This is a genomic window from Aeromonas sp. CU5 (genome assembly GCF_002586745.1).
GTDB lineage: Bacteria > Pseudomonadota > Gammaproteobacteria > Enterobacterales > Aeromonadaceae > Aeromonas > Aeromonas sobria.
This window is the reverse complement of sequence record NZ_CP023817.1, coordinates 4145172-4252500: the sequence shown is the minus strand read 5'-3', so window position 1 is coordinate 4252500 and position 107329 is coordinate 4145172. Positions and strand designations below refer to the sequence as shown.

Annotated in this window: 107 protein-coding genes, 1 pseudogene and 2 riboswitches (2 of these 110 only partly in view); of the genes and pseudogenes, 60 read left to right on the top strand and 48 right to left on the bottom strand. The window is 59.5% G+C overall.

The genetic code is table 11. The features are described 5' to 3' along the window. Both rapA and rluA read left to right on the top strand, forming a co-directional pair. Positions 1 to 1669 carry the 3' portion of an RNA polymerase-associated protein RapA gene (gene rapA / locus CK911_RS19250; protein ID WP_098971984.1) on the top strand. The gene continues 1199 nt to the left of window position 1, outside the view, so the window shows 1669 of its 2868 coding nt (coding positions 1200-2868); the start codon falls outside the window, past its left edge; its stop codon occupies positions 1667 to 1669. 115 nt (positions 1670 to 1784) lie between these two features. Beyond that, positions 1785 to 2441: a bifunctional tRNA pseudouridine(32) synthase/23S rRNA pseudouridine(746) synthase RluA gene (rluA, locus tag CK911_RS19245; protein ID WP_098971982.1), complete on the top strand. Its 657-nt coding sequence runs from the start codon at positions 1785 to 1787 to the stop codon at positions 2439 to 2441. Between the two features lie 72 nt (positions 2442 to 2513). Here rluA and CK911_RS21670 read toward each other — a convergent pair whose 3' ends face one another. After that, positions 2514 to 2702: a hypothetical protein gene (locus CK911_RS21670; protein WP_005336040.1), complete on the bottom strand. Its 189-nt coding sequence runs from the start codon at positions 2700 to 2702 to the stop codon at positions 2514 to 2516. A gap of 335 nt (positions 2703 to 3037) precedes the next feature. On the opposite strand from CK911_RS21670, the gene dhaK reads away from it, so the two are divergent. From dhaK to CK911_RS19220, 4 genes are all read left to right on the top strand, one after another. Further along, on the top strand, positions 3038 to 4108 hold the full coding sequence (gene dhaK / locus CK911_RS19235; protein WP_098971979.1) for a dihydroxyacetone kinase subunit DhaK: 1071 nt from the start codon (positions 3038 to 3040) through the stop codon (positions 4106 to 4108). A 15-nt stretch (positions 4109 to 4123) separates the two neighbouring features. Beyond that, positions 4124 to 4753 (top strand): dihydroxyacetone kinase subunit DhaL, encoded by a 630-nt coding sequence (gene dhaL / locus CK911_RS19230; RefSeq protein ID WP_098971977.1) that lies wholly within the window; start codon positions 4124 to 4126, stop codon positions 4751 to 4753. A 1-nt stretch (position 4754) separates the two neighbouring features. Next, on the top strand, positions 4755 to 5471 hold the full coding sequence (dhaM, locus tag CK911_RS19225) for a dihydroxyacetone kinase phosphoryl donor subunit DhaM (RefSeq protein ID WP_098971975.1): 717 nt from the start codon (positions 4755 to 4757) through the stop codon (positions 5469 to 5471). Between the two features lie 145 nt (positions 5472 to 5616). Next, on the top strand, positions 5617 to 6699 hold the full coding sequence (locus tag CK911_RS19220; RefSeq protein WP_098971973.1) for a glycerol dehydrogenase: 1083 nt from the start codon (positions 5617 to 5619) through the stop codon (positions 6697 to 6699). Positions 6700 to 6792: 93 nt separating this feature from the next. Here CK911_RS19220 and dhaR read toward each other — a convergent pair whose 3' ends face one another. Both dhaR and CK911_RS19210 read right to left on the bottom strand, forming a co-directional pair. Further along, a complete protein-coding gene (gene dhaR / locus CK911_RS19215; RefSeq protein ID WP_098972811.1) occupies positions 6793 to 8703 on the bottom strand; it encodes a dihydroxyacetone kinase operon transcriptional regulator DhaR in 1911 nt (636 codons plus the stop codon). A 149-nt stretch (positions 8704 to 8852) separates the two neighbouring features. Further along, positions 8853 to 9752 carry a LysR family transcriptional regulator gene (locus tag CK911_RS19210; RefSeq protein WP_098971971.1) on the bottom strand — a complete coding sequence of 300 codons (900 nt, stop codon included), beginning with the start codon at positions 9750 to 9752 and terminating at the stop codon, positions 8853 to 8855. Positions 9753 to 9867: 115 nt separating this feature from the next. Between CK911_RS19210 and CK911_RS19205 the strand changes: the two genes are divergently transcribed. The 6 genes from CK911_RS19205 to CK911_RS19180 all read left to right on the top strand — a co-directional run bounded on the left by CK911_RS19205 (position 9868) and on the right by CK911_RS19180 (position 16574). Continuing rightward, a complete protein-coding gene (locus CK911_RS19205) occupies positions 9868 to 10920 on the top strand; it encodes an agmatine/peptidylarginine deiminase (protein ID WP_098971968.1) in 1053 nt (350 codons plus the stop codon). Between the two features lie 77 nt (positions 10921 to 10997). Continuing rightward, positions 10998 to 11915 (top strand): N-carbamoylputrescine amidase, encoded by a 918-nt coding sequence (gene aguB / locus CK911_RS19200; protein WP_301337406.1) that lies wholly within the window; start codon positions 10998 to 11000, stop codon positions 11913 to 11915. Next, positions 11912 to 13030 carry an extracellular solute-binding protein gene (locus CK911_RS19195; RefSeq protein ID WP_098971964.1) on the top strand — a complete coding sequence of 373 codons (1119 nt, stop codon included), beginning with the start codon at positions 11912 to 11914 and terminating at the stop codon, positions 13028 to 13030. Before aguB ends, CK911_RS19195 begins: the two co-directional genes overlap by 4 nt. A 17-nt stretch (positions 13031 to 13047) precedes the next feature. Next, positions 13048 to 14184, top strand: a complete 1137-nt coding sequence (locus CK911_RS19190) for an agmatine/peptidylarginine deiminase (RefSeq protein WP_098972809.1) — start codon at positions 13048 to 13050, stop codon at positions 14182 to 14184. Positions 14185 to 14516: 332 nt separating this feature from the next. Then, a complete protein-coding gene (locus CK911_RS19185; RefSeq protein ID WP_253860423.1) occupies positions 14517 to 15605 on the top strand; it encodes an SEFIR domain-containing protein in 1089 nt (362 codons plus the stop codon). A 501-nt stretch (positions 15606 to 16106) separates the two neighbouring features. Next, entirely contained in the window at positions 16107 to 16574 is a 468-nt protein-coding gene (locus CK911_RS19180) for a GNAT family N-acetyltransferase (protein ID WP_098971960.1), read from the top strand. A 324-nt stretch (positions 16575 to 16898) separates the two neighbouring features. Here the strand turns inward: CK911_RS19180 and ydiK are convergent, their stop codons facing one another. Both ydiK and CK911_RS19170 read right to left on the bottom strand, forming a co-directional pair. Further along, the gene (gene ydiK, locus CK911_RS19175; protein WP_172954063.1) at positions 16899 to 17984 is read right to left on the bottom strand and encodes an AI-2E family transporter YdiK; all 1086 of its coding nucleotides are present in this window, start codon (positions 17982 to 17984) and stop codon (positions 16899 to 16901) included. Further along, entirely contained in the window at positions 17981 to 19423 is a 1443-nt protein-coding gene (locus CK911_RS19170; protein ID WP_098971957.1) for a bifunctional NUDIX hydrolase/phosphatase PAP2 family protein, read from the bottom strand. The genes ydiK and CK911_RS19170 overlap by 4 nt, the downstream gene beginning before the upstream one ends. A 185-nt stretch (positions 19424 to 19608) precedes the next feature. Between CK911_RS19170 and CK911_RS19165 the strand changes: the two genes are divergently transcribed. The 9 genes from CK911_RS19165 to CK911_RS19125 all read left to right on the top strand — a co-directional run bounded on the left by CK911_RS19165 (position 19609) and on the right by CK911_RS19125 (position 27774). Beyond that, on the top strand, positions 19609 to 19989 hold the full coding sequence (locus CK911_RS19165; protein ID WP_098971955.1) for a hypothetical protein: 381 nt from the start codon (positions 19609 to 19611) through the stop codon (positions 19987 to 19989). A 260-nt stretch (positions 19990 to 20249) separates the two neighbouring features. Further along, entirely contained in the window at positions 20250 to 20648 is a 399-nt protein-coding gene (hslR, locus tag CK911_RS19160) for a ribosome-associated heat shock protein Hsp15 (protein ID WP_042024636.1), read from the top strand. A gap of 91 nt (positions 20649 to 20739) precedes the next feature. After that, entirely contained in the window at positions 20740 to 21624 is an 885-nt protein-coding gene (gene hslO / locus CK911_RS19155; protein ID WP_042024634.1) for an Hsp33 family molecular chaperone HslO, read from the top strand. A 149-nt stretch (positions 21625 to 21773) separates the two neighbouring features. Then, positions 21774 to 23399, top strand: a complete 1626-nt coding sequence (gene pckA, locus CK911_RS19150; protein WP_098971948.1) for a phosphoenolpyruvate carboxykinase (ATP) — start codon at positions 21774 to 21776, stop codon at positions 23397 to 23399. A 204-nt stretch (positions 23400 to 23603) separates the two neighbouring features. Then, positions 23604 to 24269 carry a GntR family transcriptional regulator gene (locus CK911_RS19145; RefSeq protein WP_098971945.1) on the top strand — a complete coding sequence of 222 codons (666 nt, stop codon included), beginning with the start codon at positions 23604 to 23606 and terminating at the stop codon, positions 24267 to 24269. A gap of 33 nt (positions 24270 to 24302) precedes the next feature. Then, complete coding sequence (locus CK911_RS19140; RefSeq protein ID WP_098971943.1) at positions 24303 to 26105, top strand: aminopeptidase P family protein; 1803 nt, start codon at positions 24303 to 24305, stop codon at positions 26103 to 26105. 87 nt (positions 26106 to 26192) lie between these two features. Further along, entirely contained in the window at positions 26193 to 26597 is a 405-nt protein-coding gene (locus CK911_RS19135; RefSeq protein WP_172954062.1) for a nitrous oxide-stimulated promoter family protein, read from the top strand. A 113-nt stretch (positions 26598 to 26710) separates the two neighbouring features. Continuing rightward, positions 26711 to 27196 carry a GNAT family N-acetyltransferase gene (locus CK911_RS19130; RefSeq protein WP_098971939.1) on the top strand — a complete coding sequence of 162 codons (486 nt, stop codon included), beginning with the start codon at positions 26711 to 26713 and terminating at the stop codon, positions 27194 to 27196. Positions 27197 to 27306: 110 nt separating this feature from the next. Beyond that, on the top strand, positions 27307 to 27774 hold the full coding sequence (locus tag CK911_RS19125) for a glycine zipper 2TM domain-containing protein (RefSeq protein ID WP_042024629.1): 468 nt from the start codon (positions 27307 to 27309) through the stop codon (positions 27772 to 27774). 83 nt (positions 27775 to 27857) lie between these two features. Here the strand turns inward: CK911_RS19125 and amt are convergent, their stop codons facing one another. Then, on the bottom strand, positions 27858 to 29285 hold the full coding sequence (gene amt / locus CK911_RS19120) for an ammonium transporter (protein WP_098971937.1): 1428 nt from the start codon (positions 29283 to 29285) through the stop codon (positions 27858 to 27860). Positions 29286 to 29790: 505 nt separating this feature from the next. Between amt and CK911_RS19115 the strand changes: the two genes are divergently transcribed. Next, the gene (locus CK911_RS19115) at positions 29791 to 30717 is read left to right on the top strand and encodes a GGDEF domain-containing protein (RefSeq protein ID WP_098971935.1); all 927 of its coding nucleotides are present in this window, start codon (positions 29791 to 29793) and stop codon (positions 30715 to 30717) included. A gap of 91 nt (positions 30718 to 30808) precedes the next feature. Here CK911_RS19115 and CK911_RS19110 read toward each other — a convergent pair whose 3' ends face one another. Continuing rightward, on the bottom strand, positions 30809 to 31432 hold the full coding sequence (locus tag CK911_RS19110) for an outer membrane beta-barrel protein (protein ID WP_098972805.1): 624 nt from the start codon (positions 31430 to 31432) through the stop codon (positions 30809 to 30811). 252 nt (positions 31433 to 31684) lie between these two features. Here CK911_RS19110 and CK911_RS19105 point away from each other — a divergent pair, with 252 nt between their 5' ends. Further along, a complete protein-coding gene (locus tag CK911_RS19105; RefSeq protein WP_172954061.1) occupies positions 31685 to 32323 on the top strand; it encodes an exopolysaccharide biosynthesis protein in 639 nt (212 codons plus the stop codon). 66 nt (positions 32324 to 32389) lie between these two features. Here CK911_RS19105 and CK911_RS19100 read toward each other — a convergent pair whose 3' ends face one another. The 3 genes from CK911_RS19100 to CK911_RS19095 form a co-directional block, all read right to left on the bottom strand. Then, complete coding sequence (locus tag CK911_RS19100; protein ID WP_098971930.1) at positions 32390 to 33664, bottom strand: amino acid permease; 1275 nt, start codon at positions 33662 to 33664, stop codon at positions 32390 to 32392. Further along, a complete protein-coding gene (locus CK911_RS21265; protein ID WP_157774571.1) occupies positions 33661 to 34050 on the bottom strand; it encodes a hypothetical protein in 390 nt (129 codons plus the stop codon). Before CK911_RS21265 ends, CK911_RS19100 begins: the two co-directional genes overlap by 4 nt. A gap of 85 nt (positions 34051 to 34135) precedes the next feature. After that, entirely contained in the window at positions 34136 to 35026 is an 891-nt protein-coding gene (locus tag CK911_RS19095) for a sensor domain-containing diguanylate cyclase (protein WP_098971928.1), read from the bottom strand. Positions 35027 to 35376: 350 nt separating this feature from the next. Here CK911_RS19095 and CK911_RS19090 point away from each other — a divergent pair, with 350 nt between their 5' ends. The 5 genes from CK911_RS19090 (at position 35377) to CK911_RS19070 (ending at position 38938) form a co-directional block, all read left to right on the top strand. Next, positions 35377 to 35694, top strand: coding sequence for a hypothetical protein (locus tag CK911_RS19090; protein WP_098971925.1), 318 nt, complete (start codon positions 35377 to 35379; stop codon positions 35692 to 35694). A gap of 23 nt (positions 35695 to 35717) precedes the next feature. Beyond that, positions 35718 to 36353 carry a Vat family streptogramin A O-acetyltransferase gene (locus tag CK911_RS19085; RefSeq protein WP_098971923.1) on the top strand — a complete coding sequence of 212 codons (636 nt, stop codon included), beginning with the start codon at positions 35718 to 35720 and terminating at the stop codon, positions 36351 to 36353. A gap of 28 nt (positions 36354 to 36381) precedes the next feature. After that, complete coding sequence (locus CK911_RS19080) at positions 36382 to 36798, top strand: GNAT family N-acetyltransferase (protein WP_098971921.1); 417 nt, start codon at positions 36382 to 36384, stop codon at positions 36796 to 36798. Next, positions 36798 to 37340, top strand: coding sequence for a GNAT family N-acetyltransferase (locus tag CK911_RS19075; protein ID WP_098971919.1), 543 nt, complete (start codon positions 36798 to 36800; stop codon positions 37338 to 37340). The genes CK911_RS19080 and CK911_RS19075 overlap by 1 nt, the downstream gene beginning before the upstream one ends. Before the next feature lie 194 nt (positions 37341 to 37534). Further along, the gene (locus CK911_RS19070) at positions 37535 to 38938 is read left to right on the top strand and encodes an SEC-C domain-containing protein (RefSeq protein ID WP_098971917.1); all 1404 of its coding nucleotides are present in this window, start codon (positions 37535 to 37537) and stop codon (positions 38936 to 38938) included. A gap of 221 nt (positions 38939 to 39159) precedes the next feature. On the opposite strand, the gene thiH is transcribed toward CK911_RS19070, so the two are convergent. From thiH to CK911_RS19025, 9 genes are all read right to left on the bottom strand, one after another. After that, positions 39160 to 40299 (bottom strand): 2-iminoacetate synthase ThiH, encoded by a 1140-nt coding sequence (gene thiH, locus CK911_RS19065; protein WP_098972803.1) that lies wholly within the window; start codon positions 40297 to 40299, stop codon positions 39160 to 39162. 122 nt (positions 40300 to 40421) lie between these two features. Then, complete coding sequence (locus tag CK911_RS19060) at positions 40422 to 41189, bottom strand: thiazole synthase (RefSeq protein ID WP_098971915.1); 768 nt, start codon at positions 41187 to 41189, stop codon at positions 40422 to 40424. Positions 41190 to 41274: 85 nt separating this feature from the next. After that, the gene (gene thiS, locus CK911_RS19055) at positions 41275 to 41481 is read right to left on the bottom strand and encodes a sulfur carrier protein ThiS (protein ID WP_042024608.1); all 207 of its coding nucleotides are present in this window, start codon (positions 41479 to 41481) and stop codon (positions 41275 to 41277) included. Beyond that, positions 41478 to 42266 (bottom strand): HesA/MoeB/ThiF family protein, encoded by a 789-nt coding sequence (locus tag CK911_RS19050; RefSeq protein ID WP_098971913.1) that lies wholly within the window; start codon positions 42264 to 42266, stop codon positions 41478 to 41480. The genes thiS and CK911_RS19050 overlap by 4 nt, the downstream gene beginning before the upstream one ends. Further along, complete coding sequence (gene thiE, locus CK911_RS19045) at positions 42256 to 43899, bottom strand: thiamine phosphate synthase (protein ID WP_098971910.1); 1644 nt, start codon at positions 43897 to 43899, stop codon at positions 42256 to 42258. Before thiE ends, CK911_RS19050 begins: the two co-directional genes overlap by 11 nt. Continuing rightward, positions 43896 to 45902, bottom strand: coding sequence for a phosphomethylpyrimidine synthase ThiC (thiC, locus tag CK911_RS19040; RefSeq protein WP_098971908.1), 2007 nt, complete (start codon positions 45900 to 45902; stop codon positions 43896 to 43898). The genes thiE and thiC overlap by 4 nt, the downstream gene beginning before the upstream one ends. A 280-nt stretch (positions 45903 to 46182) precedes the next feature. Then, a riboswitch (TPP riboswitch) is annotated at positions 46183 to 46295 on the bottom strand. Positions 46296 to 46372: 77 nt separating this feature from the next. Then, positions 46373 to 46888 (bottom strand): MerR family transcriptional regulator, encoded by a 516-nt coding sequence (locus CK911_RS19035; protein ID WP_098971906.1) that lies wholly within the window; start codon positions 46886 to 46888, stop codon positions 46373 to 46375. A gap of 56 nt (positions 46889 to 46944) precedes the next feature. Next, positions 46945 to 47430: a hypothetical protein gene (locus CK911_RS19030; protein ID WP_098971903.1), complete on the bottom strand. Its 486-nt coding sequence runs from the start codon at positions 47428 to 47430 to the stop codon at positions 46945 to 46947. A gap of 86 nt (positions 47431 to 47516) precedes the next feature. Further along, positions 47517 to 47939, bottom strand: coding sequence for a hypothetical protein (locus CK911_RS19025; RefSeq protein ID WP_005340092.1), 423 nt, complete (start codon positions 47937 to 47939; stop codon positions 47517 to 47519). A gap of 88 nt (positions 47940 to 48027) precedes the next feature. Here CK911_RS19025 and CK911_RS19020 point away from each other — a divergent pair, with 88 nt between their 5' ends. Beyond that, positions 48028 to 48696, top strand: coding sequence for a response regulator transcription factor (locus tag CK911_RS19020; RefSeq protein ID WP_019446511.1), 669 nt, complete (start codon positions 48028 to 48030; stop codon positions 48694 to 48696). Continuing rightward, a complete protein-coding gene (locus CK911_RS19015) occupies positions 48693 to 49937 on the top strand; it encodes a HAMP domain-containing sensor histidine kinase (RefSeq protein ID WP_098971900.1) in 1245 nt (414 codons plus the stop codon). The genes CK911_RS19020 and CK911_RS19015 overlap by 4 nt, the downstream gene beginning before the upstream one ends. A gap of 95 nt (positions 49938 to 50032) precedes the next feature. Here the strand turns inward: CK911_RS19015 and rimK are convergent, their stop codons facing one another. Together rimK and metH are read right to left on the bottom strand one after the other, a co-directional pair. Next, on the bottom strand, positions 50033 to 50929 hold the full coding sequence (rimK, locus tag CK911_RS19010; RefSeq protein WP_042024591.1) for a 30S ribosomal protein S6--L-glutamate ligase: 897 nt from the start codon (positions 50927 to 50929) through the stop codon (positions 50033 to 50035). Between the two features lie 239 nt (positions 50930 to 51168). Then, on the bottom strand, positions 51169 to 54885 hold the full coding sequence (gene metH / locus CK911_RS19005) for a methionine synthase (RefSeq protein WP_098971898.1): 3717 nt from the start codon (positions 54883 to 54885) through the stop codon (positions 51169 to 51171). Positions 54886 to 55067: 182 nt separating this feature from the next. On the opposite strand from metH, the gene CK911_RS19000 reads away from it, so the two are divergent. Further along, the gene (locus CK911_RS19000) at positions 55068 to 56345 is read left to right on the top strand and encodes a sodium:proton antiporter (protein ID WP_098971896.1); all 1278 of its coding nucleotides are present in this window, start codon (positions 55068 to 55070) and stop codon (positions 56343 to 56345) included. A 479-nt stretch (positions 56346 to 56824) separates the two neighbouring features. Next, on the top strand, positions 56825 to 57001 hold the full coding sequence (locus CK911_RS18995) for a hypothetical protein (RefSeq protein WP_005342935.1): 177 nt from the start codon (positions 56825 to 56827) through the stop codon (positions 56999 to 57001). A gap of 160 nt (positions 57002 to 57161) precedes the next feature. Here the strand turns inward: CK911_RS18995 and CK911_RS18990 are convergent, their stop codons facing one another. From CK911_RS18990 to CK911_RS21260, 8 genes are all read right to left on the bottom strand, one after another. Beyond that, on the bottom strand, positions 57162 to 57659 hold the full coding sequence (locus CK911_RS18990; protein WP_098971894.1) for a GNAT family N-acetyltransferase: 498 nt from the start codon (positions 57657 to 57659) through the stop codon (positions 57162 to 57164). 128 nt (positions 57660 to 57787) lie between these two features. Then, on the bottom strand, positions 57788 to 58609 hold the full coding sequence (locus CK911_RS18985) for an HDOD domain-containing protein (RefSeq protein ID WP_068978683.1): 822 nt from the start codon (positions 58607 to 58609) through the stop codon (positions 57788 to 57790). A gap of 109 nt (positions 58610 to 58718) precedes the next feature. Beyond that, a complete protein-coding gene (locus CK911_RS18980; RefSeq protein WP_098971892.1) occupies positions 58719 to 59429 on the bottom strand; it encodes an HAD-IA family hydrolase in 711 nt (236 codons plus the stop codon). Positions 59430 to 59462: 33 nt separating this feature from the next. Further along, on the bottom strand, positions 59463 to 60428 hold the full coding sequence (xerC, locus tag CK911_RS18975; protein WP_098971890.1) for a tyrosine recombinase XerC: 966 nt from the start codon (positions 60426 to 60428) through the stop codon (positions 59463 to 59465). Then, positions 60421 to 61101, bottom strand: coding sequence for a DUF484 family protein (locus tag CK911_RS18970; RefSeq protein WP_068978680.1), 681 nt, complete (start codon positions 61099 to 61101; stop codon positions 60421 to 60423). Before CK911_RS18970 ends, xerC begins: the two co-directional genes overlap by 8 nt. Before the next feature lie 76 nt (positions 61102 to 61177). Next, entirely contained in the window at positions 61178 to 62008 is an 831-nt protein-coding gene (gene dapF / locus CK911_RS18965; protein WP_042024577.1) for a diaminopimelate epimerase, read from the bottom strand. A 173-nt stretch (positions 62009 to 62181) separates the two neighbouring features. Next, the gene (lysA, locus tag CK911_RS18960) at positions 62182 to 63432 is read right to left on the bottom strand and encodes a diaminopimelate decarboxylase (protein ID WP_098971888.1); all 1251 of its coding nucleotides are present in this window, start codon (positions 63430 to 63432) and stop codon (positions 62182 to 62184) included. A 32-nt stretch (positions 63433 to 63464) separates the two neighbouring features. Then, positions 63465 to 63641 (bottom strand): lipoprotein, encoded by a 177-nt coding sequence (locus tag CK911_RS21260; protein ID WP_139245159.1) that lies wholly within the window; start codon positions 63639 to 63641, stop codon positions 63465 to 63467. Positions 63642 to 63714: 73 nt separating this feature from the next. On the opposite strand from CK911_RS21260, the gene cyaY reads away from it, so the two are divergent. Both cyaY and CK911_RS18950 read left to right on the top strand, forming a co-directional pair. Further along, positions 63715 to 64029, top strand: a complete 315-nt coding sequence (gene cyaY / locus CK911_RS18955; protein ID WP_042024573.1) for an iron donor protein CyaY — start codon at positions 63715 to 63717, stop codon at positions 64027 to 64029. Further along, a complete protein-coding gene (locus CK911_RS18950) occupies positions 64026 to 64679 on the top strand; it encodes an alpha/beta hydrolase (protein ID WP_098971886.1) in 654 nt (217 codons plus the stop codon). Before cyaY ends, CK911_RS18950 begins: the two co-directional genes overlap by 4 nt. 64 nt (positions 64680 to 64743) lie before the next feature. Here CK911_RS18950 and CK911_RS18945 read toward each other — a convergent pair whose 3' ends face one another. Then, the gene (locus CK911_RS18945) at positions 64744 to 67263 is read right to left on the bottom strand and encodes a class I adenylate cyclase (protein WP_098971883.1); all 2520 of its coding nucleotides are present in this window, start codon (positions 67261 to 67263) and stop codon (positions 64744 to 64746) included. Between the two features lie 323 nt (positions 67264 to 67586). Between CK911_RS18945 and hemC the strand changes: the two genes are divergently transcribed. From hemC to CK911_RS18925, 4 genes are read left to right on the top strand one after another with little or no spacing between them, the layout of a single operon-like run. Then, positions 67587 to 68516 carry a hydroxymethylbilane synthase gene (gene hemC / locus CK911_RS18940; protein ID WP_139426007.1) on the top strand — a complete coding sequence of 310 codons (930 nt, stop codon included), beginning with the start codon at positions 67587 to 67589 and terminating at the stop codon, positions 68514 to 68516. After that, positions 68513 to 69247, top strand: coding sequence for a uroporphyrinogen-III synthase (locus CK911_RS18935; protein WP_098971881.1), 735 nt, complete (start codon positions 68513 to 68515; stop codon positions 69245 to 69247). The genes hemC and CK911_RS18935 overlap by 4 nt, the downstream gene beginning before the upstream one ends. Continuing rightward, a complete protein-coding gene (locus CK911_RS18930; protein WP_098971879.1) occupies positions 69244 to 70293 on the top strand; it encodes a uroporphyrinogen-III C-methyltransferase in 1050 nt (349 codons plus the stop codon). The genes CK911_RS18935 and CK911_RS18930 overlap by 4 nt, the downstream gene beginning before the upstream one ends. A gap of 10 nt (positions 70294 to 70303) precedes the next feature. Continuing rightward, a complete protein-coding gene (locus tag CK911_RS18925; protein ID WP_098971877.1) occupies positions 70304 to 71467 on the top strand; it encodes a heme biosynthesis HemY N-terminal domain-containing protein in 1164 nt (387 codons plus the stop codon). A gap of 79 nt (positions 71468 to 71546) precedes the next feature. Here CK911_RS18925 and CK911_RS18920 read toward each other — a convergent pair whose 3' ends face one another. Next, the gene (locus CK911_RS18920; protein WP_042024562.1) at positions 71547 to 71798 is read right to left on the bottom strand and encodes a YkgJ family cysteine cluster protein; all 252 of its coding nucleotides are present in this window, start codon (positions 71796 to 71798) and stop codon (positions 71547 to 71549) included. A gap of 141 nt (positions 71799 to 71939) precedes the next feature. Beyond that, positions 71940 to 72950 carry a class II fructose-bisphosphatase gene (gene glpX, locus CK911_RS18915; RefSeq protein ID WP_042024560.1) on the bottom strand — a complete coding sequence of 337 codons (1011 nt, stop codon included), beginning with the start codon at positions 72948 to 72950 and terminating at the stop codon, positions 71940 to 71942. Between the two features lie 218 nt (positions 72951 to 73168). Between glpX and CK911_RS18910 the strand changes: the two genes are divergently transcribed. The 8 genes and pseudogenes from CK911_RS18910 to CK911_RS18875 all read left to right on the top strand — a co-directional run. Continuing rightward, positions 73169 to 74230 (top strand): porin, encoded by a 1062-nt coding sequence (locus CK911_RS18910; RefSeq protein ID WP_042024558.1) that lies wholly within the window; start codon positions 73169 to 73171, stop codon positions 74228 to 74230. Positions 74231 to 74350: 120 nt separating this feature from the next. Continuing rightward, positions 74351 to 75235, top strand: a complete 885-nt coding sequence (locus CK911_RS18905) for an ABC transporter substrate-binding protein (protein WP_098971875.1) — start codon at positions 74351 to 74353, stop codon at positions 75233 to 75235. Between the two features lie 33 nt (positions 75236 to 75268). Beyond that, entirely contained in the window at positions 75269 to 76144 is an 876-nt protein-coding gene (locus CK911_RS18900; RefSeq protein WP_098971873.1) for a DMT family transporter, read from the top strand. Between the two features lie 421 nt (positions 76145 to 76565). After that, a complete protein-coding gene (gene yjeM / locus CK911_RS18895; RefSeq protein ID WP_042024552.1) occupies positions 76566 to 78032 on the top strand; it encodes a glutamate/gamma-aminobutyrate family transporter YjeM in 1467 nt (488 codons plus the stop codon). A 259-nt stretch (positions 78033 to 78291) separates the two neighbouring features. Beyond that, positions 78292 to 79179, top strand: coding sequence for a D-alanyl-D-alanine endopeptidase (gene pbpG, locus CK911_RS18890; RefSeq protein ID WP_098971871.1), 888 nt, complete (start codon positions 78292 to 78294; stop codon positions 79177 to 79179). Between the two features lie 243 nt (positions 79180 to 79422). After that, a complete protein-coding gene (locus tag CK911_RS18885; RefSeq protein WP_098971869.1) occupies positions 79423 to 80460 on the top strand; it encodes an acyltransferase family protein in 1038 nt (345 codons plus the stop codon). 295 nt (positions 80461 to 80755) lie between these two features. Next, positions 80756 to 82798 carry a TonB-dependent siderophore receptor gene (locus CK911_RS18880; RefSeq protein ID WP_098971867.1) on the top strand — a complete coding sequence of 681 codons (2043 nt, stop codon included), beginning with the start codon at positions 80756 to 80758 and terminating at the stop codon, positions 82796 to 82798. 197 nt (positions 82799 to 82995) lie between these two features. Then, positions 82996 to 83427 (top strand): annotated as a pseudogene (locus CK911_RS18875) (KDGP aldolase); the annotation flags it as partial. A gap of 307 nt (positions 83428 to 83734) precedes the next feature. On the opposite strand, the gene npr reads toward CK911_RS18875, so the two are convergent. The 10 genes from npr to CK911_RS18825 form a co-directional block, all read right to left on the bottom strand. Continuing rightward, the gene (gene npr, locus CK911_RS18870; RefSeq protein WP_042024530.1) at positions 83735 to 84007 is read right to left on the bottom strand and encodes a PTS phosphocarrier protein NPr; all 273 of its coding nucleotides are present in this window, start codon (positions 84005 to 84007) and stop codon (positions 83735 to 83737) included. Positions 84008 to 84027: 20 nt separating this feature from the next. Further along, on the bottom strand, positions 84028 to 84894 hold the full coding sequence (gene rapZ / locus CK911_RS18865; RefSeq protein ID WP_042024529.1) for an RNase adapter RapZ: 867 nt from the start codon (positions 84892 to 84894) through the stop codon (positions 84028 to 84030). A gap of 46 nt (positions 84895 to 84940) precedes the next feature. Beyond that, on the bottom strand, positions 84941 to 85387 hold the full coding sequence (gene ptsN / locus CK911_RS18860; RefSeq protein WP_042024527.1) for a PTS IIA-like nitrogen regulatory protein PtsN: 447 nt from the start codon (positions 85385 to 85387) through the stop codon (positions 84941 to 84943). Between the two features lie 2 nt (positions 85388 to 85389). Then, positions 85390 to 85677: a ribosome hibernation promoting factor gene (hpf, locus tag CK911_RS18855; RefSeq protein WP_042024526.1), complete on the bottom strand. Its 288-nt coding sequence runs from the start codon at positions 85675 to 85677 to the stop codon at positions 85390 to 85392. Between the two features lie 21 nt (positions 85678 to 85698). Next, the gene (locus CK911_RS18850; protein ID WP_098971865.1) at positions 85699 to 87138 is read right to left on the bottom strand and encodes an RNA polymerase factor sigma-54; all 1440 of its coding nucleotides are present in this window, start codon (positions 87136 to 87138) and stop codon (positions 85699 to 85701) included. A gap of 65 nt (positions 87139 to 87203) precedes the next feature. Continuing rightward, on the bottom strand, positions 87204 to 87929 hold the full coding sequence (lptB, locus tag CK911_RS18845) for an LPS export ABC transporter ATP-binding protein (protein WP_098971863.1): 726 nt from the start codon (positions 87927 to 87929) through the stop codon (positions 87204 to 87206). A gap of 3 nt (positions 87930 to 87932) precedes the next feature. Then, a complete protein-coding gene (lptA, locus tag CK911_RS18840; protein ID WP_042024523.1) occupies positions 87933 to 88460 on the bottom strand; it encodes a lipopolysaccharide transport periplasmic protein LptA in 528 nt (175 codons plus the stop codon). Then, on the bottom strand, positions 88447 to 89007 hold the full coding sequence (gene lptC / locus CK911_RS18835; RefSeq protein WP_098971859.1) for an LPS export ABC transporter periplasmic protein LptC: 561 nt from the start codon (positions 89005 to 89007) through the stop codon (positions 88447 to 88449). The genes lptA and lptC overlap by 14 nt, the downstream gene beginning before the upstream one ends. After that, the gene (gene kdsC, locus CK911_RS18830; protein WP_042024521.1) at positions 89004 to 89558 is read right to left on the bottom strand and encodes a 3-deoxy-manno-octulosonate-8-phosphatase KdsC; all 555 of its coding nucleotides are present in this window, start codon (positions 89556 to 89558) and stop codon (positions 89004 to 89006) included. The genes lptC and kdsC overlap by 4 nt, the downstream gene beginning before the upstream one ends. Next, positions 89558 to 90553, bottom strand: a complete 996-nt coding sequence (locus CK911_RS18825; RefSeq protein WP_042024520.1) for a KpsF/GutQ family sugar-phosphate isomerase — start codon at positions 90551 to 90553, stop codon at positions 89558 to 89560. Before CK911_RS18825 ends, kdsC begins: the two co-directional genes overlap by 1 nt. 207 nt (positions 90554 to 90760) lie before the next feature. Here CK911_RS18825 and mlaF point away from each other — a divergent pair, with 207 nt between their 5' ends. Genes mlaF through murA form a run of 7 tightly spaced genes read left to right on the top strand, consistent with a single transcriptional unit; the run spans position 90761 to position 95284 of the window. Beyond that, entirely contained in the window at positions 90761 to 91561 is an 801-nt protein-coding gene (gene mlaF / locus CK911_RS18820; protein WP_042024519.1) for a phospholipid ABC transporter ATP-binding protein MlaF, read from the top strand. Continuing rightward, on the top strand, positions 91561 to 92340 hold the full coding sequence (gene mlaE / locus CK911_RS18815; RefSeq protein ID WP_068978662.1) for a lipid asymmetry maintenance ABC transporter permease subunit MlaE: 780 nt from the start codon (positions 91561 to 91563) through the stop codon (positions 92338 to 92340). Before mlaF ends, mlaE begins: the two co-directional genes overlap by 1 nt. Before the next feature lie 7 nt (positions 92341 to 92347). Further along, positions 92348 to 92845, top strand: coding sequence for an outer membrane lipid asymmetry maintenance protein MlaD (gene mlaD / locus CK911_RS18810; protein ID WP_068978661.1), 498 nt, complete (start codon positions 92348 to 92350; stop codon positions 92843 to 92845). 2 nt (positions 92846 to 92847) lie between these two features. After that, the gene (gene mlaC, locus CK911_RS18805) at positions 92848 to 93483 is read left to right on the top strand and encodes a phospholipid-binding protein MlaC (RefSeq protein WP_098971857.1); all 636 of its coding nucleotides are present in this window, start codon (positions 92848 to 92850) and stop codon (positions 93481 to 93483) included. Next, positions 93480 to 93752: a lipid asymmetry maintenance protein MlaB gene (locus CK911_RS18800; protein WP_098971855.1), complete on the top strand. Its 273-nt coding sequence runs from the start codon at positions 93480 to 93482 to the stop codon at positions 93750 to 93752. Before mlaC ends, CK911_RS18800 begins: the two co-directional genes overlap by 4 nt. Next, complete coding sequence (ibaG, locus tag CK911_RS18795) at positions 93752 to 94009, top strand: BolA family iron metabolism protein IbaG (RefSeq protein ID WP_005306001.1); 258 nt, start codon at positions 93752 to 93754, stop codon at positions 94007 to 94009. Before CK911_RS18800 ends, ibaG begins: the two co-directional genes overlap by 1 nt. A gap of 18 nt (positions 94010 to 94027) precedes the next feature. Beyond that, complete coding sequence (gene murA / locus CK911_RS18790; RefSeq protein WP_042024513.1) at positions 94028 to 95284, top strand: UDP-N-acetylglucosamine 1-carboxyvinyltransferase; 1257 nt, start codon at positions 94028 to 94030, stop codon at positions 95282 to 95284. A gap of 110 nt (positions 95285 to 95394) precedes the next feature. On the opposite strand, the gene pmbA is transcribed toward murA, so the two are convergent. Further along, positions 95395 to 96738, bottom strand: coding sequence for a metalloprotease PmbA (gene pmbA / locus CK911_RS18785; protein WP_098971853.1), 1344 nt, complete (start codon positions 96736 to 96738; stop codon positions 95395 to 95397). Between the two features lie 114 nt (positions 96739 to 96852). On the opposite strand from pmbA, the gene yjgA reads away from it, so the two are divergent. Then, complete coding sequence (yjgA, locus tag CK911_RS18780; protein WP_042024509.1) at positions 96853 to 97377, top strand: ribosome biogenesis factor YjgA; 525 nt, start codon at positions 96853 to 96855, stop codon at positions 97375 to 97377. Between the two features lie 390 nt (positions 97378 to 97767). Further along, positions 97768 to 98550, top strand: coding sequence for a gamma-glutamyl-gamma-aminobutyrate hydrolase family protein (locus CK911_RS18775; RefSeq protein WP_098971851.1), 783 nt, complete (start codon positions 97768 to 97770; stop codon positions 98548 to 98550). 11 nt (positions 98551 to 98561) lie between these two features. Here CK911_RS18775 and CK911_RS18770 read toward each other — a convergent pair whose 3' ends face one another. Continuing rightward, on the bottom strand, positions 98562 to 98945 hold the full coding sequence (locus CK911_RS18770) for a hypothetical protein (protein ID WP_042024506.1): 384 nt from the start codon (positions 98943 to 98945) through the stop codon (positions 98562 to 98564). Positions 98946 to 99089: 144 nt separating this feature from the next. On the opposite strand from CK911_RS18770, the gene CK911_RS18765 reads away from it, so the two are divergent. The 3 genes from CK911_RS18765 to CK911_RS18755 all read left to right on the top strand — a co-directional run bounded on the left by CK911_RS18765 (position 99090) and on the right by CK911_RS18755 (position 101421). Beyond that, positions 99090 to 100616 (top strand): mechanosensitive ion channel family protein, encoded by a 1527-nt coding sequence (locus CK911_RS18765; protein WP_098971848.1) that lies wholly within the window; start codon positions 99090 to 99092, stop codon positions 100614 to 100616. 46 nt (positions 100617 to 100662) lie between these two features. Then, positions 100663 to 101061: an STY0301 family protein gene (locus tag CK911_RS18760; protein WP_098971846.1), complete on the top strand. Its 399-nt coding sequence runs from the start codon at positions 100663 to 100665 to the stop codon at positions 101059 to 101061. 96 nt (positions 101062 to 101157) lie between these two features. Next, entirely contained in the window at positions 101158 to 101421 is a 264-nt protein-coding gene (locus tag CK911_RS18755) for a hypothetical protein (RefSeq protein WP_042024501.1), read from the top strand. Between the two features lie 100 nt (positions 101422 to 101521). On the opposite strand, the gene aphA is transcribed toward CK911_RS18755, so the two are convergent. Next, positions 101522 to 102241, bottom strand: coding sequence for an acid phosphatase AphA (gene aphA, locus CK911_RS18750; protein ID WP_172954059.1), 720 nt, complete (start codon positions 102239 to 102241; stop codon positions 101522 to 101524). 106 nt (positions 102242 to 102347) lie between these two features. Continuing rightward, positions 102348 to 103022: an ATP-binding protein gene (locus CK911_RS18745; RefSeq protein ID WP_098971844.1), complete on the bottom strand. Its 675-nt coding sequence runs from the start codon at positions 103020 to 103022 to the stop codon at positions 102348 to 102350. A gap of 180 nt (positions 103023 to 103202) precedes the next feature. On the opposite strand from CK911_RS18745, the gene CK911_RS18740 reads away from it, so the two are divergent. Beyond that, positions 103203 to 104519, top strand: coding sequence for an MFS transporter (locus CK911_RS18740; RefSeq protein WP_042024487.1), 1317 nt, complete (start codon positions 103203 to 103205; stop codon positions 104517 to 104519). A gap of 150 nt (positions 104520 to 104669) precedes the next feature. On the opposite strand, the gene CK911_RS18735 is transcribed toward CK911_RS18740, so the two are convergent. Next, positions 104670 to 105656 carry a sodium:calcium antiporter gene (locus CK911_RS18735; RefSeq protein ID WP_098972797.1) on the bottom strand — a complete coding sequence of 329 codons (987 nt, stop codon included), beginning with the start codon at positions 105654 to 105656 and terminating at the stop codon, positions 104670 to 104672. Between the two features lie 88 nt (positions 105657 to 105744). After that, positions 105745 to 105851: riboswitch (yybP-ykoY riboswitch) on the bottom strand. A 170-nt stretch (positions 105852 to 106021) separates the two neighbouring features. On the opposite strand from CK911_RS18735, the gene CK911_RS18730 reads away from it, so the two are divergent. Next, a complete protein-coding gene (locus tag CK911_RS18730; RefSeq protein ID WP_098971842.1) occupies positions 106022 to 106609 on the top strand; it encodes a superinfection exclusion B family protein in 588 nt (195 codons plus the stop codon). Positions 106610 to 106706: 97 nt separating this feature from the next. Here CK911_RS18730 and CK911_RS18725 read toward each other — a convergent pair whose 3' ends face one another. After that, positions 106707 to 107329, bottom strand: the 3' portion of a protein-coding gene (locus CK911_RS18725; protein ID WP_098971840.1) for a GyrI-like domain-containing protein. 232 nt of this gene lie beyond the right edge of the window; 623 of the gene's 855 nt are visible here — the last part of the coding sequence; its start codon lies off the right edge, out of view; the stop codon is at positions 106707 to 106709.

Genomic DNA, 107329 nt, shown 5'->3' with positions numbered 1-107329 from the left:
CGGCCGGGTGCTGTTCCGTAACAGCCGCGCCAACATTCAGGGCTTCCCCGAGCGTCACCTCAACGTCTACCCCATGCCGCTACCGGAGCAGTACAAGACTGCCATCAAGGTGATGGGCATGATGGGTGGCAACGGTGGCGATCTGCAGACCCGCGCCTTGCGCTACCTCTATCCCGAGAAGATCTTCCAGCAGTTCGAAGGTGACAACGCCACCTGGACCCAGTTCGACCCCCGCGTCGAGTGGTTGCTGGAGCTGCTGCTCTCTGCCCGCCAGCAGAAAGTGCTGGTGATCTGCTCCGAAGCGGCCACCGCCATTGCGCTGGAAGAGGCGTTGCGTACCCGTGAAGGGATCCGTGGTGCCGTGTTCCACGAAGGGATGACCATTCTGGAGCGGGATAAAGCCTCCGCCTATTTCGCCCAGCAAGAGAGTGGTGCTCAGGTGCTGCTCTGCTCCGAGATCGGTTCAGAAGGTCGTAACTTCCAGTTTGCCAGCCATCTGGTGCTGTTCGATCTGCCCCTCAATCCAGATCTGCTGGAGCAGCGTATCGGCCGTCTGGATCGTATTGGCCAACAGAACATCGTCGAGATCCACGTCCCTTATCTGGAAGGAACCGCCCAGCGCGCCCTGCAGCTCTGGTATCACGATGGTCTGGATGCGTTCGAGCAGACCTGCCCGACTGCCCGCCCGGTATTCGAGGCGGTGCGTGACGAGCTGTTCGAGCTGCTGGCCGCCAACACTGGCGATCAGGCAACTCTCGATGCCCTGCTGATCAAAACCCGTGAACTGCATGAGCCGCTCAAGGCCCGGCTGGAACAGGGTCGCGATCGCCTGCTGGAGATCCACTCCAGCGGTGGCGCCGCCGCCCAGCAGCTGGTCGACAAGCTGGCTGCCGAAGATGGCGACACCGGCATGATCTCCTTCGCCCTCAAGATGTTCGACGAGATCGGCGTCAATCAGGATGACCGTGGCGAGAACGCGCTGGTGCTGACCCCGGGGGATCACATGCTGGTCTCCAGCTTCCCGGGCCTGCCGCAGGATGGTATGACCATCACCTTCGATCGCCCGACCGCATTGTCGCGGGATGACATGGCGCTGCTCTGCTGGGATCACCCCATGATGCGCGGCGGTATCGACCTGATCCTGGGCTCCGAGATCGGTGCGACCTCGGTTGCCCTGCTCAAGAACAAGGCGCTGCCCATCGGTTCGATCCTGCTTGAGCTGATCTTCGTCGCCGAGTCTGCGGCTCACCCCCAGCTCTACCGCTTCATGCCGCCAACGCCGATCCGTCTGCTGATGGACAAGAATGGCCAGAATCTGGGCGAGAAGGTGGCGTTCGATGCCTTCAACCGCCAGCTGACCCCGGTCAACCGCCATCTTGGCAGCAAGCTCGTGACTGCATCCCAGCCGGTTATTCACGGTCTGATAGGCAAGGGCCAGCCGATTGCCGAAGAGTTGAAAGCAGTGATTGTCGACAAAGCCCGTGCCCAGATGGCGCAGACCCTGCAGCAGGATCTCGATCGTCTGGAAGCGCTCAAGGCGGTCAATCCAAGCGTGCGCGACAGCGAACTGGATTACCTTCGTGATCTGCAGGCAGAATTGCACCACCTGATCGACCAGACCCAACTCAAGCTGGACGCAATCCGCTTTATCGTGGTCACCCATAACTGACGCGATACTGAAAAGGCATGCGCTGATCCGGCTCACGCAGGATGCCATGCCCTTTATGATTGTGGTTACCCATAACTGATGGGGGCTTGCCCCCACCTTCTGATGCGAGACATTTATGTTTGAATACTCACCGCCGCTGGAACCCTGGCTCGAGATCCTGTTCAAGGACAAGGACATCATGGTGGTCAACAAGCCTACTGGCCTGCTGAGCGTCCCCGGGCGCGGCCCCGAGAATGAAGACAGCGTCCTGCATCGGGTGAAACAGCAACACCCCAAGGCGGCGGCAGCCCATCGTCTCGACATGTCCACCACTGGCGTCATTGTCATTCCCCTCAACCCCAATTCTCATCGGGAGCTGAGCCGACAATTTCGCGAGCGGGAGACCGAGAAGCACTACCTCGCCTGGGTGTGGGGTGAGCCAGAGGCAGAGTCGGGTCAGGTTGACCTGCCGCTCTGCGTCGACTGGCCCAACCGCCCGAAACAGAAGGTGGACCACGAGGAGGGGCGCCATGCCCTGACTCTGTGGGAAAAACTGAAGGTGGAGAACGGCAACAGCCTGATCAAGCTGACCCCCATCACGGGTCGCTCTCACCAACTGCGCGTCCATATGCTGGAGCTGGGGCACCCGATTCTGGGTGACAACCTCTATGCCCATCCGGATGCGCTGGCGGCGGCACCCCATCTCTACCTGCATGCGGCCATGCTGACCATCAGCCATCCCCGCAGTGGCGAACCGATGACTTTCGAGGCGCCAGCCCCCTTCCCGCTCTGATCCGAAGGGATGCGAAGCAAATCGCAGATATAAAAAAGCCCCCATCGCGAGATGGGGGCTTTTTCATTAGGGTCAGACACGAATATCGATCTTGCTTCCCAATGAAGCGCTGGCCGATGTCGGTGCAACCGGCGCTGATTGCGCTGCGTTTTGCAGCAGCTTCAACGCAGCTTCGCCCTCTTGAGTCTGCTGTTTTTTAGCCAGACTGGCCGTCATCAACGCAGAACCAAACGACGCATTCGCAGAACTTGATATATCCATAGGGTTCCTCCTGCACTCAACAGTATCGGCCAACCAGCGCAGAACATAAGTACTGAATGCAAAACAATCTGAAAATGGCTTTTCTATCAACCAGATTGATTTAGCACACTGTGGATAGTCCATGGCTCTCACCCTGCCAGCCCTTTCATGGCTGTGAGGCCGCTAACAGTTTCCCGCCCGTTTGCCTCGCGCCGTTTCATATTGAAACGCCGATCCCCTCTCTGCTGTTTCAAATCCGAACCGAATAGGCCGTCATTTTTCTCCCGATTTATCCCGTTAGACTGGCTCCATCAACCATTTGCCCACCCGTGCGGTGGCAAGCCAAGGAGTGAGCCATGAAGAAACTGATCAATGCCGTCGATGCCGTGGTCCGTGAACAACTGATGGGGATGGCAGCCGCCCACCCCGAGCTCAAGGTACGTATCGAACCCCACTACATCACCCGCGCCGACTCCCCCGTGATGGGCAAGGTGGCGCTGGTCTCCGGCGGTGGCAGCGGCCACGAGCCGATGCACGGCGGTCTGGTGGGCAAAGGGATGCTGGATGGCGCCTGCCCCGGCGAGATTTTTACCTCCCCGACCCCGGATCAGATGTACGAGTGTGGTCAGGCGGTCGATGGCGGCGCGGGCGTGCTGTTTCTGGTGAAGAACTACACCGGCGACGTGCTCAACTTCGAGACCGCGGTCGAGCTGCTGCACGGTGACGGGGTCAAGGTCGGCTTCTCGCTGATCGATGACGACGTGGCGGTCAAAGACAGCCTCTATACCGCCGGTCGCCGTGGCGTTGCCACGACCGTGCTGTGCGAGAAGCTGGTCGGTGCCGCTGCCGAAGCGGGCTATGACCTGACCCGCTGCGAAGCGCTGGCCCGTCGCATCAACAACCAGAGCCGCACCATCGGCGTCGCCATGCACGCCTGCACCGTGCCTGCCGCTGGCAAGCCCTCCTTCACCCTGGCGGACAACGAGATGGAGTTCGGCGTGGGCATCCACGGCGAGCCGGGCATAGCGCGCCGCCCCTTCACCGACCTCAATACCCTGGTGGATGACATGTTCAGCGAGCTGGCTGACAACACCCCTTATGGCCGCACCCTGCGCCACTGGGACAGAGCCTCCGGCAGCTGGCAGGAAGAGCACACCTTTATCGAAACGCTGAATGCGGGCGATCGTGTCATCGCGCTGGTCAACAGTCTGGGTGGCACGCCCATCTCCGAGCTGTATGGCGTCTATGGTCGCCTCGCTACCCTGTGCGAAGCGGCAGGCATCCATCTGGTACGCAACCTGATCGGCCCCTACTGCACCGCCCTCGACATGACCGGCATCTCCATCACCTTGCTCAAGGTGGATGACGAGCTGATGACCCTGTGGGATGCCCCCGTTCACACCCCCGCCCTGCGTCGCGGTTGCTAAGGAGCCTTTACTCTCATGCTAAGCAAACATCACATCGTCAACTGGCTGCTCGACTGCGAACACATCTTTACCGAGCAGCGTGACTACCTCACCGCGCTGGATACCGATATCGGCGATGGCGACCACGGCCTCAACATGCAGCGCGGCTTTACCAAAGTGGCCGAGAAGCTGCCTGCAGTGGCAGACAAAGACATCGGCCAGGTGCTGAAAACCACCGGCATGACGTTGCTCTCCTCGGTCGGTGGCGCCAGCGGCCCGCTCTACGGCACCTTCTTTATCCGGGCGGCGGCCAGTACCGACGCCTGCCAGAGCCTGAGCCTCAGCCAGCTATGCAAAATGCTGAGCGATGGGGTCGAGGGGATCGTCTCCCGCGGCCGTGCCGAGCCGGGTGACAAGACCATGTGCGACGCCTGGTGGCCAGCACTGGCCGCCCTGCAACAGGCCCAGCAGCAAGATCTGCCGCTCAACGATGCGCTGGACAAGGCGGTAGCGGCTGCCGCTGCCGGTACCGAGGCCACCATCCAGATGCAGGCCCGCAAGGGGCGCGCCAGCTATCTTGGCGAGCGCAGCATAGGCCATCAGGATGCCGGGGCCACCTCGACCCTGCTGCTGCTGACCGCCCTGCGTGACAGAGCGAGGTTGTGACATGATCGGAATCGTAGTTGTCTCTCACAGCGCCATGCTGGCGGCCGGCTTGAAAGCGCTGGCCGACCAGCTCGGCAGCCCGGCCAGATTGCTGCTGGCGGCCGGGGTCGATGACCCCGACCACCCCATCGGCACCGATGCCATCGCGGTGATGAGTGCGATTGAAGAAGCGGACGACGGCAGCGGTGTGCTGGTGCTGATGGACTTGGGCAGCGCTCTGCTCAGCGCCGAAACCGCCCTCGAACTGCTGCCCCCTGAATTAAGCGCCCGGGTGCGGCTCTGCCCCGCCCCGCTGGTCGAGGGCTCCCTGGCCGCCGTGGTGGCGGCCGGTTCCGGCATGACGCTGGATGAGGTAGCCGCCGAGGCACTCGGCGCGCTGGGCCCGAAACAGGCGATGCTGCCTGCCAGTGCGGTGCAAGCCGCCACTGAGACTGCCCCCGTTACCGACGACGGCTGGCTGCGCTGCGAGGTGCTGGTGGATAACCCCCACGGCCTGCATGTGCGCCCCGCCGCCCGACTGGTGGCCGCCCTCAAGCCCTTTGCCGCTGAACTCAAGCTGCAGAAGGGGGATAAAGAGGCCAATCCCCGCAGCCTGACCCGGCTCACCATGCTTAACGTGCGTCAGGGCGACATGCTCACCCTGTTGGCGCGCGGGGAGGATGCTACCGCCGCATTGGCCTGCTTCCAGCAGCTGGCAGCCGAGCGCTTCGGCGACTGACGCCGCACCCCACTGTTTCAAGGCGCTGCACTCGCTCGCTGAGCCTGTGCAGCGCAATTCAAGACGAAGGACTCCCCGGCACAGCCGCCCCTTCGCCCCTGTTAGTTTCAAAAGACGTCTTATGAACTAGAGAGAGGGATAGAATATGGACCGCATCATCATCAGCCCCAGCAAATACGTGCAAGGTAACGGGGCCCTCGCCAATATCGGCAACTACGTCAAAGCGCTCGGCGCCAAGCCACTTATTCTGGCCGACGCCTTCGTCACCAAACTGGTAGGCGATACCGTGGCCACCAGCTTCCACGGTGTGGGCATCAAGCCCGAGTTCGACTGTTTCAACGGCGAATGTTCTCGCCCCGAGATCGACCGCCTGCTGGCTCGCTGCAACCAGACGCCGTTTGACGTTATCATCGGCATCGGCGGCGGCAAGACGCTGGATACCGCCAAGTCGGTCGCCTTCTACCAGAAGGTGCCGGTGGTCATAGTGCCGACCATCGCCTCCACCGATGCGCCCACCAGCGCGCTGGCGGTCATCTACACCCCAGAAGGGCAGTTCAGCGAATACCTGATGATTCCGACCAACCCCAACATGGTCATCATGGATACCGGCGTGGTCTCCCGCGCCCCGGTGCGGCTGTTGGTCTCCGGCATGGGGGATGCGCTCTCCACCTACTTCGAGGCGCGCGCCAACAAGGTCTCCGGTTGCCAGACCATGGCCGGTGGTGCCTCTACGCTGGCGGCGCAGGCCATCGCCGAGCTCTGCTACAAGACCCTGCTGGCCGATGGCTACAAGGCCAAGCTGGCGGTGGAGCAGGGGCTCTGCACCAAGGCGGTGGAGAACATCATCGAGGCCAACACCTACCTGAGCGGTATCGGCTTCGAGAGCAGCGGGCTGGCCGCCGCCCACGCCATCCACAATGGCCTGACCCAGCTCGCCGAGTGTCACCACCTCTATCACGGTGAGAAAGTTGCATTCGGTACCCTGGTGCAGCTGGTGCTGGAGAACGCGCCGATGGCGGAGATCGAGACAGTGCTGGGTTTCTGCCGCTCAATCGGCCTGCCGACCAACCTGCATATGATGGGGGTCAAGGAGCTGGACATGGCGCGCCTGATGGCGGTGGCCAAAGCCTCTACCGCCGAAGGGGAGACCATCCACAACATGCCGTTCAAGGTTACCGCCGAGGATGTGCTGGCGGCCATCGTCACCGCCCACCAGCTGGGGCTGTAACCGCACCACGGCTAACCTTGCCATATAACATGGCCCCGCATCTGCGGGGCCGTTTCATTTTCTGCAGGCCGGTTGGCGACGCGCAGGGTGGCGTCAGCCGTGATAGTCGGCGGGATCGATCTCGAGCAGCTTGAGTCGCCGCCAGAGGGTGGTGCGGCTGATGCCAAGATGCTGGGCCATCTGGCTCACCTGCCCCTTGCAGGCGTGGGCGCAGCGCAAAATGGCTTGCCGCTCCAGCTCAGCCAGCGTGAGCAGCGGTTGCCCCACCACCTCGTCCGCCACCAGCTGATAGCCGTGGCGAATGGCGGCGGGCAGCGCCTCGGGCGGGATCGGCCCCTGACCGGCATGAAGCAGCGCATGCTCGACCGCGCTGCGCAGCTCCCCCAGATTGCCGGGCCAGGGATAGGCGAGCAGACAATCTAGGGCCGCCGGGCTGAACTGGCGCACCGGCTCGCGCCCCTGCGCCGCCAACTGCTGGCTGATAAGGCCCGGCAGATCGGCCGCGCGCTCCCGCAATCCCGGCAGCCACAGCTCGCACGCCTGCAAGGCATAGAGCAGCTGGCGGCCAAACAGCCCCTCCTGCACCAGTTGTTCCAGCGGGGCGCTGCTGGTGGCGATGATCCGCACCTTGAGCGGCAGGATACGGGCCGAATCGAAGCGCTGGATGCGGCCGGTCTTGAGCAGTTGCAGCAGCGCTGCCTGCATGGGGGCAGAGAGACACTCCACCTGCTCCAGCACCAACGTACCGCCGTGGGCCAGTTCGAACTTGCCCGCCCGCTCCTGCCCCGCCTCATCGGAGCCCATCAGCTCCAGCGCCATTCGCTCGCTCGGCAGCGCCTGACAGTTGAGGGTGATGAGCGGCCCGGCGGCCCGTTCGCTGCCAAAATGGATCGCTTCCGCCAGCTGGGCCTTGCCCACCTCCTCTTCGCCGCGCAGCAGGATCGGCCCCTGACTCTGGGCCGCCTGCCGGGCGTAGCGCAGCAGCTTGCGCATGGCGCTCGATTCGCCCACCAGTGCCGACAGCTCGGGCACCGTCTGGCGCAGCTGGTGGATGGCCCGCAGCCGGTCAACCGGGTGCAGCAGGGCAATAAAGCTGACCCCCTCCGGCCCCGGCAGCGGCTTGAGGCTCACCAGCGCGTTGATAAACTCCCCCTCCTGCGCGCCGAGCCGCTCCAGCGTCACCTCCACATGGCTGAGCGGCGTCTGCCCCCTGATGGCCAACTGCAACCGCTGGGGCAGCAGCAGATGCTGCTCCAGCGGCTGGCCGAGACAGAGCGCGGGATCGAGCCGCAGCCGATTGGCCGCCAGCGCGTTGAGGTAGCGCAGCCGCCCCTGCGGGTCCCAGGCCAGCACGCCGTCATCCATGCCATCGAGCAGGGCGTAAAGCTCGCTCAGGTGGTGCTGGGACTCCTGCATCAGGGTCTCCATCTGCAGCAGATGGGCCAGCTCGCGCCCGGCACTGACGGCGAGCGCCAGATCGCCCGCGCTCGCCTCTTCTACCTTGCAGATCAACGCGATGATGGCGACCTGACGGCCATTGCTGTTGTAAACCGGGCTGGCGCAGCTGTGCCACGGGTGGAGGGTCTGGTTGAAGTGCTGGGGGCCGCTGACGCAGAGCGGCACTCCCTCCAGCGCCGCCAGATTGATGGCATTGGTGCCGATGCGCCCCTCGCTGAAAAAGGCACCGGGGCCAAACCCCAGCGCCGCCAGCTCCGCCAGCGTGTCGGGGTGGCCGGTGCGGGCCAGCAGACAGCCACTCTCGTCGGTGAGCAGCAGGACGCAGGGGCGCCCCTCCATAAATTCGTAGAGATCCTCGAGGGCCATCTCGCCGGTGGTGAGCAGGTCGCGCTTGCGCTGACGCAGGCTCTGCAAGGTCTGACCCTTGGCGCTGTGGGGCGGATGCCAGAGGGTGGCGCTGGTCTGGTGGGCGCAGCGCAGCCAGGAGGCCTGCAGATAGTCAGGCCAGGGCTGAAGGTGCTGATGATGCTGAAGGTCAGATGGCATGGTCACGGCAGTATCCAGTAAGCACGCAGCCAGAAGGCATCCCCATAGTCAGGAGCGGCTGAAGGTCAGATGGCATGGTCACAGCAATATCCGGCAAGATGTGAGCCGACCATTTAACCACGCCAGCGCGCCCGATTCAGTGACCTGCCTCAGAGGGTGGCAAGCCCGTCATCCTCCCGGTCGGGTTCACCGTCGGCAAATTGCTGGCCGAGCCAGTGACAGAAGGCGCGGCACTCCGGCATTCCTTCGCTCTCCTGATGTACCAGCAGATCCCACTGCGGCCCCTTGACCCGATGGGCAGAGAGCGGCAACAGCTGCCCCTGCTGACGGACGGGACGGGAGAGCAGCTCGCTCACCAGCGCCACGCCGAGTCCGGCGCTGGCCGCCTCCAGCAGCAGGCCGGGATCGGAGAAGTTGAGCCCCCGGGTTTGCAGTTGCAGATCCTCTCCCCCCTTGAGCGTCCAGTGATGCCAATCCAGCGCCCGCTCACCGTGCAGGGTGGTGCGCTCTGCCGCAGGCTGTGCCAGTACCGCAGGCGTGGCCACCGGCAGCAAGCGATCTGCCACCATGTGCTGATGGCGACACTCGGCCTGCGGCGCGAGATCCCAGCGCAGGGCGAGATCGATGGTCTGCTCCGCCATGTCGGGCTCTTCGTCGCTGGTAAACAGCCAAAGATCGATATCGGGATGCAGCCGATGAAACTCCCCCAATCGCGGCAGCAGCCAGTGGCGGGCGATGGCGGTGCTGGTGTTGAGCACCAGCTGATTCGGTTTGCGGTACTGCTCCAGCCGCTGGATCCCCATCGCCAGCTGCAACAGCACGCTCTGGGTGGTCTCCAGCAGATCCTGCCCCGCATCGGTCAGCGCGACCGAGCGCCCCTGCCGGTGAAACAACGGCTGGCCAAGCAGCTCCTCCAGCGAGCGGATCTGCTGGCTGATGGCGGATTGGGTCAGGTGTAGCTCCTGCGCCGCCTGATGAAAACTGCCGAGTCTGGCCGCCGCCTCAAAGCCCCGCAACACGTTGAGCGGGGGCCACTGCTTGAACACCATTGATTAGCTCCACTTATCACTTTTACGGAAAATTGATCGTTTGTTCGCCATAGCTTGCGGGAATAGTCTATTCCCATCATCAGCAATCTTAATAGTACCTAATCAGGGTGGTGATATGCGGGAACAGGGAATCGTGGCAAAGGGCTGGTTTATGCCCGCCGAATGGTGTCAGCACGCAGCGACCTGGATGGTCTGGCCCCACAACAAGGCGCTGTGGGAGTCAGGCTGGGGCGTCACCTTGGCCGGGGTGCAACAGGACTTCGCCCGGGTGGTCAATGCCATCGTCCGGTTCGAGCCGGTCAAGCTGGTGGTCGACCCTTCCGCGCTGGCCGAGGCGCGCGCGCTCTGTGACCAGCGGGTGACCCTTGTCCCCATTGCGGTGGATGACAGCTGGTGCCGCGACTCCGGCCCCACCTTTATCTGCCACCCTGAACTCGGCAGCGCCGGGGTGAGCTGGCGCTTCAACGCCTGGGGCGGAAAATCGGCCCACCCGCTCGATGAAGGGCTGGCCCGCCGTATCCTCAACAGCCTGGAGCTCGATACCATCGGCAGCTTTCTGGCCAACGAGGGGGGCGCCATCCATGTGGATGGTGAAGGCACCCTGATCACCACCGAATCTGTGCTGCTCAACAGCAATCGCAACCCGGGGATCAGCAAGGGCGAGATCGAGCAGATCTTCAGTCGCATGCTCGGCATAGAGAAGACCATCTGGCTGCCGGGGGATCCCGACCATGTCACCGGCGACATGACCGATGGCCATGTGGATGGAATCTGTGCCTTCAGTCGCCCCGGCCAGCTGCTGGTGGATGCCACTCGCGATACCAGCTCGACCTATGCCCGCATCGTCAGGGAGAACCGCCGCGCCCTGATGCTGACCACCGATGCCAGAGGGCGCACGTTCGAGCTGCAGGATCTCTACGAAGCCAGCGAGGCCATCGATGCAGAGGCCGAGGTCTTTTGTGCCTCCTACACCAACTTCTACATCGCCAACGGCGCCATCATCATGCCCGCCTATGGCGTGGCCAGCGACCGGGAAGCAGCAGCAGTGCTGCAGCGCGCCTTCCCGCAGCGGGAGGTGGTACCGGTGCAGATCAACCAGCTGGCACACGGCGGCGGCGGTATCCACTGCATCACCCAGCAACAACCGGCATGGCCGGTAAAAGGATAAGACGATGAGCAGAATCACCGTCGCGACCACCCAGTTTGCCCGTTGCAGGGTGCTGGCTGGCATTCAGGGAGGAAGAGCTGATGAGTAACATCGTTGTGGCAACGACCCAGTTTGCCTGCAGCTGGGATCTGCCACGCAATCTCGACATGGCGGAGAGTCTGGTGCGGGAAGCCGCCGCCAAGGGGGCGGGTCTTATCCTGCTGCAAGAGCTGTTTGCCACCCCCTACTTCTGCATCGAGCAGCACCACGGCCATCTGGCACTGGCTGAGTCGTTCGAACAGAGCTGGGTACTGCGCCGCTTCTCGGCACTGGCTCGCGAGCTGGGCGTCGTGCTGCCCATCAGCTGGTTCGAGCGGGCCGGTAACGCCTTCTTCAACTCGCTGGCACTGGCGGATGCCGACGGCAAGCTGCTGGGGGTCTATCGCAAGACCCATATTCCCAATGCCATCGGCTATCAGGAGAAGGAGTACTTCAGCCCCGGCGATACCGGCTTTCGGGTCTGGGAGTGTGCTGCCGGGCGCATCGGCGTCGGCATCTGCTGGGATCAGTGGTTCCCGGAGGCGGCACGCAGCATGGCCTTGCAGGGCGCAGAGCTGCTGCTCTATCCCACCGCCATCGGCTCGGAGCCTGGGGCTGCCTATCTCGACTCCCGCGATCACTGGCAGCTGACCCAGCGCGGCCATGCCGCCGCCAACATCATGCCGGTGATAGCCGCCAACCGGATTGGCAACGAAGTGGCAACCACAGATCCCACCCTACAGATGGCGTTCTACGGCTCCTCTTTTATCACCGACCACAAGGGGGCGCTGCTCGCCGAGGCGGACAGGACCACCCCCGGCGTGCTGGTGCAGGAGCTGGATCTCGCCGCCATGGCAGAAGAGCGCATGAGCTGGGGCATCTATCGGGATCGCCGCCCCGAGATGTATGGCGCCTTGCTGAGTTTGGATGGCCATCACAGCCAAATGGCGGGCAACCACAGAGGAGTCCGGACATGACACGCAAATTATCCCCCACGCTGGCCCTGCTCACGGCCATCTTGTGTAACGGCACCGCCATCGCGGCAGAAGAGCTCGATCAAGAGCAATCGGCCGAGAAAGTGCTGCGCCTCTACAACTGGGCCGACTATTTCGCCCCCGATACCCTCAGCGCCTTTACCAAAGAGACCGGGATCCGGGTCATCTATGACGTCATGGACAGCAGCGAAACCCTGGAAGCCAAGCTGATGGCCGGTCGCAGCGGTTATGACCTGATCTTCCCCGGCGATACAGTGGCGGAGCGGTTGATGCGCGCTGGCAGCCTGCAACCCCTCGACAAGAGCAAGTTGCAGCATCTGGCCGACATCGAGCCGGGCTTGCTGCGGATCCAGCAAGCCTATCCCCGTTCACGGGATGCGGTGGTGCCCTACACCTGGGGCACCATAGGGCTCACCTACAACGCCGGAATGATCAAGCAGAGGATGGCGGATGCCCCGGTCAACAGTCTCGACATGCTGTTCAAGCCCGAACTGGCGGCAAAATTTGCCGACTGCGGCATCTCCATCATCGACTCCCCCGACGAGGTACTGGCGGTGGTGCTGAACTATCTGGGGCGTGAACCCCGCAGTGGCAAAGCCGAGGATCTGGATGCCGCACTGGCGCTGCTCAAGGGGCTCAAGCCCCATATCCGCAAATTCCAGTCCCAGCCGGTGACCCAGCTGGTCAACGGCGATCTCTGCCTCTCACTCGGTTATAGCGGTGACATGACGCAAGCCAGCCGCAGCGCCGCCGAGGCAGGAAAAACAGCGCAGTTCGAGTACCGTTTACCCAAAGAAGGGAGCACTATCTGGATGGATACCATGGCGATCCCGACCGATGCCGCCCATCCTGAATACGCCTATGCCTTTATCAATTTCGTGATGCGCCCGGCCAACATGGCAGCCATCACCAACAGCACCGGCTATCCCACCGCCAGTGCCAAAGCAAGGTCGCTGGTCGATGCCACCATGACCGGCAACCCGGATATCTATCTGGATGACGCCACCTATCAGCGGCTCATCCCGGGCCAGGATATATCGCAACCAGAGATGCGTGCCCGCATGCGAGCCTGGACTCGCTTCAAGAGCAGCCTATGAATCATAAGGAGTTTTTCATGCCATCCCGACGCAACGTATTGAAACAGCTGGCGGCCATCGGCGTACTGGCCGGGCTCGGCAATCTGCCGGGCAAGGCCCACGCGGCCAGCGACAATGCAGATGAGAGCGCAGTCACCGCCAGCGGCGAGCCGTTCCATATGCCCGATGAAGCCGCCCCTCAGGCGCAGGTCTGGGTCGCCTTTGCTGCCAGCGCCGACATCTGGGGCCGCGACTACAAAGAGGTGCAGGCCACCATAGGGCGGCTGGTTAAAGCCATGACCCCTTACACCAAGGTGAGCGTGCTCTGCCGCGAAGAGGAAGAGGCGCTGGCCCGCAAGCTTTGTGGCGAGCAGAACACCCGCTTTATCGTTGCCGAGCTGGACGATATCTGGCTGCGGGATACCGGCGGGGTCTTCGTCCAGAACGGCGAAGGGGAGCTGGGGCTGGTGGATTTCAACTTCAACGGCTGGGGCGACAAGCAGGAGCACGAACAGGATGCGGGGGTAGCCGAGCTGGTCAGCCAGCAGGCGGATGCCCACTATCTCCAGAGCAAGCTGACTGGCGAGGGGGGCGGCATCGAGGTGGATGGCAACGGCACCGGCATCATGACCGAGAGCTGCTGGCTCAACAGCAACCGCAACCCGGGAGTGAGCAAGGCGCAACTGGAGGCGGAGCTGAAAGCCAATCTGGGGCTGCGCAAAATCATCTGGCTACCGGGCATCAAGGGCAAGGACATCACCGATGCCCACGTCGACTTCTATGCCCGCTTTGTCCGTCCCGGGGTGGTGGTGGTCAATATGGACAACGACCCGGCATCCCACGACTACCAGGTGACCCGCCAGCATCTGGCCATCCTCAAGCAGGCCACCGATGCAGACGGCAACAAGCTGGAGCTGCATGTGCTGCCGCCACCACTCGATGTGCGGGACAACCGCTTTAGCCGCAGCCGCGACTTTGCCGCCGGTTATATCAACTATCTGCCGATCAATGGCGCGGTGATCGCCCCCGAGTTTGGCGACAAGGCCGCCGACCGCTACTGCCACGATCTGCTGGCCAAGCTCTACCCCGGCCGTAAGGTGGTGCAGATCAATATTGACCCGGTAGCCGCCGGTGGTGGCGGCATTCATTGCATCACCCTCCACCAACCCGCCTGACCCTCCCCTACCGATAACCCGGGGCGTTGCAACGCCCCGGGTTATTTCTTCCAGCTCCCCTATTCCATTCCCCAGACTCACCGCCAGACACTTGGCCAGCTACGCCAGATAAGACGTTGCCCCGCTCACACTCCTGACCTGTTCACAACGTCGAGGCCATGTGGCACTTTTCATTGCCGCCCCAGAAGTGTATTTTTGCTTAGCAGCGAAAAGCAGGGCTAACCGGAGTTATATGGAAGGCTCTATTAATGGATTAGTAGCGCCTTCCATCTAATCACTGTTAGATTTACAAGGCAGTATCGTATTATTAATTTGGAGAGTGCAAATTGGCAGTGAAAGTTTTCATTAGTTATGCTCACGAATCTATAGAGCTAGCAAACAACGTTCTTGAATTCTCCAACTTACTCAGAAGTAAAGGTGTAGACTCAGAAATAGATCAGTATGAAGAGGCACCTGCTGAAGGATGGCCTAAATGGATGATGAGGCAAGTTCAGCAAGCTGACTTTGTTCTAATTTGTTGTTCGAAGCTTTTTTATGAAAGAGCAAACGACTTTGCAGGAAATGATGATGGTCTGGGTGTTAAGTGGGAAAGCTCTCTTATACTGCAACAATTGTATGGAATGAGCACCAACAACACAAAATTCATCCCCATTATATTTGATGGTAAGGATAAGAAATATATACCACTTCCATTGCAGCCGTATACATATTATCAACTTGATGGTGATTCTAATAAGCAACGCTTAATTGATAGATTGCGTGGCGCTAGTAAATCTAAACGTCCGCCATTGGGTGAAGCAGCACCGATTGAAGAGAAAGTTGAAGAGTTAGATCCGAAAGAACGAAAATCAATGTTTATTAGTTCAATCATTGATGTCGAACTTTGGAATGAGGCTAAATGGTCAGGAATGGCTTTTGTTTCAGATCCTAGCCTAAGAGAACCTCCAATTGCATGCTTTATGTTTGCTAATGAAGAAGCTGGTGAAAAAATCTTCAGCAACTTGAAGAAGGATTTTGGCGATACTGACTCAAAAGAAGAGATTCGACTGAGTTTTATTGAGGGGATTTCCAAAAAAGCACCTAGAGATTATAAGGTGCATTTTGGCTCATCTAGAGATGTCCTGGTAGATAAGCTTGATAACTATGGAATGGAAAAAAAATCTTCATTGTTAGTTACTATCTCCAGAATTCAAGAAATGAACCCACCAAGTGACCCTAGCAGCCTTACAGTATTTAAACATTCATACGGTCACTTTAAAACCTTCTTCATTACCAATGTAGTTACTAAAAATGGTCAGCTTCAACCGTCACTCTCAAACTTAATACAAAAAAATAAGGTTTTCTTCCGAACAAAAAATGAAGTAATCAAAGATAAAAATGATGAAGATTATATCGTTTTTGGTAAGATTGGGAAAAAATAACAAGCCACTTCACTCGGAAATTTTACTCGCTCCGCTCATAAAATTCCGGTTAGTGGAGTGTTATATCTTTCTCCCATAGGAGCCATCGGTGGCCAACGAAGCCATAGTTAGCCCGTAGTTAGCCCGTAGTTAGCCCGTAGTTTCGATTAGCCGTCAGGCGTAATCGGACGTTCGCGTGAATTGATTCTCCCGCGATAACGGCCACCCACATTGTCCCTCTGGCAGGCCACCGCTGACTCACGGAGACAACCGTAAAATTAGGACACCCACTTTCCTGAGAAAGCCACTGTATCGCCAGCACGGCCAAGGTGGATGTCCTTTTTTATCGATATTATGTTTCGCAAAACTCACGCCAACATAGCAAAGCATTTCAGAATGATTCGCAACGCTTGGCATTTTCGGTGTAAGGTTGGTTTTTTTGTTTACGGTGCAATGGTTTAGGTTAGGTGGCAGCGCAGCTCACCCATTAATATAGCATTATCTCGCTTTAAAGGATTAGACATGATTAAGCTCAGACCCATGACCGCAAGTGAATATCCAGCGTATTGCGATTATTTTATTGATGATTACAGCCGTGAAATAGCTCAAAATTATGGCCACTCAATAGATAGAGCGATCGAATTAGCTAATCAGGAACTTCTTCGTAGCTTTCCTAATGGCTTGAAAACTGATAAGCATGAATTATTGTGCATCGAATCAGATTCAGAATTAGTTGGTTATTTGTGGCATTCGATTAACGCCGATGATAAATCCACGTTTATTTATGACTTCTTCATTTTCTCAAATCGTCGCAATAATGGTTATGGGAAATTGGCAATTTCTGCGTTTGAATCAAAATTAACATCGATTGGGATTGAACAAATTAAATTACGAGTAGCGTACCAAAATCAAAGAGCGTTAAAACTGTATCAAGATGTTGGCTTTGCCATTTCTGGCTACAATATGTCAAAAAAGATAGGCTTAAATTAGAAAATCCGCCTTCCTGAGCAAACCGCCGTATAGCCACCCTGTAGGTTCGATTAGCCGCAAGGCGTAATCGGACGTTTGCGTAAATGGGTTCTCCCGCGATAACGGTCACCCGCATTGCCCCTCTGACAGATGCCGCTGACTCACGGAAACACCGGGACGGCGGCCTCTCGATCGTCCGATTACGCTTCGCTAATCGAACCTACATGGGACGGTACTATGTGGTGAATGCCGGTTTGCGCAGATCAGCCAGCCTGACACGATCGCCAAAAACAGAAGAGCCGCCCGATGGGCGGCTCTTTGCATCAACGATTGATGGCTGAATCGTCACTCGGCCTTGGGCGGCGCAGCAACGGCGGCCGCCGGTTGGTCATCTTCCTTGATCCAGGCATCCAGCAGGGTGTACCCCACCGCCAGCACCACGGGGCCGATAAAGAGGCCGATGATCCCCATGGTCAGCAAGCCGCCGATCACACCCACCAGGATCAGGATGAGCGGCAGGTCGGCGCCACGCTTGATCAGGAAGGGGCGCAGGAAGTTGTCCATGGTGCCGGCAATCAGTGACCACACCAGCAGGAAGGTGCCCCAGGTGGTGTCGCCGCTCCAGTAGAGATAGCCAACGCTGGCCATCAGCACCGGGAAGGGGCCGATCTGGGCGACGATCAGCAGGAACATCACCACCACCAGCACCATGGCGTAAGGAATGCCTGCAATCAGCAGACCGACACCGGCTACCGAGGATTGCACCAGCGCAGTTACCACCACCCCCATCGCCACGGCACGGATCGCCTGTGAAGCGAGCACGGTAGCATTGTCACCACGCTCGCCCGCCAGTCGGTGGGCAAAGCGGCGAATACCGGTCGCCACCACTTCACCGGAGTGATAGAGCACGCCGCAGATACCCACCGTCAGCAGGAAGTGGACGAACAGCAGCCCCAGATTGCCAGCCTGAGAGGCCAACCAACGGGCGGTCTGACCAAAGTAAGGAGTCAGCTTGGCAAACAGCACCTGACCACCGCTCGCCAGGATCTGCTGCCAGAACTCATACAACTTGGTACCTACCAGCGGGATCTGCTGCAACCAGAGCAACTCGGGGGGCGGTGACTGGCTGATATGGGTGCCCAGCTCGATCAGCATGGGCGCCTTCTCCGCCACATTGGCCAGAGTCATAAAGAGCGGGATAACAAATATCAGCAGCAGCACCAGCGTCATAAACAGCGCGGCCAGCGAACGCTTGCCCCACAGCAGCCGCTGCATCATCAACATCAATGGCCAGGTGGCGATGGTGATCATGGTGGCCCACACCAGCGCAGGCAGGAAAGGTTGCAACACCATGAAGCAAGAGATAATGAGGATGCTGATAAATAGCACCCCCAGGGTTATCTTGGCCAAATCCACTTTTTTCACATTCATAAAATTCCCTTGTTCGGGCATTTGCCCTTGGGTCGTGAGTCGTTTTTCAAGAAAGAGAGTATCCACCAGAGGCCAGCGCTCAACCAGAGCCCCAGCCCGAAAAAGAGCGATAACTGGCCGATCAGGATAGTGAGCGAACTGCTGGTCAGCAGCGGCAACCCCCACAGCATGGCACCGATCACGGCGCCCCCCGCCAACGTCACACCACCGGTCAACAGCGGCGAATGACCATCACGGGGCAAGGGCGCCAGACCACCAAGCCAGAGGCCAAATGCGGCCAGCCCAATTCCGGCCAGATGAGCCGACTGTACCCAGCCCGCGATCAGCAGGCTGGTTGCAATCAGTAGCAGCCAGCCTGCCACTCGCCCATCCAGTCGCCAGCAGGGGCGAGCGGCCAGTAACAAGCCGCCAATCAGCAGCCCCGCCGCCACATCAGAGATAAAGTGCACCCCGAGCCAGACCCGCGCCAGACCGGTGACCAGCGCCAACAGCAGAGCCAGCGAGATCGCCCGCCAGCGGTGGGTCGGCCACAGCCAGCAAAGCAGCGCGCCCCAAAACAGCAGCGCCGAGGCGGTATGGCCGCTCGGCATGCCAAAACCTTGGGCACTCTGGGTTGCCAGCAGTGGTTGCAGATGGAAGGGGCGCGGCCAGCCGATCCCCTCCTTGCCCGCTTGCACCAGCAGCCCAAGCCACAGCATGGCAAACAGCAGCTGGCGCAACCGCGGCCACCCCAGCAGCGGGAGCAGCAAAGGTATCAGGGCAAGCTGAAAGCCGCCTGAACCAAACAGATTGCTGACCGACAGCCACCAGACATCGGGCCCCAGCCACTGCTGCACGCGCATTATCAGCGGGATCTCGGTTTGATGCAGCACGCTGCCCTGCGCCACAAAATCGGCCTGCCAGCGCACCTCGCTCTCGGGCACCTTATCCAGCCGGGATTGCAGCCAGTCGAGCTGATCCGGGAAGCGGCGCTGCTCGCGGGGGAGCTGGTCGATGGCGATCAGCCGGGCGTTGAGGATCTCCCCACCCAGATTGGGAGCCTTCAGGATGGAGACAAAACCGGAACCCTGCTGGGCGGCTGAATTGCGCTGCGCGGCTGTATTTCGCTGCGCGGCTGTATTTCGCTGCGCGATGATGGGCTCAAGGGTGCGGCAGGCGAAGATAACCGCTCGCTGCCAGCGGCCCAGCTCCTGCACCACCTCCCCCTGCAAGCCGGTCTCTTCGTGGAGTTCGCGCAGCGCCGCCTGTTGCGGGCTCTCGCCACCATCGATATAGCCACCGCTCAGGCTGTAGCGGGAGGAGATGCGATCCTGCACCAGCAACAACTGATCCTGATGACGGATGGCACAGGCCGCCGCCGTGGGTGCAGCAGGCTCGGCACTCAAGGCTGGCGCAGCGGCAATCAGCGTCAGCAACAGTAAAAAGAGGGTTCTCGACATCAATTTGCTTTCCCTATGCGTAATGGCGACAAGCCTCCCAGAAATCAGATAGTTGGGCAATGGTAGCGGCCGGATCGCCGCCGTTCCCACCGCGATGGCGGTGCACGGAAGATTGCGATGAAGCAGAGCACTCCCTACTATTGGCGCCTATCTTCAATTTCATGCAGCAAACGCTGGAGCCCTCCATGAGACAGTTCGGCTTTTTCCTCGGCATCGCCATCGGTGTCATTTTGATACTGTTCGGCAGCATCGTCATCTTCCAGGCGCTCCCTGCCGCACTGGATGTACTGGAGATGCCAAGCCGCATCCCGTTTGTGCGCGAGGTTTACACCTGGCTGATGACCAGCGCCAACGGCCTCACCGCCCAGCTGGAGCAGAACTTCCTGGAAGCCTTCCAGACCGTGCTCAAGCTGATCCTGCTCATTACCTTCATGTGGGTCTGCGTCAAGCTGGTCAACATGGGGGTGCTGATTATCCGCGCCGGGGTTGACCTGATCCGCACCGCCATCGCTCACAGCGAAGGCCCGCACGACCAGAAGAAGCCAGATCAGCAGGATCACTTCTAATCCCATCCGTGGTCGATTGATGTGAGAGATGCCGCGCCAAACAGGGGCGGCATCTTTTATACACTATATAAGCAACCCCCACCGGCAACCCGGTGCAGACGCCCCCAGTCACCTACTTTCCCTTGTGAATCAATATACTGCCCATATGTTGCAGCACATGGGCATAGTTTGCCCACCCGCGCGGCTGCCACCCGGTTGCTATCCCGGCCCCGGCCTCTGATATAATCGATACCCACTTTTCCCCGTTATGGAGCCTGTTCATGCCCAATCATGCAGAAAGTACCCTTGAGGTTCGTCTCGACAAGTGGCTGTGGGCAGCCCGTTTCTACAAGACCCGCTCCGTGGCGCGGGATCAGATCGACGGGGGCAAGGTGCACTACAATGGTCAGCGCAGCAAACCGGGCAAACAGGTGGAAGTGGGGGCACTGATCCGCCTCTGGCAGGGTCAGGATGAACGGACAGTGCGGGTGCTGGCCATTAGCGAGCAACGCAAATCGGCCCCGCTTGCCCAGTTACTCTATGAAGAAACCGCCGAGAGCCTGAAAAAGCGGGCAGAGAACAGTGAAGCCCGCCGTTTCAACAGCCAGTTTGCCCCCAGCCCCGAGCGTCGCCCCGACAAGCAGGAGCGACGCCAGCTGATCAAGGTCAAGCAGTACTGACCTGACCCCGTTAACACAAGGCTGATGAGGCACCCTGCGGTCACTCGCCAGCCGAACCGATTTACCTCACCGAACAATCCAGGAATCAATGATGAGTAACCAAGATCTGCTGTATCGCTATCTGTTTGAAGAGTACGAAGTGCGTGGCGAGCTGGTCCAGCTGGATCACACCTACCGCCATGTGGTGGAAGCCCAGAGCTACCCGGTACAGGTACAAAAACTGCTGGGCGAGCTGCTGGTGGCGACCAGCCTGCTGACCGCCACCCTCAAGTTTGAAGGCTCCATCACGGTGCAACTGCAGGGCGATGGCCCGGTGCGTCTGGCCGTAATCAACGGTGATAACAACCTGCAATTGCGTGGCGTGGCCCGTTTTGAGGGCGAGTTGCCGAGCGATGGCAAGCTGCAGAGCCTGATCGGCAACGGCCAACTGGTCATCACCATCACCCCGGAGCAGGGCGAACGCTATCAGGGCATCATAGCGCTGGACGCCGACACCCTGGCAGGCTGCCTGGAGCGCTACTTCGAGCAATCCGAACAGCTGGCCACCAAGTTGTGGATCCGCACTGGCTACCATGAGGGTGAACCCCGCGCAGCCGGTATCCTGCTGCAAGCCTTGCCTGCCCAGAACGAAGACCACAGCCATGATTTCGAGCACCTGACCCAGCTCACCAGCACCATCAAGGATGAAGAGCTGTTCGGCCTGCAGGCAGAAGAGATCCTCTACCGTCTCTACCACCAGGACAAGGTGCGGGTATTTGACCCGCAGGCAGTCGAGTTCCGTTGCACTTGCTCCCGCGAGCGCTGTGAAGGGGCTCTGCTGCAGATCGAAAAGGAAGAGGCGATGGCGATGGTGCAGGAGCTCGGCAAAATCGATATGCACTGTGACTACTGCGGTGCCCAGTACCAATTTAATGGGATCGATGTCGAAACCCTGTTCAGTAGCACTCCTGGCAATGATGCAAACAAGTTACACTAATTAAAGGCGGGCAAAACCCGCCTTTAACTTTAATAACAAAAAAACACCCTATTTTATAAAGTTTGATGGCGATCGCTAAACTCTACCACCTAAGTGATAGGATGACCGTCAGATAGAACCCTACCAACCTCTGAACCCAGGAGAATACAATGACAATCGTGGCAGAACCCACCCTGGCCCAACAATTAGGACTGGACCAGTACGGCATCAAAAACAGCCAAGAAATCGTTCGCAACCCCTCTTACGACCAGCTTTTCGCCGAAGAGACACGTTCTGACCTGGAAGGGTTCGAGCGCGGTGTGGTCACCGAGCTGGGTGCCGTCAACGTAAACACCGGTATCTTCACCGGTCGCTCCCCGAAAGATAAATATATCGTCAAAGATGCCACCACCCAGAATACTGTATGGTGGTCTGACCAGGGTAAGAATGATAACAAAGCCATTACCCCGGAAGTGTGGTCAGATCTGAAAGGTCTGGTAACCCAACAGCTATCCGGCAAGCGCCTGTTTGTGGTCGACGGTTTCTGCGGTGCCAACCCGGATACCCGCCTCTCTGTGCGCATCATCACCGAGGTAGCCTGGCAGGCACACTTCGTGAAAAACATGTTCATCCGCCCGAGCGATGAAGAGCTGAAAACCTTCAAGCCCGACTTCGTGGTGATGAACGGAGCCAAGTGCACCAACCCGAACTGGAAGGAGCAGGGTCTCAACTCCGAGAACTTTGTTGCCTTCAACATGACCGAGAAAATGCAGCTCATCGGTGGCACCTGGTACGGTGGCGAGATGAAGAAGGGCATGTTCTCGATGATGAACTACTTCCTGCCCCTGCGCGGCATTGCCTCCATGCACTGCTCTGCCAACGTGGGTCAGGACGGCGACGTTGCCATCTTCTTCGGCCTCTCCGGCACCGGCAAAACCACCCTGTCTACCGATCCCAAGCGTCAGCTGATCGGTGATGACGAGCACGGCTGGGATGACCACGGCGTGTTCAACTTCGAGGGTGGCTGCTATGCCAAGACCATCAAACTGTCTGAAGAGGCAGAGCCGGACATCTACCACGCCATCCGCCGCGATGCGCTGCTGGAGAACGTGACCGTTGCCGCCGATGGCACCATCGACTTCGATGATGGCTCCAAGACCGAGAACACTCGCGTCTCCTACCCCATCTATCACATCGAAAACATCGTCAAGCCGGTCTCCAAGGCAGGTCACGCCACCAAGGTGATCTTCCTGACTGCCGACGCCTTCGGCGTGCTGCCCCCGGTCTCCAAACTGACCAAGGAGCAGACCAAGTACCACTTCCTCTCTGGCTTCACCGCCAAACTGGCCGGTACCGAGCGCGGCATCACAGAACCGACTCCGACCTTCTCCTCCTGCTTCGGCGCAGCCTTCCTCTCCCTGCACCCGACCAAGTACGGTCAGGAGCTGGTGAAACGGATGGAAGCGGCAGGTGCAGAGGCCTATCTGGTCAACACAGGCTGGAACGGCACTGGCAAGCGCATCTCCATCAAGGATACCCGCGCCATCATCGACGCCATCCTGGATGGCTCCATCGAGAAGGCCGAGACCAAGGTGCTGCCGATCTTCAATCTGGAAGTGCCGACTGCACTGCACGATGTGAACCCGGCGATCCTCGACCCGCGCGACACTTACGCCAACAAGGCCGAGTGGGATGCCAAGGCTCAGGATCTGGCCCAGCGCTTCATCAAAAACTTCGAGCGTTTCACCGATAACGACGAAGGCAAGCGTCTGATCGCCGCCGGTCCGCAGTTGTAACGGACTCGCTTCGCGCAAGTTCGCGTAAGAGAGATGATGCCGGTCAGCCTTGCTGACCGGCATTTTTGTTATGGTGCCCCGCTATTTTCGTGACCAAGCCCCGACCGGGCGCGCCACCAACCTTGCCTTGCCACACCGGGCGGGGTAGATTCAGCCAAACTCGCTCCTATCTACCATGTTGCAACGCCCAATCGTGACCCAACCATGACCCCCCCGTACCAGACTCGCACCCAGATGGTGATGGAAAACCTCCGCGGCCGGATCCTCCGTGGGGAGTTCCCCGCCGGCGCCCCGCTGCGACAAGATGCCATTGCCAAAGAGCTGGCGGTGAGCCGCATTCCGGTGCGGGAAGCCCTGATGCAGCTGGAGGCGCAGGGGCTGGTAAAATTCGAGGCACACCGCGGTGCCGTGGTCACCATGCTGGACGCCTCGGCCATCGACGAGCTCTTTTATTTGCGAGCACTGCTGGAAGCCGATACCCTGTTTCACGCCGTCGACAAGATGACAGAAGCCACCTTCGCCCAAGCGGAGATGATCCTCACCCAGTTTGATCACGCCCTGGAGTCAGGCACCCAGATCGAACATTGGGCCGAGTTGAACCACAGCTTTCACGCCACCCTCTATCAGGCAGCCGGTCGCCCCCAGGCACTTGAACTGATCGCCCAGATCAATCTGAGCTGTGACCGCTATGTCCGCTTCGAGCTACTGTTTGCCCAGGGCGGAGTGGACAAGGCGGAGCGTGAACACGCCCAATTGCTGGAGTTGTGCCGCGCCCGGCGCAAGCATGAGGCGGTGGTACTGCTCAAACAACATATCGAAGCCGCAGGCCAGTCGATCAAACGGATCCTGGATAGCGGCCATCAAAACTGAACACTCATATAGCAACCATCTGGCACTAACGACATGATTAATTTCGAGATAATTGAAACCCGCGTCGCCCAAGTCAGGGCCGAGCTGGCCATGCAGGAGTTGGACGCATTTATTGTCCCCCACGATGATGAACACCTCGGCGAGTACATCCCCGCCTATGCCGAGCGACTTGACTGGATCACCGGTTTCAACGGCTCTGCCGGGGTGGCCATCATCATGGCGCAGCGGGCAGCCCTCTTTGTCGATGGTCGCTATACGGTACAGGCGCGGATGCAGACTCCCGCCGAGTTGTTCGAATTTCTCCACCTGAACAACGATCCTCATGTGCAGTGGCTGGCCGAACAGCTGCCATCAGGCTCCCGGGTTGGCTTCGATGCCCGCCTGCACAGCCTGACCTGGTACAACAACGCCAAAGCCGTGCTGGCCGATCGCGGTATCGAGCTGATCCGTATTGAGCAGAACCCCATCGATCAGCACTGGTGCGATCGCCCCGAGCCGACCAAAACTCCGGTCATCCTCTACAGCGAAGAGCTGGCAGGGCAATCGAGCCAGGCCAAACGGGAATTGCTGGCAGCCGATCTGCGCAAACGCGGGCTGGATGCGGTGCTATTGACCCAGGCCGAGCCCATCAACTGGCTGCTCAACCTGCGTGGCCGTGACATCGAACGGCTGCCGGTGGTGCTGGGCTTTGCGGTGCTCTACGCCAACACCACCATGGATTTTTTCGTCGATGCCGACAAGATCGACTGCTTCGCCTTCAGCCAGCACGTGGGGCAGGATGTCTCTGTTTACCCCATCGACAAGCTGGGCGACGTGCTGCAGCGTATCGGTGAAGATCAGCAGAAGGTGCTGGCCGATCCCGACAGCGCCAACGCCTGGACCCAGCTCATCATGGAAGAGGCGGGCGCCATTCTGGTGGCAGGCCAAGACCCCACCATGCTGCCGAAAGCGTGCAAGAACGACGTAGAGCTGACCGGCATGCGCGCCGCTCACCTGCGCGATGGCGTGGCCATGACCCGCTTCCTCGCCTGGCTGGATCGACTGATCGCCTCCGGCGAGTTCGAGGGGGTGGATGAAGGCACCCTGGCCGATCAGGTGGAAGCGTTCCGCCGCGAGCAGGAGCACTACGTCGAGCCGAGCTTCGATACCATCTCCGCGCTCGGCCCCAACGCCGCCATGTGCCACTACCACCATACCAACGGCACCCCCCGTGCGTTTGGTCAGGACAGCCTCTACCTGCTGGACTCCGGTGCGCAATACATGGATGGCACCACCGACATCACCCGCACCATCAAGGTGGGTGAGGTGAGCGACGAGCAGAAAGCGATGTTTACCCGGGTACTGCAGGGTCATATCGCACTGGATCAGGCCCGCTTCCCCCGCGGCACCGCCGGTATCCAGCTCGACGTGCTGGCCCGCATGCCGCTGTGGCAGGCCGGTTACAACTACGACCACGGCACAGGTCATGGCGTCGGCCACTTCCTGAGCGTCCACGAAGGGCCGCAACGCATTGCACCGAAAGGGAGCATGGTCGCCCTGCAACCGGGCATGGTGCTCTCCAACGAACCGGGCTACTACCGGGAAGATGGTTTTGGCATCCGCTGCGAAAATCTGGTGATAGTGACCGAGCTGGAACAGGTTGGCGAGCTGCCAATGCTGGGCTTCGAGCGCCTGACCTACGTGCCGTTCGATACTCGCCTGATCGACCGCAGCTTGCTGAGTCAGGCAGAGTTTCGCTGGATCAACGATTACCATATCGAGGTGTTCCGCCGCCTGAGCCCGCTGCTCGAGGGCGAGGATCTCGCTTGGCTGGAACAAGCGACCAGACTCATCTGATGACACAGGGCCTGCGGGCCCTGTTTTTTGTCCCCCCTTTTGACCTGTATCAACACCCTCACGAAACAGGTCAGGACAATGGCTGCCATGAAAAGTCATCATGTCAGCCCAGCAAGGGGCCCACACGCTGCAATCAGCAAAAAGGCGAGTGACCACCCCAGACTCATGCGCGAGAAAAAGACGGTCAGCGCGATGATCCGCCTTTACTGCCAGCACCATCATCAGGATCCCCACTGCCGCCACTGTGATCAGTTACGGGATTTCGCCCATCAGCGGCTCAATCGTTGTCGTTACGGCCACGGCCATAAACCCACCTGCGCCAACTGCAACATCCACTGCTACGCCCCGGCGATGCGCAAACAGATCCAGCAGGTAATGAAGTGGAGCGGCCCGCGCATGTTGCTGCGCCACCCCTTGCTCGCCCTCCGCCACCTGCTCGATGGCTGGCGCAAGGCCCCAAAACTGCCCCATAGCCGACCCCTTCCCCCCTGAGCGCCAGCCCCTTGCATCAGGCAGGGGATGACCACTACCCTGTGACTTCTTTTGCGCCGTTGACCTTGGGGTCAGCGGCCCTAACCGCCCCTATTGCTGCCGATGGAGTCCTGATGCACCACAACCCGCCCCTGCTACGTACCGCTACCCATGCCGATATGCACGCCATCTGGCAGATCGATGCCAACGTCTTTGGCGACGATGTCTATCCGGCATTCTTCTTTCGTCAGGCGATGGATTTGTGGCCAGAGTTGTTGCTGGTGGCCGAATACGAGGGGCATCTGGTGGGTTATGTGCTGGGTGGCTTTGGTCAGGAGCGGTCGCAAGGCTGGGTGCTGTCGCTGGCGGTGCTGCCAGAAGCGCGCGGTTTTGGCCTCGCAGAGCGGATGATGCGCCAGATGGAGGTAAACCAGCAGGCGTTACAGATCAGCACGTTGCGACTCACCGTTGATCCCGCCAATCCGGCCCAGCGCCTCTACTACCGGCTCGGTTACACATTGCAGGAGGAGGTAGCCGACTATTTTGGCCCCGGAGAAGACCGCCTGCTGCTGGTCAAAACCCTCTCCGGTACAGCTGCGATTCAAGGACAAAACCGGTAACAGAACGCATAATTGGTTACATTTTGCCGATTTCATGTGTGACAAGGTTGGAGTAGAGTTCAGCTCATCAACCGGATTGTTCAAATTCCATGCAGCCCAGGAGGCTCACCATGTTGAAGCGTATGACCCTTATTGCCCTGCTGGCCGCAACCACCATCACGGGTTGTGCCAATAGCGACGTTTACTCTGGCGATGTCTATACCAAAGACCGCGCCAAACAGGTGCAGACCGTCAGTTACGGCACCATCATCTCTACCCGCCCGGTGAAGATCCAGGCCGATGAGAACTCCCTGATGGGCACCATCGGCGGCGCCGTAGTCGGCGGCCTGCTGGGCAGCACCATAGGTGGCGGTACCGGCCGTGATATCGCAGCCGCAGGCGGCGCCATCGCCGGTGCGGCGGCAGGCAACGCCGTCGGCAACAAGATGAATCAGGTCGACGGCGTCGAGCTGGAGATCAAGAAAGAGAATGGCGAAGCCATCGTGGTAGTGCAGAAAGCCAGCCCCACCTTCACCCCGGGCGCGCGCGTTCGCATGACCCAGGGCAATGGCAGCATCAACGTGGCCGTCGTCAATTAAGAGTGTGAACCAAGCGGTCCACTGCTCTCGAACCATAAAAAAACCGCCGGAACCGGCGGTTTTTTGTTATCTGACGTTCGGGATTACATGCTGTAAGCCTTCTCGCCGTGGGAGGTCACATCCAGCCCTTCCCGCTCGGCATCGCCGTTCACCCGCAACCCGACCAGCATGTCGACCGCCTTGAAGGCAATCGCCGCCACGGCACCGGACCAGAGGATGGTGACACCCACCCCGATGGCCTGGATCTTCACCTGAGTCAGGATGGAGTACCCCTCGGCAACCTGATTGGTGACATAGTCCCACACCCCGGTGCCGCCCAGATCCGGGCTGGCAAAAACGCCGGTCAGCAGGGCACCGAGAATGCCGCACACCCCGTGCAAACCAAACACATCGAGACTGTCATCGGCACCCAGCAAACGCTTGAGACCGTGCACGCCCCACAGACCCGCCACGCCACTGATAAGACCCATCACTAAAGCACCGCCGACCCCGACGAAACCGGCAGCCGGGGTAATCATCACCAGACCGGACACCGCGCCAGAGGCCGCACCCAGCAGAGAGGGACGCCCTTTCATCACCCACTCGGCCAAGGTCCAGGAGAGTGCCGCCGCAGCAGGAGCCACCCAGGTGTTGATAAAGGCGAGTGCGGCGATACCGTTGGCTTCCAGCGCGGAGCCAGCGTTAAAGCCGAACCAGCCAAACCAGAGCAGGGAGGCGCCGATCATGGTCATGGTCAGGCTGTGGGGGGTCATGGGATCACGACCGTAGCCCAGACGCTTGCCCACCAGATAGGCCCCTACCAGACCCGCCACGGCGGCGTTGATGTGTACCACTGTGCCGCCGGCGAAGTCGAGCGCACCATGCTGGAACAGATAACCGGCAGTGGCGGTCGCCGTCGCGGCAGCTTCGGCGCTGGTATAGGCATCCGGGCCCGCCCAGTACCACACCATGTGGGCCAGCGGGATGTAGGCGAAGGTGAACCAGATCACCGAAAAGAGCAACACGGCAGCGAACTTGATGCGCTCGGCAAAGGCCCCCACGATAAGGCCGCAGGTGATGGCGGCAAAAGCCCCCTGAAACACCACATAGATCAGCTCACTGATACCGACACCCTTGCTGAAGGTGGCGGCAATGGAGTCAGGCGTCACCCCCTTGAGCAACACCTTGCTGAAGGATCCGTAGATGCTGTTGCCCTCGGTAAAGGCCAGCGAGTAGCCGTAGATCACCCACAGCACGCAGATGAGGCAGAACAGGGTAAACACCTGCATCAGCACGCTCAGCATGTTCTTGGCCCGCACCAGACCACCGTAGAAGAGCGCCAGACCGGGGATCGACATCAGGATCACCAGCGCCGCCGACAGCAGCATCCAGGTGTTGTCACCCTTGTTGATTGTCATGGCGGCAACCGGTGCCACCGCAGCCTGTACCTGAGCGACCTCTTCGGCCCAACTTGGGGTAACCAGCAAGGCAGGCAACATCGTCAGACCCGCCATCATCCATTTTTTGACCATAGAGCACTCTCCTTCCCTGTCGTACCGGTACAAGACCGGCTCCGTTTCCCTGATTGAATCTGTGGCAAGCCGCAAGGTGTTGCTGCGACCCGCCAGAATCACACCCGTGCCCGGCACGGGGATGTCTCTTGCCACTTCACATCACTGCGTCTGCCGCCGATGACCGCAAGAGACCGTCTGATATGTAAAAAGCATAAAGCGGGCCATAAATTTAAATCCTTTAAAATCATAAAATTAACTATCGACGAAACCCCGATTGCACCAACATGGCGCGCTGACTGCGCCAACCTGCCCAGGGCCGCCCTGTCACAGGGCAGGCAATAACGTGCGCACCAGAAGTGCGCAAACCCGGAGCCAGCCCACAAGCTGATGCCATTACCATCGCACTGCCCGGGTCAGCTCGTTTACACTGTCAGGCCCGTCACTTGCTGTTATCTGCCCAAGGCACACCATTACGCGAGCCCTTGGTTGCAAGATGATGGCAAGCCCACATCCGAGGAACCTCATGCAGTTCGATCGTCTCGACATCAGCCCCTCCCACTACCGCATTCTCGATGGGGAGCACCGCGCTCACATCGCCTTGCTGGGAGTGTTGATGCTGGCCATCATGCTCCTGCATCTCTGGTTGCTACCCCACTTTCCCTACGAGCGCTTTTACGCCGTCAGCTTTGGCTTCGAGGTGATCAACTGGTTCACCATGCTGTTCCTGTTCTGGGTGGTACAGTGCGCCCATCTGCCCGCCAAGACCTACCGCCTGCTCTCCTGCGGCCTGATGTTGTGGATCATGGGGGCCACCGCCGACATCATGGATGAAATCGTGCAGCAACCGCTCTGGCTCGCCATCTACGCCGAGGATCTGCTGCGATCCAGCGGCATTCTGCTCAGCAGCATCGGCATCCTGAGCACCATGCACCACCTCTTTCATATCAATGCCCAGCTCAGACAACAGGCGCTGTTTGACGATCTGACCCGGCTGCCAAACCGGCGCTACTTTCATCAGCAGTTGTTTCTGGAGCGGGGGGTTTACCATGCCCTCATCCTGCTGGATCTGGATCACTTCAAGGGGATCAATGACAACTACGGCCACGATATCGGGGATTGGGTGCTGCAGCAGTTTGGCGAGCTGTTGCAGCAACACTGCCCGCCCGGGGCGCTGGCGGCCCGCATTGGTGGTGAGGAGTTCGTCCTGCTGCTGCCCGTCGCCAACGAAGCACAATTGCAGCAACTGGCCAGCACCCTGCTGGCGGCGACCCGCACCATAGCCCCCGATCCGGCCAGGCCCCTGACGGTCAGTCTGGGGGTGGGGATCCGTGAGCCCAAGGAGCCGGCAGTCTCGCTGTTCAAGCGGGTGGATCAGGCGCTCTATCGCGCCAAAGAGGCTGGTAGAAACTGCGCGGTGTGGGCTACTACTCCGACTACGCATGGAGAGTGAAGAGCTGGCGGTTGAGTGCCGGTCACGGCGTAACATAGCTGATGAAAAAGGGGCCTAACGGCCCCTTACTCATGGGTGTAATAGGACCCGCTTAAAAGCGGAAGGTAAGCCCGATATTGGCCTGCCACTGGGTCACCAGCTCCCCGCGCACCTTGAACACGCACTGCTCCGGGTTGCAGAGAAACTGGTTGCTGTCGTTGACCAGCGAGCCATAACCGCGCACCTCGGCTCGCAGCGCCAGATGTTCACTCAGCCGGGGTTGTACCCCGAGCGCCAGTGACATGGAGGGCATCACCTCGCTGTCGTAGGCGGCGAAACGAGTCACCCCGATCCCGGCACCGATATAGGGCGCCATCAGGTTGTCAGAGAGGGTCAGCGCACCGGCAAAGTGCAGGGTATCCACCGTCAGGCGATCCGGCTGATCGGGAGAGAGGGTGGTGGACTGGTGGCTGTAGAGCAGCTCAATCATGCCGGGATCATCCACCTCCTTGCTGATAAAGAGGCCCCAGCTGCCGGAGCGCTGCCCTTGCAGTGAATCGAGCGAGGTCGAGCGCGATACCGGCTCCACCACATCGTCGCTCTTCTCGAAATCGATGGCTGAGCTGTAGCCGAAAAACGGCGTCAACTGCCAACCGGATGTGGTCGCGGCCTCGCTACTCCAGGCCTGCCCCAGTGGCAGCAACAGCCCCACTATCGCTATCCCGGCTCTCTTCATCATCATCCCCTGCTCCCTGTGTGATTGTTCAGAAAGCATACCAGCTTCATTCTGCGCCACTCCTAAACGGCGGCTGTACCGGATCACATTCATGACACGGCTGACCCTCGGCTGTTTCGGCACCAGACCCGTGCCACAACCGCCGCGATGCGCCAGCCGCCACCATTCATCGGCGGTTAACCTCTGCCACGTATGCTGGCGAAAAATCGGGTCATCGGGGCCCGCCATCACCACTCAGAAGGACATCAGGGAATGGTTGCCGCGCAACTTCACGACCCCCAAACCACCCTCGCGGATACTCTGCGGGCCACCGCCCACGCCATCGACGAGAGCCACGTCAGCCTGCGCCAGATGCTGGAGCTGGTGGGCGAGCAGGGAATGCTGCTGTTCTGCGTACTGCTCACCGTCCCCTTCCTGCTGCCGGTCTCCATTCCCGGCGTCAGCACCCCGTTCGGCCTGCTGATCCTCTTTATCGGCATCGGCATCACCCTCAACCGGGTGCCCTGGCTGCCCGCCATGCTGATGGAGCGCCGCTTCGCCGCCGACCAGCTCAAACCGACCCTGCACAAGGGGGCGGATCTGCTGGCCCGGGTCGATCGCTTTATCCGCCCACGCCTGCTGTTGCTGACCGGCAGCAGCGCGGTTAACCGCTGCAACGGCCTGCTGATCATGCTGGCCGCCCTGTTGCTGATGCTGCCCCTTGGCGCCATCCCCTTCACCAATGCCATGCCCGCCTGGGCCATCCTGCTACTTGCCACCGGCATGTTGCAGCGAGATGGCCTGTTCGTCGCCAGCGGCTACCTGCTGGTGGGGGCCACGCTGGTCTGGTTCAGCGTGCTGGCCATCGGCTTGCTGATGGCGGGCCAGAGCGCCACCGGCCTGCTCGGCTAACCCCGATGCATAGAAAAAGGGCGACCAGATGGTCGCCCTTTTTGATTTGTGCGGGATACCGCCCGGTCAAAGCAGATCGTAGATAAGGGCCGAGATGGCAAGCAGCCCCATCACCAACACAAAAAGGGTACTCGGCCCGCGATAACGCTTGAGTGCGGGCAAGCGATAGATGGAGCAGGCCGGCAGCAGAAACAGGATCACCGCGATCAGCGGGCCACTGACGCGCTCGATGATGTCGAGCACATTGGGGTTCAGATAGGTGATGACGGCAGTCACCATAAACAGGATCACCGACGACACCCGGGCGATGGTCGACTCCTTGAGGGAGAGCCCCAGCCCCTGACAGGCACCACTCACCATGCTCACCGTCCCCTCGCTCACCCCCATGGAGGTGCCGAGGAAGGATTTGGACATAGCCAGAATGGCGATGAGCGGCCCCACATAGGCGATCAGCGGATTGGAGAACTTGTTCGCCAGCGCCGATAGCACAGAGATATTGTCGGTGCGGGCCAGCGCCATCTCGGCCTGGCTCAGGCTCATCACGCAGCTCACCACGAAAAAGAGCACGCTACCGCAAATCAGCAGGCTGCTGTACTTGATGATCCGCTTGGCACGCAGGTCGGCACTCTCCTGACAGCGCTTCTTCTGCGCCGCGCTGAAGGAGGAAATAATGGGCGCATGGCTGAACGAGAAAACCATCACCGGCACGATCAGCCAGAGGGATTTCCAGAACGCCGGATCACGCCACTCCACCGCCTGACTCTCGCTGAAATAGGAGAGGCTCCACTGGGGCAGCAGATAGACGGATAGACCGATCAGGAAGGCGATCATCGGCAACGCCAGCACGCTGATGGCCGACACCACGATCTGCTTGCCGGCCAACAGGATCAGATGCAGGCCCAGCATCACCCCCACAACCAGCAAGCCGCGCGGGAGCTCGGCGTTGCCCAGCTGGTGGACCACGAAGCTCTGGATCGCATTGGTGATGGAGATGCTGTAGACCAGAATGATGGGGTAGAAGGCCATCAGATAGACCAGCATCAGCAGCTTGCCCGCCTTGGCACCGAAGTGCTCCTCCACCACATGGGTGATGTCCCCTTCCCGATGGGAGCTGGAGAGCACAAAGCGACTCAATGCCCGATGGGAATAATAAGAGAGCGGAAAAGCCAACAATAAAATAAACAGCAAAATAACCGGGGAATTACTGCCAACAGTAATTGGGAGAAATAAAGTACCGGCACCGACAGCAGTGGCATATAAGCCCATGGTCCATACCGAATCGCTTTTCTCCCATTTCAATTTTGAAACAGGGTTACTCTTTTCAGCAATAGAAACACTCATTGCAATATATACCTTATTAGTCTGTCATCATTATTTTTATAGGCCCGAATAACAGGCTGGAGATATGTCGTTGCATATCGCCCTGCACATGGAAAAACAACGCCGCCAGCGGCCAACAGGGCCACCGGAGGGAAACGGAGCTGCCACGCTACCATCGTTGAAATCGCTATCCGGGTCAAGGTTAATAATTCATGACTGTTTGAATCGGATTGTTTCAAAAGACAACGAGATGTATCACATTCGTCATCCAAAACCCGATTCAAGCCTGTTTGATAACATACCGATAAAACCTCATCCTGTTGCCCAACAACACAAATAAGACCAGCGATCAGGCCAATAATATTAACACCATAGCCAGTGGAATATGAGTGAAATAATGCGGCCAACTTTTCCACTCATTGACAGTGATGTCAGCCAAATTATTTATGGCAAAAAGACAGGTCATTTTTGCCAATAACAGGGCCGAGAGGCTCAGCGTGCCGGGCCGTGTGCCACCCGGTTGCGCCCTGCCCGCTTGGCCCGATAGAGCCACTCGTCGGCCCGAGCCAGCGCCAGATTGATCTCCTCCTCCGGCGGCACCAGGGTAGTGCCCAGACTGACCGTCATGGCGACCGGATCGGCAGGCAGCGCCTCGACGGCGGCGCGGATCTTCTCCGCCATCTGCAGCAAACCGGCTTCATCAGTCCGTGGCAGCAGGATCAGAAACTCCTCGCCGCCGCTGCGCACAAAGAGGTCGTCTGCCCGCAATAGGGTATCGATACAGCCACTGAAGCGCTGCAAGGCCAGATCTCCCTGCTGATGACCGTAACGATCGTTGATCTGCTTGAAGTGATCGATGTCGAGCATGATAAGGCCGCAGGGCGCATCCCCTGCCCGCAACTGCTGACAGTGCTCGAAGAAGTAGCGGCGGTTATGGAGGCCGGTCAGCTGGTCGGTTTCACTCTGGCGCTGCAACCGCTGCTGCAACTCGAACTGGCGGGTGATATTGCGGGTCACCCAGGCTACCACCCGCTTGCCGTCGTAGAGGGAGGGCAGCGGCGCAATCTTGCCCTCGAAACGCTGCACCCCTTGCGGCCCGACGGCGGCATTGATCCCCCCTACCTCGGTGGCGGCCAGCTCATACTCCACCACCTGCACCTGACCGCTGGCCAGCGACTCGGCCACCTGCGCCTTGACCCACCCGGCCATCTCCGGCGGCAGCACATCGGCCAGCTGCTTGCCCGCCAGCGGATTGCCGTCGTGGTAGGATTGCTGCTCCATACCGCCGATATATTCCATGTAATAGCCATCTTCACTGAGGATAAAGATGGGATCTGGCAGCTGGGCCATCACTTCATAAAGCTGGGTTATCGAAAGCGCCACGGAGACTCCTGTACTTCAGCGTCAAACAGGGGGGAGACATTCTGCCTCAAGAGGACTCAACTGCCCTCATCGACACAGATGGTTAATTTACCGCCACAGCCAACAATCCTTTACATCTAGCAGCCTGCGAGCGTCTCGGCCAACAAGGTTCGCCAGCCCGCCCCGCCTCCCGACCCCGCGCTCGCTCTCTGCTGCGCAAGCGCCCTCACCCGGTCGCGGATATCTCATTGTTTCAACTCACAAGTTCATTTACGCTGGCCCTCCTGAGCCTACATTTTCGCCTCATCGGCCATCAGGGATGCCAGCCCCCCGCAACCGCAGGGGCTGTACCACGGAAAAGGAATCGCCAGATGAAAAACGCCATCGTCACCGCCCGTTTCGACGCCATCAGCACCGAAGGGGAGCAGCTCATCCTCAAGATCGCCATCAAGGCCCCCGAGCCGGATCCCAAGTCCGCCAGCGGTGACTGGCGCTGCAAGGTGAAGCTGGCGGGGCTCAGCGACAAAACCTTCATCTACGGCGTCGACAGCCTGCAGGCCCTGAGCCTCGCCATCAAGCTTGTCGAAACCGAGCTGCGCGCCTTCTCCGATGCGGGCTGGCAGTTCTATCTGCCCGACTGCCCCGATCACCCCATCGACATGAGCGCCTGCTACTTCCCGGCGCTCTAGCCCGGCCCATCCAAGGAGACCAGATGCACGGACCCGACCCCGCCAATCCCCACCCCATGAACGGCTTCCCCCAGGTGTGCTTTATCAAGAACACCATCAAGGGGCCCAATATCGAGGTGGGTGACTACACCTATTACGACGACCCGGAGGATTCGGCGGGCTTCGAGCGCAACGTTCTCTACCACTTCCCCTTCATCGGCGACAAGCTGCTCATCGGCAAGTTCTGCGCCATCGCCCGCGGGGTGAAGTTCATCATGAACGGCGCCAACCACCAGACCTCCGGCTTCTCCACCTACCCCTTCTTTATCTTCGGCAACGGCTGGGAAAGCGCCGCACCCGCTCCGGGCAGCCTCCCCTACAAGGGCGATACCGTGATCGGCAACGATGTCTGGATTGGCTATGAGGCGTTGATCATGCCGGGGGTAAAAGTCGGCAACGGCGCCATTATCGCCGCCCGCGCCGTGGTCACCGGCGACGTGCCCGCCTACGCCGTGGTCGGCGGCAACCCCGCCAAAGTGATCCGCTACCGCTTCGACGACGACACCATCGCCCGTCTCAACGCCATCGCCTGGTGGGACTGGCCGGTGGAGCAGATCAGCCAGAACTTGAAGCTGATTGGCGGCGGCGAGATAGCCGCGCTGGAAGCGGCAACCCGATAGAGACAACCACCATCAAGCAGGAAGCACTATGCAACTAACCCCACCCCGAGCGCCTCACGATGATGAGATCGAAGCGCTGCGCATTGGTCTCTCTGGCTACAACAAGGATCACGCCGGCACCCATCTGCGCGAGCGGATCGCCAGCTTTATCAAGGATAAAGAGGGCAAGGTACACGGCGGCATCATCGCCGACATCAAGTGGGGCTGGCTGCATGTCGACTGGCTCTGGATCGACGAAAGCATCCGCCGCGATGGCTGGGGCGGCCGCCTGCTCGGCGCCATGGAGCAGTACGCCCAAAGTAAAGGCATCACCAACTACCACTTGGAAACCACCAGTTTTCAGGCCCTCCCCTTCTACCAGAAGCAGGGTTACGAGGTCTTTGGCCAGCTGCCCGATATGCCGCCGGGGCATGTCAGTTACTTCCTGAAAAAGCAGGATAAGTGATGACACTCCCGCGCCTTGCCAACGCTCAACTCGTGATCCGCCCGTTCGAAGCGGGCGATGCCAACGAGTTTGTCCGCGCGGCCCACGAATCCATCGAGACGGTCGGCAAATGGATGAGCTGGTGCTCCCGTTCATTTACTCGGGACAGCGCACTGGAGTGGTTTGCCAGCTGCGAGCAGGATTGTGCGGCGGGACGCGCCTTTGACATGGGCATTTTCTGCGCCACCACCGGCCAGCTGTTGGGTGGCGCAGGAATCAACCAGCTGGCGCCCCATCATTGCTATGGCAATATCGGCTATTGGGTACGGCAATCCCGCCAAGGCTGCGGCATCGCCCGACAGGCGGTCGCCCTGCTCCGTGACTTTGGTTTTCAGCAGTTGGGACTATTTCGGCTGGAGATCGTGATGGGAGTCGGCAACACAGCCAGCGAAGCTGTTGCCATCGCCGCCGGAGCAACCTTTGAGTGCCGAGCAAGAAATCGCATCTTCCTCCATGGACAACCCCTTGATGCTCTTATTTACTCTCTTACTCCCATAGACTAACCCCCTTTCTATTACATCCCCTGTTAGTCCCCTTTCAGATAAACAGGCGACAATATACCCCTGAAACAAGCAGTACGTTTGTCTCCTATCAAAGGGCCGAGTATTCTACAGTTAGTTTTATTTGATTATTTATCACAAAAATCATAACGTTACTTTAAAGATCAATTTCATTTTTTAATTTTATAAGGATCTCTATGTCCGTCAGACGTGCCAGATACCAACCACCATTGAACTCTCAATGTCTTTGTGGTTCTGGGTTGAAATTTAAGCGCTGTTGCTTAGGGGATAATGATATCGCATGCTCGCTATATATTGATAAAGCAAAAAAGATAATGAAAGAGAAGGATTATAAAAATGCTCTTAAATACGTAAGGCATGGTATAACCAATTACACTATCTTACATAAAACCAATACCGAGCCATATATCAGATCTCAAAATGAAGGTGTTTTTAAACTTTTAGAACTTGATATTAAAGCACTATCTGAATTGACTGAGAATTTACTCTTTTGCTATAGAGGTTTAAGTGACTACAGTTCACTCGGGTGCGATTTAGAAAGACTAAGAAACAATATATTTGACACTCGCTGGCAAAGGAGAATAACATATTATCAAGTTCTCGCTTTACTAGGTGACAATTGGAGTAACGAAGTAGGAAAAAGAGAATTAAAAAAACTAATGCCTTTGCATGAAGAAGATGACATTGAAATAACTCAACTATATCTTCATTTTTACTCAGAAGACCTCCCTTTCAAAAGAAAGATTGATACGCTAGATAAGCTCATTAATTCAATCAAAAAGCCCTCACAAAAACTCCAGTATCAAGTGGCAAAAGCAGTGCAATATCTTTGTATAGGAGATGATTCGGAGGCTGAATCATTAATTGAAAAAGCAATAGAAATTTATGAGCTATCTGAACAAAACAATAATCTATATGGATGTATGCAACATGCACGCGCATTAAGCCTACTGGGTGATATAAAGCACTCAGCAGAATTAAAGGCTCAAGCCATTAAAGCTTTTGAATCACTCCTCAATGATGACTCATGGACAGATTTTGGAATTTCCAATATTTATTTTGAATTAGGGAAATGTTTATATCACATTAAAGAATTCAAAAAATCCATTGATATATATCAGAAATCAATTGATATCGACGACTCAATAATAGTGAAGGTTTTTATATCTCAGTCAGAGCTTGAGCTTAATGACAAAAATGCTATCAATACAATAAAGGATGTTGAACAGTCACTTCTCATGTTATCAAATTCTGAAAGACTAGACTTTATATTTACCTATGCAGCTATAAGTATCGCATTTAAACAAAGTGAAATGATTGACAGATCATTTCACTACCTAGCAGACCTTTCATCATTGGAACCTATTTTCGAGAAACAGAAATCTACATTGCTTACTGAAATATCATCCATTTATAGCTCAGGTAAATTAGAGCAACAAAGTGGCATTTTGAAAAAATTAAAATCATTATTCCACTTAGCCAATAGATATATAATATTACAACCAAATATCGCTGGAGTTGGAATAAACATAAACCAAATTCTCAGCGATCTGGAAATGAAGTCTGAAAAGAAAGAATGAGTACCGTAGCACCTCTCGTCACAATAGCGGTGCAATGCGCTCCGCTTATTGCACCCTACGCAGGCTACATATCTCGTATGTTGGGCTTCGCTACGCTCAGCGCCAACCTACCACAGATGTAGGTTGCGGCTGAGCTTGCGAAGCCCAACGTTTACCGCGAATAGCTATTGTGTTCCGGCATCACTCTCTCCGATCTGCGTATGGCAAAGGGAAATCACCCTCTATCTCCCCAAAAACGGTTCCCAATCTTTAAACACCGGCTGCAACCCTGCTTGCCGCACGGCGGCGGCCACTTCCCCCACCGGGCGGTCGTCGTGGATGGCGAATTGCTCCAGCTCCTCTTTATCCCCCTCGGCATAGCCGCCCGGCTGGGTGCGCGACTCGGCCGACATCTGGGTGATGCCAAGGCGCACCGCGCCGTTGCGGAAGGTGGCGGACTCGCGGGTGGATAGGGACAAGTCCAGGGTGGGCGAGAAGAGGCGCCAGGCACAGATAAGCTGGGCCAACTGGCGATCCGACATGACCACGGCAGGCTCCAGCCCGCCGGTGCAGGGACGCAGGCGCGGGAAGGAGAGCGAGTAGCGGCTCTGCCAGTGGTGGCGCTCAAGCCAGCTCAGATGCTCGGCGACAAAGTAGCTGTCGGCGCGCCAGTCCGGGGAGAGGCCGATCAGCGCCCCCAGCCCGATTTTGTCGATCCCGGCGCGGCCCAGCCGATCCGGCGTGGCAAGGCGCCACGCGATGTCCCGCTTGTTGCCGCGCAGATGGTGGCGGGCGTAGGTGGGGGCGTGGTAGGTCTCCTGATAGACCATGACGGCGTCAAGGCCGAGGCTCTTCAGCTCGGCATATTCATCCTGCGAGAGGGGCTGCACCTCCATCCCTACCGTGCTGAAGTGGCGACGGATGATGGGCATCACCTCGCGAAAATAGGCGAGCCCCACCTTGTGCTCGTGCTCGCCGGTCACCAGCAGCACGCTGTCGAAGCCGCGCGCCTTGATGGCCAGACACTCGCGCTCAATCTCCTCTGCATTCAGGGTCTTGCGCTTGAGGCGGTTGCTCATGGAGAAGCCGCAGTAGGTGCAGTCGTTGGCGCAGAGGTTCGACAGATAGAGCGGCACATAGAAGCCGATGGTGTTGCCAAAACGCTGGCGGGTCAGCCGCTCGGCCTCGGCTGCCATCTGCGGCAGGTACGCTTCGGCGGCTGGGGAGATCAGCGCCATAAAATCGGCCAGAGTACGGCGCGGGGCACTCAGGGCGCGTGTCACATCGGCGGCAGTTTTGGCGCGGATCTGCATGCCGATATCGTCCCACTCAAGCTCCTGCCAGCGATCGAGAAAGGAGGGGGCGGCATCCTGCGACTCCAGATCCCTCACCCCCGTAGCCCTCACCCCCAGCCCCTCTCTCAAAGGGAGAGGGGGGCGAACACTTGGCTGATTTTGTGGCACAGAGCCCACACCCGAGACATCTATCCCCTCTAGACCCTGGTTCATAACGCCCCCAGAAAATCGGTCAGCGGGCTGGAGGCTTGGGCCTGCAGGGCGCGGGCACCAAGGCCAGCTTCATAGGCGCTGCGCCCGGCGCTGCAGGCCAGTGCAAAGGCGCGGCCCATGGCGACCGGATCGCCGCTCACCGCGATGGCGGTGTTGACCAGCACGGCATCGGCCCCCAGCTCAAAGGCGGCGGCGGCGTGGCTCGGCGCACCGATCCCCGCATCCACCACCACAGGTACATTGGCTTGCTCGACGATGATGGCGAGAAACTCCCGGGTTACCAGCCCCTGATTCGAACCAATCGGCGCGCCAAGCGGCATCACGGCGGCGCAGCCCACCTCTTCCAGCCGTTTGCAGAGCACGGGGTCGGCCCCACAGTAGGGCAGCACCACAAAGCCCTCTTTCACCAGCTGCTCGGCGGCTTTCAGCGTCTCGATGGGATCGGGCAGCAGATAACGCGGGTCGGGGTGGATCTCCAGCTTCAGCCAGTTAGTGCCGAGCGCCTCGCGGGCTAGGTGGGCGGCAAACACCGCCTCGGCGGCGGTCTTGGCGCCTGAGGTGTTGGGTAGCAGCTTGACCCCGAGTTTGAGCAAGGGGCTCAGGATATCGTCGTGGGCCTTGCCCGGTTCGAGCCGCTTGATGGCCATGGTAACAAGCTGGGAGCCGCTCGCCTCGATGGCGGCGGCCATCAGATCCGGGCGGGCAAACTTGCCGGTGCCGGTAAAGAGGCGTGAGGAGAAGGTGTGATCGGCAATTGTCAGCATGTCAGCCTCCGGCCACTGCGATAAGAAGAGGTGAGGCTCCGCCGCAAGGCAGAGCACTCGAAGATGGGACTGCGAGCATCATGGGTTAGCCTCCCGCAATGGCGGTGAAGAGGTGAAGTTCGTCCCCGTCATTGAGACGGGTCTCGGCCCAGCGGCCACGGGGCAGCACGGCACCGTTAAGGGCGATAGCCACCCCCTGTGGATTAACTTCTTGCGCCGCCAGCAGGTCGGCCACGCTCTGCCCTGCCGCCAGCGGCTGGGCTTTATCATTGAGTCGAATGGTGAGGGTCATGATGTGATCTCCTTGTTCCGGTCCGAATGCTGACCACAGATCGGGCAATCGGGATCGGGGGCCAGGGTGAGGGTCTGCCACTGATGAGCCAGGGCATCGAAGCGGCGCAATGTGCCAGCGACCGGGCTCGGCATCCCGAGCAGCAGCTTCAATGCCTCCAGCGCCTGCAGGGAGCCCATCACCCCGACCAGCGGGCCGGTGACGCCGCTGGTTTCGCAGCTCTGGATGAGCTTTGTATCCTGCGGATAGAGGCAGGCGTAGCAGGCGTGCTCCGGGCTGGTGCGCGCCATCAGCTGCCCCTGCCAGCCCACCGCGGCGGCGGAGATCCAGAGCTTGCCCTGCTTCACGCAGGCGGCGTTGATGGCATGGCGGGTAGGGAGGTTGTCGCAGCAATCGATCACCAGATCTACCTCGGCCACAAACTCTGGCAGACTGGCGGCATCAAGTCGCTGGTTGATGGCAATCAGCTCCACCAGCGGGTTGTGGGCGGCCAAACGCTCGCGGGCCAGCTCGGCCTTGGAGTGGTTGACCGCCTCGCTATCGAACAGGATCTGGCGCGGCAAGTTGCTGGAATCGACGGTATCACCATCGACCAGCCACAAGGTGCCCACCCCGGCCCCAGCCAGATAGAGGGCGAGCGGCGAGCCAAGCCCGCCCAAGCCCACGATCAGCACGGACTTATCCTTGAGCCGCGCCTGCCCAGCCTCCCCCACTTCCGCCAGCATCAGCTGGCGGCCGTATCTCAGATACTCTTTGTCACTAAGAGACGCCTCATCAGAGCGCATGTTCTACCTCCCTTATGGCAGAAGCCGAGTGCGGCTCATCCCCCGCCCCCACGGCAGCGAGCAGCCGCTCGGTCGCCCCCTGCCAATCGCTACTTCCGGTAATGGCCGAGACCAGCGCGATGCTGCCGACCCCGCTTGCCTTGACCGCCGTCACCCGATCCTCACTGATGCCGCCAATGGCCACCGTCGGCCACTCCGCCATCAGGGCGCGATAGCGATGCAGCCGCACCAGTCCCTGTGGGCGCGAAGGCATCGCCTTGGTGTTGGTCGGGAAGATATGGCCGAGCGCGATATAGGAGGGGGCCAGCTCGCGGGCCCGCATCAGCTCGAAGTAGCCGTGGGTGGAGATGCCAAGGCGCAGCCCGGCCCCCTGAATGGCGGCGAGATCGGCGGTCTCCATATCCTCCTGCCCCAGATGCACGCCCCAGGCACCCGCCTCGATGGCCCGCTGCCAGTAGTCGTTGATAAAGAGCCGCGCCCCATGACGGCGACCGAGCGCTACCGCATCACGAATGGCCGGCGCCACCTCTGCGGCAGGTAGATTCTTGATCCGCAGCTGGATGGTCTTGACCCCCTGCCCCAGCAGGCGGCGCAGCCACTTGACCGAATCGACCACCGGATAGAGACCGAGGTTGTGTTCGGTCGGCGCAAAAGGGCCATCCGGCAGGCGGGCGCAGCTCGCTTCCATCCCTTCAACAGAAAAGAGCCCGAAGCGGCGATCGAGGGTTGAACCCGCCAGCACGGCGCGGGGGAAGTGGGCAAGACTGGTCGGCCAGCCGAGATGGGCGATGGGGCCGGGGCCTGCGCCCACCCCCTGCGCCGCCGCCAGCCCCTGTTGCAGGTAGGCACGCGCCAGGGTGATGGCGTCCTCCACCGGATAATCCTGCGCCACCACGGCGGCGATGGCGCTGGCGTAGCAGCAACCGGTGCCGTGGCCGTGGCGGGTGTCGAGGCGCGGCGCCGCCAGCCAGAATTCGCGGGTCTCGTCCTGGTAGTAGTCGAGGCAGAGATCGCCGCTCCACTCAAGATGACCACCCTTGACCAGCACGGCGCGAGCGCCGAGTTCGCGCAGCCGCGCGGCACCCGCCCGCACCAGCGCGGGGCTGGTCGCGGGAATACCGGTCAGCGCTTCCAGCTCGGGGCCGTTGGGGGTAATAAGGGAGAGGCGCGGCAGCAGTTGTTCGCGCACCGCCGCCAGCATATTGGGCTCCGCCATCGGGGTGCCGGTGCTGGCGATGGCCACCGGGTCGTAGACTACAAAGGGGGCCTCGATAGTTGCCAGTCGGCGGGCCAATACCTCCACATGGAGCCGGGTCGGCAGCAGGCCGATCTTGATGGCGGCGGGCGGCAGATCGACGCCAAGGGCATCGAACTGGGCGGTGAAGGTCTGCATCAGCACAGGGTCGACCATCTTCACCGCCACCGAGTTCTGGGCGGTAATGGCGGAGATAACCGAGCAGCCGTGCACGCCGAGGTCGTGCAATGTGTGCAAGTCGGCCTGAATGCCGGCGCCGCCGCCGGAGTCGGAACCGGCGATGGTCCACACTCTCATTTTGAGATCACTACCCAAGGGTCGCGAGTCCGTCACGGGCGACAGGTCGGCGGGGCTGACAGCCCCGCTTGCGCTGCTCACGCCTCCTCCCCTGCGGCCTGTTTCAGCGCCGCCGCCTGATGGTAGATCTCGCCGCCGGTCTCCTTGAAGGTTTCCGCCATGCGGGCCATGCCGCTCTCCACCTCGGCCCCCACCCGCTCCTGCTGACCGTCCATGCCAACCAGCTTGATCTCCACGGCCTCAAGCTTGGCGGCATTCAGTTCGGCGGTGTAGGCGCGCACGTCCTGGGTGATCTTCATGGAGCAGAACTTGGGCCCGCACATGGAGCAGAAGTGGGCCACCTTGCCGGACTCCTGCGGCAGTGTCTCGTCGTGGTAGGCACGGGCGGTATCGGGATCCAGCGCCAGATTGAACTGATCCTCCCAGCGGAACTCGAAGCGCGCCTTGGACATGGCGTTGTCGCGGATCTGGGCCCCCGGGTGCCCCTTGGCCAGATCGGCGGCGTGGGCGGCGATCTTGTAGGTAATAAGCCCCTGCTTCACATCCTCCTTGTTGGGCAGGCCCAGATGCTCCTTGGGGGTGACGTAGCAGAGCATGGCGCAGCCGTACCAGCCGATCAGCGCCGCGCCGATACCGGAGGTGAAGTGATCGTAACCGGGCGCGATATCGGTGGTGAGCGGGCCAAGGGTGTAGAACGGCGCCTCGTGACAGTGCTCCAGCTGCTCGGTCATGTTGCGCTCGATCATGTGCATCGGCACGTGACCCGGCCCCTCGATCATCACCTGCACGTCGTACTCCCACGCGATCTTGGTCAGCTCGCCCAGGGTGCGCAGCTCGGCGAACTGGGCCTCGTCGTTGGCGTCATAGACGGAGCCCGGACGCAGACCGTCACCAAGGGACAGCGCCACGTCATAGGCGGCGCAGATCTCGCAGATCTCGCGAAAGTGCTGATAGAGGAAGTTCTCCTTGTGGTGGGACAGGCACCACTTGGCCATGATGCTGCCGCCGCGCGACACGATGCCGGTGAGGCGCTTGGCGGTCATGGGCACGAAGCGCAGCAGGACGCCGGCATGGATGGTGAAGTAGTCCACCCCCTGCTCGGCCTGCTCCAGCAGAGTGTCGCGGAACAGCTCCCAGGTGAGGTCTTCGGCGATGCCGTTGGTCTTTTCCAGCGCCTGATAGATGGGCACGGTACCGATGGGCACCGGGCTGTTGCGCAGGATCCACTCGCGGGTCTCGTGAATGTAGCGACCGGTGGAGAGATCCATCACGGTGTCGGCGCCCCAGCGGGTCGACCAGACCAGCTTCTCCACCTCCTCTTCGATGCTGGAGGTGACCGCCGAGTTGCCGATGTTGGCGTTGATCTTCACCAGAAAATTGCGGCCGATGATCATCGGCTCCGCTTCCGGGTGGTTGATGTTGCTGGGGATGATGGCGCGGCCGGCGGCCACCTCATCGCGCACAAATTCGGGGGTGATGTTCTGGGGCAAACGGGCACCAAAATCGCGGCCCGGATGCTGGGTGCGCAACAGTTCAGAGCGCACCCGCTCGCGCCCCATGTTCTCGCGAATGGCGATAAATTCCATCTCGGGGGTGACGATACCGGCCCGGGCGTAGTGGAGCTGGGTGACCCGGCGGCCCGGCTTGGCGCGGCGCGGTTTCGGCAGATGCTCGAAGCGCAGGTGATCCAGCCCCTCGTCGGCCAGACGCTCCTGAGTGAAGGTGGAGCTGAGCCCCGACAGCTCGTCAGTGTCATCGCGCTCCAGCACCCAGTTCTCCCGCAGGCGCGGCAGGCCACGGCGCACGTCGATGGCGACCCCCTCCTCCCCGTAACGGCCCGAGGTGTCATAGACCGGCACCGGCTCGTTGGGCTCGAACCGGGGATCTTCCTTGGTGCCGCCGACGAAGGTGTCGGCCAGCTGGATCTCCCGCAGGGGTACCCAAATATCGGCGCGGGAGCCTTCGATAAAGATGCGCCGGGAGTTGGGATGAGCCATCCCCTTGAGGCTGTCGATAAAGGCCTGAGCGCTGGAGCGCTGCTCGCGGCGGCTGGATTTGGCGGTATCAGATACAGAAGTAGACATAGCAAAACTCACATTAACTGGTTGAAGTTATGGGTGTTTGCTTGTCTGGAGTTCGAGGAGAAGATGAACTTGCGGCGGGGTGTTTATCTCGGGAGGGAGTGCGCGCGGGATGGATCTCCGCGCTGCTGTTCTGCCGCTTTCCGCTCTCTGCACGCTGTGGGCAAGGCGCCCCACGTGCTGGAAAACCGGACGGGACAGACTCCCTCCTGTGCGCCCTGACCCATCAAGGGTGATCCCTTCGATGAGCGGAAGAGGCTTGTTCCTCCCCCGGCGCGGTAACCCGCAAGTTACCCTTGTTCCCTTCGCAGGTTTTAACCTGATCAGGTTCCACGGATCCCGAATTAACGGTCTCAGCTTCGCGTCGTTCGACGGTCAGCACTCCGACAAGATGGCGCCAGTATAAGGGGGAAAATTTAAAGCACAAGCCGTTAACAATCCGGGTCAACGGCCGGTGCTGTGGTCAGACGGGGTTACTCACCGCGCGACCAGGTGCGGATCGCGGCGATCTCCGCAGCGGGGATCTGCAGGGATTCGAGGAATTCCTGATGGGCCTGTGGCTCCATCTTCTCGAACTGGATATGCCAGTTGCGCATCATCTCTTCGGTCATGCCTGCGGCCTGCATGATGGCAACCCAGCGTGCCTTGTCTACCATGGGGATCTCCTCGTGTGTCTGTTGGCGATAGAGGATGATGGCCCTTTGTTGACGCCTCAACTCGGCGATCTCCTGCTCCAGTCGCAACAGGTGACTATCGAGGCAGGAGTGGCTCTCCTGCCGTGCCGCCAGCAGGGTGCCGATCTCTTCGAGCGGCAGCCCCATGGCGCGAAAACTGGCGATCTGCCGCCCCCGTTCCAGCTCGGCCTCGCCATAGCGGCGATAGCCGTTCTCCCCGCGCAGGGCGGGAAGCAGCAGACCGAGGCGTTCGTAATAGAGCAGGGTGGTGCGGCTCAGGCCCAGTTCTCTGGCCAGCCGGGTAATCGTCAACATAGGGGTTCCTTCATCCAACGGGCAGAGGATAAACCCGCCTATTGTAGACGGGTCAACTACTCCTCCGGATTGACGACAAGGATTTCGCTTAAGCGGCCCTGTTCGTCGCGGATCAGCACCAGCTCACTCCCGGCATGCAGATCGGCGGCCGAACCGTTGACCCAGCGCACCAGCGGATTGAGTGGCACAGTGCCCAGGGTTGCCAGCGTGAGCTGCCGGTCATCGAAGGATTGCAGGCGATCTTGCGCCCGCTGCCAGGGCAGATTGACCAGCGGGGCTCTGGCGGCCAGCAGCTCAATCCGGGTGGCAACGCCATCGGCCACCAGCAGGGCGAGCTGGTCGCCGGGTTTGAGTGGCTGTGGCCAAATCTCCCCCTGCCGCCAGACGGCGGCACTGCCCTGCTCCACTTCGGCCCCCTGAAATTGCAGGCGGATGCCGTCGCTGCGCTCCAGCTCCACCAGCCACAATTCGTCGGCTCCCGCCTGCGCCGCCCAGAGCGGCATTCCCAGCATCCATGCACACCACTTTCTCGATTGTTCCATCTTCGTTCGTCCCTGAACAAAAAGCCCATGCTGGACAAGCATGGGCTTCATTCGGGAGCATTTCTAATCGGAACGCAGAGATCGGATCAGTCATCCTCGCGGCAACGGCTCAGGCGCATGCCGTCAAACTTGCACTCCAGCTCCAGCCAGCGCCCTTCGAACGGCGCCAGACTGTTGTCCGAGGTGGTGTAGCCCCAGATCCGCCCCCCTTCGACAGGCCCTTCCAGATCCATCTCGTCCTTGTCATCTTCGTCGAGGGCTTCGACCTTGCGCACATAGCGCACGCCGTTCTCCACCACCCCCTTCATCTCGACCCAGGTACCGCCGAGATCATCCTCGTTGAGCCAATCCTTGAAGCGGGTCTGGTCGTCGATCACGAACGGCATGCCGTTGACCATCAACTGGCCAAGCTGCCAGGTGGTGCGGCCGGTCAGTTTGAATTCGGTCGCCTGTGCGGTGCCAAGTGGCAACAAGATCAACAGCAGGAGGGCGCAGAGAGACTTCTTCATCAGGGATCCTCGGGGTTACACTGGCAAACAGGATGCCGAATCCGGTGTGAAAAGAGCGTGAAACGCTCGCCAACCAGGAGAGCAAAGCATGAAGATTTTGGTAGTGGAAGACAATCCTCAGGTGGCGGAAACCATCATGGATTATCTGGAGCTGGCCGGTCACCGCCTCGATTGTGCCTATCACGGTCAGGCGGCGCTGCAACTGCTGGAGGAGCAGCGTTTCGACGTCATCATCATGGATGTGATGATGCCGCGCCTCGATGGCCTCAGCACAGTGGCGCGCCTGCGCGAGCAGGGGATTGCCACTCCCGTGCTGTTTCTCACCGCCCGCGACAGCCTGGAAGACAAGCTGGCGGGCTTCAAGGCGGGAGGGGATGACTATCTGGTCAAGCCGTTCGCCATGGAGGAGCTGGAGGTACGGCTGCAAGCTCTGAGTCTGCGTGGCCCGCGCGGCGATGTGGGGGCCATCAGCTTTGGCGATCTGACGGTCGATGTCGCCAGCGGCCGCGCCACCCGTGCCGGTGAGCCCCTCAAGCTCGGCAAGATCCCGTTCCAAATCCTCGCCCTGCTGGCCCGCCGCGCCCCCGCCATCGTCAGCCGTCAGGAGGTGCTCGACACCGTCTGGGGGGATGAGGAGCCCGACTCCGATGCCCTGCGCAGCCATATCTACGCCCTGCGCAACGCGCTGGACAAGCCCTTCCCCACGCCCATGCTGGAGACCCTGCACGGTCAGGGCTACCGACTGGTGAGCGCATGAGCCTGCCGAGCCTGCGCCGCCGCCTGATCATGGCGCTCGGCGGCGCCGGGGTGGTGCTGCTGATCCTGCTCTCCGGCCTGATGCTGGTGGCCGAAGACAAGATGGAGGAGCTGAGCCTGCGCCACTGGCTGGAGGCGGAAGTGACCCGCTACAGCGATGACTGGCTGCGGCTCGGCCCGGCGGCGGCGGCCCCGAGCCCCAGACAGTTCTCCAGCTACTGGACCGAGGCGGGTCGCCTGCCGAGGTGGCTGAAACCGTACCAGATCCCGGGCTTTTTCGAGCATCAGCTGGGCAAGGAGGACAAACACTTTCTGGTGGCCCGTCACCCTTCCGGCGAGGGACTGCTCTATCTGGTGTTTAACGATGACGCCGACGACTACCTCGACCCCTACGAAGACAAGCTGCATCTGGCGACCCGGCTGATTGGGCTGGCGCTGCTGCTCAGCTCGCTGGGCTTCGGCATCTGGCTGGTGCGCCATATCACCGGGCCGCTGCAACGGCTGCAACACAGGGTCGCCCACCTCACTCCGGATCAGGCGGATTTCGAGCCAGACGCTCCCTGGCAGGAGTTACGGGATATCGAGCTGGCGCTGCTGGCCGGCAAGCAAGAGGTGAGCGCTGTGTTCGCCCGCGAGCAGGAGTTCAGCCGCTTCGCCAGCCACGAGCTGCGTACCCCCAACATGGTGATCCAGGGCTCGGCCGCCCTGCTCGGCAAGGTGACGGATCTGCCCGCACCAGCCGCCCGCGCCACCACTCGCATCCGTGCCGCCGCCGACGAGATGGCGCTGCTCACCGAGACCTTCCTGCTGCTGGGCCGCAAGGAGGCGGTGGAGCGGCCGCTGCAACAGGTCACCCCGCTGATCCGTCAGGAGCTGGCCCGCCTCGCCCCGCTGCTGCAGCGGGAAGCCCTCGATATCAGGCTCACCCTGGATGAGAGCAGCGAAGTAAACGCCCCCCTCTCCCTGCTCGCCATCGCCCTCGGCAACCTGCTGAAAAATGCCCTGAGCTATGCCGATGGGCATATCGAGATCGAGCTCTGTGGCCCGGTGCTCACCATTAGCAACCCGACGGCGGCAGCGCCGGATCAGATCCTCGGCTACGGCTGCGGCCTCACCATCATCCAGCGCATCTGCGAGAAGCTGGGCTGGCAGATAGAGACCAGGCTGGAGGACGGAATTTTCAGCGCCCGGCTGGCGATGATCACTGCCGAACAGTTCCCTCTCCCTTTGGGGGAGGGTTAGGGTGAGGGCGCGGTGTTACCGCGAGCCAACCAGCCAGATAGAAACAAGGCGCCCGAGGGCGCCCTGTTGTTATCTGACGGCAGCAAGCCTGAGGCTCACTCCGCCGGTTTATTCTTGCGGCTCGCCTTGAGTTCGAGGAACTCGATGATCTTGCCCGCCACATCCTTGCCGGAGGCGGCTTCCACCCCTTGCAGGCCAGGGGAGGAGTTGACCTCCAGCACCAGCGGGCCGCGGGCGCTGCGCAGAATATCCACCCCTGCTACATCAAGCCCCATGATCTTGGCCGCCTGCACGGCGGTGGCGCGCTCTTCCGGGGTGATCTTGATCGCCTCGGCAGTGCCGCCACGGTGCAGGTTGGAGCGAAATTCCCCCGGCTGGGCCTGACGGCGCATGGCTGCTACCACCTTGCCGTTGACCACCAGACAGCGGATGTCAGCGCCATTGGCCTCGCGAATATACTCCTGCACCAGAATGTTGTTATTGGTCTGGATAAAGGCCTCGATCACGCTCTCGGCGGCCTTCTGGGTCTCGCAAAGCACCACACCGATCCCCTGGGTTCCCTCCAGCAGCTTCACTACCAAAGGGGCGCCCCCCACCATGGTGATGAGGTCGGGCACATCGTGGGTGCTGTGGGCATAGCCGGTGATGGGCAGGCCGATACCATGGCGGGAGAGCAGCTGCATGGCACGCAGCTTGTCGCGGGAGCGACTGATCGCCACCGAGCTGTTGAGGGCCATGGTGTTCATCATCTCGAACTGGCGCAGTACGGCGGTGCCATAAAAAGTGATGCTGGCCCCGATACGGGGGATCACCGCATCATAACTTTCCAGCTCCCCGCCCTCGTAATGGATCGAAGGGTTGTGGGAAGCAATATTCATATAGCAGCGCAGGGTGTCGAGCACCTCGACCTGATGGCCACGCGCCTGCGCCACCTCGACCAGACGGCGGGTGGAATAGTTTTTCGGCTCACGGGATAAAATGGCAATCTTCATGAAAATTCCGCTAGAAGGCAACGCCTGGGCAGGTTGGGGCGGGAGAGTATAAGGTGCCACAGCGCCAAGACAACGCCAATTGTTTCTCCTGACAACAAGACAAACCACACGAAACAGCACGCTGCCAAATGAGAGTTACCAACACGGCAAACGGCAGCTCCATGCGGCTCATCAAACCAGTGCAAGGATGCCGCCGTTTGTTGTCAAAGATCAACCTGTGACACGTCGAGAATCGCGATTCAGCTCAGATTAGGCCCCAACCAGCGTTCTGCTTCTGCGAGGGTCATCCCCTTGCGGACAGCGTAATCCTCCACCTGATCCTGCTGGATCTGCGCTACCGCGAAGTATTTGCTGTCGGGATGAGAGAAGTACCAGCCCGACACCGCTGCCCCCGGCCACATGGCGTAGGACTCGGTGAGTGTCATGCCGATGGCCTGCTCCACCTCCAGCAACTCCCAGATGCTGCCCTTCTCGGTGTGCTCCGGGCAGGCCGGATAACCGGGGGCTGGACGAATGCCCTGATAGTTCTCACGGATCAGCTCTTCGTTAGAGAGCGCTTCATCGGGGACATAACCCCAATGCTCTTTGCGCACCTGCTGGTGCAGGTACTCGGCAAAGGCCTCTGCCAAGCGATCACACACCGCCTGGATCAGAATGGCATTGTAGTCATCGTGATCCGCCTTGTAGGCATTGGCGATGGCCTCTTCACCGATACCGCCGGTCACCGCGAAGGCGCCGATCCAGTCCGGCTTGCCGCTCTCTTTCGGCGCCACATAGTCCGCCAGACAGTAGTTGGGGAAGCCCTGCTTCTCGCTCTGCTGGCGCAGGTGGTGCAGCACTTTCTTCACTTCACTGCGCGACTCGTCGCTGTAGACCTCTATGCTGTCCCCCACTGTGTTGGCCGGGAACAGACCGATAATACCGGCGCAGCGCACGCTCCCATCCTGCTCCAGCTGGTCGAGCATGGCGTTGGCATCGGCAAACAGCTTGGTCGCCTCCTCGCCGATAATCTCGTCCTCGAGGATGCGCGGATACTTGCCCGCCAGCTCCCAGCTCAGGAAGAACGGGGTCCAGTCGATGTAGGGGCGCAGCACCGAAATGGGCACGTTCTCGAACTTTTGCACCCCAGGCTCGCGAGGCTTGGGCGGCTGGTAACCGACCCAGTCCAGCTGCTGCCGGTTGGCACGGGCATGAGCCAGGCTGACTGGCCTGGCTCTGGGTTGCTTGCGGGCATGTTGCTCGCGGGCAATCTCGTACTCCTTGTCGATACGGGCGACAAAAGCGGGCTTGAGCTCGGGGTTGAGCAGGCTTTGGGCCACCCCCACCGCACGAGAGGCGTTGGAGACATAGACCACGGGTTCGCTGTAGTTCTGCTCGATCTTCACCGCAGTGTGCGCCTTGGAGGTGGTAGCACCGCCGATCAACAGCGGCAGCTTGAAGCCCTGACGCTCCATCTCCTTGGCCACGTGCACCATCTCATCCAGCGACGGGGTGATCAGGCCCGACAGACCTATGATATCCGCCCCCACTTCCCGCGCCGTCTTGAGGATGGTCTCGCAGGAGACCATGACGCCCAAATCGACGATTTCGTAGTTGTTGCACTGCAGCACCACCCCGACGATGTTCTTGCCGATGTCGTGCACATCCCCTTTGACGGTGGCGAGCACTATCTTGCCGTTGCTGTAACTGCCCTGTTTTTCAGCTTCGATATAGGGCTGCAGATAGGCCACCGCCCGCTTCATCACCCGCGCCGATTTGACCACTTGCGGCAAAAACATCTTGCCCGCGCCAAACAGATCACCGACCACGTTCATGCCATCCATCAGCGGCCCTTCGATAACGTGCAGCGGCTTCTCGGCCTCGGCCCGCGCCTGTTCGGTATCCTCTTCGATGAAGTCAGTGATCCCCTTGACCAGCGCATGCTCCAGCCGTTTGCCCACCGGCCAGCTGCGCCACTCCTGATCCCGCGGATCCTCCGCCTGAGCGCCAGCACCGCGATAGGTCTCGGCAATGGCCAGCAGATCCTCGGTGGCGCTGTCACTCAGGTTGAGTACCACCGCCTCGACCTTGGCCTTCAGATCCTTTGGAATGTCTTCATAGATAGCGAGCTGACCGGCGTTGACGATCCCCATGTCCATGCCGTTCTGGATGGCGTGATAGAGGAACACCGCGTGAATGGCTTCGCGCACTGGCTCGTTGCCGCGAAACGAAAACGAGACGTTGGAGACACCGCCGGAGATCATGGCGTGAGGCAGATGGGTCTTGATGTCCTTCACCGCCTCGATGAAGTCCACCGCGTAGTTGTTGTGCTCATCGATGCCGGTGGCAACCGCGAAGATGTTGGGGTCGAAGATAATGTCTTCCGGCGGGAAACCGACCTGATCCACCAGAATGCGGTAGGCGCGCTGACAGATCTCGAACTTGCGGGCGCGGGTATCCGCCTGCCCTACCTCATCAAACGCCATCACGATCACGGCAGCGCCATAGCGGCGCAGCAGCTTGGCCTGCTGGATGAACTTCTCCTCCCCCTCCTTCATGGAGATGGAGTTGACCACCGGCTTGCCCTGCACGCACTTGAGGCCCGCTTCCAGCACCTCCCATTTGGAGGAGTCGATCATCACCGGCACCCGGGCGATATCCGGCTCACCGGCGATGAGGTTCAAGAAGCGCACCATGGCCGCTTCGGCGTCCAGCATCCCCTCATCCATGTTGATGTCGATGATCTGGGCGCCGCTCTCTACCTGCTGCTTGGCAACATCCAGCGCCTCGTCGTAGAGCCCCTCCTTGATCAGCCGTTTGAACTTGGCCGAACCGGTAACGTTGGTACGCTCACCCACGTTCACGAACATGGATTCGGGGGTAATGATCAGCGGCTCCAAGCCCGACAACCGGCAGGCCACCGGCAGCTCGGGCAGAACGCGCGGCTTGATACCCGCCACGGCGTCGCTCATGGCGCGGATGTGGGTCGGGGTGGTACCGCAGCAACCGCCCACCATGTTGAGAAAGCCGCTTTGGGCCCACTCGCGGATGTGGGCCGCCATTTCACCCGCATCCAGATCGTACTCGCCAAAGGCGTTGGGCAGACCGGCGTTGGGGTGGGCGCTGACATGGCTTTCGCTGATGCGCGACAGCTCCTCCACATACTGACGCAGCTCGTCCGGCCCAAGCGCACAGTTGAGACCAAACGAAATGGGTTTGACGTGGCGCAGCGAATGATAAAAGGCTTCGGTGGTCTGGCCGGAGAGGGTACGACCGGAGGCGTCGGTAATGGTGCCGGAGATCATCACCGGCAGGCTGTAGCCCAGCTCCTCGAACACCCCTTCCACCGCGAAGGCGGCCGCCTTGGCGTTGAGGGTATCGAAGATGGTCTCGATCAGAATGATGTCGGCGCCGCCCTCGATCAGGGCGTGGGTCGATTCGGTGTAGGCCGCCACCAGCTGGTCATAGGTGACGTTGCGTTTGCCGGGATCGTTCACATCCGGCGAGATGGAGCAGGTGCGGTTGGTGGGGCCCAAGACCCCGGCGACGAAACGCGGCTTGGCGGGATCTTTTGCCGTCCACTCGTCTGCCACGGCGCGGGCCAGACGAGCGGCTTCACGGTTGATCTCGGCCGAAAACTCCTCCATCTCGTAATCGGCCATGGCGATGCGAGTGGCGTTGAAGGTGTTGGTCTCGAGGATATCGGCCCCGGCGGCGCAATATTGATCGTGGATCTCGCGGATCACCGCAGGGCGGGTCAGCACCAGCAGATCGTTATTGCCCTTGATGTCGGTATGCCAGTCGGCAAACCGCTCACCGCGATAATCCGCCTCACCCAGCTTGTAACCCTGGATCATGGTGCCCATGGCCCCGTCGATGATCAGGATCCGTTCCTTGAGACAGAATTCCAGTTTCTTTGTGATGTCCGACTTTATGCTCGGCTTCCTGTTCGCCACGACTCGCTCCTCTACATCCATGCAACTGCGTAACAAGCATCCTAACAGCAAACAAAAAAAATGGAAATCTAGCCGTCTATCAGTCCAAACACACCAAGATATACTCATTTATAGGTAATGAGTAACATAGGGCCCGAGAGTACCCTATGCCCGTCCCGCATGGGGATACGTGCTTGCTGTCTACTAATGAGAAAAAAATAACTATGAGCGTCTACTACACACTCTGTTTTCTGGCAGCGTTGGCGATTTTTATCGCCTTTGCCAACCAGTATGTTGTGAAGATCCAGACCACCATCGCCATCACCGCCGGTTCCATGGTGATCTCCGCGTTGCTGGTGCTGTTTGGTAAACTGGGCTGGTTCAATCTGGAACCTCTTGCCGTCAAAACTATGCAGAGCATCGACTTCCAGAACTTCCTGCTGAAAGGCATTCTGGGCTTCCTGCTGTTTGCCGGTGGCCTTGGCATCAACCTCAAGGCGCTGCGTAGCCAGAAGTGGGAGATCACCATTCTCTCCATCGTGGCGACCCTGCTCTCGACCTTCATCATCGGCTACGGTTTCTGGTTTATCGCCAAGCTGCTGGGCTGGGAACTGCCACTGGTCTACTGCATGCTGTTCGGGGCACTCATCTCCCCCACTGACCCGATTGCGGTGCTGGCCATCGTCAAGAAGATGCAAGCACCACCCCAGATCGCCATCCAGATCGAAGGGGAATCCCTGTTCAACGACGGTGTCGGCCTCGTCATCTTCGCCACCGTGTTTGCCGTGGCCTTTGGCGGTGTCGAGCCCACCTTCGGCAGCGTGGCCGGTCTGTTCCTACATGAAGCCCTCGGCGGCATTCTGTTTGGCGCCGTGCTGGGCCTGATCGCCCACGTGATGATCAGCGCCACCGACGATGGTTCCCTGGAGCTGCTGCTGACCCTCTGCATCCCGACCGCCGGTTTTGCCTTCGCCAACATGATCGGCGTCTCCGGCGCGCTGGCCATGGTGGTCACCGGCATCATGATCGGCAACTGGACCCGTCACTCCGGCTTCTCCGAGCAGAGCCGTCATCACCTGGACCACTTCTGGGAGTTGATGGATCAGTTCCTCAACGCCCTGCTGTTCCTGCTGATCGGTCTGGCACTGGTACTGCTGGAGCTCTCCTGGCATGACTGGGTACTGCTGGTTATCGCGGTACCGCTCTGTCTGGCTGCCCGCTTCATCAGCGTATCGCTGCCCTATGTGGCCTTCCGCAGATTCCGCAACTACAACACCTTCTCGGTGCGGATCCTTACCTGGGGCGGTCTGCGCGGCGGTCTGGCAATGGCGATGGCACTGGCACTCCCCTCCGGCGTCATGATGATCCCGGATCATGGCGTCGACCTGCGTGAAGTGATCCTGGTGATGACCTACTCGGTAGTGATGTTCTCCATCGTGGTGCAGGGCATGACCATCACCCCGATGATCACTGCCGCCAAGAAGGCCTGTGGCGACTACTGAGTCACCCCGGAACTTGCTTGTAGAATACTAAAGAGGGCTCCCATCGGGAGCCCTCTTTGTTACTGTTAGCTGGTGGTTTAACACACAGAAAAAATGACTTTTAGCGAGTATTGCCAAATTATTGTTTGCTTTTTATTCATTTCGAGGAGAGAATGCGCTCCGGCTAGTTAATCAGCCCTGATTATGTTCGCAATGCTTCAACGTTAGATGAATCCTGCCAGTACACACATAACCTCCCTCTGATTTACTCGCCTTGAGAACCGTCAGGCTGTCTGCCTGCGTTGCCCGGCTCTCACGGTGCAGACCCGATCTGCCCACCCAATTTGATTTATGCATCAGCATATTCCTTGAAAAGTGCAGACGCCCTTTAACCGGGCTGGGTATTCCTGCGCGCTTGTCGTTCACCCAATCGACCGCGCCCATTAACCTGACATTTGCCAATACAAGGAGCAAACACCTAATTTATATAGAGAAATACCATGATGAAAGCCGTACAAACACACAAGCCCCTGCGTCGTAGCAAACCCATCAACCTGCCCCCGCAAGAGCAGGATTCCGATGCGTTCCTGATCCAGTTCAGCACCCGCTTCAGCGGCGGTTTCGCCATCTCCTGTGATGGTATCGCTGGCGAGTTCTCCATCGAAGACCTCAACTGATCCTGCCTGCCCACCGGCAGCGCCCGATGCAGACAGGCCGCAACTCACGGCGGCCTCTTTGCTTTTCCCTCTCTCGCCCTTTATCCAGACCCACTCTTTTGCTTGTCGTTCAGCCTGAGCAGCATTTCACTATTCGTTCTCCCATTCTCTGACTTGCCGATCACTGCTCCAGCAGCAGGCATTCATCAGCATCTTCGCTCAACTTGACCAGACGGCTGCGCACCAGCCCCAGCTTGGCCAACAGGCCGATGGAGCGCTCGTTGCCCGGGGTGACGATGGCGACTACTTGGCCAATCCCCAATCGGCTTTTGCCATCGGCAAGGGCAGCCTGCGCCGCTTCAATGGCATAACCCTGACCGCGATATTGCGGCAGAAAGGCGTAACCGATATCGACCTGCTCCAGGGTGTCGCGCTTGATCAAACCGCAGATACCGAGGCTGGCACCATCCTCCTTCCGTTCCACCAGATAGAGGCCATGGCCGTAGCGGGCATAGCTGACCGCAGGCCCCTGCTGGATATACTCCTGCGCCTGCTCCAGCGTGCGAATGCCCCGATCGCCGATGTAGCGATAAAAGTCGCCGTCATTGAGCAGTTCAAGAATGAAAGGGGCATCGGTGGCGATCATTTCGCGCAGGTTCAGGCGGGAGGAGGCAATCATGGCAAGGGCTCTCAAACGGAAAGTGAAGGGCAAAGAGTGCCCCGTCACTCCCGGGCTGGCAAGCCTGTGGAACCGTCAACCATGAAAAAGGGGCCACGTTGGCCCCTGATGAAATGGGAGAAACGGGCTCAGGCGGCCAGCAACCCGGCATAGCCGTTGCCCTGCTCCCGCAGCGCGCTGAACTGGGCAGCACAATCGGCCCATGTCAGCCCCAGTTGTTCCGCCACGCTCTGAGGCCACTCGGGGGGAGCCTCTTCCCCCACATCGGACTGGGCTGCCAACACGATGGCCAGATGGATAAACCCCGCCTCAGAGGAAAACTCTTTCGCCTTCATCGGGTTGTAGTGATACTCCACCGCATTGCTGATGGTGTCTGGAAACTTCCAGTATCTGGCCATCGCCGCCCCGACCTGAGCATAGTTGAAGCCAATCACCAGCTCTTCCGCCTTGGCTCGCCCTTTATGCTGCTCCAGATCGTGAATGTGATTCACCGTATTTTCTGGCAGTCCCACATGCATGATGAGGCGACCAAGATCGTGTAGCAGTGCGCAGGTAAAGACCTCCTCCCCCTTCATTCCTTTCTTGACCGCCAGACGACGGGCCAGCTCCGCTACGTTGAAAACACAACCCCAGAAGTGTTGGAGATTGATGCCGGGCACCGCTTTGACTGATTCGGTGAGCCCGCAAGCCAGCACCATGTTACGCACCATCGCCAACCCCAGCCGAACCGCCGCCTCATTGACGGTAGCGACCTGACGACTGCTGCCAAATTTGGCCGAGTTGGCCAAGCGCAACAACTTGGCAGAGATGACCGGATCCTTGTTAATCAATTTACTGACCTTAAGCAGATCAGGGTCTTTTTCGTTGAAAGTCTGAATCAAGTCGCGCATCACTTCAGGGATCTGGGGCAGCAGCTTGGGTTCCGCCAGCAAGGAGTCGATCGTAGGCATAGTCATGTCCATCCATGTTATGAGTATTCCAATCTGTTTGCCGGAGCAAACTGCTCATAATTATGGGTCACCAGATCAATACAGCAAGCTGCCAAGCTCGTAACCACCCTCAAAGCAGCAGCCCGGCCAACTCCTCCAGCCCATTGATCTCGACATCTGGCAGCAGTTGCAATGAATGCCACGGCTGCTGCCGCTCATTGAGCCAGGCGGCACGAAAGCCATGCAAGCGGGCCCCCAGCACATCGGTCTCGGGATGGTCCCCCACATGGAGGATCTGCTCAGGCGGCAATTTGAGGGCGCTGCGGGTCTGCTCAAACATATCCGCCGCCGGTTTCATTCTGGTGCCCGCGCCCGCCTTGCAGATCAGCGTGAAGTAGCGATCCAGTCCCGCCTGCGCCAGATCCAGATTGCCGTTGGTGATCACCACCAGCGGGTAGCGTGCGGCCAGTCTGGCCAGCAGCTGATGGGTTGACTCGCTCACCTCGATCTTCGAGCGCTCTGCCAGAAACGCGGCAAATACCTGCTCCGCCTCACGGCTGGCCTGCTGGTCAGCCATGCCCCCCGCGACCATGGCGGCGCGGATGGTCTGCTGGCGCGCCAGACTGACATCGTGGTGCAGCTCGGGTGCGCCGTTCAGCACAGTACGCTTGAGCGCCAGCCAGCGCGGCTTGTCGAGCATGGCGGTGGCCAGATATTCGCTGCGCAGATGGTCGAGCATCCACTGCTCGGCACGCACGATGGCGGGGCCGTTGTCATAGAGGGTGTCATCGAGATCAAACGAGATGGCAGCAACCGGCTGCCAGCGGCGATAGAAGTGCATTAACTCTCCTCTGCAACGGGGGCTCAGAGCCCGTTATTCATCTTCCTGCGCATCCGGGTCACGCTTGGCCCTTGGGTGGGCGCTGTCGTAGACCTTGGCCAGATGCTGGAAGTCGAGATGGGTGTAGATCTGGGTGGTGGAGAGGTCGGCATGCCCCAGCAGCTCCTGCACCGCCCGCAGATCGCCGGAGGACTCCAGCATATGGGTGGCAAAGCTGTGGCGCAGCTTGTGGGGATGAACGTGGGCATTGAGCGCCTGCTTGTTGCCCCAGCCATCGAGGCGGGCCTGCACCGAACGGGCCGACAGCCGCTGCTTGCGACTGGAGAGAAACAGCGCCTCGCTCTCGTCCCCGGCCAGCAGCGGGCGCACCTTGAGCCACTTCTGCAACCACTCGACCGCCATCCGGCCAATGGGCAGCACCCGCTCTCGCGAGCCCTTGCCGGTCACCTTGAGTTGACGGTCGTCGAGCTTCAGATCCACCAGATTGACCCCCACCAGCTCGGCGAGACGCAGCCCTGACGAGTACATCAGCTCCATGATGGCGCGATCCCGCACCGCCAGCGGATCCTGCTCATCGGTGATGTTGAGCAGCTGGTACATCTCATCCACATCGAGGTTTTTCGGCAGCGGCCGCCCCTGCTTGGGGGTGACGATGCCACGGGCCGGATTGGCGGTCAGCCGCCCCTGCCGTACCTGCCAGTCGCAGAAGCTGCGCAGCGCAGAGACCTTGGTGGCGAGCGAACGGGGCGCCAGCCCTCCTTTGTGCATCCGGGTCACCAGAGTACGCACCTGACTCGCATCGAGCTGGCCCCAGTCGCAAAGACCCAGTCGCACCAGCTCGGCGGTCATGGCGTCGAGATGCCCCTGATAGTTGGTGCGGGTATGGGGACTGAGCTGGCGCTCGACCCTCAGGTATTCGATAAAGGCCGCCAGCTCATCCGCCAGTGCTGACGGCAGCGGCTCAGAGGCTGGCGATGTATTGGCCGATTCCCTAGCCACGGGTCAGCTCGGGCAGGCGCAACTGCAGCAAGCGACCCAACTGGCCCAGCAGCAGGGTGTCGTTGTGCGGGCTGAAGTGGCTCGGATCCGAGCTGGCGAAGGCCAGCACACCGAGATCGCCGAGCCGCATCAGGGCGACCGAGTTAACCAGCACATCGTGGCCAAACAGCGCCTGCTTCTCGCTCTGGCTCAGGCGGCCAAAGTAGTAATCCTGCCCAGGAAGACGCTGACCCAGCAGGGATTCGAGCTGCTTGCCCTGCGCCAGAAAGCGCTGCTCGGGCCCGCTCAGGGCAAAGCGCTTGGGATTGAGCCAGAGTCGCAGGCCGGTCAACCGCAACCGCTGGACAAAGGCTTTGCCCATCACGGCACTCACCTCAAACAGGGTCTGGCAACCGTATAGCTCGCCATAGAGATCGGCATAAACCCGGAAGATCCGCTCGTTCTCGCTGGCAATGCCCATCAGCTCGGTGATCTCCAGCTCCAACTGCTCAATCCGCTCGCGCTGACGATCCAGCTGGCGCTCTACCAGCGAGACGGAGCCCTTACGTTCATGGGGAATACGGATCCGGTCCAGCACGGTGACATGACGCTGGAAAAATTCGGGGTAACGGGACAGGTACTCCAGCACAGCGGCTTCGTCCACCGCTTGCTCCTGCCGTTTGAGCTCGCTCATAAATTGGGTGATCCATTAGAAAAACAGGGCTTACCGCCCCGATAACATGGGCAAAGGGGGCATTCGCCCCCTCTACCTAAACCTCTATCTGGCCGTCAAACACATGCTCGGCTGGCCCGGTCATATAGACAGGTTGCCCTGGCCCCTTCCAGGCGATGGTCAGCTTGCCGCCCGGCAGGGTGACAGTGACTCGCTCCTTGAGCTTGCCCTGACTGATGCCGACCACCACAGCGGCGCACGCGCCGGTACCACAGGCCAGGGTCTCACCGACCCCGCGCTCGAATACCCGCAGCTTGATCTCGCTGGCGTTGACCACCTCGGAGAAGCCGACGTTGACCCGCTCGGGAAAACGCTCGTTGCGCTCCATGATGGCCCCCAACACGGCGACCGGTGCATCGGCAACCGACGGAACATCAATGACGCAGTGAGGGTTGCCCATGGAGACAGCGCCACACATCACGGTATGCTCCTGCACCCGCAACAGGTAGGTTTTTTCTGCTTTTTGAGCTCGAAACGGGATCTTGCTCGGCTCGAACTGGGGGACCCCCATGTTGACCGTGACCTGATTCTCCCCTTCGAGCTGCAGCATAATGCGGCCACGAGAGGTGCTAACGGCAATGCGATCCCGGTTGATCAGCCCCTTGAGACGCACAAAACGGGCAAAACAGCGGGCGCCGTTGCCACACTGCTCCACCTCGCTGCCATCGGCATTGAAAATGCGATAGTGGAAGTCGAGTTCCGGATCATAGGGGGGCTCGACCAGCAACAGCTGGTCAAAGCCGATCCCGAAGTGGCGATCTGCCAGCTTCTTGATGACATCATTGCTGAAAAAGACCTTCTGGGTGACGCCATCCACCACCATAAAGTCGTTGCCCAAGCCATGCATCTTGGAAAAATCTATCAACATCGTGCATTCCTGTGCTGTTAGGGCTGTAAAAATTCACCATCAACCACTATGAAGTCGTTGTCCATAGCCCCATGCATCCCGGAAGAATCCATCCACATCGTGCATTCCTGTGCTGTTAGGGCTGTAAAAATTCACCGTCAACCGTAATCAAATCATTGTCCCTGACTGTGCCATTAAGGCAACAGGTGCTCACCGCGCCAGAGATCGGCCAACTGCTCCCGCTCACGGATCAGGTGCGACTCGGCACCATCTACCAATACTTCGGCGGCACGGGGGCGGGTGTTGTAGTTGGATGACATGGTAAAGCCGTAGGCACCGGCCGAACGCACCGCCAGCAGGGAACCCTCGCCAATGGCCAGGGTGCGCTCCTTGCCGAGGAAGTCGCCGGTCTCGCACACCGGGCCCACCACGTCATAGAGCGCAGGAGCATGACCGGCACGGCTATCCACCTCGATGATGTTCATCCAGGCGCCGTAGAGCGAGGGGCGCAGCATGTCGTTCATGCCGGCATCGATCAGCGCGAAGTTGCGGGTCTCGCCCGGCTTGAGGTACTCGACCCGGGTCAGCAACACACCGGCATTGGCGACGATGGCGCGGCCCGGCTCGAACAACAGGGTCAGATCCCGACCCGCCAGCTTCTGCTTGAGCGCTTCGGCGTATTCGGTGGGATGGGGTGGCTGCTCGGCGCCATAGTTGACCCCCAGACCGCCACCCACGTCCAGGTGGTGAATGCGGATCCCCTCCGCCGCCAGCTCGTCGATGAGCCGCAGCAACTTGTCAGCCGCTTCCATGAAGGGGGTGAGCTCGGTGAGCTGGGAGCCGATATGGCAATCCACCCCGACGATCTCGATGTTCGCCATCGCCGCCGCCTTGCGATAGATGGCAGGCGCCAGCTCGATGGGGATGCCGAACTTGTTCTGCTTGAGGCCGGTGGAGATATAGGGGTGAGTACCGGCATCGATATCCGGATTGACCCGCACCGAGACACGGGCCTTCTTGCCCATGCTGCCCGCCACCCGATTGAGGCGCTCCAGCTCGGCTTCCGACTCCAGATTGAAACAGAGGATCTCTTTATCCAGCGCGAGGCGCATCTCGGCTTCGCTCTTGGCCACCCCGGAGAAGACCACTTTGGCCGGATCACCGCCCGCCGCCAGCACCCGCGACAGCTCGCCACCGGAGACGATGTCAAACCCGGAACCCAGACGGGCCAACAGGTTGAGCAGCGCCAGGTTGGAGTTGGCCTTCACCGCATAGCAGATCAGATGGGGAATATTGCCAGCCGCCGTGTCGAAGGCGTGCCAATGGCGCTCAAGAGTCGCACGGGAGTAGACGTAAAGCGGGGTACCGTACTGCTCGGCAAGCTGCTGCAGCGAGGTTTGCTCGGCCTGAAGCTGGCCGTCGGCGTCGTAGTTAAAGTGATCCAAGGGGGCGGTTCCTTCCTAGAATGGGTGCGGCATTAGTGCGGCGCGGCCTCGGTGGCTGCCTCTGAGGTCGCAGGCGGTGCCGATTGCGGTGTACTCTGGCTCTGTGGCTGCTCGGGGGGCGGCATGTACAGCGGCCCCGTCAGACCGCATGCGGCCAACCCGAGGGACAGAAGAGTGGCAAGCAGACACTTGGTGAACTGGGTGATCATAATGGTTCGCTGCGAAAAAATTTTTGGCCCTCTATAATCGCACTCACATTGTTAAAAGCAACAGGATAAACCGATGAAGGATCACCAGTATCACGCCCTGACCGACACCTTTTTCCAGTATGTGGAAGACATTATCGACGAGGGGTATCCCGATATCGATTGCGAACGCAACGGCGGCGTATTGACCCTCTCTTTCGAGAACAAGACCAAGGTCATCATCAACAAGCAAGAGCCGCTGCACCAGATCTGGGTCGCTACCCGCGAAAACGGCTTCCACTTCGAACTGCAGGGTGAAACCTGGATCGACAACCGCTTCGGTCACGAGCTGAAAGCCCTGCTGAGCCGCTCCTGTACCACGCAGGCGGGTGAAACTGTGGTGTTCCCATGATCGACTTGTACCCGCAGGATGCCCGCCATGCGGTGATCTGGCTGCACGGGCTGGGGGATTCCGGCGCCGGTCTCGCCCCGCTGGTAGAGGCGCTGGACCTGCCCACCGAGCTGCCGGTGCGTCACCTGCTGCCGGACGCCCCCGAGCGACCGATCACCATCAACATGGGCTACAAGATGCGCGGCTGGTACGACATCAAGAGCTTCGAGGATCCCGCCGAGCGGGCCGTGGAGTCCCACGTCCGTGAATCGGCCGACCAGATTGCCGCATTGCTGGATCAACTGGTGACCGAGGGGTTTTCCCCCGAGCGCATCGTGCTGGTGGGCTTCTCTCAGGGCGGGGTGATTGCCTCCTTCACCGTGCTGCGCTATCAAGCGAAGCTGGCTGGCCTGCTCTGCATGTCTACCTATCTGGCTGCCCCCGATGCGCTGCTCGGCGAGATGAGCGAGGCTGCTCGCACCCTGCCCATCTGCTACATGCACGGCATCTATGACGATGTGGTGAGCCTGTCGCTGGGGTGGGATGCCAAGAACCGGCTGGAAAGTGCCGGGCTCACCCCCGAGTGGCACGAGTACCCGATGCGTCACGAGATCTGCCGTCCGCAGCTCGATGATATTCGCCGCTGGCTGCTGGCCCGCCTCGGCGCCTGATCTGCCTCAAAAGCAAACGGCCTGCATCTGCAGGCCGTTTTTTATGGCGATACCAACTGGCGGATCAGCCCACTTCCCGGGTCGGCGGCGCCTGCTCCCGCAACATGCCCTGACTGCGGTAGGAGATCACCGCCAGCTCACCACCCTGCTGCACTATCTCGTAGTACTGGGGCAGGTTGAAGTTGATGAACTGACCGTCATCGCTGAACCGCTCGTGACTGGAGGTGTAGAAGCGGTTGACCCCCGCCACCAGCTCATCCTTGTTGCCGGCAAAATGCTGGTAAATCTCCACCCGGTTCGCCTCATCGAGGATGTAGATGTTGGTCCCTGCATCCCGGGTATCGAAGAAGAACTGCACCAAACCTTCACTGGCGTAGGCATCGACGATGCTCGGCAGATGCTGGCTGTGGGTCTTGTCGAGCCGCAGCGGCAGGTGATCCAGCTTGTTGTGGGAGATGTGGCGGTAAAAATCGATGGCGTTTTCCAGCTTCTTGACCGACACCCCGCGCCGCTCAAAGAAGATGCCGTACTTCTCCTTGCCGAGCGCCATGGTCTTGACCAACTGCTGCTTGTCGCGGGCGAGGCGCAGATCGATACACTCAGCCACCAGGGTCTCGAAGCGGGAGCGCAGCAATGAGCGGAAGTGTTGGCTGTAGCAAAACACCTCGATCATCTCGGGGGCGGCGGCATCCTGGTGCATCTTGCCGAGGATGGTGGTGAGGGCATCGACCACGGCTTCATCCCCCTGGAAGTGCAGGGTGCGGATCTCGCTCCAGGAGTTGCGATAGACCAGATCCACCGAGCCCACCAGACACTCCTGATTGCGACCAAACGAGAAAACATCCACGGTGTTGGCATCAAATTCGATTACCTGACCGACCCAGTGGCTGGTCGGGTCCATCTCCAGATTGAGGAAGATGGAGAGCTGACGGATCTCGCACGGGCGGCTGAGGGCCAGGTTGGTGGCCAGCGGGTACTTCTCGGGGAAACAACCGGAGAGATCGCGACAGAACTGGTGCAGATTGTCGATGTGCAGATCCGAGCCCTGATTGAACAGGTGTACCCGTGACTGGGGGGTCAGCAGATCGTTGAAGTAGGCCCAGGAGACCAGCTTGCTGATGTAGCCGTTGAACTCAAGCGGCGCGCGGCCAATGATGTCCACCGGCTCCAGTGAATGCTTGTAGAGGTACCAGCCGGCGCGATTCAGGCGACCATGGGGCACCTGTACCAAGCTGAGATCCGGCTCGCTGAGATCCGGCGCAATCTTGAGGTTGATGCGCTGTACCTTGCCCGGCAGACTCTCGAAGGCGGCATAGAGTTTGCGCGACAGAATGCCGATATCTTCCGGGTTGATCGACTCACTGATGTTGTTGCGGCGGGCGAACTGGATCAGGTTGCGGTAGCTCTGCATCAGAGCCTCCAGCAACTCGGCGTGGGCGATCTTCACCTCTTCGATCTTCCACTCGTGGCGATGATCGAGCTGATACAGCTTCTGCTGACTCCACCCCCAGTAGGAGACCAGCTGGCTCATTTGCCCACGGCGCCACTCGGGGGAGTGATCATCCTTGGGATGGCTGAGGCCGTCACACACCTTGAGGTAGAAGCAACGGCGCACCAGATCGAGCCGCGCCATATCGCCGATGGACTTGAGGTAGTTGGTCACCTTGTCCAGCATCAGAGAGTAGTTGTCGAGCCGGTAGTGCATCCCCTCGTTATGCTGGAACCAGTCGCGACCAATCATCGACAGCAAACGGGTATCGGGGTACTCGTGGGAGTAGGCCTCCATCAGCACCGACTTGAGCACCGCTTTGTAAGGGGAGTCGATCCCCTTGTAGAGCTGCCACAAGGCGGAACCGAAATACTCTTCGGCCGGAATGCGGTCAAAACTGCCGAGATCAAGCCAGTCATCCTGCTTGAGCTTGCCGCTCTCGAACAGTTCGTTCACATAGGCGTCGTAGTGGTCATCACACGCGATGGGCACCAGATACCAGATCAAGCGTTTGCCCGCGATATGCATGGCACTACGATAGAACTCGTCGAGCAACAGCAGGTGCTGGGCACTGCCGCAGCTCTCCCCCTGCATCTGGGCATCGTTGGTCTGGCGGAACTTGTCTTCCGGGATCAGGAAAAAGTTGAGATCGACCCCGCGCTGTTCAGCCCACTTGGAGAGTTGCTGACACTTCTGATCCAGCAGATCGAGCCGCTCCTGCGACAAACCGGCCACGTGGCAGACCCAGATATCGAGATCGGAGTGGCAGCATTGGCCGATGGAGGAGGTACTGCCCATGGAGTAGAGCCCCTGAATCGCGCGATCCTGGGTTGCCAGACCATTCAGGCAGTTGGCGTTGCGACAGAGGTCATCGATAAAGGCTTGCTGTTCGGCAGTGGCGCTGAAGCTCCAGATACCATGAGGGACATCGCCAGAAACATAGCCTGGCAGCAGGGGGTGATTGAAGTGCAGCATGACAGGCAGCAGTTGAAATACCTGCTGTCCGTAGCGACTCATGAGGCCTAACGCCCGTTGCGTCTTGAGACGGGTAATGTCGTCATAACGCGCAACCAGCGTATCTATGTGTTCCTGCAATGCCCTGCCTATCACCAAGGTAAAAATGACGCACCAAAAGGGGGATACGTCAAAAAAGTGTGATCATGTTAACAATGCCAGCAGCAGTGGTAAACAAGCCCACCGCGAATCACCTCATTATTTCTGGTATGACCACATTAAGTATCAAGGGATATCTTTAAATTTAAATATTTTCAATATCTTAGCCTTCCATAAACTCTTAATGAAAATCATTTTCAACCTGCATTTTTGAGCCTGTCCGCGCTTTTGCCGGCTGCGCCATGAAAGCCCGGGCAAAGGGTGGTAATATCGATTTCCTCCTAAAAATGAAACAACTGATTGATATGGCAGCCCGAACCCTGAAAATTGCCACTCGCAAGAGCCCGCTGGCCCTGTGGCAGGCCAACTTTGTCAAAGACCGGCTCGAAGCCCTGCACCCGCAGTTGCAGGTCGAACTGGTCCCCATGAGCACTCAGGGTGACAAAATCCTCGATACCCCGCTGGCCAAGGTCGGTGGCAAGGGGTTGTTCGTCAAGGAGCTGGAGACCGCCATGCTGGAAGGGCGAGCCGATATCGCCGTTCACTCCATGAAAGATGTGCCGGTGGAGTTCCCCGAGGGGCTCGGCCTGCACACTATCTGCGAGCGGGAAGATCCCCGCGATGCCTTCGTTTCAAACCGTTTCAAGGCCATTGCCGAGTTGCCGCAAGGGGCCGTGGTCGGCACCTCCAGCCTGCGCCGCCAATGCCAGCTGCGTGCCGCCCGCCCGGATCTGGTGATCCGCGACCTGCGGGGCAACGTCAACACCCGCCTCGCCAAGCTGGATGGCGGTGAGTACGATGCCATCATTCTCGCCGCCGCCGGTCTGAAACGACTGGAGATGGCACACCGCATTGCGGCCTTTATCGAACCGGAACAGAGCCTGCCTGCCAACGGCCAGGGGGCCGTCGGCATCGAGTGCCGCCTCGACGATGTTGAGCTGCACGCCCTGCTGGCGCCGCTGGAGCACGCCGAGACCCGCACCCGGGTACTGACCGAGCGGGCCATGAACCGCGCCCTGCAAGGGGGATGTCAGGTCCCTATCGGTGCCTACGCACTGGTCGAGGGCGACCAGATCTGGCTGCGCGGTCTGGTGGGTAGCCCGGATGGCACTCAGGTGATCCGTGACGAGATCCGTGGCTCGGTGAGCGACGGCGAAGCCCTCGGCGAACAGCTGGCCCAGCGCCTGCTGGCCGCCGGTGCCGACGTGATTCTGGCCGAGGTCTACCGCGGATGATCCCGCTGGTGGTGCGTCCGGCCGCTCAGGCCACCGAGCTGGTGCAGTTGCTGCGCCAGCACGGTCATGCACCACTCTGCTGCCCGCTGCTGGAAACCGTGGCGGGCAGTGAACTCCCTTACCTGCCAGACCTGCTGCACAGTGCCGACATTGTTATCGCCGTCAGCCTCCATGCCATTCATTTTGCACACGATTTTCTGTTGCAAACTGGTCAGACCTGGCCACATATTGAGTACTTTGCCGTAGGTCAAGCCAGCGCAGATGGGTTTGCCGCCATCGGTATTGCGGCAATCTGCCCGGATGACCCGCGCAGTGAGGGGCTGTTGGCATTACCCGCCCTGCAACAACTGGTTGGCAAACGGGTACTGATCCTCCGTGGCAATGGCGGACGGGAGCTGATCGCCGACACGCTGGCCTCACGCGGTGCTCTGGTGCACTATTGTGCGGCCTATGAGCGCCACTACCCCGAGTTCGACGGGGAACAATTAACCCACCACTGGCAAGCAGCCGGGCTGGATAGCCTGCTCATTACCAGTGGTGAACTGCTGCAACGGTTGCTGGCACTGGTGCCCGACCACCAGCGGCCCTGGCTTTTTGGCCGCCTGCTGGTGGTCCCCAGCCCCCGCGTGGCCGAGATGGCCAGTGCAGCGGGCTTTATCCATATCACGATTGCCCAAGGTGCATCCAACCAGGCCCTGATGGCCGCACTGGAACTGAGGAAGATGGAATGACAGAACAACAAGAATCCCAGGTCAAACCCCAGCCCACCGCTGTGGTCAATAACAGCAAGAGCCGCTCCGGTACCGTACTGGGTGGCGTCGCCATTCTGCTGGCCCTTGGCCTGACCGGTGGTCTCTATCTGCACGGTCACCAGAATGCCGTTGCCCAGCAGGCCGAACTGGCCCAGCTCAAGCAGCAACTGGCGAGCGCCCTGAGCAAGATCGACCAGACCAGCAGCAAGGATGCCGAGCAGTTGGCCACACTGGATCAGACCCAGCAACGACTGCAGGGCGAGATGCAGGGGCTACAAAACCGGGTGCTGGATCTGAACGACAAGCGCCCCAACGACTGGATGCTGGCCGAATCCGAGTATCTGGTACGGATGGCAGGCCGCAAGCTGTGGCTGGAGCATGATCTGATCTCCGCCATCACCCTGCTGGGTAATGCCGACGAACGGATCCGAGCCCTGAACGACCCCAGCCTGATGCCAATCCGCAAGGCATTGGCGGAAGACATCACCAAGCTCAAGGGGATGCCGCGTATTGACCGTGAGGGGCTGACCCTCAAACTGGCCGCCCTCGAAGATCAAATCGAGCTGCTGCCCCTCTCTACCGTCAGCATGCCGGAAGCCAAGCTTGAAGCTGATCAGGCGGTCACCGCCAATCCCGACGAGTGGGAGAGCAACTTGAAGAAGAACTGGGTCAAGTTCACCGAAAACTTCGTCACCATCCGTCGCCGCGATGGCGCGGTAGAGGCCCTGCTCTCGCCGCAACAAGAGATCTTCCTGCGTGAAAACCTCAAGACCAAATTGCTGCAGGCACAAATCTCGGTTTACCGCGAGCAGCAAACGCTCTATGAAGACAGCCTGGACAAGGCCCAGCGCTGGCTGACCCAATACTTCGACACCGAAAACAGTGCTACCCGCTATATGCAGGGGGAAATCGACAAGCTCAAGGGCGAACAGATCCAGATCGATTATCCGGAACAGTTCAAGACTCAGGCCATGCTGGAACAGGTACTGACCGAACGCCTGCAACGCATTCTGGCCAGCAACTGAGGAGGGCACCATGATCCGTATAATCATTCTGGTTGCCGTGATGGTCGCAGGGCTGATCTTTGGCCCACAAGCGTCCGGTAACAAGGGCTATGTACTGATTGCCCTTGGCAATTACACCATCGAATCCTCCGTCACCAGCGCGGTGATCCTGGCTGTGCTGTTCTACGGTGCCCTGCTGCTCATCGAGTGGCTGCTGGGCCGGGTATTCGGCCTGCGTCGCAAGACACAAGGCTGGTATGGCTCACGCCGCCGCCGCAAGGCCAATCAGCAGACCGTTGCCGCCACTCTGGCGATGGCTGAAGGGCACTACAGTCAGGCTGAAAAGCTGATGATCAAGGGGGCCAGCAACAGCGACACCCCGCTGCTCAACTACCTGAGCGCCGCCAAGGCGGCTCAGGCCCGTGGTGACGACGCCCGCCGGGATCAATACCTGCAAAAAGCGCAGGAGGAGAACCCCAAGGCCGAGCTGGCGCTCACCCTCACCCAGACCCAGCTGCAGATCGAACAGGGCCAGTACGACACCGCGCTGGCGATGCTGGAGTCGGTCTACGCCCTCAACCCGCGCCACCCCATGGTGCTGGATCAGCTGCGTCAGGTGCATCTGGCCCGTCAGGACTGGAGCGCCCTGTGCGACCTGATCCCAGCGCTGCACAAGGTGGGCAAGCTGACCCCGAAACAGGAAGAAGACCTGCTGCAACAGGCATGGAGTGGTCGTCTACAACAGGCGGCAAGCAGCCTCGAAACCCTCAAGGCGGTGTGGCAGGATCTGCCGCGCAAGCTGCGCCTGGAGCCGGAACTGCTGGCCTGCTATGGCGATCTGCTGCGCCAACTGGGCGCCGATGGCGAGGCTGCTACCCTGTGGCAGGAGGCGCTGCGCAAGCAGCCGATGCCACAGCTGCTGGCGCGCCTGCCCAAGCTGAAACTCGACAACTACCAGCCGCTGCTGGCACTGCTGCAAAAGCAGCAAGGGCAACCGCATGTCGATACGGCGCTGGCCCAGCTCTATCTGCTGGCTGGCCAGCTGGACGATGCCCAGAAGCTGCTGGAGCAGGAAGTCGTCAGCGCCCCCAGCGCCGCCGCCTACCATGCCCTTGGCCAGCTGATGGACAAACGTCGCCTCACCAACAAGGCCAACGAGTACTATCGTCAGGCACTGGAGCTGGCAGGGATTTGATCCCGACGCACAGAGACGCGAGAGGCCGCATGATGCGGCCTCTTTTTTATGCTCGATCCAGTGATCTTTTCAGGTCACGTCAACCGGTCAGCCGCTCCAGCTCGCCGATCAGCCAAATGGCCTCGGCACGATGGCTGCCACACACATCCATCATGGGGCGAAAGCCACCACATACCGCTGGCCGCTCAGGCAGACCGAAGATCTTGCAGCCAAGCACGCCATCAAGCTGGACACAGGGGATACCCGCCGGCTTGCCATCTGGCATACCGGGAATGGCACTGCTGATACTGGGGGCGATGCAACAGGCAGCGCAGCCGCTACGACACTCCATACACTCCACTCCTTTGGGACGGGGACGGTCTGAGCCACCATAGCCGAAGCGGTGGCACAAACGTAGCTGGCGCACAATAAAAAGCCCGACCGCACGGGCGATCGGGCTTTGAGGCAAAACAGCCGATTCAGCGAAACATCATCACATGATGATATCGCGTACCACGCTGTCTTTGCGCTCAAGGTAGTGGATCGACTTGATGCGGCGGATGGTGCGCGACTTACCACGGATCAATAGAGTCTCGGTGGTCGCCATCACGCCATCGCTGGTGATGCCGTCCAGCAGATCACCCTTGGTGATACCGGTGGCGGAGAAGATGACATTGTCATTCTTCGCCATATCTTCCAGCTTGAGCACCTTGCTGATATCGATACCGAGTGCTTCGCAGCGGGCAATTTCCTGTTCGCCCAGTGCACGCACTTCCGGGCTGTCGCCCTTGACCCGGTGACGCGGCACCAGACGAGCCTGCATGTCGCCATCCAGCGCGCGGATCACCGCGGCCGAAATCACCCCTTCCGGTGCGCCGCCGATGCCGTAAAGCATGTCGACTTCGCTGTCCGGCAGACAGGTAAGAATGGAGGCGGCAACATCACCATCAGGGATGGCAAACACCCGCACGCCCAGCCCCTGCATCTCCTTGATCGCCTTGTCATGACGCGGCTTGGCCAGGGTGATGACGGTCAGGCGGGAGAGCGGTTTGCCCAGCGCCTTGGCCACCGACTTGAGGTTCAGCTCGAGGGCCTGATTCAGGTCGATCGACCCTTTGGCCTTGGGACCGACAATGATCTTCTCCATGTACATGTCAGGCGCTTTAAGGAACGAGCCCTTGTCGCCCACCGCCAGCACCGCCAGCGCATTAGACTGACCCATGGCGGTCATGCGGGTGCCTTCTATCGGATCAACGGCGATATCGACCGAATCACCGTGCCCGGTACCCACTTTTTCACCGATATAGAGCATCGGTGCTTCATCAATCTCACCTTCGCCGATCACAATCTCACCATCGATGTCGATCTGGTTGAGAATGTGGCGCATGGCCGCTACGGCCGCCCCATCAGCGATATTCTTGTCACCACGCCCGAGCCACTTATAGCCAGCCAGTGCAGCCGCTTCCGTCACTCGGGAAAACTCGATTGCCAGTTCACGTCTCATCGCATATCCAACCTATGGGGCCCGAAAACGGGCGGTATTCTACCACAAGGGCAAACCTTTGCGCACAAAAGTAGCCGCTGCGGGCAATAATGTAGCCAATTCATCTAATTGCAACCTAACTGCAACTAACTCTTCATCCCGCTGTCACCCCGCTGTCATCCCCACTGCCTAGCATGGCCCCGTCTTCAAAACAAAAGCTTGCAACACAAGGGATTAAGATGAAAAAGCTGACTGTAGTGGCACTGGCTCTGACCGCCGCATTCCAGGCTCAAGCCGTTGAAGTTTATAAAAATGACACCGCCATGCTGGATCTGTATGGCCGTATCTACGCTGGTCAATTCTTCGGCGACAAGAAAGAAAACGTCGATACCGCCAACCCGAATGGCACCAAGGATTACAGCGCCAAGCAGGGAGCCAACCAGTTTGTCCGCTTCGGTGCCAAGGCCGAAACCCAGATCCAGAGCGGTCTGAAGGCGCTGGCTCAGTACGAAGTGCAGATGTATATCAACGACAGCGAGAAGACCATCAGCGAGAGCTCCGACAACCTGCGTACCCGTCTGGCCTTTGCTGGCGTGGGCGCTGACTGGGGCACCGTGACCTTCGGTCGCCAGAAAGGGGCCCCGGGCTTCCTGGCCGACTGGACTGATGTCTCCCTCTCCGACGGCTACGGCAACGAGGCGCTGGGCGCCAAAACCGATACCTTCGCCACCAACCGCGCCGGTTCCGTGCTGAAATACTCCGGCCTGTTTAATGGCTTCCAGCTCGACACCAGCTACAAGTTCGATGGCGGTGACACTGAAGAGACCACCAGCAAGGATAGCGACGCTGCCTACGGTGCTGCCGTGGCCTACACCTTCCCGTTCAACCTATCGCTGGGTACCGCCTATAACGTCGGCCTGCGCGACAAGAGCGGCGAAGAAGATGCCAAGCTGTGGCTGATCTCCGCCAAGTTCGACAACAAAGCCGCCTACGCGGCCCTGAGTTATGCCGATGGCAGTGACTTCCTGGCAACTGGCACCGATCACACCGGTTGGGAAGCGGCGCTGGGCTACAACTTCGAGAACGGCTTTGGCCTGATGGCCCTGTGGAACAAACAGGAGCAGGACAAGGCGGGCACCAAGAAAGACAACGTGGATTACTACACCCTGGGAGCCCAGTACAAGTTCAACAAGAACCTGCGGGTCATCGGCGAGTACCGCATCAACAATCTGGACAGCGTTGCCGGTAAAGCGACCGCCAACGAGGATGACTTCCAGTTGGCCGCCCGCTACGACTTCTAAGCAAACTCCTGCAGACCCCAAAGCGCGATGGCTTGCCATCGCGCTTTTTGTTGGGCGTCGTTTACCACCGGAGGAAGTAGCCTAAGCTCATCAGACAAGGGTCTACGCGGGAGAAGAGAAATGAGGGTTCAACTGCTTGTCGCACTGCTGTTGTTGCTCTCCCTACCAGCTCACGCTCTCTCTATTGCCATGGTGCTGTGGCGCGGCGAAACCGCAGCCGAAGCAGGCTTTCGGGCAGAGCTGACCCGCCTTGGCTATCAGGCCACCATCACCACCTACAATGCCGATCAGGATCGCACCGCGCTGGCGACCATGTTGCGCCAGCAGATGCTGCCGAAACTGGCGGAGTACGACTACATCTACACCTTTGGCACCACGGCCACCGCCATGACCAAGAGCCTGGTAGCTAACCGCAAGCCCCTTATCTTCAACGTGGTCTCCGATCCGGTCGGGGCAGGTTTTCTCTCGGAAGACAAAACCCAGAACAACATGGTGGCCGGGGTGAGCAACATGGTGCCGATGGCGCTGCAACTGGCCAACGCCAGTAAACATCTCCCCACCGGAAAACGGCTGTTGCTGCCCTTCAACCCACGGGAGCAGAACACCCTGCTGGTGGCCGATATGCTGCTCAACGAGGCGAAGCGCTATCAGTGGCAGATGGTCACCTGGCGGATGGCCCCTGACCCGCGGCGGCTGGACAACGAACTGAAGCGGCTGCAACAGGATGCCAAAAGCGACATCGTCTTTCTGGCCGCCGACAGCTATCTGCTCTCCATCGCCCCCCGTCTGCTCAATGCACTCAACGAGGCTTCCATCCCCACCATCTGCAGCGCCGAACTGTTCGTTGAACACGGCTGCACCGTCGGCACCATCAGCAGCTACGAGGGGCTGGGCAAGATGGCCGCCGGGATCATCCATCTCCACCAGCAGGGCACACAGCTGCAAGATATTCCGCTGCAGACCGATCCCCATCCCAAGCTGGTGCTGGGGCAGCTGAAGCCTTGATGGAGATCCCAGCCCATACCCGTTAGGGCGAGTATGCTATTGGCCCCTGTCGCCCGAGAGCCCCTTCCTATGACTACCCCCGTCTTTTTTGCCGTTCTGCTGGCCGCCATGCTTCATGCCAGCTGGAATGCGCTGGTCAAAATTGGCGAGGAGCGACTGGTTGGCGTGTCGCTGGTAGCACTCTTCTCCGGGCTTATCGCTGCCGTGGCGCTGTTGCCAATGGGGCTCCCCTCTGCTGCCGAATTGCCCTGGCTCGGCCTCTCGATCCTGCTCCATACCGGTTACTGCCTGTTTCTCAGCCGCGCTTACAACCACGGAGAGTTTGGCCAGATCTATCCGCTGGCCCGTGGCTGTGCGCCCTTGTTGGCAATGATCCTGGGTGCCGCAATACTGGCTGACTATCCGGGTATTCACGGCGTACTGGGGGCGGTTGTATTGATCCTGGGGGTCTTGTTGATGGCCTGGAGGGGAGGACGAGAACGACTTGGCAGCAAAGCGATCAAGGCGGCACTGATCACCGCCATGTTTACCGCTGGCTACACCCTCTCGGACGGTGCCGGGGCTCGGGTTGGTGGTGAGCCGATCCGCTACACCCTCTGGCTGTTTGCCTGCAACGGGCTGGTGATGCTGGTGGTACTGCTGATCCATCAGCGGCGCAGCACCTGGTATCAGATCCGCCAATACGCGCTGATCGGTATCATGGGAGGGGCCATGTCGCTGCTTGCCTATGGCATCGTCATCTGGGCCATGACCAAGGCGCCCATCGGGGTAGTGGCGGCCCTGCGTGAAAGCAGTGTGCTGTTCGCCATGCTGCTCTCGGTCTTGCTACTGAAAGAACCACTTGGGCGAGTACGGCTCACCGCGGCGGCCATTATTACGGTCGGGGTTTTGTTAACCCGCCTGGGATAATCAAAGTGGCGCTCTTGCCGTTTATTTATCCAGCCGCGAGGCGCTGTGCTCTCATGGTGAGGATAATGCCATCAACACCGTAAATATTTACATCCGTAACGTATCAAATTACTGGCATTGCTATTTTTTCTTGAGCGGCCTCACACGAGTGAACTTACCAAGTCAGCACAACTAGTGATAAAATTATTCACATCTGGTTACTGGTGCATCTTACCTAATATCGCTCGCAGTCATCGCCATAATCAATGCCGTCCAAATATTGATTAATCACTGGGCGGATTTACCGATCCTCTCACCCTCTGCCAGACCCTGTTCTACCGGCGGTGGGTGAGGTCGCTGCCCCAGAGTTATTAATCAAATCAAGATTTTTTTGTTTAATTTTTGGTTGTTTTAAATCCAGCACAATAAGGGAGTGTCAATTATGTCAGCAAAAAAGCTGAAGTTGGGTGCCTTTATATTGATGATATTAACATCGGTATTTGGCGTCACTAATATCGGGATCGGTTTTTACCGCATGGGGTATGCCGCTATTCCGATGTTTGTGGTCGGTGGTCTTTTTTTCTTCATCCCTTTTATTTTGATGATGATTGAATTTGGCACCGGCTTTCGCAAAGAGGCGGGCGGCATCTTTACCTGGATGCGCCATTCAGTATCAACCCGCTTTGCCTTTATCGGCCTGACCATGTGGTTTGCCTCGTACGTCATCTGGATGTTTGGCAAGGCGCTCTCCATGTGGGTGCCCCTCTCCTTCATGCTATTTGGCCGCGACATCACCGTCATCCCGGTCACGTTCGGCACCAGCATCGACTTCGGCCCCTTCATGCTGGGAGTGGTCGCCATCGCACTGGTCGCGACTGTCACCAAACTCATCACCTTCGGCAGCGCCCGCTTCGCCAAGGTGGCTGCCATCGGTGGCCTCTCCGTTGTGGCCCTCAACGTGCTGCTGCTGGTGGGGGGCGTCTTCACCTTCGCGGTAAGCGGCATGACCCTGCAAGAGCCCCTTACTGGAGCATCATTGACCGCGTCACCGAACGCCGCCTTCAACGACATCATTCCTTTCCTCGGCTTCATGGTATTCGCTATCTTCGCCTACGGCGGGGTTGAGGCGATGGCCGGCGTAGCGGATGAGCTGGAAGATCCGGAGCGCGACCTCAAGCGTGGCATCTTCCTCTCTGGTGGCTTCATCGTGATCTGCTACATCATCGGCTTTCTGGCGGTCGGCTCCATCATGCGCTGGAGCGACTTCCCAGCCGAAGGGATCACCTCCCTTTCCGCCCTCTTCATCATCATGCTGGAGCTGGGTCGCCATCTCGGTGGCGAGTGGCTGGGCCAGATTTTCATGCGCTTTGCCGGTCTTGGCATGTTCCTGAGCTATCTGGGTGCCTTTATCGCGCTATCTTATGCGCCGCTACGTCAGTTCATCACCGGCACCCCTAGCTACTTCTGGCCGGAGCGTTTCCAGAGCGAAAACAAGAATGGGGTAAGGATTGAAGCGCTCAAGGTGCAAGCCTGGGTGGTCTGTGCTTTTATCGCAGCCAAATCCATCTTTACCCTGATCAATCCGGAAGGGGCCGCCGCCCTCTATGAACTGATCATCACCATGACCAACGTCAGTATGACCCTGCCCTACATGTTCCTCATCTACGCCTGGTACCGCTATCGCAACAACCCGGCGCTGGGCAAGGATCTGATCTTCTTCAAGAGCGCGGGCTCGGTGCTGCTGGCAACCATCATCAGCCTGGTTCTGGTCGCCTTCGGTAACGTCTTCACCGTGGTCGCCCCCTTTATCTCCGGGGATATCTCCACCGGTATCTGGACCATCATAGGCCCGCTGCTGTTCGTGGTGATCGCCATGCGCTTCAAGATCAAGCAGGACGATATCCACTAAACGGTGTTGTTTTTGTCATGTAAATCGGGATCTTTCAGGTCCCGATTTTTTTAGCCAGCCATCGCGTGCATCACCACCATCTAGCCGCCCTGCCGGTCATGAAAAAGACCCTAAAGAGACCTCTCTTGCCGATTCTGGGCCACCAAAAGGCGCTGAACACCGTAAATTATCAATATCAAGGTGAGAATGATTGTGAAGCGCCAGTTCACGACATATAACTTAGCCAGATATCCCTGTATTTCGCCCGATAGAGCAGATCATCATGATGCGTTTCCTCCTTCCCCTGTTGCTTGGTACAGTGATGCTGCCAGCCACGATAGAAAGTGCCTATGCCAACCCCTTCTCCGCCAGCAACAAGGGCAGCAGCGGTTTTCTCGAGCGACGAGAGATCCCCAATCTGAATTCTGCCGCCTTCGTTGTGGCAAATCATAGGACCGGGGAGGTGATCTCCGAACACAACGGCAACCGGGTAATGCCCATCGCCTCTCTCACCAAGCTAATGACAGCGCTGGTGGTACTGGATGCCAACTTGCGTCTCAACGAGACCCTGACGGTGACCAATGCCGATATCGATCGCATCAAGGGCACCGGCTCAAGACTGGCTATCGGCTCGAAGCTCAGCCGCGCCGAGATGCTCCATATTGCGCTGATGTCATCGGAAAACCGCGCCGCCTCGGCACTGGCCCGCCACTATCCCGGTGGCCAGCGCGCCTTCGTCGAGGCGATGAACGCCAAAGCCCGCATGCTCGGAATGTGGAATACCCGCTACGCCGATAGTACCGGCCTCAACCCGCGCAATGTCTCCACCGCCCAGGATCTGGCCAAGCTCGCCGCTGCGGCCGCCTCCTATCCGCTGATCCGCCAGTACTCCACCGACGATCAAAGCTATGTGCGCACCAACAAGAACCAGCTCCACTACCGCAACTCCAACCGTCTCGTGCGCGAAGGTCAGTGGGAGTTCACCCTCTCCAAGACCGGCTATATCCGTGAAGCGGGCCGCTGTCTGGTGCTGGGCACCAAGGTCAATCGCGAGCCAGTGATTATGGTGCTGCTCAATGCCGAGACCACCAACGATCGGGTTGCCGATGCCAAGCGGATCAAAACCTGGCTGGAGAGCTCGGGTAGCACCACCCTGGCAGCAAACTAACCGCTCATACTGGCTCCGCCACATCCCCCACCCAAAAAGCAGCGAGGCGCCCGCCTCGCTTTTTTATCTGCGTGACTGCGCACAAAAACGGGAGCTGGCTCCCGTTACAGGTAACACCTCCCGCCATCCCGTTACAAAACGTAACTACTCAACAGTGTGATTCACACTAATAAAATCAATTGGTTGTAAGTTGTCAGCAAGGGTTTTAGTGTGCCGTAACAACCCCTGTAACGACGAGCCACCATGCGTATTTCCAGTATCGAGTGCGGGCGGGTACTGGCCATTCTGGCCGTGATGACCATTCACGTCTCCCCCTTCGCCAACCCGTTCAACCCTGCCCTGTGGGGAGGCGAATCCTGGCTCTGGCTGAGCGGCACCATCAACCAGCTATGCCGCTTTGCCGTGCCGCTGTTTTTCCTCTGTGCCGGTTACTTTCTGCAGCCGAGGCTCAGTCGCGAGGCGCCGCTGACCGTTGCCTGGCGCTACTGCCGCCCCTTGCTGCTGCTCTGGCTGGTGTGGAGCCTGGTCTACCTGCTGGTGCCGTTCAATCCACTGGATGCCGTGCAGCAAGGCTATCTGGCCTCCCTGCGCGGGCAGTGGCAATTCCAGCTCGCCGATCCTCTCAACGGCTGGCTGGTGGGCGGCATGATCCATCTATGGTTTCTGCCAGCCCTGATCATGGCGGTGGCCCTGCTGGCACTCTGCTACCGGCTTGGCAGACCATCGCTCGCCCTCTGGCTGGGTCTTGGCCTTTACCTGCTGGCGCTGCTGGGGGGCTCCTATGCCAAGCCGCTGCTGGGCGCCGAGTGGCCACTGCTCACCCGCAACGGCCCCTTCTTCTCCCTGCTGTTTGTGGCACTGGGTGCCCTGCTGCGCCAGCGTCAGTGGCAGCCAACTGCACGCAGCAGTTGGGGATTACTGACCGTCGGCATGGCCATCTATACCCTGGAGGCGATCGGGCTCTATCTGCTCGATAGCGTACCGCTCACCCGCCACGACTTCCTGCTCGGCTCCCTTCCCTGGGCCCTCGGCCTGTTTGGCCTGTTGCTGGCCAACCCCGAGTGGGGCAAGGGCAGCTGGCTGGAGCGCCAAGCTCCCAAAGTGCTCGGGCTCTACTGCCTGCACATGATGCTGGTGGTCTGGCTCTTCATGTTCGGCCCGCACAGCGCATCCATCCTGTGGGAGATCGCCAAGGCGCCGCTGCTGCTGGGCTCTTCTCTGCTGGCCTATCGCCTGCTGGCGGCCCTCCCCCTCACCCGCCGACTGCTGCGCACCCACTGAGTCCAATATCCGGCCCGTCCTATCGGGCCGGATAGCTCTTCACGTTTCGCCCCTTTTTCTTCCTCTACGCCCTTTTTGCTCTCGCTTCATTCTCGCGCTTTTGCTGCAGGGGATTTTCATTTCAGCAGCGCTCCCCCAACCGCAACAAACCACCGCCACAGATAGCTCCATTTTCACCTTGCCAGATAAATGAAAATCAATATCATTGGCATCCCGCTTCAGCGGGCCAGGCTAATTATAATTAAATCAATATGTTCGAGCCGTCAGGTCGACATCCAAAGAGTCAATATTGAATATGCAGCACCCTCACTTTCGCAGAACGCTGGTCTCGCTGGCACTGCTGGGCACCGGCTTCACTGCCCAGGCCGCCGATGAAACCATGACTGTGGTTGGCAAACGCTCCCAACATCAGGAAGTCGCCACCGCTACCCGTACCAATACGCCAGCCAAGCTGGTTCCCCAGACCATCGACAGCGTCAAGGTCAGCGAGCTGACCGCCTTCGGCCAACCGCCGCTGAGTGAAGCCCTGAGCGGCATTCCCGGGGTCAACGCCAGCGGTGACACCCGCTTCGACGGGGTCAATATCCGCGGCTTCAGCGCCAGCAACGACTTCTATCTCGACGGATTCCGCGACGACATGCAGTACACCCGGGATCTCGGCAACATCGAGCGGGTGGAAGTGCTCAAGGGCCCGGCAGCCGTGCTCTACGGCCGCGGCAGCACGGGGGGCATCGTCAACCGGGTCAGCAAGAAGCCACAGAAAGGACAGGAGTCCAGCGTCACCGCCCGGGTCGGCAGCTTTGACAGCCAGCGGCTGACCGCCGACCTCAATGGCGAGGCGAGTGAGCAGGTGCAACTGCGCCTCAACATGGCGCAAGAGGACAAAGATAGCTTCCGCAACGGCGTGAAGAGCAAGCGCACCCTGCTGGCGCCTTCCGCCAACTGGGAGATCAGCGACAACCTCAACTGGCTGGTGCAGTACGAGCGCAACGAACATGACCGCACCCCGGATCGCGGCATTCCCGGGGTCAATGGTCGTCCAGCCGATGTGCCGCGGGAGTATGTCTACAGCGATACCAGCCGCGACTTCATCGATGACGTGGCGCAATCCACCCGCTCCCGCCTCTCTTGGGATATCAACGATCAGTGGCAGTTGCGCCAGCAGCTCGGTTACTCCACCCTCGACAGCCAGTTTGACAACACCTATGTCACCAGCGTCAAAGGGGATCTGGTGACCCGCTCCCGCTGGCAGCAGGATCTGAAAGCGAAGAACCTGATCAGCAACACCGAGGCCGAAGGTCTGTTCCAGACCGGCCCGGTGGAACATCGCCTACTGGTCGGCTTCGAGCAGAACTGGCAGGAGCGCACACCCAAGCTCTACCAGAACGCCACCGCCATCCCGTCCGGCAACCTCTACGATCCGGGCTCACTGCCCACCTACAATGGCGCCATGAAGCTCTCCAGCGATGCCAAACACAAGGTGCGCGGCAATGGCCTCTATCTGCAAGATCAGCTCAGCCTGGGTGACTGGCATCTGGTGGGCGGGCTGCGCCGTGACGACTTCACCGTCACCAGTCGCCGCTACGACCTCAACAAGGAGGAGAGCGTCTCGGTCAACAGCCTGAGCCCGCGCCTCGGTCTGGTGTGGAATCCCCTCGAGGATCACGCCTTCTACACCTCCTACAGCAAGACCTTCACTCCGGTGGGCGGCGAGCTGATCGGCATCACCCCGGGCGACAAGAATAACGGGCTGGAACCCCAGCACACCCGCCTCTACGAAGGAGGTGTGAAGAGTGACTGGCTGAATGGCAAGCTGGCGACCACTCTCTCCCTCTATCGACTGGAGATGTACAACAAGCGCACCAAGGATCCGCTGGATCCCACTAAGGTGATCCTCACTGGCCTGCAGCGCACCGAGGGGGTCGAGCTGAGCGCCCGCGCCGAGCTGACCGACGAGCTCTACCTGCGTGGCGGCTTCGCCATTCAGGATGCGGAACAGGTCAAGGCGGATGCGGATCTGCAGGGCAAGCGCCCAATGAACGTCTCCCGCCAGAATGGCCAGCTCTATCTCGGCTACCAGAGTGGCGAGCAGGGCTGGTTCGGTGAAACCGGCGTGACGGCGGTGGGCGATCGCTTCGCCGACAACGCCAACACCACCACACTGCCCGGTTACGCCCGCTTCGATGCTCGCGCCGGTTATCGCTGGCAGCAGTGGGAAGCCCAGTTGAGCGCCGAGAACCTGACCGATCACGAGTACTTCGTCAGCGCCACCAGTGCCAACCAGATCATGCCGGGCACGCCCCGTCAGCTGAGCCTGACCGGTACCTACCGCTTCTGATCTCTGTGACAACCACCCCGACTGGCCAGCCCCTGCTGGCCAGTTTTTTATGAAGCCCCCCTCTTCATACCAAGGGGAACCGTCACCGCTACACCATGTTGTCGCACCTTGGCCACCAGCCCCGTGCTCAGTTCATTTCGTTAAATTCTGCGATAAATATCACAATTTCACACAATGCTGACCCCGCTGTGGCCCCCGGAGTCGGCGCCTGTCGGGCGTTGCTCGGCCACTCACAAACGCTGGTGAATGGGCTGATCTCCCCCACCAGCACGCCGGGTATGGTGACCCGCCCCCTCAGCACCCAGCAGCCGGACGGCATTGTTCCTATCGATTCCGCCATCGCCCCGCTCAAGGACATGGGCGGCAGCTCGGTCAAGTTATTCCCCATGGGCGGGCTTGCCTGTCGCGACGAGTATCAGGCGATGGCCGAGGCCAGTGCGCGCCACGGTTTCTGGCTGGATCCCACTCTGGAAAGCTTCGAGGAGATAGTGCTGATCGCACTGGGTGCAGGGGTTCAGAAGGTGCTCCCCCACGTCTATAGCTCCATTATCGACAGCGAAAGCGGCCAAACCCGAACCAACGATGTGCGTACCCTGCTGGATATGGTAAAGCAGCGGTTGTCTGACTAAGTAGGGGAAAGCTGATATGCAGCCAGCAGATGACGAGATCGCTGGCCTCGCCATCCAGACCTAGGCACGTCTGATTGCAGACAGTCCGGGGTTGAGCCCGGCCATGGCGGCGGCGAGCGAACAACTGGTCGAACATCTGCTCTGCTACATCCATCAGCAAGGCCGACTACGAAGAAGCTATGGGTCTCTACGACCTGTTTCTGGCCTTCATGAACGAAAAAGCCAGCAAAAACCTGCTGGCTTGTCGGGACTTTGCCAGCTTCAAAGCGCTGGCTCGTACTGGCTCATAATATGGAACGGGAAGTGATTACTCCTCGTTAAAGCCGGAGGTAAACAACTCCACCACCGCAGCCAGGGCTTCCTCCTCTTCGGGGCCCTCAACTTGTACTTCCACCTGTCGCCCCTGGGCAGAATCCAGCATCAGCAGGCCGATGATGCTGTCAGCATCGGCTTCGACACCATCTTCATTGCGCAGCAGGACGTGGGCATCGAAACCCTGCACCAGCTCGAACAGCATCATGGCTGGTCTGGCGTGAATGCCCAGCTTGTTTTTCACTTCAACCGAGGCGGAAACAGTCATCGGGTCGTCCTATTGGTCCATCAGGATTGGGGCGCACTCTTGTCGAGTGTGCGGTGCCGGATCTGCACGTTCTTGCCGAGCAAACGGAAGGCGCTGGCCAGCCGTTCTGCGATAAAGACCGAGCGGTGCTGACCACCGGTACAGCCGATACCGACTGTGAGATAGCTGCGATTGTTACGCTCCAGATGGGGCAACCAGGTCACCAGCATATGCTCGATCTGCTGGGTGAACAGCATCACGTCGGCCTGCGCCGAGAGGTAGTTGGCGACCGGCTCATCCTTGCCGGTAAACGGCTTGAGCTCGGGGACCCAGTGCGGATTGGGCAAAAAACGGGCATCGAACACGAAATCCGCGTCCTTGGGAATGCCGTACTTGAAACCAAACGACTCGAACACCAGCACCAGCTCGTTCTCTTTCTTGCCGAGCACCCGGGTCTTGATGAGCTCGCTCAGGTCATGAATGCTGAGGGTGGTGGTATCGATGCGCAGATCCGCTGTCGAGGAGATGGGCGCCAGCAAATTGGTCTCTTCACGGATCGCCTCATCCAGCGACAACTTGTTACGCGACAAGGGGTGCAAGCGGCGGCTCTCGCCATAACGCTTGAGCAAGGTGCCATTGTCGGCATCAAAGAAGAAGCTGGAGAACGTGACTCGCCCTTCATTGCGCACCTGCGCCAACAGGTTTTCCAGCTTATCCGGATCGCTTGGCAGGTTGCGCACGTCGATGCTGACCGCCAGCTTGTCATACTGGCTTTCGACCGAGACAATCAGCTGGGGCAGCAAGTTAACCGGCAGGTTATCCACACAGTAGTAACCCAGATCTTCCAGCACACGCAGGGCTACCGTTTTACCGGAGCCCGAACGTCCACTTACCACGATTAACTGCATCTTGTTCCCTCACGCCAAAACAGGTGGGTCATTCCAAGCCTGAGTATCAGGCCGAGGTCATGATCTGATAGAGCTCTTCATCGCTGGTTGCCTGACGCAGCTGGCGACAGACCGCCTTGTCACCCAGCTTGGAGGCCATCAGAGAAAGGGTCTTGAGATGCTGCTTGCACTCGCTTTCAGGCACCAGCAAGGCAAACAACAGGTCTACCGGTTGGTTGTCGATGGCATCAAAAGGGATGGGATCAGCAAAGGTCATCAGAATCGCGGTTGGCGGGAATGCATCATCAATACGACCGTGGGGAATCGCAATACCGGCACCGATCCCGGTACTGCCCATTTTTTCGCGGGCCAACAAGCATTCGAACAGCGCCTGACGGGAGGTGCCAAGGCGTTCGGCGGCCAACTCGCTGATGATTTCGAGGGCGCGTTTCTTGCTGGTACAAGGGACTGCACTTTTGGTGCAGTCCCGACTCAATATGTGTTCAAGTTGCATAGTTATTTTTTATTTAACTTATCTTTGTGCTTGATGATCTGCCTGTCCAGCTTGTCGAGCAAGGTGTCTATCGCAGCATACATATCAGCATGCTCAGAGGTAGCAAACACTTCGCCGCCACTGACATGCAATTTAGCTTCCGCTATCTGGTTCAGTTTTTCCACACTAAGCACCACATGAACGTTATTAATGTGGTCAAAGTGACGCTCGAGTTTGGCAAATTTGTTACTCACGTATTCACGCAGAGCTTCGGTGATCTCGACATGGTGTCCGGTCAGGTTAATTTGCATAACATCATCCTTTTGTTTTGCCTAAACCAGGCGTTTACGCTGATTGGAAGGTGCGATAAACAAGGATTCGCGATACTTAGCGATCGTGCGTCTCGCCACCATAATACCCTGTTCGGCCAGCAAATCCGCGATCTTGCTATCACTTAACGGCTTGGCAGGATTCTCTGCCGTGACCAGCTTCTTGATGAGCGCGCGAATTGCGGTCGATGAGCACTCTCCTCCTCCTTCGGTGTTCACATGGCTGGAGAAAAAAAACTTCAGTTCAAATATGCCCCTTGGGGTATGCATGTATTTCTGGGTTGTCACCCGGGAAATGGTCGATTCATGCATCTCCACCGCTTCGGCGATGTCGTTGAGCACCATCGGCTTCATCGCCTCTTCACCATACTCGAAAAAGCCCTGTTGTTGCTCGACAATACAACAGGCTACTTTCAGCAGGGTATCATTGCGACTCTCGAGGCTCTTGATGAACCATTTGGCTTCTTGCAGATGGGAGCGAATAAATTGGGTATCCGTGCCACTGCGCGCATTGCGGGCCATGGCAGCATAGGTCTCGTTGACCCGGATACGCGGGGAAGAATCAGGATTTAGCTCAACGACCCACTTGCTACCCTTCTTGACCACAGAGACATCGGGGATCACATACTGGGAGTCACTCTGGATGATGCCATTGCCGGGGCGCGGCTCCAGCAGCTGGATCAGATCCAGCACCGACTTGAGGTCGCTCTCTTTGAGTTTGGTCTTGCGCGCCAGGGTTCGGTAGTCACGATTACCGAGCAGATCCATATGTTCGAGGAGCACCTCCTTGGCCTCGTTGAGCCAGGGAGTCTGCGGGTCATACTGCCCCAGCTGGATCAACAAACACTCCTGCACCGAACGGGCAGCGATGCCGACCGGATCGAAATGCTGCACCCGCTTGAGCACAGCTTCGACCTCATCAAGCTCGACCTCCAGCGCATCGCTACTGACCGCTTGCAAGATATCCTCCAGCTCAACGGTCAAATAGCCGGACTCGTCGATAGCATCGATGATAGCGAGGGCGATGGCAGCATCCACATCGCTGAACGGGGTGAGCCGCATTTGCCACAACAGATAATCCTGCAGGTTTTCGGTAGTCTCGCCCTGATAAACGCTATCTTCCCCATCGTGGATAGGGCCAGCGCTCTGGGCGGTCCCGGCAGAGTAGACTTCATCCCAAGTGGTATCTACCGGCAACTCGTCCGGCATCTGCTCCTGCGCCATGGCATCGCTGGAATCCAGCTGGCTGGCGTCAACAGGCTCTTCCGGGCTGGTCTCTTGTACTTCACTCTCTTCCTGCTCCAGCAGGGGGTTGTTCTCGAGCGCTTGCTGAATTTCCTGCTGAAGTTCCAAAGTGGAGAGCTGGAGCAGACGAATCGCTTGTTGTAATTGCGGCGTCATGGTCAGGGACTGACCGAGACGCAACTGTAATGTCGGCTTCATCTACGTCGGGATATCCTTATGTTCAGCGAGGCATTCGTCAAAGAGAATGAAGGCATGCCCCCTTACTATAGACTGAATTGATCGCCCAAATAGACGCGCTTGACCTGTTCATCGGCGAGGATGTCTGCCGGTGCACCTTCGGCAATCATCTTGCCGTGGCTGACGATATAGGCCTTCTCACATACGTCCAGAGTCTCTCTGACGTTGTGGTCGGTAATCAAGACGCCAAGGCCTCTATCTTTCAGATGCTGAATGATCTTCTTGATGTCTATCACAGAAATCGGGTCAACCCCGGCAAAGGGTTCATCCAGCAGAATAAAACGCGGTTCTGCCGCCAGCGCGCGGGCGATCTCGACACGACGGCGCTCACCGCCAGAGAGGCTCTGACCCAGGTTGTCGCGAATGTGGGTGATGTTAAACTCTTCCAGCAGTTGCTGAACCTTGTCCTCACGCTCCTCGCGGCTCAACCCCTTGCGGGTCTGCATCACCCCCATCAGGTTGTCGAACACCGACAGGCGGCGGAAAATAGAGGCCTCCTGCGGCAGATAGCCGATGCCATTGCGAGCCCGCACATGCATCGGCTGCAGGCTGATATCCTGATCGTCGATAGTGATGATACCGGCATCCCGCTGCACCAGTCCCACGATCATGTAGAAGGAGGTGGTCTTGCCCGCCCCATTGGGGCCCAGCAGGCCGACAATCTGGCCGGTGCCCACTTCCAGGCTAACGTCGCTGACCACCATGCGACGTTTGTAGCTTTTTTGCAGCCCAACTGCTTTTAACACTGCCATGGCTTATTTTCCCTGCTTCTTCTGGTCGGCGGGTTTGTCGAAGTTCTCTACCTGATCCGGCAGGAACTCGGTCCTCACTCGCTGGGTCGGGTTCTTGCTCTCGGCAGTCATTTTTTGTTTGTCGATGTCATAACGGATCAGGTCGCCAGTGACCAGACTATCTTCCTGCTTGAGCTGACCGTTGCCGGTAATAGTGACCAGCCGGTTTTTCAGCTCGTAACGAATGCTATTGCCATGAGCATTGACCGGCTTGCCGTTATCCATGATCTGGAAGAAGGTCGCTGGCTTGCCGTAGGCAGTCATCACCTCGGCCCCTTTCTCACCGGAACGGGTCACCACCACCTTGTCGGCATGGATCTTGATGGTGCCCTGAGTGATGATGACATTCTGTTCAAAGGTGATGCGATTATCCTGCATCTCGGCCACCTGTTTGACGGCATCGACATAGACCTTCTCGGCAAAGTCGGACTCTTTGGCAGTCACAGCACCACACAACAACAGGGCTGCGAGAGCCAGATTAGCGTTTTTCATTGAAATAGATGGCATGACCTTGATCCAGTAACTCAAAATATTTGCGGTCCAGATGGCCCTTGAGGCCAACCCCTTGGGTCTGGAAATCCCGACCCAGAATATTTACTTCCCGGTTGCTGCGCACATCCTGCGTCACCAGATCCAGCTCCAGATAGGGCGTATCGAGCGTGGAGATGAAGCTAGTTGGCAGTAGCCCATCCAGATGCACCTTATCCCGCAGGATCACGTTGTCACCGGTGTTGAGCACGCCGGTTTCGGCAGTGATCTTCCACTCGGCACTCCCCTGCTCGTCATACATATAGACCACCGGCTGGTCGAAGGTCGCCTGCTCGAGCAGCTGGTAATACTCTGCGTAGTCAGACTCCAATCGCTCGGTACGTTTACCATTCACGTCAAAACGGGTGGTCACCAGATTCCTGGCGACAAAATCCGGCTGATAATTTTCGATTTTGACGGCGCTCTCCGGCACCAGCTCCACCTTGCCCAACTGCCAGGCGACCAGCGCCACCAGCAGCAATAAGGCAAACAACAAGGTCTGTCTGCTCATACCGATGCCTCGGGCAGGTCATCGGCCAACCCCTGCGCTTGCAGGATCAGGTCGCACACCTCGCGCACCGCGCCCATGCCACCGCCAAGGCGAGTCACCATATCAGCACGGCTCAGCACCAGCGGATGAGCATCCGCCACCGCGATGCCAAGGCCACAGGCGGCCATCACCGGCAGATCTATGGTGTCATCTCCCATATAGGCAGCCTGTTCCGGGCTAAGCCCCAGCTTGGCCAGCAGCGCTTCGAAGTGAGGCAGCTTTTTATCAGCTCCCTGCACCACGTGAGCCACACCCAGGCTTTTCATCCGATCGCTGACAATACGAGAGTTGCGCCCGGTAATGATGGCGATCTCGATCCCGGCATTGAGCAACGCCCGCATGCCCGCACCATCGCGGGTGCAGAAGGTTTTCAGCTCTTCGCCGTTGTTTCCCATGTAGATGAGGCCGTTGGAGAGCACCCCATCCACATCGCACACCAGCAGGCGGATTTGCGCCGCCTTGTCGTACTGGCTGCGCGTCACCGGACCATAGAGGGTCGGTACGTTTTGCATCAAATTACTCCGGCTTTCAGCAGGTCGTGCATGTTGAAGGCACCGAGCGGGCGCTTCTCTTCATCCACCACCAGCAATCCGTTAATCTTGCGGGTTTCCATCAGTTTGACGGCTTCAGCCGCCATCATCTCTGGCCCTACGGTAACACAGTTGGTGGTCATCACACGGCTGATGGGGGTGTGATGGATATCGATCTGCTGGTCGAGAATGCGGCGCAGGTCACCATCGGTAAACAACCCCGCCAACACGCCATCGACATTGATGATCGCCGTCATCCCCAGACCTTTGCGGCTCACTTCCAGCAGTGCCTCGCTGATGGTGGCATCGATGCCAACCCGGGGCAACAGCTCACCACGATGCATCAAGTCACCGACCCGCAGCAGCAAGCGCTTGCCGAGCGACCCACCTGGGTGAGAAAGGGCAAAATCATCGGCAGTAAAGCCGCGCGCTTCCAGCAGGGCCACCGCCAGTGCATCGCCCATCACAAGCGTCGCCGTGGTACTGGAGGTGGGCGCCAGCCCCAATGGGCAGGCCTCTTTATCCACCTTGATGCACAGGTGCACGTTAGCCTCTTTGGCCATGGTGGAGGCCGGATTGCCGGTCATGCAGATCAGCGGAATGCCGCGGCGTTTGAGCACCGGCAGCAGGGCCAGGATCTCGTCGCTCTCGCCGGAGTTGGAGATGGCGATGATGAGATCGCCACTGGATACCATCCCCAGGTCACCGTGACTCGCTTCCCCCGGATGGAGGAAAAAGGCTGGCGTGCCAGTGCTGGCGAGGGTTGCAGCAATTTTGCTGCCGATATGGCCCGACTTGCCCATGCCGGTGACCACTATCTTGCCGCCGCAGCGCAACACCATCTCGCAGGCCCTGTCGAAGGTATCGTTCAGGTACTGATAGAGTCCATCTATCGCTTGTTTTTCAATGTCCAGCACCGCGCGGGCACTGCGACGAAAATCGAACAGTTCAGACACTTTCTCAGGCTTTACAGACATAAAGACACAGCTCCGGGCCGAAATTAGCTGCGGGATTATAAAAAAGTCTGCCCGGATAAGCGAATCGGATGGTGAACCCCACGATGAATGACGCACTTTGTTACAGAAAACTGTCGTGCAAATAGGCTGGCAACCTGTTCAATAGTTGTTCCTTGCTGTTGCTTACACCTAGACTACCCCATAAAATTCGCACCTCATTTACACCGGATGGACAATTGTTTGAACAATGATCTGATCACCATCTCCGACCTGAGTTTCAGCCACGGCAATCGGCTGCTGTACGACGGGATCAGCCTGACCATTCCCCGTGGCAAGGTCACCGCCGTTATGGGCCCGAGCGGTATCGGCAAAACCACCTTACTGCGCTTAATCGGTGGCCAAATCAAACCGGAGTCCGGTCACATACTGTTCGATGGGGAAGATATCCCCACCCTCTCCCGCAGCCGTCTCTACGAGGTGCGCAAACGGATGAGCATGCTGTTCCAGAGTGGCGCCCTGTTTACCGGCATGACGGTCTACGACAATGTGGCCTTCCCGCTGCGGGAGCACTCCGGCCTGCCGGAGGAGCTGATCCACACCATCGTCATGATGAAGCTGCAAGCGGTGGGCTTGCGCGGCGCGGCACAATTGATGCCGTCCGAGCTCTCCGGCGGCATGGCGCGCCGGGCGGCACTGGCCCGAGCCATCGCCCTTGACCCCGATCTCATCATGTATGACGAGCCCTTCGTCGGGCAGGACCCCATCACCATGGCGGTGCTGGTCAAGCTAATCAAGGAGCTGAATGATGCCCTTGGCATCACCTCCGTCATCGTTACCCACGATGTGAAAGAGGTACTGAGCATCGCGGACTATGCCTACATCATCGCCAATCGCAAGGTGGTGGCACACGGCACACCGGCTCAATTACGCGAGGAGCACAATCCCGAAGTCGAGCAGTTCCTCAAAGGATTGCCCGATGGTCCTGTTCCGTTTCATTTTCCGGCAGGCGATCTGCTACAGGATCTCTGATGTTGATAAGTCAAATAAGCAAGCTGGGTCGGGTCGGGGTGCGTGTTATCAGCTCCGTCGGCCGCGCCTCCATCATGCTGTTTCATGCACTGGCGGGCAAACCCGAACCACGCAAACACTTTCCCTTGCTGGTGCAACAGCTTTACGTAGTGGGCGTGCAGTCGGTGGCCATCATTCTGGTTTCCGGCCTGTTTATCGGCATGGTGCTCTCGCTGCAGGGTTACAACGTGTTGAAGGATTTCGGCGCCGAGCAGAGCCTCGGGCCGCTGGTCTCCCTCTCCCTGCTGCGGGAACTGGGGCCTGTGGTGACCGGCCTGTTATTTGCCGGTCGCGCCGGGTCGGCCCTGACCGCCGAGATCGGTCTGATGAAGGCCACCGAACAACTTTCGAGCCTCGAGATGATGGCGGTCGATCCGCTGCGCCGCGTCGTCGCACCGCGCTTCTGGGCCGGGGTCATCAGCATGCCACTATTGGCCTTTATGTTTAGCCTGATCGGTATCTTTGGCGGCAAACTGGTTGGGGTGGATTTGCTGGGGGTTGATGAAGGGAGCTTCTGGTCCGCCATGCAGGCCTCCGTCGACTGGCAGGATGACATCATGCAGGGGGCCATCAAGAGCCTGATTTTCGCCCTGGTGATCACCTGGATTGCGCTCTTTAACGGCTATGATGCCAAGCCGACCTCGGCCGGGATCAGTCAGGCCACGACCCGTACCGTGGTCCACTCCTCCCTCGCCGTACTCGGCCTGGATTTTATACTCACCGCAGTCATGTTTGGATAAGGTAACGATGAAGTTCAGCAAAGTAGAATTCCTGGTTGGCACCTTCATGCTGGCTGGCCTCGGCGCCATTCTGGCGCTGGCACTGCAAGTGGCCGGTTTGAGCTTCAAACCGGAAGGAGAAACCTATACCCTGCGCGCGCATTTCGATAATATCGGCGGCCTGAAAGTCCGCTCGCCGATCAAGGTCGGCGGTGTGGTGGTGGGTCGGGTCAGCGACATCGTACTGGACCCGAAAACCCAGGTGCCCGAAGTCACCTTGCTGATGCAAAAGAGTGCTGGCGAGTTTTCCGATACCAGCTCGCTCTCCATCCTGACCTCAGGTCTGCTGGGCGAGCAGTACATCGGTCTGGCCCCCGGCTTCAGCGATGAGGAGATGGGAACCGGTATGCTCAAAAATGGTGATCTGATTGAAGACACCAAATCCGCCATCGTGCTGGAAGATTTGATTGGCAAATTCCTCTACAGCCAGTCCTCCGACAGCAAACCTGACAGCAAGAAGGAGTAACCATGTTCAAGAAAATCGCCCTGCTGCTGGGCCTGATGACCAGCATGCTCTTTTCCCTGTCGGCCCAAGCCGCAGTCGATGCAACCGACCCCAATGCACTGGTGGATCAAGCTGCCAAGCAGACTTTTGCCCGCCTGAAAGCCGATCAGGCCCAGGTAAAAAGCAATCCGGATCACCTGCGGGTGATCATCCGTGAAGAGCTGTTGCCCTACGTGGATAACCGCTTTGCCGCCTACAAGGTGCTCGGCAACCAGATTAAAGAGACCACAGAGGCGCAGCGCAATGCCTTTGTCGAGGTGTTCACCGAGTACATGGTGAGCTCCTACGCCGACGCGCTGGCCCACTTTGACAAGCAGACCGTCAAGGTCGAACCGGGCAAAGCGGCCGGTGACAGCAACATCACCGCCGTCAGCGTCAGCGTAAAAGAGCCCGGCAAGCCGGACATCTTCCTCGAGTTCAAGCTGCGCAAGAACAACAAGACCGGCGAGTGGAAAGCCTTCGACATGGTCGCCGAGGGGATCAGCCTGCTCTCCGCCAAACAGAGCGAGTTGGGCGGCCTCATTCGCCAGAACGGCATCGATGCGGTGATCGCCCAGTTGCGCGAACACAACGCCAAACCGCTAGTGCTCAAGCCATGATCCTGAGCGGTGATCTGCAGGCGCCACAGGTCAATGAGCTGTGGCAATCCCGCGCCCAGTGGTGGCAGAATGACCGGCTCGAACTCGGCGGCGTCACCACCCTCGACTCCGCAGGGCTGGCGCTGCTGGTCAAATGGGCCAAAAACGTATTAGCGCGAGGCGCCACACCGCAACTGGTGGGCGCCTCCAGTGATTTCTATACCCTGGCCACCCTCTACGGGGTGGCCGGGCTGTTTCAGTCAACCCCGCTCACAACTGAGGACGCATAATGCAAGTCTCTGAAATTGAAGCGATACTCCTCGAGGCTCTGCCATTGTCCGAAGTCCATGTCAAAGGGGACGGTAGTCACTATCAAGTGATCGCCGTCGGTGACATGTTTGACGGCATGAGCCGGGTCAAGAAACAGCAGGCCATCTATGCCCCGCTGATGGACAAGATCGCCAGTAACGCCATTCACGCCCTCTCCATCAAGGCGTTCACCGACGCCGAGTGGAAACGCGAACGTAAATTCCTATTGCCCTCCTGATTTGGTAACGAAGTAAAAATGGACAAATTCAAAATCGATGGTCGTTGTACTCTCAACGGCGAAGTGACCATCTCTGGCGCCAAAAACGCTGCCCTGCCGATCCTGTTCGCCACCCTGCTGTGTGATGAAGAGGTGCACCTCTCCAACGTGCCGCGTCTGAAAGATGTGGGCACCACCATCAAGCTGCTGGAGATGCTGGGCGCAACCACCAAGGTCAACGGCAACGTCACCGTGCTGACCGGTGCGGTCAACAACCACGTCGCCCCCTATGAGCTGGTGAAGACCATGCGCGCCTCCATTCTGGCGCTGGGCCCGCTGGCCGCCCGTTTCGGGGCTGCTGACGTCTCCCTGCCCGGCGGTTGCGCCATCGGTGCCCGTCCGGTCAACCTGCACGTCCACGGTCTGGAGCTGATGGGTGCCAAGATCACCATCGAAGATGGCTACATCAAGGCCCGTGTCGATGGTCGCCTCAAAGGCGCCCATATCCTGATGGACATGGTTTCGGTCACCGGTACCGAGAACCTGATGATGGCCGCGACCCTGGCAGAAGGCCGCACCGTGATCGAAAACGCCGCCCGTGAGCCGGAAGTGGTCGATCTGGCCAACTTCCTCACCACCCTGGGCGCCAAGATCCAGGGCGCAGGCACTGACACCCTGACCATCGATGGTGTCGAACGCCTGCACGGTGGCGACTACAGCGTGCAGCCTGACCGCATCGAAACCGGTACCTTCCTGGTGGGCGCAGCAGTTACCGGTGGCAAGGTCACCTGCCGCAACACCGACCCGACCTTGCTGGAAGCGGTACTGGTCAAGCTGGAAGAGGCAGGCGCCTTGATCGAGAAAGGGGCTGACTGGATCACCCTCGACATGACTGGCCGCACCCTCAAGCCGGTCACCATCAAGACCGCCCCCTACCCGGCCTTCCCGACCGACATGCAAGCACAGTTCACCGTGCTGAACGCGGTCGCCAAGGGCACCGCCATGGTCACCGAGAACATCTTCGAGAACCGCTTCATGCACGTGCCCGAGCTGGTACGAATGGGCGCCGACATCGAACTGCAGGGCAATGTAGCCATCTGCCGTGACACCGAGCAGCTCAAGGGTGCCCAGGTGATGGCGACCGATCTGCGCGCCTCCGCCAGTCTGGTGCTGGCCGGTTTTGTAGCCGAAGGCACTACCATCGTCGATCGTATCTATCACATCGACCGTGGCTACGAAGACATCGAGCAGAAGCTGCAGGGTCTGGGTGGCCGCATCGAGCGCATCAAGGGCTGATAGCCCTCCGATCGCCTGCAGATCACTGATCGCCAGCTGATAAAAAGGCCCCCTCGCGTTGGCGAGGGGGCCTTTCTCATTTCATCCCGTCAGGCAGGATAACTACCGGATCAATGACCCGCCAGCTTCATGTTCTCGACCAGTACCGAACCGGTCTTGAGGCTGGAACGTTCGTCCTCGTCACAGCCCACCGCCACGATATGGCTGAACATCTCCGCCAGATTGCCAGCTATGGTGATCTCCTCGACCGGGTAGGCTATTTCGCCATTCTCGACCCAAAAACCGGCGGCGCCGCGGGAGTAGTCACCGTTGACGATATTGACCCCCTGCCCCATCAGCTCGGTCACCAGCAGGCCGGTGCCCATCTCTTTCAGCATGCCCTGAAAGTCCTGGCCGGAGTTGGAAACCTGCCAGTTGTGAATGCCACCGGCATGACCGGTGGTGGTCAGCCCCAGCTTGCGGGCGGAGTAGGAGGTAAGCAGCCAGCTCATCAGCTCGCCGTTACGGATGATATCCATGTTGCGGGTGCGCACCCCTTCACCATCGAACGGGCTACTGGCCAACCCGCCCAGCAGATGGGGGAACTCCTCAATGGTGAGCCACTGGGGCAGGACCTGCTTGCCCAGCTTATCCAACAGGAAGCTCGACTTGCGATAGAGGTTACCCCCACTGATGGCCATCACCAAATGACCCCACAGGCCAGAGGCAGTGTCAGGGTGGAACAGCACCGGCACATGGCGGGTAGAGATCTTGCGGGCACCGAGGCGGGAAACGGTACGCTCGACCGCCTCATCAGCGATGCGCTGCGGGCTCCACAGCCCGGCCAGATCGCGACTGGATGAGTAACCGTAATCCCGCTGCATCTCGCCATCCTGCTCGCCGATCAGCACGCAGCTCAGGGAGTTACGCGAGGCGGCATAGCCCTTCACAAAGCCATGGCTGTTGCCATAAACCTTGATGCCGAGATGGCTGGAGAAACCGGCACCGTCGGAGTGCTTGATGCGGGCATCGCGGCCCAGTGCCAGCCGCTCACACTCGATGGCCAACTCGATCCCGCGCTGGGGATCCAGTTCAATCTGGTGACACAGTTGCAAGTCAGGGGCATCCCAGGCCAGCAGCTCGGCGGGTGCCAGCCCGGCGCAATCGTCGGCAGAGGTGTGGCGGGCGATTTCGATGGCGGCTTCGACTGCGGCGCGGATGGCCGGTTTGCCCAGATCGGTGGTCGATGATGACCCCTTGCAGCCATTGCGGTAAACCGCGATGCCGAGCGCCCCATCCTTATTGAATTCAATACTTTCCAGTTCACAACCCCGGGTGTTCACCGACAACCCGGTCTGCTTGCTGATGGAGACTTCGGCCAGCGAGGCGCCCAGTCCTTTGGCTATCTCCAGGGCTTCGGCAACCACGGCCTCGAGATGGGCTTGATCCTGGCGGATTTGGTCTTGCTGATCCATAACTCACATCTGTATGAAGGAAGGAAAGGGGACTAAGCATATCAGACCCCTGCGCCCAGCGGGAGAAGCTGGTAACATATCCACCAAACGTGAAAGACAGGAATCAAGAGACCGATGAGTCAATATCAAGACGACAACGAGTTAGAAGACTGGGGCCCCAGCAAGAGCCAGCTCAAGCGCGATGCAGAAGCGTTGCAAAAACTGGGTGCAGAGATTGTCTCCTTAAGCCACAGTGAATTGGAAAAAATTCCTTTGGATGAAGAGCTTGCCGATGCAGTCGAGCTGGGCCGCAAGCTCAAGCCGAACAAAGACGAGTCATTCCGCCGTCACTTGCAGTTTATCGGCCGCCTGATGCGCAGCCGTGATATCGAGCCGATCGTCGAAGCCCTGTCGATCTTCAGAAACCGTCACTCTACCGTGAATGCACGCCTGCATCGTCTGGAGCAGTGGCGCGAGCGCCTGATCACCGAAGGTGACAGCGCCCTCAACGAACTGCTGTCGCAGTTCCACGAGCTGGATCGCCAGAAGCTACGTCAACTGATCCGCACAGCTAACAAAGAGCGGACCCTCAACACGCCGCCGATCGCTTATCGCGAGATGTACCAATATCTGCGCGGCGAGATCGAAGACCTGCTGTGATCCCCGAAACACGCCTCCCCCTGCGGAGGCGTGCTTCCATTGACGCCCTTCCCCATCCCCCGCAGCCCCTGCGCGTTTAATATATCCACCATTCTGGCGACCCGGCCATGAATACCCATCTGCTCCGCCCCGTTAAATCGCTGTTTCAGAGCAGAACAACACAAATACGTTAACAATTTAGCATCATTTTGTTTGACATATTGAACGGCCTTGGCAGACTGAACAGAGGATCCAGGCTGTCGCTGCCCAGGCTGACCGACGATTCTGCCACCCTGCCCGACCCGGGATCCCATGACCATGCCTTGAGGCATGCCCTTGCCCACTGCATATGCAAGGGCCTGCCCAAGGCGCAGGATGAGACTTCAACGCCAAGGATAATCAAGGTGCCCTATGCCAAATCCCCTCCCCCCCGCCAACCGTAAACCTGTGGTGCTGATGACCATGGGGGCCCAACCCCGCAACGGCCACGCCTATCAGGTGATGACTCACAAATACATCATGCCGCTGGTGGAGATCAGTGACTGCGTCCCGTTGCTGGTGCCCACCTGCTGCAGCACCGCCGATCTGCAGCAATATCTGGATCTGGCCGATGGTGTCTATCTGAGCGGTGCCGGTTCCAACATAGATCCGATCCTCTATGGGCAAGAGAACCTCACCCCGGAAAAACAGCAGGATCGGGATCGCGACCTCTTTGACCTGTCACTGATCAATGCCGCGATTGCGCAGGGGCTGCCGATCCTCGGGATTTGTCGTGGCATGCAAGAGATCAACGTGGCACTGGGGGGAGATATTCATCAGAAGGTCTACAACGAGCCGGGCTATGACGATCACCGGGAAGATGCCGACGATCCGGTCGACGAGCAGTATGGGCCAAGCCATCAGATTGAGCTGCGACCTGGAAGCTGGTTTGCCGAGCTGATGGGGGCTGAGCGGATTGCGGTGAACTCCCTGCATGGGCAGGGGATTGATCGACTGGGGAGCGGACTGGAGCCGCTGGCTCACGCCGAAGATGGGCTGATCGAGGCACTGCATGCTCCCACACTCTCCCCCTTTCTGCTGGCAGTGCAGTGGCATCCGGAGTGGAAAGCCAATGAAAACCCCCACTCCATCAAGATCTTTCAAGCTTTTGGCGATGCCTGCCGCCAGCGCCGTGGGCTGACAGCCAAAGGTTAAGCCGGGGCAGGTCAGTCGCCGAAACCGCGCGCCTTGAGCTTGGGCAAGCCACCCCGCTCGGGGCGCATAGTTCGGCATATATCCATTCCCTTGAGCCCACGCTGGATATGATCCGGGGACTGACCGAACACCATGCCATTGCTGCGGTAGAGGTTGTTGTCATCCAGCTCGAACTTCTCGCCGCCGATCAGCAACTGCTCCCGGCCATTGACCTTGTCACCGCGCTTGATCGGCACTTTCATATCGCTCAGCACTTCGCCGGTGGCACATCCCTCGCGCCAGCGCGCCTCGCTGGAGAAGGGGGTGATGGCTATCTCGCGCCAGGATCCATCCCTGAACTCGACCCGATATTTATCCACCAGCAGATCGCAACCGGCCAGTGGTAACAGGGCCATCAAGCAGATGATTTTCTTTGAAATTGACACTAGATCGCACTCCTTTGCCTGGTTCTGCACAGCATAAATAAATTGCTGTACCAACGCACCATTTCCCCTCGCTACAGCAACTATGCTGGTGGTAAACCACAAGAAGGGGCTGCTATGTCTGGCGATAACCTCACGCTACTACCTGCCATCATATGGATCATGGAACACCCATTCTGGACTCTGTTCACCCTGTCACTGATGCTGATCCACCTCTGGCGTCGTCCGGGCCAGCGCCGGGAGCTGCTCTCCGAGCTCAGTTTCGTGATGATAAGCGCGGTGATGATCCTGCTGATCCAGCTGGAAGGGGGCTGGTTCAAACTGCCGTTGCCCCATCAATTGCTGATCGAGATCTCCACCCTGCTGGCGGGCCTGATACTGGTAAAGGTGTGGGGGATCCTGCTGTTCGAGTTTCTGCTCCCCCTCTGCCATGTGCGGATCCCGCGGATTATCGCCGATATTGTCATCACCATCGGCTACATCGGCTGGGGGCTGTTTCGTCTCTATGCCTCCGGGATGGCGCTGGGGGAGATAGTCACCACCTCGGCGGTGATCACCGCCGTCATCGCCTTCGCCATGCAGGATACCCTGGGCAACCTGCTGGCCGGGGTCTCCATTCAGCTCGACAACTCCATCGCCATCGGTGACTGGCTGCAAGTAGATACCACTCAGGGCCGAGTGGTGGAGATCAACTGGCGTGCCACCACCATCGAGACCCGCAACTGGGAAACCGTCGTCATCCCCAACAGCCATCTGCTCAAACAGCGCTTCACCGTGCTCGGCCGCCGTCAGGGCGAACCTTTGCAGTGGCGGCGCTGGGTCTGGTTCGATCTGACCCTCGATACCCTGCCGACCCAGATCATCGCGCTGATCGAGAAATCCCTGCGGGAGACCAAGCTCCCCTGTGTCGCCAAGCATCCGCAACCGGACTGCCTGCTGATGAACGTCGAGGGGGGCATTGCCCGCTATGCAGTGCGCTACTGGCTGACCGATCTGGCTCGCGACGATCCGACCGACTCAATGGTGCGCAGCCTCATAGATGCTGCCCTGCGCCGCAACGATCGTCGCCTCACCCCGCCGATCTTCAACGTCTTTATGGCCAAGGAGAAGCAGCACCTGGATGCCCGCCACAAACGCCACACCGCCGAGCGTACCGACACCCTGCGCAAGCTGCCGCTGTTTGCCATGTTGCAGGAGAACGAGTTGCTCCAGCTGGCCGATCAGGTGAAGTTCGCCCCCTTTGTCAGCGGCGACATCATGCTGGAGCAGGGGGAGATCTCCGGTTGGTTGTTCGTACTGGTCAAGGGAGAGGCGGAGATGCTGGTCAACGTGGAAGGGCGAGAGCTGAAACTGGGCTCGTTGGGGGCTGGTGATTTCTTTGGCGAGCTGAGCCTGCTGACTGGCGAGCCCAGTTCCTTCACGGTACGGGCGCTTGCTACCGTGGAAACCTATCGCATTAATCAGGGGATGTTTCAGGAGCTGGTGATGCAGCGCGAGTCGCTGGTCGAGCCCCTCTATCGGGTACTGAGCGACCGCCAGCAGGAGCAGCAGGCGTTGCTGGAGCGGGAGGCTGAGTCCATGAGACAGCCACCACAACAGCTTGATCTGCTGGACAAAATGATGAAGCTGTTCAGTAGCAGATGACATAGCATGGGGACGGGATTGATGGAATGAAGAGAGATCCGAGATCATGTTACTGACCACCCTTGCCCTTGCCGCCAGCCTGCAATTTGATTGCCCGCCCGCCATCGAGGTTAGCCAGCAACTGCTGACCCCGCAGCAGGGCTGGCAGGCGTTCACCCGCAATGACGATGGCAAACAGGACGAAACCCTCAGCCACCGGCTCGATAATCTGGCCCTGTTCGACGGAGATCCTGCCGAGCTGGCCCAGCTCAAACCGGATAACGGCGACAACGACGAGACCCACTACTGGAGCCAGCTCGAGAGCAGCCTTCGCCCCCTCTATCTGGTCTGCCACTATCAGCACAGCGCCATCACCCTGCAGCAGGCGCTGCCCGCCGGCATCAGTTACTGCCGCGTCAACCAGCGCGATCGCTACACCCTGTTCGGGCTTATTTGCCGTACCTAACCGCCACGAACCGCAGGCAGTTTATTGCCTGATTGTGCAGGGCGTGGGGGCGGTTAGGGCTATACTGGCCGCCACATTTACTGTTGTGGATACCCCATGAACGACACTCAGGAATTTTTTGACGAAGAGACGCTGCTGGAGATGGTGGAGAACCAGCTCAACGATGGTCACCCGCCCCATGTGAAGGCGACCCTGATGCGGCTGGTGATGAAGGGCACCCCGCGGGCAGAGGCGCTGCAGTATATCGCCTGCGCCCTCGGGGCCGAGCTGATGGCGATGGAGGCCGATCAGGGCCCCTTCAATCTGACCCGTTACGGCGAGTTCCTCGACAGCCTGCCCGAGATGCCGTGGGCTGACTGATACCGTGAGCTGACTAAGGCGCCACGCCTTTGCATGACTCCTTAAAAGCAGAAGGGCGGGTGCCGATGGCCCCGCCCTTATTACATGGATCCGGTATGGATCAGAACTGGGAGTTGATGATCACCTCTTCCCCCAGCGCCCCTGCCAGCGGCAGTGGCCGGTAGCTGGAGTTGGCTGCCCGCAGCAGACGAATGCCGCGAATGCCAACCTCCTGCGCCGCCTTGATATCCCCGTCGGCATCGCCGTAGAAGACCTTCATCTGCTTCTCCTTGAGCCACTGCACCTTGGTGTTCTGGCCCGGCTGATCACCGGCGAAGATCACCGGATTGAGCTGTGCGGCCGGGATCTCCATGGTCTGTTGCAGGGTCTGGCTAACGGTTTCGGTCTTGGTGGCCGAGCGACCGGTGACGAAATAGATGTGGTCACCGCGCTTGAGGTGCATGGCGATGAGCGCCTTGCCCACCTCTTTCGGCATGCTGAACGCATCCCAACCGTTGTTCATCTTCTCCCAGAAGGCGGGGTTCTTCAGATAGCTCTCGTCGTTGGGCGAGAACTCCTGCTTGCCGCGATAAAAACCGGGGCTGGAGAAGAGCAGGGTATCGTCGATGTCGAAGCCGACCGCCATCGGCGGCAAGCCATCCAGACTCTTGGCAATCTGCTCCACTGAGACCCAGTGGATCGGCGCCTGCTGGGCCAGCGTGACGGTAGTTACACCGGCAGGGATCGGTTGAAGGGTTGCGGCTTCACCCGCGACGGCAGGCAGAGAGAGGGCAGCAGCCAGCAGGGAGGCAAGCAGCGCCGGACGAGAGAGGTGTTTCATAAGGCAGGTTGTCATCTTCAATCAAAAGAGGGGGCCAATAGTGCCCCCATCCCGCCCCTCAAATCTGTGAACGTTCCTGCAAAAGGGAGCATTTGACGCCCGACAATTAATCTTCGATTGGCAGCAGATCGGTAAAGACAAAGCCGTCGCGCAGTACGGTTTCCCCGACCCGAATGCCGAGCGGACGGGCAAACATGGGGCCATCATAGGCCAGGGTGTGAAACTCGCCGTTCTCACCGCACGGGTCCACCCCCTCAGGCAGCGCTGCCAGCAGTGCTTCGTCAAAATCGTGGCCACCCAGGCTGGCATCCAGCTTGTTCGGGTCGAGGGCACTGATCCGCGCCTTCAAGCCAGCGGCCATCATCTGCGGCGCCAGTTCACCGGTGTTGCTGCCCCACAGCGGGAACAGTGGCTCGATACCGGTGCCTGCCAGCTGCTGTTCACGGTAGGCGCGCACATCCTCAAGGAACAGGTCGCCAAAGGCCATATGGCGGATCCCCTGTGCCACCACATCGGCGATAAAGCCGGTCATGATGCGGGCGTAATCCTCGTTGCTGCAGGGCCAGGGCAGATCGATGGTGATGAGGGGCAGCCCGACACAGGCAGCCTGCTCGGTCAACAGCTGCTTACGCACCCCGTGCATCGCCACCCGCTCGAATGCCTGATTGAGGGTGGTAAACAGCCCCACCACCTCAATGGCGGGATCTTGCCGCAACTGATGCAGTGCCCAGGCGCAATCCTTACCGCTGCTCCAGGAGAGCAGTACCCGTTTCTTTTCCATCATTCCTCCGCCAGTGGGGCGCTCTGGTTTTCCCAAAAAAGTTGCCCCAAAAAGATGCAAGACAGTGTTGCGAATTGCGCGATTTACACACAAGAGGCAGGCAGCATACTCTCGAACACCTGTATATGCCCCTTGCGCGGGCTGACAATAAATAAAAAAACCGATGGGAAACATACGGATATGAGCACAACCGCACAACAACACGATCACGCCCGCCCCCTCAATCGACAGGATTACAAGACCCTGAGTCTGGCTGCCCTCGGCGGTGCGCTGGAGTTTTACGACTTCATCATCTTCGTCTTCTTCGCCGTGGTCATCGGCGAGCTGTTCTTCCCGGCCGACATTCCCGAGTGGCTGCGCCAGTTCCAGACCTTCGGCATCTTCGCCGCCGGTTATCTGGCCCGCCCGCTCGGCGGCATCATCATGGCCCACTTTGGCGATCTCATCGGTCGCAAGCGGATGTTCACCCTCAGCATCATCATGATGGCGCTGCCGACCCTGTTGATCGGTCTGCTGCCAACCTATGCGGTACTCGGCATCGGTGCCCCCATCGCCCTGCTGGGACTGCGGATCCTGCAAGGCGCGGCCATCGGCGGTGAAGTGCCCGGCGCCTGGGTATTTGTCGCCGAGCACGTTCCTGCCCGTCGGGTCGGGGTCGCCTGCGGCACGCTCACGGCGGGATTGACGGCCGGCATCCTGCTCGGCTCCCTGATCGCCACGGCGGTCAACAAGAGCCTGACCCCGGCCGAAGTGAGCGAGTGGGGCTGGCGAGTACCCTTCCTGCTGGGTGGTATCTTCGGCATCGTCGCCATGTACCTGCGTCGCTGGTTGCACGAAACCCCGGTCTTCGCCGAGATGAAAGCCAACAAGACCCTGGCCGACGAGCTGCCCCTCAAGACGGTGCTGCGCAATCACAAGAGCAGCGTGGTGGTCTCCATGCTGCTGACCTGGCTGCTCTCCGCCGGGATCGTGGTGGTGATCCTGATGACCCCCACCTATCTGCAGAAGGTCTATGGCATCAGCCCGGCCGACGCCCTGACCGCCAACTCGCTGGCCATCGTCGCCCTGACCCTCGGCTGCATCGTCTATGGCCGACTGATCGACCTGCTGGGCAGCGGTATCACCTTCATGCTCGGCTCCCTGCTGCTGGCAGGCTCCAGCTACGCCTTCTATCACGGTCTGGCGGCCGGCACGAGCCAGCTGGTGCCGCTCTACATGCTGGCGGGCTTTGCGGTCGGGATTGTCGGCGCGGTGCCTTACGTGATGGTCAACGCCTTCCCGCCGGTGGTGCGCTTCTCCGGTCTGTCGTTCTCCTACAACGTGGCCTACGCCATCTTCGGCGGCCTCACCCCGATGGCGGTGACCCTCTGGATGAAGAACGACATGCTGGCCCCCTCCCACTATGTGGTCAGTCTTTCAGTGCTGGGTTTTGCCATCGGCCTCTGGCTCTGGTTCCAGCAACGCACCTCGCAACAACAGCTGCCCCAGCCCACCTGAAACCGGCTTGGAACTTAAGGGGCGGGGCCGCCTGACCCACAGCCCGGCAGGAGTGTCTTGCCGGGCTGTGTTGTTGCTACTTCGCGGCACTCACGAGTGACCACCTTGGTGCCCCGACCGATCCGCCCCCCCTGAATGGTCACATCCCGCTCACATCACTAACAGCCAGCCGCAGAAGCACAGATAGAGCAGACCAATCAGTGCCAGACGACCAGCCGTCATCGCCCCCCGGCGAAACCCCCACCAGAGCAACACCATCGCCAATACTGTCACGATCGCAGAGGCCAGCATGGCACCACTCAGCAGCCAAGGGGTAAACAGCAGACAGAACGCCTTGGGAATGGTGCCCTGAATCATCATGGCCCCGGAGATATTGGCCAAGGCCAGCCTGGTCTTGCCCTGTCGCACCCAGATCAGCACGTTCATCAGCTCCGGCATCTCGGTCGCCACCGGGCTCAGCAGCAGGGCCGCCAGCACCGGCGAGAGGCCAAACAGCTCGCCCATGCTCTCCAGCTGATGAACAAACAGCTGGGCCGCCAGCGCCACCACCACCAGCGCACCCAGCGTCTGCAGTAGCACCTTGCCAAGGGGCGGAATCCCGGCATCGGGTGCCAGTTTGAGGGGCTCCGGCAGCTCGACCTCGTGGCTGTCGCTCTGTTTCAGCTCGCGCCGCACATAGACGAGGTAGACCAGCACAAACAGCGGGGCCAGCCAACTCTTGCCGCTAAAGGCGACCAGACCCAGCGCGGTCGCCACCAGAAAGATACCGATAAACCAGCGCTGATCCCGGCCAATCTCACGCTGCACCTCACCATTGATGGCCCGTTCGGTACGCCCCATGCAAAGCAGCAGGGTGAGACCGACCGCAGCATAGCCGATGGTCGCCAGCACCAGCGGCCCGCCAAGAGCGGCGCCAATGCCGATCTCCTGCTGGGCGGCCGTGTTGCCCATCAGCAAGGCGGTGAGGGTGACGATGCACTCGGGCAGCGCCGTACCGAGCGCCGCCAACAGCGAGCCTGTGGCACTTTGGGATAGTTTGAAGTGGTGGCCGGTCCACTCGATGCCGTTGACGAAGTATTCGCAGGCAAGGTAGATGGTGACCGCAGAGACGAGAAATAACAGCAGGGTAATCAACATAATAGATACCGCCAGGCGAGCAGAATAACCAATGGACCCGACATGGCTCGCCCGGCTGGCGTGCATATCGAGGCCAAAGGTCTTGCAGAGCGATAGTGCCTATCGCCGCCCATGCCATGGATGCGAGGATCCAAGAGTGTTGACATGGGCCCGGCCCGGAATGCGGGCGGGTTGCTACTCCCCAATGACTGAGGGGGCTTTTTAGCAACGCGGCAGCCCGTTCACAAGATAAACAATTCATCACTCACTGACTGAGTTGTAAGGGAATGTAACCCGGCCCGCCGCACTCCCCCCCAAATTGCACTCTTGGCACACAGCTTGCTGTAGGTAGTTCACTATCCACAACAGTTTGGGAAGGATGAACGATGAAACGGTGGATCCAACATTTCTATCAACTGAACCGCCTCAACTGGCTGATGGTCTGGTTGTTGCTCTGCAGCAGCATCATCTTGCTGTTTCCGGCCGGGCTGATGAAAGGGGCTGTCAGCCTGTGGGCGATGGAACACGCGGCCTGGCTGGGAGTCGGCATGCTGATCGCCATCTCCTACTTCTGCAGTCAGGGCTTTTTGATCGCCTGGGAGTGGGCCTGTGAGGAGTGGCAAGCTCGCCGCCAACAGGACCAGCTGACCCAGATGATCGGCTTCCTCGACTTCAACGAGAAGGCTGTGTTGCGCGAGTTCGTGCTGCAGCGCAAAAGCGTCATAAACTTGCCGATCACCGAGCCCGCCGTCAAAAACCTGATGGATGCCGGCGTCCTCACCTACGCCTACGGCAAGCCGGTACGGGAGAAGGATGACGAGAACCAGATCCGTGCCCTGATGATCGCCCTGCCCGCCCGACCTCTGCTCACCTACAAGGTGCTGGGGCTGTCGCGCGGCAAGATGAGCGACGAGCAGGTGGAGCAGATCATGAACGCCCGCCCCAAGTTCGCCCAGAAGGGGTTCCAGCGCTAAACGCTGCCTCAACCGCCAGAAACACAAGAGCCGGACACTGTCCGGCTCTTGTGTTTCTGCACGACGTTCTGCACCGCCCCTTCCGTCTTCTTTTGCCCTACCCCTTGAGGCTGGAGCAGAAGCTGACATCCGCGACCTTGGTCACCGGATCGAAGCTGTGATAGAGCTCGAAACAGGGTCGATCATCAAATTCGAAACCGGCCGCCACCACCTCACCGATATGCTGTTGCCAGAACGCGGGATATTGCGCCGGGTCGGTCACGGTGAAACGTGACTGGCCATAACGACCTCCCGCCAACTGCTGGATCTCCACATTGCCGCAGCCTTTGGTACCGGCCGCAACGGTGACGCAGATATCGGTGCGGCACTGCTGGGGCGCAGTGATCTCGGGGTTGTCGTGGTAGATGAAGATCCACTCCCCCTCGGCCTGCCCCTGCTCGGCAGACCACTGGTAGAGCTGGTCACATACCGGTTCATAGCCAGTGCCGTAAGGGCCGGTCACCCGGATATAAGCCAGGGTGCGCGGGGCCATCTGTTCGGTTTTCATCGGTTGCCTCCTTTCATGGGAATGGCTTTCAGCATAACCAGCCTCACGGGGGGCGGCGTGTCCATTCTTGCTCAGTTGCAGCAGCGAGGGTTGCTGGCGTAGCGCCCCCGGCGTCATGGCAAACTGCTTGCGAAACGCCTTGGCAAAGGCCTGCGAGCTGGAAAAACCGGCCG

What these genes read in the sequence shown, in the direction of transcription:
- CK911_RS18760 (WP_098971846.1), top strand. Translation starts at nt 100,663, where the DNA reads ATGTTACTGACCACCCTTGCCCTTGCCGCCAGCCTGCAATTTGATTGC.
- CK911_RS19125 (WP_042024629.1), top strand. Translation starts at nt 27,307, where the DNA reads ATGTTGAAGCGTATGACCCTTATTGCCCTGCTGGCCGCAACCACCATC.
- CK911_RS19035 (WP_098971906.1), bottom strand. Translation starts at nt 46,888, where the DNA reads ATGTTGACGATTACCCGGCTGGCCAGAGAACTGGGCCTGAGCCGCACC.
- ydiK (WP_172954063.1), bottom strand. Translation starts at nt 17,984, where the DNA reads ATGAATGTGAAAAAAGTGGATTTGGCCAAGATAACCCTGGGGGTGCTA.
- CK911_RS19140 (WP_098971943.1), top strand. Translation starts at nt 24,303, where the DNA reads ATGATTAATTTCGAGATAATTGAAACCCGCGTCGCCCAAGTCAGGGCC.
- CK911_RS19165 (WP_098971955.1), top strand. Translation starts at nt 19,609, where the DNA reads ATGAGACAGTTCGGCTTTTTCCTCGGCATCGCCATCGGTGTCATTTTG.
- dhaM (WP_098971975.1), top strand. Translation starts at nt 4,755, where the DNA reads ATGATCGGAATCGTAGTTGTCTCTCACAGCGCCATGCTGGCGGCCGGC.
- CK911_RS18910 (WP_042024558.1), top strand. Translation starts at nt 73,169, where the DNA reads ATGAAAAAGCTGACTGTAGTGGCACTGGCTCTGACCGCCGCATTCCAG.
- hslR (WP_042024636.1), top strand. Translation starts at nt 20,250, where the DNA reads ATGCCCAATCATGCAGAAAGTACCCTTGAGGTTCGTCTCGACAAGTGG.
- CK911_RS19110 (WP_098972805.1), bottom strand. Translation starts at nt 31,432, where the DNA reads ATGAAGAGAGCCGGGATAGCGATAGTGGGGCTGTTGCTGCCACTGGGG.
- CK911_RS19220 (WP_098971973.1), top strand. Translation starts at nt 5,617, where the DNA reads ATGGACCGCATCATCATCAGCCCCAGCAAATACGTGCAAGGTAACGGG.
- mlaD (WP_068978661.1), top strand. Translation starts at nt 92,348, where the DNA reads ATGAAGTTCAGCAAAGTAGAATTCCTGGTTGGCACCTTCATGCTGGCT.
- CK911_RS18765 (WP_098971848.1), top strand. Translation starts at nt 99,090, where the DNA reads ATGTCTGGCGATAACCTCACGCTACTACCTGCCATCATATGGATCATG.
- thiC (WP_098971908.1), bottom strand. Translation starts at nt 45,902, where the DNA reads ATGTCTACTTCTGTATCTGATACCGCCAAATCCAGCCGCCGCGAGCAG.
- CK911_RS18980 (WP_098971892.1), bottom strand. Translation starts at nt 59,429, where the DNA reads ATGCACTTCTATCGCCGCTGGCAGCCGGTTGCTGCCATCTCGTTTGAT.
- CK911_RS18950 (WP_098971886.1), top strand. Translation starts at nt 64,026, where the DNA reads ATGATCGACTTGTACCCGCAGGATGCCCGCCATGCGGTGATCTGGCTG.
- CK911_RS18770 (WP_042024506.1), bottom strand. Translation starts at nt 98,945, where the DNA reads ATGGCCCTGTTACCACTGGCCGGTTGCGATCTGCTGGTGGATAAATAT.
- CK911_RS18885 (WP_098971869.1), top strand. Translation starts at nt 79,423, where the DNA reads ATGCGTATTTCCAGTATCGAGTGCGGGCGGGTACTGGCCATTCTGGCC.
- CK911_RS18920 (WP_042024562.1), bottom strand. Translation starts at nt 71,798, where the DNA reads ATGGAGTGTCGTAGCGGCTGCGCTGCCTGTTGCATCGCCCCCAGTATC.
- CK911_RS18995 (WP_005342935.1), top strand. Translation starts at nt 56,825, where the DNA reads ATGATGAAAGCCGTACAAACACACAAGCCCCTGCGTCGTAGCAAACCC.
- rluA (WP_098971982.1), top strand. Translation starts at nt 1,785, where the DNA reads ATGTTTGAATACTCACCGCCGCTGGAACCCTGGCTCGAGATCCTGTTC.
- CK911_RS19180 (WP_098971960.1), top strand. Translation starts at nt 16,107, where the DNA reads ATGATTAAGCTCAGACCCATGACCGCAAGTGAATATCCAGCGTATTGC.
- dhaL (WP_098971977.1), top strand. Translation starts at nt 4,124, where the DNA reads ATGCTAAGCAAACATCACATCGTCAACTGGCTGCTCGACTGCGAACAC.
- ibaG (WP_005306001.1), top strand. Translation starts at nt 93,752, where the DNA reads ATGCAAGTCTCTGAAATTGAAGCGATACTCCTCGAGGCTCTGCCATTG.
- CK911_RS18985 (WP_068978683.1), bottom strand. Translation starts at nt 58,609, where the DNA reads ATGCCTACGATCGACTCCTTGCTGGCGGAACCCAAGCTGCTGCCCCAG.
- mlaE (WP_068978662.1), top strand. Translation starts at nt 91,561, where the DNA reads ATGTTGATAAGTCAAATAAGCAAGCTGGGTCGGGTCGGGGTGCGTGTT.
- CK911_RS18775 (WP_098971851.1), top strand. Translation starts at nt 97,768, where the DNA reads ATGCCAAATCCCCTCCCCCCCGCCAACCGTAAACCTGTGGTGCTGATG.
- CK911_RS18735 (WP_098972797.1), bottom strand. Translation starts at nt 105,656, where the DNA reads ATGTTGATTACCCTGCTGTTATTTCTCGTCTCTGCGGTCACCATCTAC.
- CK911_RS19015 (WP_098971900.1), top strand. Translation starts at nt 48,693, where the DNA reads ATGAGCCTGCCGAGCCTGCGCCGCCGCCTGATCATGGCGCTCGGCGGC.
- CK911_RS19000 (WP_098971896.1), top strand. Translation starts at nt 55,068, where the DNA reads ATGAGCGTCTACTACACACTCTGTTTTCTGGCAGCGTTGGCGATTTTT.
- CK911_RS19025 (WP_005340092.1), bottom strand. Translation starts at nt 47,939, where the DNA reads ATGAAGAAGTCTCTCTGCGCCCTCCTGCTGTTGATCTTGTTGCCACTT.
- CK911_RS21670 (WP_005336040.1), bottom strand. Translation starts at nt 2,702, where the DNA reads ATGGATATATCAAGTTCTGCGAATGCGTCGTTTGGTTCTGCGTTGATG.
- lptB (WP_098971863.1), bottom strand. Translation starts at nt 87,929, where the DNA reads ATGGCAGTGTTAAAAGCAGTTGGGCTGCAAAAAAGCTACAAACGTCGC.
- CK911_RS19050 (WP_098971913.1), bottom strand. Translation starts at nt 42,266, where the DNA reads ATGCGCTCTGATGAGGCGTCTCTTAGTGACAAAGAGTATCTGAGATAC.
- pmbA (WP_098971853.1), bottom strand. Translation starts at nt 96,738, where the DNA reads ATGGATCAGCAAGACCAAATCCGCCAGGATCAAGCCCATCTCGAGGCC.
- glpX (WP_042024560.1), bottom strand. Translation starts at nt 72,950, where the DNA reads ATGAGACGTGAACTGGCAATCGAGTTTTCCCGAGTGACGGAAGCGGCT.
- yjgA (WP_042024509.1), top strand. Translation starts at nt 96,853, where the DNA reads ATGAGTCAATATCAAGACGACAACGAGTTAGAAGACTGGGGCCCCAGC.
- CK911_RS19130 (WP_098971939.1), top strand. Translation starts at nt 26,711, where the DNA reads ATGCACCACAACCCGCCCCTGCTACGTACCGCTACCCATGCCGATATG.
- CK911_RS18800 (WP_098971855.1), top strand. Translation starts at nt 93,480, where the DNA reads ATGATCCTGAGCGGTGATCTGCAGGCGCCACAGGTCAATGAGCTGTGG.
- rapZ (WP_042024529.1), bottom strand. Translation starts at nt 84,894, where the DNA reads ATGCAGTTAATCGTGGTAAGTGGACGTTCGGGCTCCGGTAAAACGGTA.
- cyaY (WP_042024573.1), top strand. Translation starts at nt 63,715, where the DNA reads ATGAAGGATCACCAGTATCACGCCCTGACCGACACCTTTTTCCAGTAT.
- CK911_RS18970 (WP_068978680.1), bottom strand. Translation starts at nt 61,101, where the DNA reads ATGAGCGAGCTCAAACGGCAGGAGCAAGCGGTGGACGAAGCCGCTGTG.
- yjeM (WP_042024552.1), top strand. Translation starts at nt 76,566, where the DNA reads ATGTCAGCAAAAAAGCTGAAGTTGGGTGCCTTTATATTGATGATATTA.
- CK911_RS18850 (WP_098971865.1), bottom strand. Translation starts at nt 87,138, where the DNA reads ATGAAGCCGACATTACAGTTGCGTCTCGGTCAGTCCCTGACCATGACG.
- CK911_RS19085 (WP_098971923.1), top strand. Translation starts at nt 35,718, where the DNA reads ATGCACGGACCCGACCCCGCCAATCCCCACCCCATGAACGGCTTCCCC.
- CK911_RS19145 (WP_098971945.1), top strand. Translation starts at nt 23,604, where the DNA reads ATGACCCCCCCGTACCAGACTCGCACCCAGATGGTGATGGAAAACCTC.
- CK911_RS18900 (WP_098971873.1), top strand. Translation starts at nt 75,269, where the DNA reads ATGCTATTGGCCCCTGTCGCCCGAGAGCCCCTTCCTATGACTACCCCC.
- aphA (WP_172954059.1), bottom strand. Translation starts at nt 102,241, where the DNA reads ATGAAACACCTCTCTCGTCCGGCGCTGCTTGCCTCCCTGCTGGCTGCT.
- CK911_RS21260 (WP_139245159.1), bottom strand. Translation starts at nt 63,641, where the DNA reads ATGATCACCCAGTTCACCAAGTGTCTGCTTGCCACTCTTCTGTCCCTC.
- npr (WP_042024530.1), bottom strand. Translation starts at nt 84,007, where the DNA reads ATGACTGTTTCCGCCTCGGTTGAAGTGAAAAACAAGCTGGGCATTCAC.
- CK911_RS19210 (WP_098971971.1), bottom strand. Translation starts at nt 9,752, where the DNA reads ATGGTGTTCAAGCAGTGGCCCCCGCTCAACGTGTTGCGGGGCTTTGAG.
- CK911_RS18930 (WP_098971879.1), top strand. Translation starts at nt 69,244, where the DNA reads ATGACAGAACAACAAGAATCCCAGGTCAAACCCCAGCCCACCGCTGTG.
- CK911_RS18905 (WP_098971875.1), top strand. Translation starts at nt 74,351, where the DNA reads ATGAGGGTTCAACTGCTTGTCGCACTGCTGTTGTTGCTCTCCCTACCA.
- CK911_RS18935 (WP_098971881.1), top strand. Translation starts at nt 68,513, where the DNA reads ATGATCCCGCTGGTGGTGCGTCCGGCCGCTCAGGCCACCGAGCTGGTG.
- CK911_RS18925 (WP_098971877.1), top strand. Translation starts at nt 70,304, where the DNA reads ATGATCCGTATAATCATTCTGGTTGCCGTGATGGTCGCAGGGCTGATC.
- dapF (WP_042024577.1), bottom strand. Translation starts at nt 62,008, where the DNA reads ATGTTGATAGATTTTTCCAAGATGCATGGCTTGGGCAACGACTTTATG.
- CK911_RS18825 (WP_042024520.1), bottom strand. Translation starts at nt 90,553, where the DNA reads ATGTCTGTAAAGCCTGAGAAAGTGTCTGAACTGTTCGATTTTCGTCGC.
- ptsN (WP_042024527.1), bottom strand. Translation starts at nt 85,387, where the DNA reads ATGCAACTTGAACACATATTGAGTCGGGACTGCACCAAAAGTGCAGTC.
- CK911_RS18990 (WP_098971894.1), bottom strand. Translation starts at nt 57,659, where the DNA reads ATGATTGCCTCCTCCCGCCTGAACCTGCGCGAAATGATCGCCACCGAT.
- hpf (WP_042024526.1), bottom strand. Translation starts at nt 85,677, where the DNA reads ATGCAAATTAACCTGACCGGACACCATGTCGAGATCACCGAAGCTCTG.
- CK911_RS19195 (WP_098971964.1), top strand. Translation starts at nt 11,912, where the DNA reads ATGACACGCAAATTATCCCCCACGCTGGCCCTGCTCACGGCCATCTTG.
- rimK (WP_042024591.1), bottom strand. Translation starts at nt 50,929, where the DNA reads ATGAAGATTGCCATTTTATCCCGTGAGCCGAAAAACTATTCCACCCGC.
- CK911_RS18755 (WP_042024501.1), top strand. Translation starts at nt 101,158, where the DNA reads ATGAACGACACTCAGGAATTTTTTGACGAAGAGACGCTGCTGGAGATG.
- dhaK (WP_098971979.1), top strand. Translation starts at nt 3,038, where the DNA reads ATGAAGAAACTGATCAATGCCGTCGATGCCGTGGTCCGTGAACAACTG.
- CK911_RS19135 (WP_172954062.1), top strand. Translation starts at nt 26,193, where the DNA reads ATGAAAAGTCATCATGTCAGCCCAGCAAGGGGCCCACACGCTGCAATC.
- CK911_RS19105 (WP_172954061.1), top strand. Translation starts at nt 31,685, where the DNA reads ATGGTTGCCGCGCAACTTCACGACCCCCAAACCACCCTCGCGGATACT.
- CK911_RS18745 (WP_098971844.1), bottom strand. Translation starts at nt 103,022, where the DNA reads ATGGAAAAGAAACGGGTACTGCTCTCCTGGAGCAGCGGTAAGGATTGC.
- amt (WP_098971937.1), bottom strand. Translation starts at nt 29,285, where the DNA reads ATGGTCAAAAAATGGATGATGGCGGGTCTGACGATGTTGCCTGCCTTG.
- CK911_RS19100 (WP_098971930.1), bottom strand. Translation starts at nt 33,664, where the DNA reads ATGAGTGTTTCTATTGCTGAAAAGAGTAACCCTGTTTCAAAATTGAAA.
- CK911_RS18880 (WP_098971867.1), top strand. Translation starts at nt 80,756, where the DNA reads ATGCAGCACCCTCACTTTCGCAGAACGCTGGTCTCGCTGGCACTGCTG.
- lptA (WP_042024523.1), bottom strand. Translation starts at nt 88,460, where the DNA reads ATGAAAAACGCTAATCTGGCTCTCGCAGCCCTGTTGTTGTGTGGTGCT.
- CK911_RS19090 (WP_098971925.1), top strand. Translation starts at nt 35,377, where the DNA reads ATGAAAAACGCCATCGTCACCGCCCGTTTCGACGCCATCAGCACCGAA.
- mlaC (WP_098971857.1), top strand. Translation starts at nt 92,848, where the DNA reads ATGTTCAAGAAAATCGCCCTGCTGCTGGGCCTGATGACCAGCATGCTC.
- CK911_RS19020 (WP_019446511.1), top strand. Translation starts at nt 48,028, where the DNA reads ATGAAGATTTTGGTAGTGGAAGACAATCCTCAGGTGGCGGAAACCATC.
- lptC (WP_098971859.1), bottom strand. Translation starts at nt 89,007, where the DNA reads ATGAGCAGACAGACCTTGTTGTTTGCCTTATTGCTGCTGGTGGCGCTG.
- CK911_RS19170 (WP_098971957.1), bottom strand. Translation starts at nt 19,423, where the DNA reads ATGTCGAGAACCCTCTTTTTACTGTTGCTGACGCTGATTGCCGCTGCG.
- metH (WP_098971898.1), bottom strand. Translation starts at nt 54,885, where the DNA reads ATGGATGTAGAGGAGCGAGTCGTGGCGAACAGGAAGCCGAGCATAAAG.
- CK911_RS19075 (WP_098971919.1), top strand. Translation starts at nt 36,798, where the DNA reads ATGACACTCCCGCGCCTTGCCAACGCTCAACTCGTGATCCGCCCGTTC.
- CK911_RS18740 (WP_042024487.1), top strand. Translation starts at nt 103,203, where the DNA reads ATGAGCACAACCGCACAACAACACGATCACGCCCGCCCCCTCAATCGA.
- CK911_RS19205 (WP_098971968.1), top strand. Translation starts at nt 9,868, where the DNA reads ATGCGGGAACAGGGAATCGTGGCAAAGGGCTGGTTTATGCCCGCCGAA.
- CK911_RS19030 (WP_098971903.1), bottom strand. Translation starts at nt 47,430, where the DNA reads ATGGAACAATCGAGAAAGTGGTGTGCATGGATGCTGGGAATGCCGCTC.
- kdsC (WP_042024521.1), bottom strand. Translation starts at nt 89,558, where the DNA reads ATGCAAAACGTACCGACCCTCTATGGTCCGGTGACGCGCAGCCAGTAC.
- CK911_RS19080 (WP_098971921.1), top strand. Translation starts at nt 36,382, where the DNA reads ATGCAACTAACCCCACCCCGAGCGCCTCACGATGATGAGATCGAAGCG.
- CK911_RS19060 (WP_098971915.1), bottom strand. Translation starts at nt 41,189, where the DNA reads ATGCTGACAATTGCCGATCACACCTTCTCCTCACGCCTCTTTACCGGC.
- hemC (WP_139426007.1), top strand. Translation starts at nt 67,587, where the DNA reads ATGGCAGCCCGAACCCTGAAAATTGCCACTCGCAAGAGCCCGCTGGCC.
- thiS (WP_042024608.1), bottom strand. Translation starts at nt 41,481, where the DNA reads ATGACCCTCACCATTCGACTCAATGATAAAGCCCAGCCGCTGGCGGCA.
- hslO (WP_042024634.1), top strand. Translation starts at nt 20,740, where the DNA reads ATGAGTAACCAAGATCTGCTGTATCGCTATCTGTTTGAAGAGTACGAA.
- murA (WP_042024513.1), top strand. Translation starts at nt 94,028, where the DNA reads ATGGACAAATTCAAAATCGATGGTCGTTGTACTCTCAACGGCGAAGTG.
- mlaF (WP_042024519.1), top strand. Translation starts at nt 90,761, where the DNA reads ATGGACAATTGTTTGAACAATGATCTGATCACCATCTCCGACCTGAGT.
- pckA (WP_098971948.1), top strand. Translation starts at nt 21,774, where the DNA reads ATGACAATCGTGGCAGAACCCACCCTGGCCCAACAATTAGGACTGGAC.
- CK911_RS19190 (WP_098972809.1), top strand. Translation starts at nt 13,048, where the DNA reads ATGCCATCCCGACGCAACGTATTGAAACAGCTGGCGGCCATCGGCGTA.
- CK911_RS19115 (WP_098971935.1), top strand. Translation starts at nt 29,791, where the DNA reads ATGCAGTTCGATCGTCTCGACATCAGCCCCTCCCACTACCGCATTCTC.
- CK911_RS18730 (WP_098971842.1), top strand. Translation starts at nt 106,022, where the DNA reads ATGAAACGGTGGATCCAACATTTCTATCAACTGAACCGCCTCAACTGG.
- dhaR (WP_098972811.1), bottom strand. Translation starts at nt 8,703, where the DNA reads ATGCCATCTGACCTTCAGCATCATCAGCACCTTCAGCCCTGGCCTGAC.
- CK911_RS19070 (WP_098971917.1), top strand. Translation starts at nt 37,535, where the DNA reads ATGTCCGTCAGACGTGCCAGATACCAACCACCATTGAACTCTCAATGT.